This window comes from Stenotrophomonas sp. YJH_SMC_17, from assembly GCF_059371655.1.
Window position 1 is genome coordinate 170,100 of record NZ_JCAFUU010000005.1, and the last position, 97,193, is coordinate 267,292.

Here is a 97,193-nt window from a genome sequence, read left to right on the forward strand (position 1 = left end):
TCAACGGCTGGTTGGCGGGGGCATCGCCCACGCCTGATGGAATCAGCACGTGCACGATCGGCCGCGGCTGCGCCGGCAGGCTGTCTGGCCCGCGGCGGCGGGAACCGGCGCCCTTGGGCAGGGCCATCACCGTGCTGCGCTCGGCCACCGGGTAGCGGCCATCGATGTAGCGGCGCAGCGCGTCCAGGTTGGTGTAGTCGGGCAGCGCCTGGCTGTCGACGATGTAGGTCTGCTTCACCGTGCCTTCCGGTTCAGCACCCTCGCTCACGTTGTAGGCCCAGATCTCCTGGATCGGTGTTTCCTGCTCCACATTGCTGAAACGCAGCACGCCGCCCTGGTGCGCGGCAATGTCCTGCACGCTGCGCACCACGCCACGCGGCCGGGTGGCCAGCACTTCGGTGGCGTGATCGGCATCGGGGCCGTGGGACAGGCTGCCGAACGCCGCGCCGCGGATCTCCACCCGGTTCACTGTTTCACCGGCAGGCAGGCGCAGATCCAGATGCTGGCCGCTTTCGACGTACGTGTTCCAGTCAGGCAGCTGGAAGTAGTCGTTGCGGCCGGGCAAGCGCGAGCGGTTGTAGACGCCTGGCCAGGTGGTTTCGGCGATGCCGTCGGTGGCCTTCCACATCCACGCCTTGAGGTCGCGGGTATCGGCGAATTCGATTTTGCGGATGCGCGTTCCGCCCGTGGAAAGCGCCGGTGGCGCCGCAGCTTCCCAGCCGAAGCGATGGCGCCAGGCGCGCTCGTCGGACGCCGGCGCCACCGCGCTGGCCGCGTTCCTGCCGGCTGCCACGGCCTGCACGGCGGTGGCATCCAGCATGCGGTCATACACGCGGATGTGCTGGAAATCGCTGCCGCGCAGGAAGTTGTAGCGGCTCTGCACCTGGTACGGTGCCATCACGCGGCCCGCCAGGCCCAGCTGGTCCAGCGCGGCATCGTAGTCGCCGGTGGCCTGCGCACGCGCCACTTCGCGGCCGTCAACGAACAGGCGCACACCCTGATCTTCGTCCCAGGCGAAAGCCAGGTGCAGCCACTGGTCCGGCCGCGGCGGTGTGTCCATGCGGAACGACACGCGGGTACGTGCCAGGTTGGCGTCGGTCACGAAGGCATCGAAGCCGTGGCCATTCCAGTCGATGCGCAGCCAGGCCATGTCCCAGCTGCTGTGGTCGGCGTAGCCGACGCGGAAGATGACAAACGGTGCTTCGCCCACCGCGTAGCGCGAACGCCAATCGAAGGCGAGCGTGCCGCGCTGGGCCTGGATGTTGCCCGGTGCATCCCAGGCCAGTACCCCATCGTCTTCCCACTGGATGGCCTTGCCCCCTGCGCCGTCATCGACGACCGCCACCTTGTCGCGGAAATTCGGCGCGGTTTCGCCGTGTGCGGTCGCCGCATGCAGGCCCTGGTTGGCATCGACGTGGAACAGCAGGGTAGGCGGGGGCGGGGCATCGGCGGCGGCCGTCTTGGCGCCAGTGGCCAACGTCACTGCCAGCAGCAAGCAGCGGCACAGGGTCGTACGGTGCGGCATGAACACGTTTCCTTTCAACGGACGACGGCCGGCGATGGGCCGCCGGACCGTAGCAAGGCCACGGCACGACGGCACCTTGCGGCGCAGCAGTGGTCACGGCGAACGGCGGCGCGCATCAGCGCGCGCCGCCGGCGTTGCTCAGAACTTGTAACGTACACCCAGCAGGAACTGGCGCCCGGTTTCGGTGTACTGCAGCGGCAGGCGGCCGGTGGCGGGTGAATACACCCACTCGTCGGATGCCTCGTTGGTCAGGTTGATGCCTTCCAGGCTCAGTTCCAGCTGGTCGCTGATCCTGTAGCGGATGGATGCATCAATCACCGTGGTACCGGTCATGCCGTGGTAGCCCTCCAGGTTGAAGCCGGTTTCCTGCCCCGGCACCTGGGTGAGGTAGTCATCGCGGTTGGTGGCGGACACGCGACCGGAGAAGGTTTCGCCTTCGTAGAACAGGGTCGCATTCCAGGACGTCTTCGACAGGCCCAGCAGATCGTTCTTCATCACCGGCTGGCCGGCGGAGTTGATGTACTGGATCTTCGATTCCACCCAGGTGTAGTTCAGCTGCACGCCCAGGTTCGACCACTTGCCGGGGAGGAAGCTGAAGGGCTGCGTGTAGTTTGCTTCCGCACCGTACAGCTCACCGCCGGGCGTGTTGACCGGCCGGGTGAAGGTGAAATCGTCGGTGGGCGAGGCGCCGGTGCCGGTCAGCAGCTCGGCGGGCAGGCCACTGTCGGTGAACGGGCGGTTCTCGCGCAGGGTCTGCACCGAGGTCTCGATGTCCTTGTAGAACAAGCCCAGGCCAGCCATCGCACCTTCGGCGAAGTACCACTCAAACCCCAGGTCGACATTGGTGGCGCGGGTCGGGTCCAGATTGGGATTGCCGCTGGAGATGGTGCGTGCACCACCGGCCACCGCTACCGTGGCGCCGGGGGTCAGGCTGCCCAGTCCCGGGCGCGTCATCACCTTGGCTGCGCCCAGGCGGATCAGGAAATCGGGCGTGACCTCGGCCACCAGGTTGAACGAGGGCAGCGTGTCGTCGTAGGTGCGGGTGGCGGTGGTTGAGGTAGTACCACTGGCGAGCGTGGACAGTCCGGTGGACGACTGCTTGGTACGCACGTAGCGAACGCCGAAGTTGCCCGACAGCGGCAGCGAGCCGATCTCGGTGCTGAACTCGCCCATCAGGTACGCGCCGCGATCCTTCTCTTCCACGCTGCGCACGTTGTTGGCTCGTGGTGCCACGGCGTAGATGCCACTGTTGCTGTAGATGTCGAACTGGTCGGCGATCGCATCCAGGTTGGGCACCACCCAGTTGGACGGGCTGCCGTTGATGCCGTTCAGGCCGGCGGGACTGGTCATGTCCACCGGCACGATCCTGCTGCCGTTGGCGAAGGTGGGCACGGCCAGTTCGCTGGCACGGCGCAGCTCGGTGGTCTTGAACGTGTAGTCCTTGGCCAGCACTCCGCCCTTCAGGCGGAAGCCCGGGCTGATGTTCCAGTTGAAGTCGATCTGGCCAGTGTCGAAGTCGTTGTCCACGTACTGCGGACGCAAGCGGATTTCCGCCAGTTCCCAACCGTTGGGATCTGTTGGATCAATGCCATAGTTGAGGACCGGGAAGCGGCTGTTGCCCCGGTAATCGTAGCTGTAACCCTTGACGTCGTACTTGTCCATGATGACGGTGGTCTGCACCGGGTTCTCGTGCCTGGAGCGCGAGATACCGAGCTTGCCGGACAGGGTGAAGTCATCGCCGAAACGGTGTTGGCCGTTCAGGCTGATCTGCTTGAAGGCAGTACTCCACTCGTCATGGCGGTTCTCGGTGCGGATGTCGACGTTGTCGAATTCGCCATAGACCAGCGCACCGTTGCGGATTTCACCGTTCCTGACAATGGTCGACGGCTTGCCATCGCGTTCGGGGCGGCGCGGAACGCTGGTGTCGCGGTTGCGGCTGAAGGAGATCGCTTCGATGTAGCGCTCGTCGCGCGTGGCATCGATCTTCGAATACAGCATATCCAGCGAGACCTCGGTGGCACTGCTGGGCTTCCACTGCAGCGAGCCGGTCACCCCCAGGCGCTTCTGCTCGTGTTCCATCTGCACATAGCGCGGGAAACGCGGATGGTAGACATCAGCGCTGCGTGCGGCGGTGAAGGGCGATGCCGCGCTGAAGCCACCGTTGCTGGGGCCGTTGGCCCAGCGTCCGGTGTTGGAGCCTTCTTCAAGCACCTGGCGCTCGGAGTAGGCCACCGACAACAGGGCACCGAAGGTGCCATCAGCGAACGTATTGGAGATCAACGCTGCCAGCCGCGGGTCGGCTTTCTCGGACATCTGGTTGTAGCCGGCCTGGCCGCTGGCGGCGAAGGTGAAGCCGTCATAGTCGAACGGACGCGCCGTGCGCAGGTCGACCGTAGCGCCCAGCGAGCCTTCTTCCACATCGGCCGAAGCGGTCTTGCGCACCAGCAGCTGCGAGAACAGGTCCGACGCGAACACGTTGAAGTCGAAGCCGCGGCCACGATTGGTGCCGCCGCTCTGGTCACCGGCACCGACGGTGGTCAGCGCCTCCATGCCGTTGATGCGAACACGCGTGAAATCCGGGCCGAGGCCGCGTACCGAGATGTTGCGACCCTCACCGGCCTCGCGGGTGATCACCACGCCGGGGATGCGCTGCAGCGATTCGGCCAGGTTCAGGTCCGGGAACTTGCCGATGTCCTCGGCGACGATGGCGTCGACCACGCCGGCTTCGCCGCGCTTGATGTCCAGCGCCTTCTCGACACTGGCGCGATAGCCAGTGACGTTGACCGTGTCCAGGTCGGTGGCGGTCTGTTGTTGCGCGGTCGCGTTCGCCGACAGGGCCAGTGCTACGCCCATCGCCAGCAAGGTAACCGGTGTCTTTTTTCCATGGATCCGAGATTGCATGCCTTTCCCCTCTCCCAAAGGTCTGGTATCGCGCTGTGCAGCGGAATGACACCGCTAGTCAAATCCGACGTTAACAGCACCACGGGCATCGGGCATCTTGCAGCGCAACAGATCTGTAATGTCTCCAAGAGGCTTGCGGGACAATGCTTTCGACATGATGACCAAGCACGTGCAAGGCAGACTCGGTCTAGAATGACACCGATAGTCAATCGCCACGCCCCCTCGCGTGGTCCACTTACATGCCATGCAGTGTCCCATGCTGGTGGCGCGCGTGAAGGAGCTGATATGGGTCGTATCGTCTGTTTCGGTGAACTGTTGCTGCGCTTGGGCGCGCCCGGCCACGAGCTGCTGCTGCAATCGCCACAGCTGCAGGTCCACGTGGGAGGCGCCGAGGCAAACGTAGGTGTCTCGCTGTCCCGGCTGGGACATCACGTGGCGATGGTGGGCGCCGTGGCGGGCAATCCGCTGGGTGCCCATGCGCTGGGCGAACTGCGCCGGCACGGCGTGGATACCCGTCATGTGCGCGAAGTACCGGACGCACGCATGGGGCTGTACTTCCTCACCACCGGCGCGGTCCAGCGTGCCAGCGAAGTGGTCTATGACCGCGCCGATTCAGCGTTCGCGCGCAGCACTGCGGCTGACTATGACTGGCCCGCGCTGCTGCAGGGCGCACAGTGGCTGCACCTGTCCGGTGTCAGCCCGGCACTGGGACCGGAGGTGGCGGCCGCCACGCTGGCGGCGGCATGCGCGGCCCGCCAGGCCGGTGTCCGGGTCTCCTTCGACGGCAATTTCCGGCCCCGGCTCTGGCAGCGCTGGGGGGGAGATGCCCAGGCGGTATTGCGCGAGCTGTTCGCGCAGGCTGACATCGTGTTCGCCGACTACCGTGACATGGAAGTGGTGCTGGGTACGCGCTTCAGTCAGCCGGAGGTGATGGAGCGGATCGACGCGGCTGCAAGCGCCGCGTTCAGTGCCTTTCCGCAACTGCAGTGGATGGCATGCACACAGCGGCAGGTGCTGAGCGTGGACCACCATGCGATGGGCGCGTTGCTGCTGGGTCGTGACGGGACGCGCGCGCACGCTCCGCCGCGCCATCTGCAGGGCATTGTCGACCGCATCGGCGGCGGTGATGCCTTCGCGGCCGGCATCCTGCATGGCATCCTGTGCGACCTTGATGCCGACGCCACCGTGCGTTTCGGCCTGGCCGCCGGGGCGTTGAAGCACTCCATTCCCGGCGATTTCAATCCTGTCAGCGAAGCTGACGTGCTGGCCCTGTTGGGCGAGGAGCGATTCGATGTCCGCCGCTGATCCGCGCCTGCGCGCACTCTTGAAACTGGCACCGGTGATCCCGGTGTACACCCCCGAAGATGTGGATGAAGCAGTCCACGTGGCCCAGGCGCTGTTCCGCGGCGGCCTGCCGGTGATCGAAGTGACCCTGCGCACGCCGCAGGCACTGGATGCGATCACGGCCATGGTTGAAGCGGTACCCGACGCGGTGATCGGTGCCGGCACCGTGCTCACCCCTGCGCAGATGCAGGCGGCAAAGCAGGCAGGCGCGCGTTTCGCGGTGTCTCCCGGTGCAACGTCGACGCTGTATGCCGCCGCGCGCGATGCCGACCTGCCATACCTGCCCGGTGCCGCCACCGCCTCGGACCTGATCCTGGGCCTGGAACATGGCAAGGACACCTTCAAGTTCTTCCCGGCGGTGCAGGCCGGCGGTGCGGCGCTGCTGGCGGCCTGGCACGGCCCGTTCGCCGACGTGCGCTTCTGCACGACCGGTGGCATCAGCGCGCAGACCGCGCCGCAGTTCCTGCACCTTCCCAACGTGCTGTGCGTGGGCGGTTCGTGGCTGACCACGGCGGCGCTGCTGCAGACCCGCGACTGGGACGCCATCGAACGCCTGGCGCGAGAGGCTGCCGTACTGGCCAGCTGAACCGCAGCGTCGATCTTCCATAGTTTGATCGTGATCAAAGCGCCGGCCTCGAGCCGGCGTCATTCTGTGGGCAAGCGCACTACGGAGATCCGAGCATGCATTCCACCATGAAGGCCGCCGTCGTACGCGAGTTCGGCAAGCCACTGGTCATCGAGGAAGTCCAGGTACCGCGCCCGGGGGCGGGCGAGGTACTGGTCAAGATCGAGGCCTGTGGCGTCTGCCACACCGACCTGCACGCCGCCGAGGGCGACTGGCCGGTGAAACCGAACCCGCCATTCATCCCCGGCCACGAGGGCGTGGGGCACGTCGTGGCCGTGGGAGGCGGGGTAGGGCACGTCAAGGAAGGCGACAGGGTCGGCATCCCCTGGTTGTACTCGGCGTGTGGCCATTGCGAACACTGCCTGGGCGGCTGGGAAACGCTGTGCGAAACGCAGCGCAACACCGGCTACTCGGTCAACGGCGGGTTCGCCGAGTACGCACTGGCCGATGCCAACTATGTCGGCCTGCTTCCGAAGGGAGTGGGCTTTGTCGAGATCGCGCCGGTGCTGTGCGCCGGCGTGACCGTCTACAAGGGCCTGAAGGTGACCGACACCAAGCCGGGTGACTGGGTGGTGATTTCCGGCATCGGCGGCCTGGGCCACATGGCCGTGCAGTACGCCCGCGCGATGGGCCTGAACGTGGCCGCGGTGGACGTCGACGACAACAAGCTGGCGCTGGCCCGGCAGCTGGGTGCGCAGATCACCGTCAACGCGCGCACCACCGACCCCGCTTCCTTCCTGAAGAAGGAAATCGGCGGCGCGCACGGCGCCCTGGTCACCGCGGTGTCGCCGAAGGCATTCGAGCAGGCACTGGGCATGGTCCGGCGTGGTGGCACCGTGTCGCTCAACGGCCTGCCGCCGGGCAATTTCCCGTTGGACATCTTCGGCATGGTGCTCAATGGCATCACCGTGCGCGGCTCGATCGTCGGCACCCGGCTGGACCTGCAGGAGTCGTTGCAGTTCGCCGCCGAGGGCAAGGTCGCAGCCACGGTCAGCACCGACCGCCTGGAGAACATCAACGAGGTGTTCGCGCGCATGCACGCGGGCACCATCGAAGGCCGCGTGGTGCTCGACTTCGCCGCCTGACCGCCTGTGCATGGCCGCCGTCGCTCCGTCCCCCTCTCCCACGGACGCGGCGGCCATGCCGATCCATCGGTCGCACCGGCCGCAGGCCGCCAAACCCCGGGCACGTCGCGCAGCCGTACAATGTGCGCATGCCCGATCTGCTCAAGACCCTGTTCCTTTCCATCGTCGCCCTGATCGGCGGCGTGCTGTCGCTTGCGCTGGTCAGCAGCGTCGCCAGCTGGCTGCCGCCGCTGGTGGGCCTGTCGCCGGACAACAACAGCGTGCAGCTGGGGTGGGACCTGGCCTTCAGCGTGCTCGGTGGCGTCGCCGGCATTTCCTTCGCCACCTACTACGCGCCCTGCTGGCCGCGCTCGCATGGTTTTTCGATCTGGTCGCTGATCGCGCTGGGCTGCGGCTATGCGGTGTGGACCGCGGGCGCGGATTTCCCGCTCTGGTTCGTCATTTCGCTGCTGGCATCGCTGCCGTTGCAGCTGCTGGTCGGCTGGTGGTTCGGCCGCCGAGCCTCGCGCGACGCAAGGTAACGCCGCTCCTGTAGAGCCGAGCCCCTGCTCGGCTGCCTGTGCCGATGTGCATGCAAGCCGGGCATGGGCTCGGCTCTACAGGTCCGTGCGCGGCAGCGTCTGCTTCAAGCGCTCGATGCCGTGCCACGGGTTTCCCTTCAGCCGCTGCGCCCGCGCCAGTGCCTTGGCCATCGGAAACGCGTCAGCCGCGCTGACGCGTGCCAGTTCTTCCCAGCGCAGCGGCACTGCCACACCGGCCGAATCGCGCGCGCGCAGCGACCACGAGCACACGCTGGTGGCGCCGCGGGTGTTGCGCAGCCAGTCGATGAAGATCACGCCATCACGCTTGGCCTTGCTCATCGTCGCCACATAGCGGTCCGGTTGTTCCTGCGCCATTGCCTGGGCAAAGGCCTCGCAGAACGCCTTGGCCTGTTCCCAATCGGCCTTCGGCTGCAGCGGCACCACCACGTGCAGTCCCTTGCCACCGGACAACCGCACGAAGCTTTCCAGTCCCACCTGCTGCAGGCGATCACGCACATCGCGAGCGCCCTTTTTTACCTGTGCCCAGCTGACGCCTTCACCAGGATCGAGATCGAACACCAGGCGGTCCGGATGCTCGGGGTCGGCCACGGCGGCTCCCCACGGATGCAGTTCCAGGGTGTTCATCTGTACCAGTTGCAGCAGGCCCCGCACATCCTCGATGTAGACATAGTCCTCGCGACCGCTCTTCTGCTGCAGGGGCACCGCATGTACCGCATCACCGAGGCCGGGCCCATGGTGCTTCTGGAAGAAGCAGGCCTTGCCCACGCCATCCGGGCAACGCAGCAATGACAGTGGCCGGCCGGCAATCTCGGTCAGGATCCAGCGTGCCATCTGCCGGTAGTAGTCCGCCACGTCTCCCTTGCTGAGCTTCTGCTTTGGAAACACCACCCGCTCCGGATGCGTGATCTGGACCTCGCTCGCGCTTTCTGGCTTCGATGCAACCACGTCCAGATCCTCCTTCTGCTTGTCGCTGCGCAGCCGCTTGAAGCTGGCCTGGCGCAGCAGGCCTTCCTTGCCCCAGCCACGGAAGGCAACTTCGGCCACCACCACCGGTTTGACCCAGCGAACGCTGGCGGCGCGGAACGGCACGTGGGCCGGCAGTTCCACTACCGGCGCCTTCACCGCCAATGACGCCAGCGCGGTGCTCAGTGCCTTCAAGCCTTCATCATCAAAGCCGGTGCCCACCCGGCCCACGTAGCGCAGGCCGCCGGCACCAGGCGTGGCCAGCAGCAACGAGCCGAAGCCGACCCGGCTGCCTTTGGGCGCGGTGTGGCCAACGATGACGAACTCGTCGCTGTCTTCGTGCTTCACCTTCACCCAACTGTGCGCGCGGGTGTTCACGTAGGGCGCATCGACCTGCTTGCTGACGATGCCTTCATAGCCGGCGTCGCCGCTGGCGGCAAACACCGCCGGGCCGTGGTCCAGCACGTGATCGCTGAAGGCCAGCGTACCCGGCGACGGACCGATCAGGTCCTTCAGCAGGGCTTTGCGCTGGACCAGCGGTGTGCGGCTGATGTCCACGCCGGCCACCCCGGGCAGGTCGAACACGATGTAGCGCAGCGGCTGTTTCGAGCTGCCATCAATGACCCGCTGTAGAGCGGTGAAGTCACTGCGCCCCTGTGCATCCAGCACCACCAGTTCGCCATCCAGTCGTGCGTCGCGCACTGGCAGCGCGCGCACGGCCTCGGCGACTTCAGGGAAGTCGCGGGTCCAGTCCAGGCCGTTGCGGGAGCGCAGCTTCACCTCGCCCTCGTGCAGGTCGGCCAGCAGCCGATAGCCATCCCACTTGATCTCATGCAGCCACCCGTCGCCGTCAGGTGCGGCACCGCGATGATGGGTCAGTTGCGGCTTGAAGCCGCGAGGATAGGGATGGTCACGTGCACCCGCCAGTTTCATCGCGCGCGCATGCCAGCGCGCATCCGCCTTGCGCGGGCCGGACCGTGCGGCCTTTTTCGCCGGCGCTCGCCCCGTGCTGCGTACCTGCATGGCTCCCTCCGCCAGATCGTCCGCTTCTGCGTCACGTGCCTCGGCGTCGTCGCGCTTGATCAGCAGCCATTGCACCTGCCGCCCCTTCATCGCCGTGCGCACCAGCTTCCAGCCCCCGCGGAGCCGCTGCCCGTGCAGGACGAAATCGATCTTGCCCTCGGCCAGCGCCTGCAGCGGATCGCACTCGCAGGCCCAGCTGCCATGGTCAAACACCTGCACGTGTCCGGCACCATAGTGGCCTTCAGGAATATCGCCTTCGAACGCGGCGTAGGACAGCGGATGGTCTTCCACTTCCACCGCCAGCCGCTTCTCACCCACGCGCAGCGAGGGGCCTTTGGGCACCGCCCAGCTCTTCAGCACACCGTCCATCTCGAGCCGGAAGTCGTAGTGGCGCGAGCTGGCATGGTGCAGCTGGATGACGAAGGTCGGCCGTCGCTTCGGGTCACCGGGGGCGGGAGTGTCGTCGGGCTCCGGCGTCTGCCCCGCGCCACCGCCGAGGCGGCGTTTGCGACGGTACTGGTGCAGCGACATGGTTCAACCTGCCTTGCGCCGGGTGGTTTTCTTCACGGCCTTTTTGGCGGTCTTCTTCCCAGCCTTCTTCGCCGGTGCCTTGCGCGCTGCCGCCTTCTTCGCCGGCGTTCGCTTGTTCGCATCCAGGCTCTTCTGCAGCAGTGCCATGAAGTCGACCACATTGGTAGTGGCGTCCTCGCGCGGTGCCGGCTCATCGTCCACCCGCGTGGTGCCGCCCTTGGACTTGATGCGCTTGTTCAACACCTGCTGCAGGCGCTCGCGGAACTCATCGTGGTAGTGCGACGGGTCCCACTCACCGGACATCGACTCGATCAACTGTTCGGCCATCGCCGTTTCCTTGCTGGTGATGCGGTAGTCGGACAGCTTGCCGGTGGGCAGCTTGTAGTCCTCGGGATCCACCAGTTCCTGCGGATAGCGCAGGATCATCAACACCAGCGCGTCCTCATGCGGCATCACCGCGCACAGGTATTCGCGCGTGCGCACCACCACCCGCGCGATGCCCACCTTGCCGGTGCTGCGCAGCGTCTCGCGCAGCAGCACGTAGCCCTTTTCGGCCTTCTTGCCAGGCACCAGCAGATACGGCTTCTCGTAATAGCGCGGGTCGATCTGCGCCGCGTCCACGAACGATTCCACTTCCACCGCCTCGTGGCTTTCCGGTGCCGCCGAACGAATGTCGCCTTCCTCCAGCACGACATAGCTGCCCTTGTCGTACTCGTAGGCCTTGACGATGTCCTTCCAGGGCACTTCCTCGCCGGTATCGGCGTTGACCCGCTCGAAGCGGATCGGTTTGCGATCGCGGGAGTCGAGCATGCGGAACTGCAGATCGACTTTGCGCTCACCGGACATCAGTGACACCGGCACATTGAGCAGTCCGAACGACAGCGTGCCGGTCCAGATCGGGCGGGCCATGGTCGCACCTTTGATGAGGCAGGGTGCCCAGCGTGGGCCGAAGCGCGTCAACCACCTGTGTCGATGCCGTGCAGGTCAGGTCGCGCCCGCCAGGCCGTAGCGCCGAGCCCACGCTCGGCTGCTCACCTGCACTTTGCTACTGCAGCAGCGGCCTCACCGCCGCCGCCGGGATGTGGTCCAGCGCGCGCCAGGCATCTTCCACTACCGGACGCGCCTGCGACCAGCCCAGCCTTGACTGTCCGCGCATCTGTTCCCAATGCTCGGCCAGTTCCTCGCAGGTATCGGCGGCATCGCCTCGCGGCCAGTCGGCGGCGTGGGTGGTCAGCGCAAAGGCATAGACCGGGCACAGATCACGCCAGTTGCGGTGGCCTGACCCTCGACGCTCCTCGTAATCGCTGAGCATGTACTGCAGGTAGTCCTGCGCCACCGCCTGCGGGTCCTCATGGCGACGCGTGCGGCGTTGCGCGGTGCGCTGGCCAAGCGGATCGAGCAGGGCGTTGAACACGGACGGTGCGGGTCGTTCAAGACGGGGCATGGCCGGCTCCTGCAGCGGGGGCGGGTGGGCAGGAATACGCGCGGTGCCGTTACTGGGGGGTGAGCGAGATGTTCATGACGCCAGGTTCGCGGCGGCTTTACCTTGCTGGCGGTGTAGTGGGGCCCCCCGAGCGCAGGTAGCCAGACCATGAGCCGAGACACCTCCCGAGACCCGCTGCGGGAAAACCACCCGCCCATTCCCGGCGAACAGCGCGGCAAGCGCGATGCCGACAACGCCGACTACCGCGGCACCGGTGCGCCGTTCTTCGATGCCGCGCAGGGCAACGAACACCTGCCGGTGAAGCACCAGGCTGAACAGGCGGCCCAGGACCGCAAGGACGGGGGCGATCGCCATCGCGGCGGCCAGGAAAGCCCGCTCAAGCGCCGCGAACGCAAGCAGCGCGCCAGTGACAACCAGGACGAGGCGTTGGAGGAGACCTTCCCGGCCAGCGACCCGACCTCGCCGTTCGTGCCAGCCAAGGCCCCCGATTGACGGTGGCGGCGGGCCATGCCCGGCGAGCGCAGCGGTCCCGCGCTAGCGCCACGACCACTGCACACCCACGCTGGCCCGCCGCCCCGGCCCGGGCTCGTAGTAGCGCCCATTGCCATCGTTGACGATCACCGAGCCGATATAAGCCTGGTCCAGCAGGTTCTCCAGCCGCGCGAAGGCACGCAGCTCACCACCGGGCAGGGTCCAGCGGCGCCCACCTTCCACGTGCAGCAGGGCGTAGCCCGGCGCGCGCTCCGTGGCCAGATCGTTGACCACGGTATCGCTGCCAGCCGTCGCCTCCAGCGCCCACTGCCAGTCGTCCGGGCTCCACTGCAGGCGAGCGAAGGCCTGCTGGCGCGGCACACCCGGCAAGCGGCTGCCCGCCGCCACCACGTTGTTCGAGGTCAGGTAAGGCGAGCGCACCTGCGCCTGCAGCCAAGTCCAGGCCAGCTGCAGTTCCAGCTGCTCGGCCAGTGGCTGGCGATACTGCAGTTCCACGCCCTGGCGGCGGGTGCGGCCAATATTGCGGTAGGTGCTGCGTCCGCCGGTATTGCTGGCAACGGCCAGCTCATCGTCGGTATCTGCACGGAACAGGCTGATATCGAGCTGGGTTCCGTCCTGCGCATGCCATTTGCTGCCGACCTCCATGCTGCGGCTGCGCGCGGCGGCCAGATCCAGTGCCAGCCCGGCCTGGCCGTCGGCGCGGTAGCCCAGCTCGTTGAAGGTGGGGGTCTCGAAACCACGTCCCACCGCCGCGTGCAGCCGCCACTGCGGGCTTGCCTCGAAGCTGACCCCGGCCACCGGCGTGGTGGCCTGGTAGCGGCGGCGGCCACTGTCGTCGGGGTTGCTGGCGGTGATGTAGCGGTCGTCCGATTCGAAGCGAACGCTGCTGTGGCGCACGCCCGCCAGCAGTGACCAGCGCGGGCTCCACTGCCACCACGCCTGGGCGAACTGATCGACGTTCTGCACGGTGTCGATCTGGTCTCTGCGCAGGCGCCCACGTACGCCCAGCGTGCTGCCGATGAAGTTCTCGTAGCCGGTCCGATGCTGGCGCTGGCGGTCGGCACTGAGCCCGGCCACCAGGTCCAGCGGCCGCCCGGCAAGATCGCCGTGCCAGCCCCAGCGCGCGTCCAGACCGCCATAGCCGCCCTCCAGATCGATCACCCCGCCGGCATGCAGAGGGTTGGCCTGGGCGGTCGGCGGGACCGGCAGGTACTGGCGTACCGCGCGCTGGCCGGCGTAGCCCATCAACTGCCAGCGCTGCGCCCCGGCCTCGCGGGTCCAGCGCAGGCCGGCCTGCTGCTGGCGCACCGATTTGCGCGTGTTGTACTGGCCTGCGACCGCCGTGGCCTGGCGTGGGTCGGCGGCCACCTGCGCACGGGTCAGGCCCAGCGGGTCCTGTGCATCAGGGGCATCCAGCGCATTGAGCAGCAGCTCCAGCCGGCCGCCGCCCAGCTCACCGCCGATGCGCGCATTGAGCGATTCACGGCGGGCCCGGCTGTGGTCACGCCAGCCGTCGGTGCGGAAGTGGTTGGCGGCGATGTTGTAGTCCAGCCCGTGACTGGCCCCCTTCAACTGCGCACCGACGCTGAGCGTGTTGTCGGCACCGGCATTCACGCGCAACCGCCAGGGGTCGCCGGCCTGGCCCTGCGCGCTCCAGACCTGCAGCACGCCGCCGGAGGAATTGCCATACAGCGCCGAGAACGGCCCGCGCAGCACGTCGATGCGCTCGGCACCGAGCAGGCTGGCGTGCGACAGCTGGCCCTGGCCGTCAGGCATGGTGGCCGGTACGCCGTCGATCAGCACCCGCACACCGCGCACGCCGAAGGTGGAGCGCGCGCCGAAGCCACGGATCGACAACTGGGTGTCCTGGGCGAAGTTCTGCCGATCGCGCGCCAACAGCCCCGGCACCCCGGCCAGCGCCTCGGACAGCTGCGCGCCCGCGCCGGCGCGGCCGGCATCGATCCAGACCGTGTCCTGGCTGGACGGCAACGCGAACGGGTCGATGCCCGGCACCCGTGCAGCCTGTACCTGCACCGCCGGCAGGGCGGTGGGCGCAGGGTCGGCCAACGCCGCCAAGGGCGACAGCAGCAGGGCTGAAAGCGACAGGCTACGGCGGCGTGTAGCGGTTTTCATGATTCAGGTTGATGGATCCGGCGGCAACGCACGCCATGGTACGGGGCCACGGATGACGATGGCGGCGGCCAGCCCAGGCAGGCTTTGTTACGATGGGCTGTTTCCGGCCGAAAAGCCGCGAACCGCGTGGCGCAATTCCTCCCCCCTTTCCGTCTACCGAACGAGTACCGCCGTGTCCTTCTTTGCAAACGTGGAACTGGTCCCAGGCGACCCGATCCTGGGCCTGACCGAGGCGTACAACGCCGACAGCCGCCCGACCAAGGTCAACCTGGGTGTGGGCATCTACTACGACGAGAGCGGCCGCATTCCGCTGCTGCGCGCCGTCAAGCAGATCGAGCAGCAGCTCGCCGCTGAAGCCAAACCGCGCGGCTACCTGCCGATCGATGGCCTGCCGGCGTACACGCAGGCCACGCGTGAGCTGGTGTTCGGCAAGGACTCGCCGCTGCTGGCCGCCGGCCGCGTCACCACCGCACAGACCGTCGGTGGCAGCGGTGCACTGCGCGTCGGCGCCGACGTGCTGAAGAAGCTGCTGCCGCACGCCACCGTCGCGCTGAGCAACCCGAGCTGGGAAAACCACCGCGCGGTGTTCAGTGCGGCCGGCTTCGAGGTGGTGGAGTACACCTACTTCGACCCGACCACCCATGGCGTCAACTTCGATGCCCTGCTGGCCGACCTGGGCAAGCTGGAAGCAGGCACCGTGGTGCTGCTGCACGCCTGCTGCCACAACCCCACCGGCGCCGACCTCACCGTAAGCCAGTGGAAGCAGGTCGCGCAGCTGCTGAAGGACAAGCAGCTGTTCCCCTTCATCGACATGGCCTACCAGGGCTTCGACAAGGGCATCGAGCAGGACGGCGCCGCGGTGCGCATCATCGCCGAAGCCGGCATCGACAGCTTCATCGTCGCCAACTCGTACTCCAAGTCGTTCTCGCTGTACGGCGAGCGCGTGGGTGCGCTGTCGATGGTGGCGCCGACCGCCGCTGACGCCAAGGCCGTGCAGTCGCAGGTCAAGCGCGTGATCCGCACCATCTACTCCAGCCCATCCACCCACGGTGCCGCGCTGGTGGCCGGCGTGCTGACCAACCCGGAACTGCGCGCGATGTGGGAGCAGGAGCTGACCGAGATGCGCGAGCGCATCCACGCCCTGCGCCAGGGCCTGGTCGAGAAACTGGCCGCGGCCGGTGCGCCGCAGTTCGGTTTCATCAACGAACAGGCCGGCATGTTCTCCTACTCCGGCCTGAGCCGTGAGCAGGTCGAGCGCCTGCGCGACGAGTTCGGCATCTACGCCGTCGGCACCGGCCGCATCTGCGTGGCCGCGCTGAACCAGAACAACCTGGAATACGTCGCCAAGGCCGTGGCCACCGTCGCCAAGGGCTGAAGCAAGGCTGCACGGGTTTGAGAGCAAAGGCGCCGGAAGGCGCCTTTGTTTTTTGCTCCTGCTTTGCCTTTGCCACACCCTCCGCGCTCGCCGCGAACCCTGAAGCGCAGGGCGAGGTACACCGTGGCCAGGACCGTGAGGCGCATGGATGCGCCGACCGAGCCCCCATGGATGGGTTTACGGCGTGTCCTGGCCACGGTGTACCTCGCCCTGTGCCTCCATGAAGGAAGGCGCCACGAGCGCAACGCATCTGGAAACGATTACGCCTTCCCGCGCTCACGCACGGCCCCGGCATACGGGCGACAATAGGCGTTTTCCCGCTGCCGAGACCTGCCCGACCATGTCCCGTACTTCGTTGACCCGCTTCCTGATCCAGGAACAGCACGCCGGCCGCATCAATGCCGACCTGCGCCAGCTGATCGCGGTCGTCGCCCGCGCCTGCACCAGCATCTCCATTGCCGTCAGCAAGGGCGCCCTCGGTGGCGTGCTCGGTGACGCCGGTACCGGCAACGTGCAGGGTGAAGCGCAGAAGAAGCTGGACGTCATCAGCAACGAGATCCTGCTCGAAGCCAACGCCTGGGGTGGCCACCTCGCCGCCTGCGCCTCGGAGGAAATGGACCACAGCCAGCCGGTGCCGGACATCTACCCGCGCGGTGATTTCCTGCTGCTGTTCGATCCCCTCGATGGCAGCTCCAACATCGACGTCAACGTCTCGGTCGGCACCATCTTCTCGGTGCTGCGCTGCCCGACCAACGTGGAACTTCCGGGCGATGACGCGTTCCTGCAGCCGGGCAGCAAGCAGATCGCCGCCGGCTACTGCATCTACGGTCCCAGCACCCAGCTGGTGCTGACCGTCGGCCACGGTACGCACGCCTTCACCCTGGACCGCGAGAAGGGCGAGTTCGTGCTGACCACCGAGAACATGCAGATTCCGGCGGCCACCCAGGAATTCGCCATCAACATGTCCAACCAGCGCCATTGGGAAGCGCCGATGCAGGCGTATGTCGGCGACCTGCTGGCCGGCAAGGAAGGCACGCGCGGCAAGAACTTCAACATGCGCTGGATCGCCAGCATGGTGGCCGACGTGCATCGCATTCTGACCCGCGGCGGCATCTTCATCTACCCGTGGGACAAGAAGGATCCGTCCAAGGCCGGCAAGCTGCGCCTGATGTACGAAGCCAACCCGATGGGCCTGGTGGTCGAGCAGGCCGGCGGCGCCGCCTGGACCGGTCGCGAGCGCATCCTCGACATCCAGCCCGACCAGCTGCACCAGCGCGTGCCGGTGTTCCTCGGTTCGCGCGAGGAAGTGGCCGAAGCCGTGCGCTACCACCACGCGCACGACGCCGCACAGGCCTGATAGGCATTGCCCTACAGCGGTCATGGCAGATCGATGACATGACCATGGGGTGACACCGAGGGCGGCAAACGGCACCATCAAGCCGTTGCCGCTTAAGGAATGCACGCATGCACGAGCAGGGCCCGGTCGATTTCATCGAAGTCATCCACAATGCGGTCCCCAATGAGGTCTGCGCGGCGATCGTCGAACGCATGCGCGCTGCACAGGGCCTGCGACCGGGTGCGGTAGGCAGCGGTGTGTTCCCGGAACTCAAGCACAGCAAGGATCTGCGCATCAGCGGCCTGGACGGCTGGCAGGATGTGGATCATCAGTTGCAGCACGCAGTGTTCAACGGCCTGCTGACTTATCTACGCCGTTATCCACAGGCGTTGATCGCACCGCTGATGTTGCAGATCCAGGACAGCGACGGCCAACCGCGACGCCTGTCTGCCGAGGACTTCCCCGACATGTCACAGGAGCAGCTGGGCGATCTGGCCCGCACCTGCCTGCGTCCGGGCGCGATCAACCTGCAGTGGTATGCGGCGGGCGAGGGCGGTTACCCGTACTGGCACTGCGAGCTGTACCCGAAGGATCCGCAGGCCGAGACCCTGCACCGGCATGTGCTGTGGACGCTGTACCTCAACGACGGATTCGAGGAAGGCGAAACCGAGTTCCTGTTTCAGGGGCGGAAGATCGCACCACGCACCGGCAGTTTGTTGATCGCCCCGACGGCGTTTACCCACACCCATCGTGGCAACCGGCCGCAGGGCGGTGACAAGTTCATCGCAACGAGCTGGATCCTGTTCCAGAGTGCGCAGAAGTTGTTCGGGGGGTAAAGGTCGAGCGTGCTCGACGCTATCGCGTGCTCGACTTCGTTCCACTTTCAGTCGAGCAATCTCTACCGTGGGCGACGGCGATAGAGAATCGTGCCCGCCGCTACACCGAACACCGCCACACCGAAGCCAACGAGCTCTTCTTCTCCAAGCGCGTCGCCCGACATCAGCTTGCCGGCCGTCAGCAGCAGAACGTTCAATGGAAGCATCCACAGGAACGCGATGCCAAGCCAGTAGATAATCTTCATGTCATGTGCTCATGGGTCCGGATACATCGACTTGAAGTTGCTGTGTACAGATTGATGCCGCTTGGTCATCTCGTGGGCCCAAAGGTTCGCCAGAGATTTCCGTCGCCGCCTTGCCAGGCACTGAGCTTCTCGACAGGGATTTCCTTGAGTTGACAGGTGAACTGGAGATAGAAGGAACGGTCTTCCTTTCGATAACTGTTCCACCCGACAGACGTCACTTTGACCTCCATCCGACCATCGCGCTCGTGCGGCTGATCTAGTTCGACGTTCACGGAATCGGCCAACCAATAGTCTCCCTTGTGCGCAAAGCCCGCACCGCCACTGGCCAAGCGCGCATCCACTACCTCCGGCATTCCTTCGGACGAGGGCGAGTATCGCTTCAGGCTCCCGGTGATCTTGGTGAACTGCTGGGAATCGATCACGCCCGGCGACTCCGAGAAGAGCCGCAGCAGAAGCAGTGTGTCCGTGCCCTTGCTCACCCACTGACCGGTATTTGCCGTCCAGAGATGTTGCTCGAACTCGTCCAGGTCGGCTGGCATATCAGTGGCAATCGACGCCTGCGGAACGACGATGCATTCGTGGATGGCGCTTGCCTGAACCTGCAGGGTCGCAAGGGAGAAAAGGAGAGCGATGGCCGGAAGAAAACGCAGGCGTTTCATCATGCAGACACCGTTGATTCGACTTCAATCACGTGGGCGATTGGCAGGATGTGCCTGATCGAAAGGGGATGCGTCGGGATCAAATGCTCCCGTCCATGCATTGAGGTCGTGCATCTGCAGGGGCGAGGCTTTCAGGCGCTCTGATAGCTCGGTCGGTGCGTCACATTCACCGCGCCATTGCAGTGGGCTTGCGGAGCGGAGCGTTGCATCGACCAGGAGCTCGATGCCGGAGTCACCGGCGGAAACCACGGTAATCTGCCCTGCGACCGGCACTGCGTAGCAGCCCGTCTTTCCGGCAAATGCGCTGGATCCACTGCTATGAAACAGCCGTACGCGATCGTCGGAGACAGCGAACCGGTCACCTGCTTTCGCATCGGCGGGGAGCTGGATCGTGAGTTTGCTGAAGGTGGAACGGTCAGTCCTCCACGACGAGCGGAATCGTCTCAGCCCAATCACACGGCTGTTGCCGACAACGATCTGGTGACAGGCAAAGAGCCGCTGGCGTGGCTCGACCGTAAGGCAGGCGGGGTCGCGGATGGCAGCGTCTTCAACGAAAAACGCACGGGCAGCCTCTGCATCGGCACCACAGAAGTACAGAAACGCACCACAGCTGAAAGCCGATAGCCGCTTCACGGGCGAACCGATTCATCGTAAAGCGAACGGAATTGCACCGTCGCTGATCGTAGGTCATCCATCTGCATCCTTCCCTAGCTTGCAGGCCATCCGGCCAAGTGCAGATTGTTGCCGGTAAGTCGGGCAGCGGTCCAGCGCTCTAGAACAGACTTCCCTGCGGCGAATCCTTCTTCGGCGGCAACGGCTTCTGGAACCGACTGCAATCCAGCTTCGGCCAATGGCTGTTCTGCGCATTGAAACCCAGCCGCTTGCGCGCCAGCTTGAATCGGTTGTTCAGCAGATCCGCATACACGCCCTGGCCCCGCATCCGCGTGCCGAACTGGCTGTCGTAGTCCTTGCCGCCGCGCAGCTGCTGGATGGTGCTCATCACGTGTGCAGCGCGATCGGGATGATGGGTGTCCAGCCAATCGCGGAACAGCGGTGCCACTTCCAGCGGCAGGCGCAGCAGCACATAGCCTGCGGTGCTGGCGCCGGCATCGTGTGCGGCCTCCAGCACGGCTTCCAGTTCGCTGTCGTTGATCCACGGAATCACCGGCGCCACCATTACACCCACCGGAATACCCGCTTCATGCAGACGCTTCATCGCGCGCAGTCGTGCATGCGGCGCCGACGCGCGAGGTTCCAGCTTTGCGGAAAGATGCGGATCCAGCGAGGTCACCGAGAAATGCACGCTGACCAGGTTCTCGGCGGCCAGCGGTGCGAGCAGATCGATATCGCGCTCGACCAGGGCGTTCTTGGTGATCAACGAAAACGGATGCTTGGTTTCCAGCATCACTTCGATCAGCTGGCGGGTCAGCTTGAACTTGCGTTCGATCGGCTGGTACGCGTCGGTGTTGATGCCCAGCGCGATCGGCTGCGGCACGTAACCCGGCTTCGACAGCTCCTTGCGCAGCAGCTGCGGCGCATTGGTCTTGGCAAACAGCTTGGTTTCGAAATCCAGGCCCGGTGACAGGTTCAGATAGGCGTGCGAGGGGCGCGCGAAGCAGTAGGAGCACCCATGCTCGCAACCGCGATACGGATTCACCGACTGGCTGAAGCCGACGTCCGGCGAAGTGTTGCGGCTGATGATGCTGCGCGCGGTCTCGGCACGAACCTCGGTGCGCAGTCGCGGGGCGAGGAATTCCTCGCTCTGATCCACCGCCCAGCCATCGTCCACCGCCTCGCTGACGGTGCTTTCAAAGCGCCCGGCAAGGTGGGACGTGGAACCTCGGCCCTTGATCGCAATACCCATGCCCGCAGGGTACGCCGCGCCTGTCTCAATGACTGCGACGGTCGCCTGAAGGATTCAGGGCGGTGCTGAGCCGAGCATGGGCTCGGCTCTACAGTTCATGCAGAGACCTTGTAGAGCCGAGCCCACGCTCGGCTGCATCCATCGGTCACAGCAGCGCCAGGTAGCCCCGCACCGTGGCATCCAGCCCGTCATACAGCGCCTCGCCGATCAGCGCGTGGCCGATCGACACTTCCAGTACGTCCGGCACGTTCGCCAGGAAGTCACGCAGGTTGTCCTGCGACAGGTCGTGGCCGGCATTGACGCCCAGCCCCACCGCCTGCGCGCGGCGTGCGGCGGTGGCGAACAGCGCCAGCATCGCCTCGGCATCACCGGCGGCGTGCGCTTCGGCGTAGGGGCCGGTGTACAGCTCGATGCGATCGGCGCCGACGTCGGCCGCCTGCTCGAGCAGCGGATTACCGGCGTCGACGAACAGGCTGACCCGGCAACCCATCGCCTTCAGTTCGGCTACCAGTGGTCGCAGCCGCTCGCCATCACGCTCGAAGTCGAAACCATGATCGGACGTGATCTGCACATCGCCATCCGGCACCAGCGTGGCCTGCGCCGGGCGGGTCTGTTCGCACAGCGGCAGCAGCCCGGGGTAGCCCTCGCGCGGCGGCGCGAACGGGTTGCCTTCGATGTTGAATTCGACGCCACGCGCGCGGGTCAGCGTCGACAGCGCCAGCACGTCCTCGGCGGTGATGTGGCGGCGGTCCGGCCGCGGGTGCACGGTGATGCCATGCGCACCGGCATCCAGGCAGGCCTGGGCGGCACGCACCACGTCCGGTTCGGCGCCGCCGCGCGAATTGCGCAGGACGGCGATCTTGTTGACGTTGACGCTGAGCTGGGTCATGGAACGGAACTACTTGGAAAGAGGGGACGGATCGTGATCGTTGGCGTCGTCGTTGCGGCGGGCCTGGGCCTGCTCGCGCAGGCGACGCAGTTCGTCGGCGTCGACCAGGGTGGCCGGATCGCGCTGCAGGTCGCCGAAGCGGGCCACATAGCGGCCGCGCACCCAGGCCAGCAGGAAGGCGAGGGCGGCGACCAGGCCCAGGGTCATGAGCCCCGCGCTGGGGGTCTTCAGGGCGAAGGCGAAGCAGCCCAGCGCCAGCAGCAGGTACAACCAGTACATAGTCGGGCTCCCCGGATGATCGCCGCAGTGTAGCGCTGCGTTACAGCAGCGGCGAGGCCAGCCGGGCGAAGGCCTCGGGCAGGCGATGCAGCCACAGCGAACGGCCGGCCTGGTCGTGGACGCGGGTGGCCCGCTCGAACTCGCCCTGCAGCAGCTCGGCCAGCGCGGCGACGCGGTCACGGTCGCTGATCATCATGGACAGCTCGAAGTTCAGCCGGAAGCTGCGATGGTCGAAGTTGGCGCTGCCGACGATGCAGACATCGTCATCGGCGATGAAGGCCTTGGTATGCAGCATGCGCGGGCCGTACTCGTAGATCTTCACCCCGGCATGCAGCAGTTCGTCGAAGTAGGAGCGCGCGGCCTGGGTGACGAACCAGGAATCGCTCATCTTCGGCACCAGCAGGCGCACGTCCAGGCCGCCCAGCGCGGCCGAGGTCAGCGCCATCCGCGCCGCTTCGCCGGGCACGAAGTAAGGCGTCACCAGCCAGACCCGTTCGTGCGCCTCCTGGATTGCCGCCACGTGCAGGCGGTGGATGGTTTCCCAGCCCGAGTCCGGGCCGGACACCAGCACCTGGGCGTTGATCGGGCCGTCCGCGCGCAACGGCATGTCGGCCGGCCAGAGACGCGCGATGTCGAAGCGCGAGTGGTCCTGCCCGCTGGCGTACAGCCAGTCTTCGGCGAACACCAGCTGCAGGCTGCGCACCACGTGGCCGCGGATGCGCATGTGCAGGTCGCGGTAGGCGTCCGGCTTGCGGCTCTCATCTTCGTCGTCGGTGATGTTGATGCCACCGGTGAAGGCCAGGCGGCCATCGACGATCACCAGCTTGCGGTGGGTACGCAGGTTCAACCATGGGCGCTTGAAGGGCTTCAGCAGTTGCCGCGGATGGAACCAGATGGCCTCGCCGCCTGCGTCCAGCAACGGTTGCAGGAAGCGGCGGGGCATGGCGGAGGATCCCACGGCATCCAGCAGCAGGCGCACCTGCACGCCGGCGCGCGCGCGTTCGACCAGGGCATCGCGCAGCGCGGTGCCGGCGTGGTCCGGATGGAAGATGTAGTACTCCAGGTGCAGATGGTCGCGGGCCTGCGCCACCGCCTCCAGCAGCGCGGCGTAGGTGGCCGCGCCATCGACCAGCCACGTCACTTCGGTGGCACTGCTCGGCGCCAGGCCGGTGGTGGCCTGGGCTATCTTGGCCAGCTCGGTGCAGTCGGCATCGGGCGGGCAGACGTCGCTGTAGTGCTCCATGCCCGAACGCGCACGGCCACGGCGCAGCCGCTGACGCTTCACCTTCTGCGGGCCCAGCAGGTAATAGATGAACAAGCCGAGGTAGGGCAGCAGCGCCAGCGACAGGATCCAGCTCAGCGTGGCCACCGGCTCACGCTTCTGCAGCATGATCCAGCCCACCAGCGCGAACAGGTACAGCAGATAGGCTACCGCCAGGATCGTGCCGAGGTGGGCGATGCCGTCGAGCCAGTGGCGCAGGGAGTCGAAGAGGGCGAGCATCCGCCGATCATAGCGGCGCATGCAACCTGATGGGGTCAGATCCCTTTCCTGCGGGAAAGGGATCTGACCCCGACGAGCCCCGCAGGTACAAAAAAGACGCCCCTGTCTCCAGGGGCGTCTGCAGTCGCGTCATGACTGTTGTGTTGCGGTGTAGCGATTACTGCTGCACAAAACCGATCTTCTTCATCTGAGCGTTCTTCGCGGCGGCCAGAACCTTGGCCATCACGTCGTACTCGGAATCCGGGCTGGCGTCGATGCGCAGTTCCGGCTGGTTGGTCGGGTCACGCTGGACCTCCTGCTCCATCCGCTGCTGCAGCTCGCTGGTATTGATCGGGCTGTTGTTCCACGAGACCTGGTTGCTGGCGTCGATCTTCAGTTCGATCGGCGGCGGCGGTTCGACCAGCTGCGGCGGTGGGTTGAGCACGCGCTGCGGCAGGTCCACGGCGATCGGGTACGTCATGATCGGCGCGGTCACGATGAAGATGATCAGCAGAACCAGCATCACGTCCACGAGGGGCGTGACGTTGATGTCTGCCATGGGGCCCTTGCCACCACCACTACTGAATGCCATGGCTTATTGCCCCTTTTCTTTGGTCGCGACGAAGCCGACGTCCAGCATGCCCTGCTCCTGCGCGACCTTGGTCAGGTCGTTGATGACGCGCATCTTGGTGGTGCGGTCACCACGCAGGTTCAGCGGCGGCTGCGGGGTCTGCTGGGCGGCGGTCGCCAAGCGCGACTCGAGAGTCTGCTTGTTGATTTCTTCGTCGTTCCAGTAGATCGAGCCGTCTTCCTTGACTGCCAGGGTGATCGGTCCGGAACGCTTTTCAGCGTCTTCCGGCTTCTGGATCAGGTTGGCTTCCGGCAGATCCACCTTGACCTTGTGGGACATCAGGGGCGCCGTGATGATGAAGATGATCAGCAGCACCAGCATCACGTCCACGAGGGGCGTAACGTTGATGTCGGCCATGGGGCCGCCGCTGTTACCACTACTGAAAGCCATAACGGGCTCCGTCTAGATCTTGGTGACTACTTACGTTCGTCGCTGGGTGACGCGCGCCGCAATTAGCGGACGCGCGAGCCGGTGGCGAAGAAGTCGTGCAGGTCGTGCGCGAAGGTATCGAACTTGCTGATGGTCGCGCTGTTGATCTTGCTGAAGAAGTTGAAGGCGAACACGGCCGGGATTGCGACGAACAGACCGATCGCGGTCATGATCAGCGCTTCACCCACCGGGCCGGCAACGGCGTCGATCGAAGCGGAGCCGGTGGCACCGATCTTGATCAGCGCGCCGTAGATGCCCCACACGGTACCCAGCAGACCGACGAACGGAGCGGTTGCACCGACGGTGGCCAGCAGGGTCATGCCCGACTGCAGCTTGTTGCTTTCACGGGTCACGGCCTGACGCAGGGCGCGGTCGACGAACTCCGAACGGCTCAGGTTCTCACCGACGCCGCCGGTGGCGCCGCCTTCAGCGCGCTGGTGGTGGGCAGCAGCCTGGGCAGCGTCCAGGGCGATCTTCGAGAACGGCTCGGAAGCCGGCTGCTCTTCCATCGCACGGATGGCGTCCTGCGCGTTCGGGGTATCCCAGAACAGGCTGACGACGCGATCAGCGGCGCTCTTCAGGCGGGTAGCACGGAAGATGTTGATGACGGTCCAGTACCAGGACATGGCCGACATGACGACCAGGGTCAGCAGCACGACCCAGGAAACCGCGAAATCACCCGGCTTGGTGGTCATTTCGTGGATCAGGTGCTCGAAGCCCATCTGCGACAGGGCGTTGGACGGATTGCCCCCGGCAGCAGCGGCGATGAAAATTTCCTGCAGCATGACGCTTACCTTTGTTGTGTGTGGTGATAAAGGGTGTAGCTAAGCTAAACAATCGAACCGGGAGCGGGGGTGGCCAGGCGGCCACCCGGTCGCATCAGTTCAGCGCAAAGTTGACCGGGACGCGAACGCGACCTGCCGCCTTCTTACCGCCAGATTCAGCGGCGTTGAAGCGCCACTTGCGAGCTGCTTCCATCGCAGCACGGTCCAGGTCACGGTTACGGCTGGACTTTTCCACCGTGACATTGGTGACGTTGCCGTTGGCATCGACATCAATGATCAGGATCACTTCGCCTTGGATACCGGCGCGGAAGGCTGCCGGCGGGTAGCGCGGCGGATTCATGGCCTTCGACGAAATGTCCACGCTGGCCTCGATCGAGGTCGCAGGTGCCGGCGGCGCAGGCGGCGACGGCGGGGTGACGATATCGTTCGGGCGCGGCTCCGGCACGTCCACGACCGGCGCCTGCGGCGGCGGCGGGACCGGCGACGGCTTCGGCGGCGACAGATTCTTCACCGGCGGCGGCGGAGTATCGGTCGGCGGCGGCGGCGGCGGCGGCGGGGGCGGCGGCGGCGGCGCATCGACGATGGTCACCATGACGTTGCGCTCCTTCTCCGCGACGGCCTTGGGAGCCACGGCGGGGATGAGGAGCATCATGAAGGCGGCCAGATGCAGGGCAATTACAAACGCGATGCCGACGATGCGAGGCCAGCTCAGCCCCTTGTCATCGGGTTGTTCGTACCGGTGAACGACTAGTTGTTCCGTCATGCGCCAAGAGCTCAATAGTGGGGCCGGGATGCCGGGGGCGGAATCCCTGATCAGCGGTGCATGACACCGCAGGAACCTCCAAGCTTATACCAATCCTGAGCGCCTGCGCATCAACTGAGCAGGCATTCAGGCGTTATTCCTACTTACTTCAGGTTGATGATTTTTTTGGCATCAGCCTGGTTCTTCACACCCTTCGCCAGCGCCTGCTGGGCGGCCTGCTTGGCCTCCGGGATGCGACCCTCGGCATGCAGGACGCGTGCCAGGTTCAGGTAGGTCTCACCGTCCTTGGACAGCGGGGCAGCCTTCTGCCACGCATCGATCGCCTGCGGCACCTGGTCGGAGTAGTAGTAGGACTGGGCCAGCGCCAGGTAGACCTGGTAGTCCGGCTTCAGAATGCCCTTCTGCAACCCTTCGTTGATGACCGCGATGACGTCCTTTTCCTTGTGTTCGGTGTTGGCATAGATCGAGTACAGCTGCTTGTACTCGCGCTCTTCGGTGAGCTGGCCGCTGCTGCGCAGCTTGTCCATCACCGCAGCGGCCTTGTCCATCTGGTCGGCCTGCATGTACATGCTGGCGAGGTTCAGCTGGGCCTTCTTGTCGTTCGGGTTCTTGGCGGCCAGGGCCTCGGCTTCCTTGACCGCTTCACCGGACTGGCCGGCTTCGGACAGAGCCGCCATCAGCAGCTGGTTCCAGTTGTCCTTCGGTTCGGCGGAACCGGCGATGGCCTGCTTCAGCACCGGGATCGCTTCCTGGTAGCGCTCCAGCTGGTACAGCGCCTGGCCCTTGGCGATCAGTTCTTCCGGCTTGGTCGACTTGCTCTCGGCGAAGTACTTGTCGAGGGTGGCCAGGCCTTCGGCGGTCTTGTCTTCCTGCAGCTCCAGCTGGCCCAGCATCAGCATCGACTGGAAGTGGCCGTTGTTGTCCAGGCCGTTGAACTGCAGGACCTGCTTCAGGTAGGCGATCGCCGCCGGGGTGTCGTCGGTCTGGTAGGCGGCCTGCGAGGCCAGCTGCGCAGCCAGCGACTTGTCGTACTCGTTCGCGGCGCTGTCAGCCAGGATCGCATCGGCCTGGGTGCGGGTCTCCGGGAACTTTTCCTTGTTATAGCTGTCGATCATTTTCTGCAGCTTGCTGCCCAGCTTGGCCGAAGCCTTGACCGTCGGCTCCTGGCGGGTCGCGTTCGGGTACAGCACCTCGGCCTTGGCCTGCTTGCCGCCGCGGTTGCCGCGCTCGGACGAGCGCGAGGACTGCGCGAAGGCATCGGTGACCACGGCGCCGGTCAGGGCGGTCGCGACGAGGACGGAAAGCACAGCTTTGTGGTTACGGAAAATCATCGTTCACCTCGATCGAACCGCCGGTTAGCGGCAAAGTCGGACTGTCAGAAAAATCTGAGCCGCCAAACGTATCAGAAACAGATGGCGTGAGAAATCGTTTTATGTGCTGCACTACAGCATAGAACTGCGCACTCATCCGCACTTTGGCCGCAGTCCGGCGGCCTGCGCCTGCTCGTAGACCGGCGTCAGTGCCGGCGCATCGCGTCGCAGTTCTTGGATCCGGTTGGCCGGATCGGGGTGGGTGGACAGCCATTGTGGGCTGCGACCGCCGCTGGCCGCCATCATGTTCTGCCACAGATCGACCGCCTGCGCCGGGTTGAAACCGGCCTGGGCCATCAGTCGCTGGCCGATCACGTCAGCCTCGCTTTCCTGGGTGCGCGAGCCCGGCAGCAGGAAGGCGGTCTGCGCACCCATGCCACCGAGCTGGTTGACGGTGCTGGCGGCGCCTTCGCCGTAAGCGGCTCCGGCCAGGGCACCGAGCACGGCCAGGCCGGTCTGGGCGCCCATCTGGCGGGTGATGCGCTCTTCGTGGTGGCGGGCGATGACGTGGCCGATTTCATGGCCGATCACGGCAGCCAACTGGTCCTGGTTCTTGGCCACGGTGAAGATGCCGGTGTTCACACCAACCTTGCCACCGGGCAGAGCGAACGCGTTGGGTTCCTTGTCGACGAACACCGCGGTTTCCCACCGTACGCCACGGTATTGAGGCGGCAGCTGCGCGACCAGCGCATTGACCACACATTGCACGTAGCCGTTCTGGCGACCGTCGGTGCTGATCTTTTGCTTCTGCTTGGTTTCAGCGAACGCCTGCGCGCCGAGCTGATCCAGCTGTGCCTGCGATACGCCGCCCACCATCTGCCGACGGCCGGTGGGCGAGGTCGTGGTCGCGCAGGCGCTGACCAGGGTGGTGATGACAAGGGCCAGCAGCAGTTGTTTCATGGAAGCTCCCCCGTGTTCATGTGCGCAGTGTGTCGGGTTGCGGCTTAATCTTTCGTCAAGCGGGCACGGCGTTACGTTGACCCCAGGAACACCATCGCGGCAAGTGCCACCGCGTTGTTCAGCGCATGCGCGGTGATCGCCGCCCACAACGTGCCGGTGCGCTTGTAGAGCCAGCAGAACGCAGCGCCCATGCCGCCATAGACCAGCCACAACTGGGCCATTCCCAGCAGCGAATTCCTGCTCAGTCCGGGGACTTCATGGACCAGCGCGAAGGCCAGGCTGCTGAGGAGGATGCCCAGCCAGGGGCGGCCTGCCTGCCAGAGGCGCCCGAACAGCACGCGTCGGAACAGCAGCTCCTCGTAGGCCGGGGCCAGCACCACCGCGAACAGGACCAGGAACAGCGGGAAACGCGCGATTGCGTTCTGCATCAGTTCCACGTTGGTCGGTACCGGCTCGATGCCGAACTGCTTGGCCAGGAAGGCGATGCCGTTGCTGCCGATCACGATCAGCGTGGCCACCAGCAGCGTCCAGCCCCAGGTCGAGGGACGGCGCAGTGCCTGGCGGGAGGCGAGGCGTTCGCCTGCGTTGGCGGGACGCCGCAGGAAGTACAGCAGCAGGGCCGCGCCACCGGTGGCGATCAACGCCATCAGGATCTGCGCCAGGGCGCCTGGCTGGCCCACCGCCGCGCCGACAGCGTCGGGCGACAGCGCGCCACCATTGGCCGCCGCGTTGGCGCGGCTGACCACGATCGCGCGATAGAACCCCCACAACAGGCCGGTCGCCATGCTCAAGCCGAACAGGGTAACGGCGGCAATGCCCAGATCGATGAAGAAGCCCGCCAATGCGGAACCGGCACGCGGCGCGGCCGAGGCCGGCGGAATCGGGGGCGGGGCGGAAACCGGGGCGGATGCGGACATCGGGTACCTGCGTTCAAGGATCGAAGGCCGGTGCGCCTCCCCGCGCACCGGCCATCACCGGATTGTGTCAGATATCCAGGTTGGCGACCTTCAGCGCGTTGTCCTCGATGAAATCGCGACGCGGTTCGACGACATCGCCCATCAGGGTGCTGAAGATCTGGTCGGCCGCGACAGCGTCTTCGATGCGCACCTGCAGCAGTCGGCGGGTTTCCGGGTTCACGGTGGTGTCCCACAGCTGCTCCGGATTCATTTCACCCAGACCCTTGAATCGCTGGATCTGGCGGCCGCGCTTGGCCTCTTCGAGCAACCAGTTCTGCGCCTTGGCAAAGCTGTCCACTTCAATCGACTTGGCGCCGCGGGAGATGGTCGCACCTTCGCGGACCAGGCCATGCAGCAGCTTGGATGCCTGGTGGATCGCGCGCAGTTCACCACTCTCGAACGCCGACATGGGCAGGACCTGGATATGCTGTTCGCCCATGTGGCGACGGGTGACCAGCACAGCTGCGGGGCGCTCATCGTTCGGCTCCTGCAGTTCCAGGCTGAAGCGCGGGCTGCCCAGGCTGCCCTGGTTGAGGCGCTTGGCCAGCGCATCCAGGCCTTCGCCTTCGCCGGCATTGCGCAGGCTCTCCAGGTCCATCGGCACGAAATCGACCAGCGCTTCCAGCAGGTTGCGGTCATAGCGGTGGGCGTTGCGCTCGATGGAATCGAGGGCAGCGGCGTAGGCCAACAGCAGCTTCTCCAGCGCCAGGCCTTCGATGCCCGGTTCGCCGGTGGCAGGCACCAACGCAGCGTTTTCCACCGCGCTGCTGGCCAGGTAGCTGTCCAGCGCCGGGTCGTCCTTCAGGTACAGCTCCTGCTTGCCCTGCTTGATCTTGTACAGCGGCGGCAGGCCGATGTAGACGTAACCGCGCTCGATCAGCTCCGGCATCTGGCGGTAGAAGAACGTCAGCAGCAGGGTGCGGATGTGGGCGCCGTCAACGTCGGCGTCGGTCATGATGATGATCTTGTGGTAACGCAGCTTGTCCGGGTTGTACTCGTCACGGCCGATGCCGGTGCCCAGCGCGGTGATCAGCGTACCGACCTGGTCGGAGGACAGCATGCGGTCGAAACGTGCGCGTTCCACGTTGAGGATCTTGCCGCGCAGCGGCAGCACCGCCTGGTTCTTGCGGTTGCGGCCCTGCTTTGCCGAACCACCTGCCGAGTCACCCTCGACGATGAACAGTTCGGACAGCGCCGGATCCTTCTCCTGGCAGTCCGCCAGCTTGCCCGGCAGGCCGGCGATATCCAGCGCACCCTTGCGGCGGGTCAGGTCGCGGGCCTTGCGCGCCGCTTCACGTGCACGGGCGGCATCGACGATCTTGCCGGCGATCGCCTTGGCTTCGTTCGGGTTCTCCTGCAGGAACTCTTCCAGGCGCGCACCGAAGGCATTTTCCACCGCCGGGCGCACGTCGGAGCTGACCAGCTTTTCCTTGGTCTGGCTGGAGAAGCTCGGGTCCGGCACCTTCACCGACAGCACCGCGATCATGCCTTCGCGCATGTCGTCGCCGGTCAGGTTGATCTTGGCCTGCTTGGCGATGCCGTTCTGCTCGATGTAGTTGTTGAGTACGCGGGTCAGCGCACCGCGGAAACCGGCGAGGTGGGTACCGCCGTCCTTCTGCGGAATGTTGTTCGTGAAGCAGTACATCGTCTCCTGGTAGGAGTCGGTCCACTGCAGCGCCACCTCTACGACGATGCCGTTGTGCTCGCCGGTAACCGAGATGACGTTCGGGTGCAGCGGGGTCTTCAGCTGGGCCAGATGCTCCACGAAGCTGCGGATGCCGCCTTCGTAGTGGAAGTCATCGCGGCGGCCATCGCCACGCTCATCCGTAAGGACGATCTTGACGCCGGAATTCAGGAACGACAGTTCGCGCAGGCGGCGGGCCAGGATGTCGTAGTGGAATTCCACGTTGCCGTGGAAGGCGACGGTCGACGGCCAGAAGCGCACGGTGGTGCCACGCTTGGTGGTAGCTTCCAGCTTGGCCAGCGCGGTCACTGCGGCGCCGTTGCTGAATTCCTGCTGGTAGTGGGAGCCGTTCTGGAACACGTCGACCAGCAGCTTCTGCGACAACGCGTTGACCACGCTGACGCCGACGCCGTGCAGGCCGCCCGAAACCTTGTAGCTGTTGTCGTCGAACTTGCCGCCTGCGTGCAGGACGGTCATGACGACTTCGGCCGCAGACACTTCGCGACCGAGCTTGGCACTCATCTGCTCGTGCTTGCCGGTCGGGATACCACGGCCGTTGTCGGATACCGAGACCGAGCCATCGGCGTGGATCGTTACGGCAACATGGTCGGCGTGGCCGGCCAGGGCTTCGTCGATCGAGTTGTCGACGACCTCGAACACCATGTGGTGCAGACCGGTGCCGTCATGCACGTCGCCGATGTACATGCCGGGACGCTTGCGGACAGCCTCCAGGCCTTCCAGGGCGGTAATGCTGTTGGCGTCGTAATTGCCGTTGTTTGCCGGGGTGTTCTGTTCGTCGCTCATTGCGCTTGCCGTAGGCTCCGCAGGTCGGGCACCGCCTGGGGCGATGCGCCGAGAATGAAAGGATTCCAACCCGAATTATACCAGCCGGGGTCGTGCGGCCCTGGTGTGCCCACTATGGCACAGCCACGATCTGTGCATGTTCCACGTGGAACCGGGCGATCTGGGTCAAGTCCTGCAGCGCCGCCGGGGTTTCGGTGGCGGTGATGAAGATCTGTGCCGGGCCATTGAGCAGGCGCTCCAGTACCCGCGCCTGATGGGTGCGATCCAGCTCGGAGGCAAGATCATCGAGCGCGATCACGGGCCACTCGCCGCGCTGCTCCGCATAGTCCTCGGCCTGTGCCAGCAGACAGGCCAATGCCGTCAGCTTGGCCTGGCCCCGCGACAGCGCATCGCGGCCCGGAATGCTGTGGAAATCCACACTCCAGTCCGCCCGATGGGGTCCCACCGAGGTATAGCCAGCCTGCCGGTCGCGTTCACGGGCCAGAAGCAGGGCATCGGCCAGCGGAAGCTCATGCCGACGCCAGCCCGGACTCAGATCCAGCCCCTGGATGCCCAGCTGCGGCGCCAGACTGGCAGCCAGCGCCACCGTTCGTTGCTGCAGGCGCTCCAGATAGTGTTGGCGGCGGCTGGTCAGCGGTTCCCCGGCCTCGGCCAGCTCGTGATCCCAGCTATCGAGCATCCGCGACGGCCCACCCTGCTTGAGCAGGGCATTGCGCTGCTTCAGCGCCCGTGAGTAACGGCGCCACAGGGAAAGGAAATCCGGTTCCACGTGGAACAAGCCCCAATCGAGAAAGCGCCGGCGGGGCTCGCCACCACCGCTGACAAGGGCATGGCTGCCCGGCTCGAACGTCACGACTGCCAGCGCGGCGCACAGATTGCCAAGCTGGGCCACGTCTTCGCCATCCAATCGCCCCTTCCATTCCTGCCCGCTGTGGCGCAGGCCCGCCTTGCGGCGATGCGGTGGGTGATCGGCGCGCTGTTCGTCCCATTCCACGAAGATTTCCAGCGCTTCCTGGCCCTGTCGGATCAGGCCGTCTCGGACCCGACCACGGAAGCTGCGTCCGTAGGCCATCAGATGCAGGGCTTCGAGCACGCTGGTCTTGCCGGCCCCGTTGTCGCCGGTCAGCAGGTTCAAGCCTGGCTGGGGCGACAGGTCCACCGCACTGAAGCGACGCAGGTGATGCAAGGCGAGGCGGCGGATAAGCATGGGGCGCGAAAGACCATCCGCACGGGGCGGTAGCAGGGCAGGGAATCCATCAGCTTACTGCATCGGTCAAGCCGGGCGCGGGGTCGCGCAGGTCAAGCCGAAGATGCTGCTTCTGCGCCCATCAATGGACGCGTTCCACGTGGAATGCGGTGACGCGCCCACGCGTGCAGGGCTGAAATGGCCCGGAATTTCTTCAAATCTGCGCGGGGTTCCAGGGTCCAGGCCCTCAGATTTCGACGATTTCGCAGGCACTGCAGGGCCCTCCTGGGGCACCTCGCGGATGATGTCGACGGATGATCCCGCCGATTCCTTCAAATCTGCGACCCGATGCCCCGCAGGGTTCCACAGATTTCAAGAAATTCAGGACGCTTGTTCCACGCTGTCCACAGCAGGTCTGTATGACTTATACACAAGGTATGGGCAATCTGTGGATAAAAAAGCCCTTTTGCTCCGCCCCAGAAACTATCCACAGGTTCCCCCCCAGCCCGAGGGCCCTCTATACAGGGGGTTTCAGACTCACAATTCTCTTTGAAAACAAAGAGATAATGTATTTTTCCACGAAATCTGGCTCTACCATCACCACCATGCTTTAGATTTATACCCAGATTTAGAAGCTAGGCCCGCCCCAGACTGCCGCCAAGGCGGCCTGTGGACAGTGTCGTTTGCAGAAGCGGAGACCTGCTCCCGCGGAATATGACCTGCTGCGTCCGATATCGAAGATCAGGACAGCGAAGTGGGAATGAGAAAAGGCCGCTGCCAGAACCGCGATTGCCTGAAGCCTGGCAGGCACCCCAAGGCGAACTTCCAACATCCAGCATTCCGGAGTTGCCTCCAGCAAACGAGATCAAGCGGGTCTCGGCCGGGCAGGGTACGTCCGGGCTTTCTCCGATACGGATCGGCAATGCTCCACGTGGAACATAAAAAAAACGCCCGGGAGGTCCCGGGCGCTTCTGGGTTCCACGTGAAACAGCGCTTCCGTCAGAGACGCAGCGGCATCACCACGTGACGTGACTTCTCGCTGCTGGATTCACGCACCAGCGCAGACGAGTTCGAATCGCGCAGCTGGATGATGACTTCCTCGTCGCGCAGCGCAGACAGGGCGTCCAGCAGGTAGTTCACGTTGAAGCCGATGGCCAGGTCACTGACCGTGGTATCCGCTTCGATCTCTTCCTGGGCTTCTTCCTGCTCCGGGTTGTGCGCGCTGATCTTCAGGTTGCCCGGCGAGACTTCCACGCGGATGCCGCGGTACTTCTCGTTGGACAGGATCGCGGCACGCTGCAGCGACGCACGCAGGGCTTCACGGTCTACCTTCACTTCGCGGTCGGCGCCGATCGGGATCACCGCTTCGTAATCCGGGAAACGACCGTCGATCAGCTTCGAGGTGAAGGTGACATCGTCGCGCTTGACGCGGACGTGGCTGCGGCCGACTTCCAGCTCGATCTCGCGATCACCGCTTTCCAGCAGACGCTGCAGTTCGGTCACGCCCTTGCGCGGCACGATGATCTGGCGCTTGGAACCGCTGGGCTTGGCCAGGTCGGTTTCACACAGGGCCAGGCGATGGCCATCGGTGGCGACGGTACGCAGGGCATCACCGCGCAGGTCGAACAGCAGGCCGTTGAGGTAATAGCGCACGTCCTGCTGAGCCATCGCGAACGCCGTGCGTTCGATCAGTTCCTTCAGGGTCGCTTCGCCAATGGCCACGCGCTCGGTGGCTTCCACTTCATCCACCGACGGGAAGTCGTTGGAGGGCAGGGTCGCCAGCGTGAAGCGGCTGCGGCCAGCCTGCACGGTGATCTTGTCACCGGTCTGCGAGACGGTGATCCGGCTGCCGTCGGGCAGGGCGCGGATGATCTCGAACAGCTTGCGGGCGGGAATGGTGGTTTCGCCGTCCTGGGCGTCTTCAACCGCGATCCGCGACACCATCTCCACTTCCAGGTCGGTACCGGTCAGCGACAGCTGGCCGTTCTGCACCTGGACCAGGAAATTGGCCAGGACCGGAAGGGTCTGGCGGCGTTCGACCACGTTGACGACCTGTGCCAACGGCTTGAGAAAGGCTTCGCGCTGCAGTGTGAAACGCATGTGGTTCCGTGCCCCTATGCTTTAAAAAAATGTGGAATAAATCAAAAGCTTGGTGGTGCTGGTAGAGACAGAATCGCTGGAAAACAACGCTAAGTCTTTGTAAATAAAAGAATTTCAGAGCTCGAAACCCTCTGTATTACCGACCCCCAGGGGGTGGGGAAAGCTGTGGATAAATTCGGCGCGATTTCAAACGCCATTTTTATCCACAACGTGTCCCGCGCTTGCTACCGGATTCTGCACCGTTTTGTGCGATGACGCCTCATCGGCATCCGTGCATCATTCGCTCAGCTTCCGGATCAGCTTGTCCCAGTCCTCGCGGAGCTTGCCGTCGGTTTCCATCAGGGTGCGGATCTGGCGGCAGGCATGCAGCACCGTGGTGTGATCACGACCGGCAAAGGCATCGCCGATCTCGGGCAGGCTGTGCTCGGTCAGTTCCTTGGTCAGGGCCATGGCGACCTGGCGCGGACGTGCCAGCGAGCGGGTCCGACGCTTGGACAGCAGATCCTTGATCTGCAGCCCGTAGTAGTCGGCCACGGTTTTCTGGATGTTGGGAATGCTGATCGCCTGCTGCTGGGCGCGCAGCAGGTCGCGCAGGGTTTCCTGAGCGAATTCGGTGGTGATCGCGCGGCCGGTGAAATTGGCACGGGCGGTCAGGGTATTGAGCGCGCCCTCGAGGTCGCGCACGTTGGAGCGCATCTTCTTGGCGATCAGGAACGCAACATCATCGGGAATCTCCGCGCCGCGCTCGCGTGCCTTGGCCAGCACGATCGCTGCGCGCGTCTCGAAGTCCGGCGGTTCGATCGCGACCGACAGGCCCCAGGCAAGCCGCGACTTCAGGCGCGCTTCCAGGCCTTCCACTTCGCGCGGATAGCGGTCACAGGTCAGGATGATCTGCTGCTTGCCATCGAACAATGCGTTGAAGGTGTGGAAGAACTCTTCCTGGGTGCGGTCCTTGCCGGCGAAGAACTGGATGTCATCGATCAGCAGCGCGTCGACCTGCTGGAACTGGCGCTTGAACTGATCCATGGTCTTTTCCTGCAGGGCCCGGATCATCGCGCTGAAGAACTGTTCAGAACGCAGGTACAGCACCTTCGCGCCCGGATTGGCCTGGCGCATGGCGTTGCCGGCAGCGAACATCAGGTGGGTCTTGCCCAGGCCGGTGCCTCCGTACAGCAGCAGCGGATTGTGCGCGCGGTCGCCCGGTTTCTGCGCTGCCTGGAAGGCGGCGGCCAGGCCCAGCTGATTGCTGCGGCCTTCAACGAAGTTGGCGAAGGTGTAGTGATTGTCCAGGTTGCCGGCAAACGGCACCTGCGGTTCGCTGGAAACATGCGCCGATGACGTGGAAACCGGCGCGTTCTGCGCCTCCACAGGGCGCGGGCGCGAGCCGATTTCAAGAAAAACGTCGCTGAAGCCGGCGAAATGCGCCAGCAGTTCGCGGATCCGGGCCAGGTACAGCTCGCGGACCTGGTCGACGATGAAGGCATTCGGTGCATACAGCACCAGGCTGTCCACGCGCAGATCGGCCTGCAGCGGCTTCAACCAGGTATGAACGTCTTCCGGCGGGAACTCCGCTTCGAGGCGCTCGAGACTACGGGACCAAGCATCCATCAGCAATAATCGTCCGGTGGCCGGGGCATGGACGCGACAAGGCGCCCGAACACAGGCCTGAAAGGGGGGAAATGGATGGCTCAGACTACCACCGAGCGCCCGCCTTCGGAATGCTTGTCCCCTACTTATTCACAAAAACATCCACAGCTATTGCACAGCCCGGTGAATTCGCGTAGCTGCCAGGGGTTGACTTGGGGCGGGGTACCTCTCTAGAATTTCCGGTTCTTTCCGTCCCATTCATACGAGAGGCCCCCAATGGCCACGAAGCGCACCTACCAGCCCAGCAACCTCAAGCGTAAGCGCGACCACGGCTTCCGTGCCCGTATGAAGACCGCTGACGGCCGCAAGATCCTGTCGCGTCGCCGCGCCAAGGGCCGCAAAGTCCTGAGCGCCTGATTGCCATGCCGCACATCGCGGCAGACGCAATCCCTTCGACAGTGAATACTGCAGACCCGCGCAAGCGATTCCCTCGCTCTGCGCGGGTTCGCACGCGTGCCGAATACTCAACGGTCTTCAACGGCGCCCGCCGTGTGTCCGATCCGCTGATGACCCTGCACTGGCTGCCGGCTGACCGGCCGGCCAGGCTGGGTCTGGCGGTTTCCCGCAAGGTTGATCCGAACGCCGTCGGGCGTAACCGGATCAAGCGCGTCCTGCGCGACATCCTGCGTCAGACACGTACCGACATCCAGCCAGGCGACTTCGTCGTCGTGGCTCGTAGTGCTGCGCGTTCCGCCAGCAACGACGAGATCCGCCAGGCCTTCCTGCGCCTGCTGCGTCGCCTGCGTGCATTGCCCGCGCCGGGCGTGGACGGCACAATGCCGCCGCCTGATGGCATCGCAACTCCTTCTTTGACCGAGCCGGCATCGCGTCCCGGCCCCGCCGAGCCTGTCCGCTGATGAACCAGACCCGCGTATTCCTCATTTTTGCCTGGCTGATGGTGGCCGTGCTGCTGTGGATGGAGTGGAGCCGTGAAAAGGCTGCTCCGACCCCGGCACCGACGACCACGTCGGCCCCGGCCGCCGCACAGAGTGTTCCGGGCGCGACCCCGGGCGCCATCCCCAGCGCGCAGGTGCCGGGTGCCCCGGGCCAGGCCGCTGCGCAGGCCCAGGCCAGCGCCACCCCGGCCAGCCAGCGCGTGACCGTCACCACCGACGTGCTGCGCCTGGTGCTGGACGGCGGCCGCGTGCTCGACGCCGAGCTGCTGCAGTTCCCGCAGACCAAGGACGAAGGCAGCCCGCCGGTCCGCCTGCTGACCGAAGACCCCGCGCATCCGTACAGCGCGATCAGTGGCTGGGCCAGCGAAGACAAGAACACCCCGGTCCCCGGCGCCGACGGCTTCAAGCTGGTCGGTGACACCAGGGACTTCGTGCTGGCCAAGGGCCAGAACGAGCTGCAGATCCCGTTCGTGTGGACCGCCGACAACGGTGTGACCATCAAGCGCACCCTGACCGTCTCGCGCAACGAGTACGCCGTGCGCTTCAAGGACGAAGTCAGCAACACCGGCGCCGCGCCGTGGAACGGCTACGTCTACCGCACCCTGGACCGCACCCCGACCATCCTGTCGCGGAGCATGACCAATCCGGATTCGTTCAGCTTCAACGGCGCCACCTGGTACGACAACGACAAGAAGTACCAGCGTCGTGCGTTCAAGGACTACCTGGAAGACGGCACGCTGAACCAGAACATCACCGGCGGCTGGCTGGCGATGCTGCAGCACCACTTCTTCACCGCCTGGATTCCGCAGAAGGACCAGACCGCCCACTACGTGCTGTCGCAGGTGGCCGGTCGTGACCTGATCGAAGCGCGTGGCCCGGCCTTCACCGTGGCCCCGGGCCAGTCCACCAGCACCGAGGCCCGCCTGTGGGTGGGCCCGAAGCTGGTGAACCAGATCGCCAAGGAAGACGTGCCGGGCCTGGACCGCGTGGTCGACTACAGCCGCTTCTCGATGATGGCGGTGATCGGCCAGGGTCTGTTCTGGGTGCTGAACCAGGTGCACAAGCTGGTCGGCAACTGGGGCTGGGCGATCGTGGGCCTGGTGGTGCTGCTGAAGCTGGTGCTGTATCCGCTGTCCGCCACGCAGTACAAGAGCGGTGCCAAGATGCGTCGCTTCCAGCCGCGCATCGCGCAGCTGAAGGAACGCTACGGCGATGACCGCCAGAAGTTCCAGACCGCGATGATGGAGCTGTACAAGAAGGAAAAGATCAATCCGATGGGCGGCTGCCTGCCGATCCTCATCCAGATGCCGATCTTCTTCGCCCTGTACTGGGTGCTGGTGGAATCGGTCGAACTGCGCCAGGCGCCCTGGTTCGGCTGGATCCAGGACCTGACCGCACGCGACCCGTACTTCATCCTGCCGGTGATCAACGTGGCGGTGATGTGGTTCACCCAGAAGCTGACCCCGGCACCGGGCATGGACCCGATGCAGCAGAAGATGATGCAGTTCATGCCGCTGGTGTTCGGCGTCATGATGGCCTTCATGCCGTCCGGCCTGGTCCTGTACTGGGTGGTCAACGGCGGCCTGGGCCTGCTGCAGCAGTGGTGGATGACCAAGCGCCATGGCGGCGAGCCGGTCCCGGCCACCACCGCGCCGGCCCCGGTCAAGAAGAAGTAATCCCGACCTGTAGAGTCGACTGTCAGTCGACTGGCAGTAGAGCAGTCGACCAACAGTCGACCCTACTACCGGCCCAAACGACGCGAAAGCCCGCCGCAAGGCGGGCTTTTCGCATGCGGCGTTAGAATTCCCCGCACACTGTTCCTCCCATTACCGAGTCCGCCATGCCGCGTGCGTCGTCGTTCCGCCTGTTCCTGCCTTCGCTGCTGCTCACCCTGGTCGTTGCCGGCTGTGGTGACAAGGACGCGAAGGCACCGGCGACCAGCGTCACCCAGCCGAGCGCGCAGGCGGCGGCGGCGGCCGATCCGGCCGCCGCACCGTTGCTGGCTGCGTTGCAGAAGCAGCTCGACGGCTACCGCCGGATCATCGTGCTGCTGGCTGACGAGGACCAGCAGTCGGCTGCCGACCGCGGCACCTCTACGCGTGTGGGCCAGCAGCTGTTCCACGATGGCCTGGAGCAGCGCACGGCGATCGCCGCGCAGTTCGACACGCTGTTGCGCGGCTCCAGTCCGCAGCGCTTCGCCACCCTCGGCACTGTGCTGGACTACATCGAGTCGGCGCCGGAACTGTTCGACGCCGATCGCCTCGCCTTCCGCGAAGTGCTGCGCGATCTGCACGAGCGCGTCGGCACCGACTCGTCGCTGCCGGCAGTGAAGCTGCACCAGCGCATCGGCGAGGACCTGGACGCGCTCGATGAGATCGAGCGCAACTACAACCAGGAACTGACCCGCATCTTCAGCCGCTTCGAGCGCACCCGTGCCATCGAGCTGAAGCGTGAGAAGTGGGACGACTACATCGCCCACCTGCACAAGGACTACCGCCGCGACGCGATCCTGCGCGACTACGGGGTGATCGAGCCGTACCCCATGTCGATGAAGGACAGCGACCGCGAGATCTTCGGCCGCGACCTGCCGCCGAAGACCGTGGTGCTGACCTTCGATGACGGCCCGCACAAGGCCTATACCGATGAAGTGGTGGCCATCCTCAAGCGCTACGACGTGCCGGGCGTGTTCTTCGAAGTGGGACGCAACCTGGGCAAGGTCGAAGCCGACGGCAAGGTTGCCCTTGGACCGATGGCGAAGATCAGCCGCAGCCTGATGGAAGAGGGCTATGCGGTGGGCAACCACAGCCTGACCCACGCCCAGCTCTCGCGCACCACCGGTGATGCGCTGCGCCAGCAGGTGCTGGACACCGACACGTTGCTGAAGGATGTCGACAGCAAGCGCGCGCCGCTGTTCCGCTTCCCCTATGGCGCGCGCAACGCCGAAGGCCTGCAGCTGCTCAACGAAGCCGGGCTGAAGTCGATCATGTGGAACATCGATTCGATGGACTGGGCCGACCCGGTGCCGGAATCGATCGTGCAGCGCGTGCTCGACCAGGTGAACAAGGAACAGCGCGGCATCATCCTGTTCCACGACATCCACGACCGTGCGGTGAAGGCGCTGCCGCAGATCCTCGACCGGCTGATTGCCGATGGCTACCAGTTCGCAGGCTGGAACGGCCGCGACTTCACCGTCGCCCGCGCGCGCAAGGGTGACTCCAGCGCCGCCACCGTCACCACCGGCTACGAGAAGTCGTGGGCGATCGTGGTCGGCATCGACAATTACGCCAGGTGGCCAAAGCTGGAATACGCCAGCCACGATGCGCAGGCGGTGGCCGATACCCTGACCGGGCAGTTCGGCTTCCCGTCTTCGCAGGTGATCGTGCTGAAGAACGAGCAGGCCACACGCAACAATATTCTGGCCGCCTTCCACGACCGCCTGGCCGATGACCGCACCGGAAAGAACGACCGCGTGTTCGTGTTCTTCGCTGGCCATGGCGCCACCCGCCAGCTCGCCTCCGGACGCGACCTGGGCTACATCATTCCGGTGGATTCGGACCCGAAGGAGTTCGCCACCGACGCCATCGCGATGACCGACATCCAGAACATTGCCGAGAGCATGCAGGCCAAGCACGTGATGTTCGTGATGGATGCCTGCTACAGCGGCCTCGGCCTGACCCGTGGTGGCCCGTCGTCGTCCTCGTTCCTGCGCGAGAACGCACGTCGCAGCGCACGGCAGATGCTGACCGCCGGCGGCGCCGACCAGCAGGTGGCCGACGCCGGCCCGAACGGCCACTCGGTGTTCACCTGGGTGCTGCTGCAGGCGCTGGCCGGCAAGGGCGATCTCAACGGCGATGGCCTGATCACCGGTACCGAACTGGCCGCTTACGTGGCGCCGGCCGTCTCAGCCGTTTCGCACCAGACCCCGGCCTTCGGCAGCCTGCCGGGTTCGCAGGGCGGCGAGTTCGTGTTCCAGGTGCCCGACAGCCAGGAATTCCTCAACGCCGATACGCGCCAGCTGACTGCCGATGCGATCGCGCTGAACAACAAGGTGGATGCCGCCAGCGAAGCCAAGGGTGCCCAGGCGCCGGTGACCGTGGCCGATCTGCAGGGCGGCAAGGCCAAGCTGGTGGTGCCCACCGCCGGTCCGGCCTCCGACCGCCAGCGCGCACAGCAGGCCAATGACCGCGGCCTGCAGTTGTATCGCGAGAAACAGTACGACGAGGCGGCTGCGCAGTTCACCGAGGCACTGAAGCTGCGCCCGGACTTCGCCCAGGCCGCCAACAACCTCGGCTTCGTCTATTACCGCCAGCAGCGTTTCGCCGAAGCCGCGCGCTGGCTGGAGAACACGCTGAAGATCGACCCCTCGCGCGCCGTGGCCTATCTCAACCTGGGCGATGCCTACTTCAACGCCGGCGACAAGGCCAAGGCGAAGCAGGCCTACACCACCTATCTGGCGCTGCAGCCGCAGGGCAGTGGTGCCGCGCAGGCACGGGCGCAGCTGGAGAAACTCTGAGCCATGAATGATGCAATCCGCACCGATACCATCGTGGCCATCGCCAGTGCCCCCGGCGCGGGCGGTGTCGGCCTGCTGCGCCTGTCCGGCCCGCGTGCGGCCGCCATCGCCAATGAATTGGGTGCGCCCACGCTGCGCCCGCGCCACGCGCACTACGCACGCCTGCGCGACGCCGATGGCGAGGTCATCGACGATGGCATCGTGCTGTGGTTCCCGGCACCGAACAGCTTCACCGGCGAAGAGGTGGTGGAACTGCAGGGCCATGGCAGCCCGGTGCTGCTGCAGCAACTGGTCGCGCGCTGCATCGCGCTCGGTGCGCGCCAGGCGCGGCCGGGTGAGTTCAGTGAGCGCGCGTTCCTCAACGGCAAGCTCGACCTGGCCCAGGCCGAGGCCATCGCCGATCTGATCGCTGCGGGCGACAACCGCGCCGCGCGCGCGGCACGTCGCTCGCTGGATGGCGTGTTCTCGCGTCGCATCGACGCCGTGGTCGAGCAGCTGGTGCTGCTGCGCATCCATGTGGAAGCGGCCATCGACTTCGCCGACGAACCGCTGGATACCCTCGGCGGCGCGCAGGTACGGCGTGGCCTGGAACAGGCGCGCAGCGACCTGGCCCTGCTGCGCCGCGACGCTGAACGTGGCCGCCGCCTGCGCGATGGCCTGCATGCCGTGTTGATCGGTCCGCCGAATGCCGGCAAGAGCTCGCTGCTGAACGCACTGGCCGGCAGCGAACGCGCCATCGTCACCGACATCGCAGGCACCACCCGCGACACCCTGCGCGAGACCATCCGCCTGGATGGACTGGAGCTGACCTTGGTCGACACCGCCGGCCTGCGCGACGGCGGCGACGCCATCGAACGTGAAGGCATGCGCCGCGCCCATGTGGAAATCGAGCGCACCGACCTGGCCCTGATCGTGCTGGATGCGCGTGATCCTGCAGCCGGTGAAGCCGCGCTGGGGGATGCCGTGGCGGCGGTGCCGCACAAGGTCTACATCCACAACAAGTCGGACCTGCTGGCGGCGTTGCCGGCGCTGGATGATCCGGACCGCGTGTTCGTTTCGGCCGCCACCGGCGCCGGCCTGGAAGACCTGCACGCACGCCTGCGCGTGATTGCCTCGGCCGGGGCGGGCGAGCAGGTGGACGGCGAGTTTTCCGCACGAACGCGGCATGTGGATGCGATCGAACGCGCGCAGGAACACGCACAGCGCGCCGATGGCGAGCTGGCCCATGAGCATCTGGAACTGGCCGCCGAGGAGCTGCGGCTTGCCCATGATGCATTGGGCGAGATCACTGGGCAGATGAGCGCCGATGACCTGCTGGGAAGGATCTTCTCCAGTTTCTGCATCGGGAAGTAACTGTAGAGCCGAGCCCATGCTCGGCTGTTCTACCCGTCAGCCGAGCATAGGCTCGGCTCTACAGGTGCAGGCTTCCCCCACCTGTCACATTGCCGCCGCATACTGACACCCATCACATACCGCTTGGGGAAGTCGCAGTGAAGTCGTGGGGTTGTGCGTTGCTGTTGTCGCTGGCCGTGGCACCATCGGTGGCCATGAGTGCTGAATCCTCCACCCCGGCCGCACCCAAGGTGTCGGTCTACGGCCACCGCGGCGCAAGCGCGCTGTTGCCGGAGCACACGCTGGCGGCCTACGCCCAGGCCATCGCCGACGGCGCCGACTACATCGAGCCGGACCTGGTGATGACCAGGGACGGGGTGATGGTGGCCCGCCACGAGAACGAGATCAGCGGCACCACCGACGTGGCCGCGCATCCGGAATTCGCCAGCCGCCGCACCAGCAAGGTCATCGACGGGCAGAAGGTCGACGGCTGGTTCACCGAAGACTTCACCCTGGCCGAGCTGAAGACCCTGTACGCACGCGAGCGCCTGCCGGAGCTGCGCAGCACCGCCTACGACGGCCAGTTCCGGATCGCCAGCCTGGACGAGATCCTGGCCTTCCTGGTGCAGCAGGCCGGCCGCGCCAACCGTGGCATCGGCCTGGTACCGGAGATCAAGCACCCGACCTACTTCCAGTCGATTGGCCTGCCGATGGAAGACAAGCTGCTGGCCGCACTGCGCGGCAACGCGTATACCAACGTCGGTCCGGTCACCATCCAGTCGTTCGAGACCGCCAACCTGCGTTACCTGCGCGGCAAGATCCCGCGTGGCAGCAACATCCGCCTGCTGCAGCTGTTGTGGAAGGGCGATACCCAGCCGGCCGACATCGCCAAGGCTGGTGGAAAGCTGACCTACGCGCAGATGATGACCCCGGCCGGGCTGAAGGACATCGCCACCTATGCCGACAGCATCGGCCCGGAGCTGCGCTCGATCATTCCGCTGGATGACAAGGGCGCACTGGGCACGCCAACCACGCTGGTGCGCGATGCGCACGCAGTGGGGCTGATGGTGATTCCGTACACCTTCCGACCGGAGAACCATTTCCAGGCCAGCAACCTGCGCAAGGGTGCCGACAACGCGCGCAACGCCGAAGGCTCGATCGCCGAAATGCGCGCCTACCTGGCGACCGGCATCGATGCGTTCTTCACCGATGATCCGGCGCTCGGTCGGCAGGCGGTGGATGGAATGGGCGCGGCGCGTAACGCGGCGGACTGACCCGCGCGGGTCCGCGTGCCCTGGTAGGTGCCAACCTTGGTTGGCACGCGACAACCGTGCCGACCAAGGTCGGCCACCACCGGGCCATGAAGACGCCGGATGGGGTGAGAGCCCCTTCGGGGGATCCGACCCCGTCTCCGATCAACCGCGCGGGTCGTCCGGGCGGCGGAACGGGATCACCACGTAGTCCTGCCCCTCGCGCGGCTGCCACAGCACCGGTACGCGATGCGGTGCCGGCGGCTCCAGCTCGTCGTCGGCCAGCGGCTCGACCTCGTCCTCTTCGTCTTCCCAGCTGTAGCGCTGGCGTGGCGGCAGTGGATCGGCGTTGCGGAACAGCAGCGCGGCGATGATTCCGGCGAAGGCGCCGCCCATGTGCGACTGCCAGGACACGCCGTCGGCATGCGGCAGGACGGTCATCAGCATACCGCCGTAGAACAGCATGCCGATCAGGCCGGTAGCGATCGCCGCGCGGTCGCGGCGCAGCAGGCCCAGGCTGGCCAGCAGGAACATCAGGCCATGGGTCACGCCACTGGCGCCCAGGTGCACGCTGCCGGGGTTGCCCAGCATCCACGCGCCCAGGCCCGAACCCAGCCACAGCAGGGGCAGCGCGCGTACGGTGGCTTTCGGATACACGCTGCCGGCCAGGGTGCCCAGGATCAGGATGGCGATGCTGTTGGCGGCGATATGCTCGACCGAGGCATGCAGCATCGGGCCACCGACCAGGCCGAGCAGGCCCTTCGCTTCCAATGGCGCCACGGCCCACGGCCGCCAGTCGAAGGTGCCCTGCAGGGCGAACACGGCCACCAGCACCAGCACCGCGGCCAGGCTGACATTGAACGCCCGCAGGATGCGCGAGCGGTCATTGCGGGGGGCCGGCATGTCGCCGGCGGGCAGGGGCGCGTTGTTGTCCATACCTCAGCAATGGCGGTGACTGGCACGAAACCAAGGCCACCGCAGCGGGAGAGTGGAAACGGCCGGCGGGACAATCCCACCGGCCGTGCCGTTCAACGGGTCAGGCTCAGGCCTGGCCTTCGCCTTCCTTCGGCGGGTACATCAGGCTCAGCACCACGGTGGCGGCGATGATCACCGCGACCACGCCCAGCGACACCGGGGTCGGGATCTTGAACAGGTCGATGATCATCATCTTGATGCCGATGAAGCCCAGCACCAGGGCCAGACCGTACGGCAGCAGGTGGAAGCGGTCGGCCATGCCGGCCAGCAGGAAGAACATCGCGCGCAGGCCCAGCACCGCGAACACGTTGGAGGTGAGCACGATGAACGGGTCAGTGGTGATCGCGAAGATCGCCGGGATGCTGTCCACGGCGAAGATCACGTCGGTGACTGCGATCAGGATCAGCACCGCGAACAGCGGGGTGAACCAGCGCACGCCGTCGCGCTTCACGCTCAGGGCGTTGCCGGCGTAGTCCGGCAGCAGGCGCAGGTGCTTGCGCATCCAGCGCAACGCCGGGTTGGTTTCCAGATCCGGCTCCTGGCCGGCGGCGAACCACATCTTCCAGCCGGTGAACAGCAGGAAGGCGCCGAACACGTAAAGCAGCCAATGGAACTGGCTGATCAGCACGCTGCCGGCGAAGATCATGATCGTACGCAGCACGATCGCGCCCAGGATGCCGATGATGAGCACCTTCTGGCGCTGCTCCTCCGGCACCGCGAAGTAGCTCATGATCATGAGGAAGACGAAGATGTTGTCGACCGCCAACGCCTTCTCGACCAGGTAGCCGGTCAGGAATTCGAGGCCGACCTTGTTGGCCACGACCTGACCGGCGGTCTCATTCAGGTAGTACCAGAGGCCGGCATTGAACAGCAGGGCCAGCGCGACCCAGCCGATGGACCACCACAGCGCCTCCTTGAAGGTGACCTTGTGCGGTCCACCATGGCGCATCAACACGAGGTCGACCAGCAGGGCGATGACCACCACCGCTGCGAAGCCGCCCCACAACCACACGTTACCGATCGTCTGCATTGGGAATGTCCGTTGGAAAGATGAATGCCAGGCCGGACGGCGAGGATCTGCAACGGAGGATCGGAAGGGGATCCAGGGACAGAGCTTCGCCAGTACGGCGAAGGTCTCGCTCGCAGTCCCAGTCGGCTGGAACTGCCGTTGCACCGGAGCCTGCGGGCTCGAAATGACGGCGACAACGTCTGGGAGCTACTCCCCTTCTGGCGCCGATTCTGCCGTCTGGGCGGGCTGCCGTCAAATGGGGCCCGGGCGGGGCCGGAACCCCAATGGAGTCAGAGCCCCTGCGGGGATCCGACCCCGGCGGCCGGTTTACAATAGGTGGATGAATACCCCCCTTCCGATTGTCCGCCTCAAGAATGCGTGGCGTTCCAGCCACCCGTGGATCTTCCAGAAACTGGTCGAGAAGCCGACCGTCCGGCCCAAGCCCGGTTCCATCGTCGACGTCGTCGGCATCGATGGTGAGTTCATTGGCCGCGGGTTCTACAACGGGCACTCGCGCATCGCCGTGCGCATCCTCGAAACCGATCAGAACGTGCCGGTCGATGCCGGCTGGTTCTCGCGCAAGATCGCCCAGGCGGTGTCGCTGCGCCGTGAGGTGCTCAAGCTCGATGCGGTCTCCGATGCCTGGCGCGTGGTGCACAGCGAAGGCGACGGCCTGTCCGGCCTGGTGGTCGACCGCTACGGCGACCTGGTGGTGGTCGAGTTCTTCGCCGCCGGCATGTTCCGCCACCGCGAGTGGATCTACGACGCGCTGCGCGAGCAGTTCCCGGGTTGCCGCTTCCACAGCTTCGCCGACGAGCACGTGCAGAAGCAGGAAAGCTTCGACTTCCATGGCAACACCACCACCGAAGCGTCGGTGATCACCGAGTACGGCATCAAGTTCCGCGCCGACCCGGCCGGTGCGCACAAGACCGGCTTCTTCGCCGACCAGCGCGAGAACCGCGAATGGCTGAGCCAGCAGGTGGAAGGCAAAAGCGTGCTGGACCTGTGCTGCAACACCGGCGGTTTCGCCGTGTACGCGGCGGCGCGCGGTGCCTCGGAAGTGGTTGGCATCGACATCGATGAAGACGTCATCCAGATCGCCAAGGGCAATTCGCGCCTGAACAACGTGCGCCCGAAGTTCGTCCAGTCCGACATCTTCCCGTGGCTGCGCGATGCCGCCAACCGCGGCGAGCAGTACGACGTGGTGATCCTGGACCCAGCGAAGATGACCCGCGACCGCGACCAGGTGATCACCGCGCTGAAGAAGTACCTGGACATGAACAAGCTGGCGCTGGGCGTGGTCAAGCCGGGTGGCCTGTTCGCTACGTTCTCCTGCACCGGCCTGGTGGCCGAGGACCAGTTCCTCGACATGCTGCGCCGCGCGGCCTATTTCTCCGGCCGCACGATCCAGATCCTGAAGGTGGCCGGCGCCGGTCCGGACCATCCGTTCATGGCCCACGTGCAGGAATCGCGTTACCTGAAGGCCGTGTTCTGCCGCGTGGTGGATTGACCGCGTGACCGCCGATCTCTGTAGAGCCGAGCCCACGCTCGGCTGATCGGCCTGGCAGCCGAGCATGGGCTCGGCTCTACACAACCAAGACCGCCCATGCGCAAAGCCGACCGCCTGTTCCAGCTGGTCAACCTGATCCGTGTGCGCCAGCCGGTGACCGCCGCCGTGCTGGCGGCGGAACTGGGCCTGTCGGTGCGCAGCATCTACCGCTACGTCGATGATCTGTCCGTGGCCGGCATCCCGCTCTATGGCGAGGCCGGCATCGGCTATCGCCTTGATCCCGGTTTCGAACTGCCGCCCCTGAGCCTGGATGCGGCAGAAGCCGAGGCACTGCAGCTGGCCGTGGAGATGCTGGCCTGCAGTGGCGCGGGCCACCTGCAACCTGCGGCGCGTTCGCTGCTGCACAAACTGCAGGCGGCCATGCCCACGCGTGCGACCAGCCCACGCACTGCCCGCGCGCTGCGCGCCATACCCGTGTCGCTGCCGTGCTGGCAGCCACTGCATACGGCCATCGCCGACGGCCGCAGTGTGCAGCTGCGATATCGCACGTTGCAGGGCGCATCGAGCGAGCGGACCGTGCACCCGCTTGGCCTGTTCCACTGGGGCCAGCACTGGACACTGGGCAGCTGGTGCGCGCTGCGCCAGGACTACCGCGATTTCCGCCTGGACCAGATCGAAGCCCTCGCCGAAGCAGAGGGGCTGGACCTGCCGGCGCAGGTCGGTCTGGAAGCCTATCTGCGCTACCAACAGCGGGCCTGGGCGCTGCGCGGCCACTGACACCCCGCTGGCAGCAGGGGCTGCGCAGACTGCGCGCTCCTCCCACAACGGGCATCTCCATGCACCCTGCTTCTTCCGTCCTCGAACTGGCCGTGTTCACCGTCAAACCGCACGCCCGTGCCGACATGCCGATGCTGCGTGAGCGGCTGCGCGCGGCCATCGCGCAGTTTCCCGGTCTGATCGACTACCAGCCGTTCTCGCCGATGGACGGCGACGACCGCTTCGTCGACATCGCCCACTGGAAGGACCTGGCCAGCGCGCAGGCGGCGGCACAGGCGTTCGCCGGTGGTGATGCGCGCTTTGCACCGTACATGGCCGCCATTGATGAGCTGCAGCTGATGCAGCACTTCCTGCCGGGTTGATCGACGCCTGGCACCCGTCTGTCAGTGCCGGGCTCATGCCCGGCCCTACAAAAAGGCCGGGCGCAGCGCTATGGTCGGGCTCTTCCCAATGCCGGTGAAAGCCCCATGCCATCGTTGCGTCAGCTGTCCGTCGTGCTTGCCCTGGCGCTGAGTGCGCCGCTGTCCGCCCACGCCATCGAGTTCAGCGCGCAGGAGCTGGCGCGGGCCAAGGCCCTGCAGCAACGCCTGGTCACCCTCGACAGCCATCTGGATACGCCGGCCAATTTCGGCCGCACCGGATTCGACATCGAACAGCGCCACGACCGCAACGCCCTTTCGCAGGTGGACTACCCACGCATGGTCGAAGGTGCGCTGGACGGTGGTTTCTGGGCGATCTACACCGACCAGGGGGACCGCAGCGCCGCTGCGCACATGGCCGAACGCGACCACGGCCTGCAGCGCCTGATGGAAATCCGCGAAATGCTGGCCGCCAATCCCGAGCGCTTCGCACTGGCGCTGACTGCCGATGACGCGGCGCGGATCAAGGCCGCCGGCAAGCGCGTGGTCTACATCAGCATGGAAAATGCCAGCCCGCTGGTGGAAGACCCGAGCCTGCTGTCGTTCTACCACCGCGCCGGCCTGCGCCTGCTCAGCACCGTGCATTTCGCCAACAACGAGTTCGCCGATTCGGCCACCGACCCCAAGGGCGCGGAATGGAAGGGCCTGAGCCCGGCCGGCAAGGAGCTGGTGCGGCAGGCGGTGAAGCTGGGCATCGTGATCGACCAGTCACATGCCTCGGACGCGGTGTTCGATGACCTGCTGGCGATGATGCCGGTGCCGTTCGTGCTCTCGCACAGCTCGGCCAAGGCGGTCTATGACCACCCGCGGAATCTCGACGATGCGCGCCTGCGCAAGCTGGCCAAGGCCGGTGGCGTGATCCAGGTGAACGCCTATGGCGGCTACCTGATCGATACGGCGAAGACGCCCGAGCGCAAGCAGGCCGAAGAAGCGCTCAGCAAGCAGCTGGGCGGCTGGGAAGGCATGGGCATCGAGCAGGGTGTGGCTCTGCTGAAAGCCGAACAGGCGCTGGACCACGAGCACCCGGTGCGCCATGCCAGCCTGGACGACTTCTTCGCCCACTTCGAGCACATCCTCAAGGTGGTCGGCCCCGAGCACGTGGGCATCGGCCTGGACTGGGATGGCGGCGGTGGCCTGAGCGATCTGCCCGATGTCAGCCAGCTGCCGAAGATCACCGCGTGGCTGCTGCGCAAGGGCTATACCGAGCAGCAGATTGCCGGCATCTGGGGCGGCAACCTGCTGCGGGTGATGCGCCAGGCGCAGGAGTACGCGGCAAAGCAGGGCGGTTGACCACCCTGCGGTAGGGCCGGCCAACGGCCGGCACTACCGGTGAACCGGTTATTTGGCGATCAATGCATTGCGGCGGCTGTACAGGAAGTACAGCACCAGGCCGACCACGTTCCACACCAGGAAGTACAGCTGGGTGGTGTGCGGCAGGCTGATGAACAGGTAGATGCAGCCCAGCGCGGCCAGCGGGCCGACCACAAAGGCCAGCGGCGTGCGGAAGGTACGCGCACGGTCGGGTTCGCGCAGGCGCAGCACCACCAGGCAGATGCCCACCGCGGTGAACGCGGCCAGGGTGCCGGCGTTGGCCAGTGCCGCGATCTCGTCCAGGCGCGCCACGCCGGCCAGCGCCGACACCACCACCGCGGTGAACAGCGTGGTCGCCACCGGTGTGCCGGTGCGGGCGTTGACCTTGGACAGGCCACGCGGCAGCAGGCCATCGCGGCTCATCACGAAGAAGATGCGGCTCTGGCCGTACAGGAAGGCCAGCAGTACGGTCGGCAACGCGATGATCGCGATCACGCCGATCACCATCGCCGCGGTCGGATGGCCCAGCTGGCGCATGATCAGGGCGAGCGGCTCGGCGCTGTGTCCGAACACCGCGTAGCTCATCGCACCCACGGCGGCCAGCGCCACCAGCACGTAGACGATGGTGCAGCCGATCATCGAGCCGATGATGCCGATCGACAGGTCGCGGCCCGGGTTCTTGGTTTCCTCGGCGGCCGTGGAGATCGCATCGAAGCCGTAGAAGGCGAAGAAGATGATCGCCGCTGCTGCCATCACGCCGTGCTCGACGCCGTCAGGGCCCATCGATTTGGCGAACCCGTATGGCATGAACGGCTGCAGGTTGGCGCTGTCGAAGGCGGGCAGGGCCACGGCCACGAAGATGGCCAGTGCGATCAGCTTGAACACCACCAGGATGGCGTTGAGCGTGGCGCTTTCCTTGGTGCCGGCCATCAGCATGCCGGCCACCAGCCAGGTGATGATGATCGCGGGCAGGTTGATCATGCCGCCTTCCACGTGCGGGCCGGCCGCAAGCCAGGCCGGCAGGTGCACGTTCCAGCCGAACTGGGTGTGCACCCATTCGAGGAAGCCGACGAAGTAGCCGGACCAGCCGACCGCCACCGTACTCACCACCAGCGAGTACTCCAGGATCAGGCTCCAGCCCACCACCCAGGCGAACACTTCGCCCAGCGCGCTGTAGCTGTAGGTGTAGGCACTGCCGGCGGCCGGCATCATCGTCGACAGCTCGGCGTAGGAGAGCGCCGCACAGGCGCAGACCGCACCGGCGATGGCGAAGGAGATCAGCACGGCCGGGCCGGCCAGGTTGGCACCGACGCCGATCAGCGTGTAGATGCCGGTACCGACGATGGCGCCGATGCCCAGCGCGATCAGGTGCGGCCAGCTGAGCGTCGGTATAAGGCGCCTGCCGGCTTCGTGGACGGTGACGGAATCTAGGGACTTGCGCCGGAACAGGGACATGCAGGCCTCGGAAGGGGTGACTGAGAACGACAAGTTCCCGAGTGTGACCGAACGCAGCGCAGCATTGCCACTGACGGGGGTCATGCATGGCGGGGCGCGCGCTGCGCCCCGGCCAGGCTGCCGGAATCGGCACAATCCGGCGGCAGCCACCCATGTGCGTTGGTCCCGGCCGCTGCTATGACTCGATGTTGGCCATGCCACTGACCGAATAGCGTTCACCCGCGGCGGCATGCAGCGGGAAGGCGGCATCCAGTGCGTCCAGCGTGGCCGCATCCAGTTCCACCTGCAACGCACCGAGGTTCTCGTCCAAGCGTGCCCGCCGCGTCGTGCCCGGGATCGGTACGATGTGCTCGCCGCGCGACAGCACCCAGGCCAGCGCCAGCTGCGAGGCGGCGATGCCGCGCTCGGCGGCCAGCGCCTGCACGGTACCCGCCAGTGCCAGGTTGCGCTGGAAGTTCTCGCCTTCGAAGCGGGGCGAGGTACGCCGGTAGTCGTCGGCGTCGAAGTCATCCGGGCTGCGGATGGCGCCGGTCAGGAAGCCACGGCCCAGCGGCGAATACGGCACGAAGCCGATGCCCAGTTCCGCCGTGGTGGCCAGCACACCGTTCTGTTCCGGCTCGCGCGACCACAACGAGTACTCGCTCTGCACGGCGGTGATCGGGTGCACCGCGTGCGCCCGGCGGAGGGTGGCCGCGGAGGCTTCCGACAGGCCCAGCCAGCGCACCTTGCCCTGTTCCACCAGGCGTGCCATCGCACCCACGGTGTCTTCGATCGGCACGGTCGGGTCGACGCGGTGCTGGTAGTACAGGTCGATGTGGTCCACGCCCAGGCGGCGCAGGCTGGCCTCGCAGGCGGCCTGCACATAGTCCGGGTGGCCGTTGACCTGCCGCGCCTTCGGGTCGGCCGGGTCCAGGCCGATACCGAACTTGCTGGCCAGGAACACCTGGTTGCGGCGGCCGGCAATCGCGCGGCCGACCAGCACTTCGTTGGTGTGCGGGCCATACACATCGGCGGTGTCGAGCAGGGTCACGCCACGGTCCAGCGCGTGCCGGATGACGGCGATGCCGTCATCGTCACTGCCGCGGCCGCCGTAGTAGGCGCTCATGCCCATGCAGCCCAGGCCGAGGGCGGACACGGTGGGGCCGGCGGGGCCGAGAGTACGGGTCTTCATGTGGATCTCCTTGGGGGAAGGCGCCATGCCGGGATGGGCAGTGGCGAGGGGCACAGGATCCTCCACGCCATCATGTGGATAAACTGCGTTCCACCGGACTTACCTTGAAGGCTGCCTTCACAATGGATGCCTCCGTCCCCCTCACTGCCGTGGTCGCCTTCGTCCACGTGGCCGAGCACGCCAGCTTTACCCGCGCCGCCGATGCGCTGGGCGTGTCGACCTCGGCGCTGTCGCAGAGCGTGCGCGCGCTGGAAGCGCGGATGGGCGTGCGGCTGCTGCAGCGGACCACGCGGCGGGTCAGCCTGACCGAACACGGCGCGCGTTTCCTGCAGCGCGTGCGCGGCGGCCTGGACCAGATCGACCAGGCCTTTGCCGAACTGGACAGCGCACGCTCGGTGCCTGCCGGGCGGCTGCGCGTGACCCTGCCGCGCATCGTCGCCGATCGCATGGTGTTGCCGCGGATGCCCGATTTCCTTGCGCGTTACCCGCAGGTGCAGGTGGAACTGTGCGTCGACCCCGCGCTGACCGATCTGGTGGCCGAGGGCTTCGACGCCGGCATCCGCCTGGGCGAATCACTCGCACAGGGCATGATCGCGGTGCCGGTCGGGCCACCCGAGCGGCAGGTGGTGGTGGCCACGCCGGCCTATTTCGAACGCCATGGCATGCCGCAGACCCCACATGACCTGCAGGGCCACACCTGCATCGTGCATCGCCTGGCCAACGGCCGGCTGATGCCGTGGGAGTTCAGCCGCGAAGGCCACGACCTGGAGGTGGAAGTGAGCGGGCGGCTGGTGTTCAACGATGCCGGTGTTGCCCATCATGCCGTGCTGTCGGGTCTGGGCATGGCCCAGGGGTTCGCCTCGCTGATGGCCGACGACATCGCCGCCGGGCGACTGCAGAGTGTGTTGCAGGACTGGCAGCCGCCGTTCCCCGGCTTTCACCTGTACTACCCCGCGCGCGAGCAGATGGCGCCCAAGCTGCGGGTGTTCATCGACCATCTGCGGGCGGAGATGCACGACCGGTAGATGCCAACCTTGGTTGGCATGCTTCAATCGATCACGCGCGCCGCTACGCCTCCCGGCCAATGGCAGCCCTCTTCCTGCCAGGCCTCGGGGTCATCGTGGAAAGCGGTGGTGCGGCCGTCGCGGGCGCGTTCGTAGCTCAGGTCCAGCACCAGCGCGCCCTGGGTGCTCAGCCGGTAGCGGCCGTTGACCCGCCCGTCGATGCGCTCTTCCCAGACACTGTCGAACTGGTAGGGGCGATCTTCGGCCAGCACCGTGGTCTCCATCGACATCCGGCGCAGCGTCAGGCGCTCACGCTGGCCGGCGTAGCGCACGTCGGCGCCGCCGTCATCCAGCCAGCGCCATTCCAGATGGATGCGGTCATCGCGACCGCCGCTCAGGCAGCGATGGTCCTGCACGCTGGCCGCTGCGGTGTCGGCCAGAAGCCCGATGAACACCAGCACCAGCAGCGGCCGGATCATCCGTTCAGCCCCAGCCGGATGCCGAACCCCACCAGGAACAGGCCGGCCACGCGGCGCAATGCATCGCTGACGCGCGGATGCTGGATCAGCCGGCGGCGGGCCAGGTTGCCCACACCGATCAGCATCGAGCAGTAGGCGATGCTGACCACCAGGATGATCCCAGCCAGCGCCGCGAAGGTGGCGATGCCCTGGTGCGCCTTCGGATCGATGAACAGCGGCAGGAAGGCCATGTAGAACAGGATCGCCTTCGGGTTGAGCAGGCTGACCAGGATCGCCTGCTGGAAATAGCGGCCCGGCTGCATGCGGATCGGGCCAGCGTCACCAGCCTCGTGCTTCGGCGTGCGCAGCAGGCCGATGCCCACCCACACCAGATAGGCCGCACCCAGGTACTGCACGGCATGGAACACCAGCGGATTGGCTTTCAGCAGCGCAGCCACGCCGGCCAGCGCCAGCCACATCAGGATCTGGTCGCCGACCAGCAGGCCGGCCAGTGCTGTGTAGCCACCGCGCACGCCGCCTCGGCCGGTGGCGGTCAACAGGGTGAAGGTGCCGGGGCCGGGCAGGGCGAGAAACACCAGCACGGCGACCAGAAACGTCCACAGGTCCTGGATGCCCATCCACGGCATGGCGGTGTTCTCTGTTACGGGGGGCTGCCATTGTCGGCCAGCGCCGGGACTGGCGACAGGGGGCCGGCGAGTCCATCGGGCATGCCAGACAGCAGCGGTTGCAGGTGCTGGCGCAGCTGCGCGTGCAGCTGCCGTACCGCCGGCGAGAACTGCTTTCGGTGCGGGCACACCAGCTGCAGCGGAATGTGGCTGCCAACGCCATCGAGCAGCAGCTGCAGGCGGCCGGCCAGCACGTCTTCGCGCAGGTCCAGCCAGGATTTGTAGGTGATGCCTTCTCCCGCCACCGCCCAGCGCCGCACCACATCGGCGTCGTCGCAGACCAGCGGGCCGCGCACCGGGATCACGGTGCGGCGCCCGTCGACCTCGAAGGACCAGCGATCGTAGGCGCGGCCACTGAGCTGGTAGACCAGGCAATCGTGCTCGCGCAGTTCCTCCAGGCGCACAGGCGTGCCCCGTCGCTGCAGGTAATCGGGCGAAGCCGCGAGGACACGACGGTTGCCTTCGAGCAGGGGCAGGGCGACGTAGTTGGCGTCGTCGAAGTGGCCGATGCGGATCGCCACGTCGACCGGATCGCGGAACACGTCGGCCACTTCGTCGGACAGGCGCAGGTGCAGGCGCAGCCGTGGATGAGCGGCCCGGAACGCGCTCAGCCACGGCAGCAGCAGGTTGCGACCGAAGTCCGACGGCGCCGACAGCTGCAGCGTGCCGTGCAGTTCGGCGTCCTCGCCCTGCACGCGGGCCCGCCCTTCGCGCAGGGTAGCCAGCACCTCCTGCGCATACGGCAGGTACAGCGCGCCCTCGCCGGTCAGGCGCAGGCTGCGGGTGGTGCGCACGAACAGGCGCAGGTCCAGTTCGCGTTCCAGCCGCGCCACGGCAGCAGCGACCTGGCCGGGTAACAGATCGGCCTCGCGCGCGGCCTGCGAGAAGCTGCCCAGTGCGGCCGTGCGGACGAACAACTGCAGGTCGTCGAAGCGGATCATCTTCATTGCCGGAGTGAAAGTGCTGCCCGATTCTGCGCCTTTCTGAGTGGCCGTGCGCGGTGCAACCTGTCCGCTCCTTCCCCACTGGACCGCTGCCATGCGCGCCATTGCCTACACCCACGCCGGCCTGCCGATCGAAGATGCGCAGGCCCTGATCGACATCGAACTGGACCTGCCGCAGCCCGGCCCGCGCGACCTGCGGGTGGCGGTGCGCGCGGTGGCGGTGAACCCGGTCGACACCAAGGTCCGCCGCGGCGTGGCCACCGACGGCCCGCGCGTGCTGGGCTGGGACGCAGTCGGCATCGTCGACGCCGTGGGCAGCGAAGTGACCCTTTTCCAACCGGGCGATGCGGTCTACTACGCCGGCGTGATCGACCGGCCGGGCAGCAATGCCGAGTACCAGCTGGTGGACGAGCGCAGCGTCGGCCGCAAGCCGGCCAGCCTCGACGATGCCGCCGCTGCGGCGCTGCCGCTGACCGCGATCACCGCCTGGGAGCTGCTGTTCGACCGCCTGCGCATCCCCGAGGGCGGCGGAGAGGGTCAGACCCTGCTGGTGATCGGTGCGGCCGGTGGTGTCGGCTCGATCCTGGTGCAGCTGGCGCGGAAGCTGACGAAGCTGACCGTGATCGGCACCGCTTCGCGTCCGGATACCCAGGACTGGGTCTACGCGATGGGCGCGCACCACGTGATCGACCACAGCCTGCCGCTGGCCGAGGGCCTGGCACGCCTGGGTATCAGCGAGGTGCAGCACGTGGCCAGCCTGACCCATTCCGACCAGCACTACGCGCAGATCGTGGAGCTGCTGGCGCCGCAAGGCCAGTTCGGCCTGATCGATGACCCGGGCCAGGTGGATGTGATGGCGCTCAAGCGCAAGGCGCTGTCGCTGCACTGGGAGTCGATGTTCACCCGCCCGCTCTACAGGACCGCGGACATGCAGCGCCAGCATGAGCTGTTGAACCGGGTGGCCGAGCTGATTGACGCCGGTGTGCTGCAGACCACGCTCGGTGAGCACTTCGGGCGCATCGACGCGGCCAACCTGCGGCGCGCGCACGCGCTGCTGGAGAGCCATCGCGCCAAGGGCAAGATCGTGCTGGAAGGCTGGTAAGACCAGACCCGTCCTGTAGAGCCGAGCCCACGCTCGGCTGCCGTTCGGGCATGGGCGTCAGCCGAGCGTGGGCCCGGCTCTACAACGCTTCATCAACGCATGGCGTGGATCCGCCGTGTCGACCAGGGTCGACACCTACCAAGAGCTGGCGAAGCCGTCCGCTACGCCACGCCATTGTCGACGTGTTCCGCAAAACCGGGCTGCTGGCGCAGGCGCTTGAACCAGGCATCCACGCGGGCCAGCACAGGCTTGTTGCCCGGTGTGCTGCGCCAGCGCTGGGTCGACAGCCCCAGCACGACATCAGCGAGGGTGAAGGTGCTGCCCGCCACGTAGCCATCGGTGGCGGCCAGCTGTGCATCAAGCACCCCCATCAGCCGGTTCCACTGCGCCAGGCTGGCCTCGGCGCGGGCGTCATCCGGGTAGTCCGGGTGTTGCCGTACCCGCGCCATGAACACGTGGCGCCAGGCACTGTTGAGGTCGCTGGCCTGCCAGTCCATCCACTGCTCCACCCGCGCACGGGCCTGCGCCGCAGCAGGCAGCAGGTCGTCACGGCCGGCGAGCACGGCCAGGTAGCGGCAGATGCTGTTGGACTCCCACAGCACGAAGTCACCATCGCGCAGCACCGGTACCTGCCGGTTCGGATTCAGTGTGGCCACCAGGTCTGCCGGTGGCGCAGGCTCGTGGTGCAGGGGCAGATCCAGCCCCGCGCACAGCCACAGCACCTTGCGCACATTGATGGAGGTGGGCTTTCCGTACAGAGCGAGCATGGTTCCGGCGCAGCAGCTGAGACTCCGCCAGCCTACACTTGTGCCATGCAAACCGAATATCTGCTCATTGGCGGCCTTCTATTGGCCGTGCTCATCCTGCAGCTGGTCGCCCTGCTGCGCCGTCCACCGCATGACCGCCTGGAACAGGCGGTGCGCGAGGAGGCACGCGCCGGGCGCAGCGAACTGCGCGAACAGCTCGATGGTTTTGCCCGCGCGCTGACCGACCTCTCCACCCGCACCGACCAGCGCCTGGACCTGCTGCGCGAAGCCTTGGGTGAAGACGCCCGCAAGGCGCGCGCCGAAGCCGCCGACAGCCAGCAGCGCGGCGCCGCGTTGATGGGACAGCGCCTGCAGGAACTGCGTGGCCAGCTGGAAACCTTCGGCCAGCAGCAGGAAGCGCGCATCCACGCGTTCGGCCAGCAGCTGCAGGAGCTCACCGGGCGCACCGACACCCAGCTTGGCGCGCTGCGGCAGACATTGGTGGACGATGCGCGCAAGGGCCGTGAGGAAGGTGCGCAGTCGCAGCAGCGCCTGACCGAAAGCCTGGGCCTGCGCCTGCAGGAACTGACCCAGCGCAACGAACAGCGCATCGCCGAAATGCGCGCAACGCTGGAAGAACAGTTGCGCGCGCTGCAGAACGACAACGCACAGAAGCTGGAGCAGATGCGCCACACCGTGGACGAGAAGCTGCAGTCGACGCTGGAAACGCGCCTGGGCAACTCTTTCAAGCTGGTGTCCGAGCGACTGGAGCAGGTGCAGCGTGGCCTTGGCGAGATGCAGCAGCTGGCCACCGGCGTCGGCGACCTCAAGCGCGTGCTGACCAACGTCAAGAACCGCGGCAGCTGGGGCGAAGTGCAGCTGGAGAACATCCTCGAGCAGACGCTTACCCAAGAGCAGTACGCACGTGCGGTGAAGGTGCGGCCGGACAGCGGTGAAATGGTCGACATTGCCGTACGCCTGCCGGGGCGCAGCAGCGATGACACGCCCGTGTGGCTGCCGATCGACTCCAAGTTCCCGCGCGAGGACTACGAACGGCTGCTGGATGCGCAGGAACAGGGGGACGCAGAGGGCGTGCGCCTGCAGGGCATCCAGCTGGAGCGCGCGGTGCGCGTGCAGGCCAAGTCGATCTGCGACAAGTACATCGCGCCGCCGCACACCACCGACTTCGCGGTGATGTTCCTGCCCACCGAAGGCCTGTACGCCGAAGTGATCCGGCGCCCGGGCCTGGTCGACCTGTTGCAGCGCGAGCATCGCGTGGTGGTGGCCGGGCCGACCACCGTCACTGCCCTGCTCAACAGCCTGCAGATGGGCTTCCGCACGTTGGCCATCGAGCAGCGCTCCAGCGAAGTGTGGAGCCTGCTGGGTGCGGTGAAGAGTGAGTTCGGCAAGTTCGCCGGCATCCTGGAAAAGGCCGAGAAACAGATCACCACGGTCGGCCGCAGCATCGGCGAGGCCAGCCGCAAGACGCGCACCATCGAACGACGCCTGCGGGGCGTGGAATCGTTGGCGTCCGAACAGGCGCAGTCGCTGCTGGGTGATCTGGCCGAGGGCGATGGGGCCGGCGAGGACGAAGGCAACGACGGCGACGAGGCCTGAGCCACGCTGACACGCCGCCTGCATCGCCGATGCGTATGCTGGCGGCCTGTCCGCTTCGATCAGGTACCGCCATGCGCCTGCGCCTCTGCTCCAGCCTTGTCCTGACTGCGCTGCTTGTCGCCTGCAGCAGCGCACCACCGGCTGCCGATACGGCGGTCGCACCCGCCGCAGCCGCCAGCCCCGAAGCGGCCGAAGCCTACCGCGAGGCACGCGATGTCGACTGCCAGGCGGCCGGTGGCACCCTGCAGCGGCTGGGCCGGCTGCAGCGCGAGCAGTGCGTGATTCCCTACGTTGATGCCGGCAAGGCCTGCAGTCGCAAGAGCGACTGCACGGGCCAATGCCTGGCCAGCGGCGAGGTGGCCGCTGGCAGCGTCGCCACCGGTACCTGCCAGCGCGATGTCAGCCAGAACTTCGGCTGCCGCCAGCGCATCGAGGACGGCAAGGCGCAGGGCACGATCTGCGTGGATTGAAGATGTCCTGTAGAGCCGAGCCCATGCTCGGCTGCCCTGCAAATGAGCCGAGCGTAGGCTCGGCTCTACAACAGTGCGCGCGGCGCTATGCTGGTGGGCCATTCCCCGCCGTAGCCGGAGCCCCCGCGTGAGCACCCCGATCCAGGACATTTCCCTCACCACCATCGACGGCCAGCCGTCCTCGCTTGCCGACTACCAGGGCAAGGTGCTGCTGCTGGTCAACGTGGCCTCCAAGTGCGGCCTGACCCCGCAATACGAAGGCCTGCAGGCGCTGTATGCGGAAAAGCACGCGCAGGGCCTGGAAGTGCTGGGCTTCCCCGCCAACAACTTCCTCGGCCAGGAGCCGGGCAGCGAGGCGGAAATCCAGCAGTTCTGCCAGCTCACCTACGACGTCAGCTTCCCGATGTTCTCCAAGATCAGCGTGGCCGGTGACGACACCCACCCGCTGTACCAGCAGCTGATCGCCGCTCAGCCGCAGTCGATCGGTGAAGGCCCGTTGCGCGAGCGCCTGGCCAGCAAGGAGATCCCGATCCACGCAGCACCGGCGGTGCTGTGGAACTTCGAGAAGTTCCTGGTTGGCCGCGACGGCAAGGTCCTCGCGCGCTTTGCCCCGGACGTGGCGGCCGATGACGCGCGCCTGCGCGAAGCCATCGAGGCCGCCCTGGCGGCCTGATCGGCCGGGGCCGGATCCCTTTCCACGGGAAAGGGCTCCGACCCACCCCGCAGCGCCCAAAGAAAAACCCCGCCGAGGCGGGGTTTTTCATGCACCGATCAGCGAGCTCAGTGGGTCCACTGCGGCATCGGCATCGCATCGACCGGAATCGGCGAGTTGGCATCGTCGTGGCCACGGTCGCGCTTGCTGCGCAGATCGTTCTCGATCTGGTAGTTGCGGCGCTGCATCCACGCATCGCGCACCAGCGAGTACTCGTCCACCGCGGTGTCACGCAGGTCGTCGATCGCCAGCAGCTGCGCGCGGGTGTCGACCAGCTGCAGGCCCTGCAGGCCGATGCGGACCTTGTCTTCCTCGATGCGGCGGATCGGCGACAGCGGGATGTCGCCGGCCAGGCCGAACACATCGCGCACGGTACGCGGGCCGAAGAACGGCAGTTCCACGTAGCGCGAGCGACGCCAGCCCCACACGCCCAGGGTCTGGCCGAAGTCTTCATTGCGACGCGGCACCATCGCCTTGCTGGCCGGATCGAACAGGCCGCCAATGCCCAGCGTGCTGTTCATCAGGAAGCGGCCCAGGCTGTCCCAGGCATCGGCACCACGGCCCTGCAGCAGCTGGTTGGTGATGGTCACCGGCGCGCGCAGGTTGCTGAAGAAGTTGCTGACGCCCGTGCGGGCGAAGCGCGGCACGACGTGGGTATAGGCGGTCGCCAGTGGGCGGGCGATGCCGCGGTCGACCGCGTTGTTGAACGTGTGGACCTTGCGGTTGAACGGTTCCCACGGGTCGTAGGCCGCCGCGCTGCCGGTATTGCCGGCGCCGCCATAGAGGGCATCGAAGTCATCATCGCCGCCCGGTGCGGTGGCCGCTGCGGTCTTCGCTGCATCGGCACTGGCCGGGGCCGGGGTTGGCGCTGCAGCGGTGGCGACCGGCGGGGTGTTCACCGGGGCCACCGGGGCGACGTCGGCCACGCCGGTGTCAACGGGCGCCGCCTCGGCGGGAGCGCTGGCCGGGACCAGGGTGCTGGCGGACGGCGCCTCGCTGCGTGCGGGCTTGCCGGCACAGGCGGTCAGCGCGGTGGCCAGGACGATCAGGGGGAGAGTGCGTACGACGTTCATGTCAGCTCGCAGCAGAAGTTGCGTTGAAATCCAGGTCGGGCGACAGCCGGTAGGCCGCGCTCAGCTCGTTGTAGCCGGCCGGCGCGCCGGAGATCGCCAGCGGGTGGCCGGCCTTGCGCGCACGTGCCGCCAGTTCGGCCAGCAGGGCCAGGCCGGCGCTGTCCACGCGCTCGACCTCGCCCAGCTCCAGCCGTGCCAGCTTTGCCGGCAGGGCCTGCAGCTGCGGCCACAACGCGATCACCGCGGCACGGTCGAGTACCCCGCGCAGGCGCAGGGTGTCGCCTTCCAGCAGCGCCAGCGCGTTACTTGCCATTGCCCGAAGGACCGGCCTGCATGCTGCCGTTGTGCAGCTCGGTGGCCACCTGCTTGATGCCCTTCTGGCGCAGCGGGGTATCGAACTGGTTGCGGAAGGTCTGCACGTAGGAGATGCCTTCGATGTTGACGTCGAAGATCTTCCACTGGCCGTTCACGTTGCGCATCCAGTACTCGACCGGGGTCGGTTCGTTGCCGGCACGCACCAGCTCGGTGCTCACGCGCACGCCGCGGTTGCCCGGCAACGGGCTTTCACCCTTCAGGCGGAAGCTCGGCTTGCCCTGGATGTTGAGCAGGGTCGAGCCGTAGCGCTGCATCAGGCTGTCGGCCATGGCATCGGCGAACAGCTTGATGTCCGCGTCGGAGGCGCCGCGGGCGTGCGGGCCCAGCACCAGGCGCGCCGCGTAGTCGCGGTCGAAGGTGCGGGTCAGCTCGCTGTCGATGTAGCTGCGCAGGCTGGCCGGGTTGCTGGTGAACTCGCTCTTGCGCTGCTGCAGGGTGGACAGGATGCGGCTGCTGGCATCGATCACCACCTTGCCGGCCTGGCCCTGCATCGCGGACGCCGCGGGGGCGGCGGCCTGGGCCTGGGCCAGGAGCGGCGTAGCTGCCAGCAGCGCCGAGGCGAGCAGGGCCGGGATCAGTTTCATCTTCATGGTTGCGGTTCCGTTGCAGGCGCCTGCGCGCCATCGTTGGGCTTCTGGCCTGCGCCGCCACCGGCGCCGCCACTGAACATGTACTTGCCGACCAGCTGGATCAGGTCCACGGCCGGCTGGGTGAAGACAATCTCGTCGCCGGCCTTCAGCACGTCCGGATCACCGCCCGGCTGCAGACCGATATAGCTCTCTCCGAGCAAACCACTGGTGAAGATGCCGGCCGAGGTGTCCGCCGGCAGGTCCTTGACCTTGCTGTTCATGCGCAGGGTCACGATGGATTCGAACTTCACCGGGTCCAGGTCGATCGAGGCGACCTGGCCGACGGTAACGCCGCCGATCTTCACCGGGGCCTGCTTGCGCAGCTGGCCGACCTGGGAGAAGCGTGCTTTCAGCTCGTAGCCGTCGCTGCCCCAGCTCCAGCGCTGGTTGGTCGAGGCCACGGCCAGCACCATCAGCGAGGCCAGGGCCAGCAGCAGGAAAGCGCCGACGGAGAATTCGAGTCTGGGACCGCGGATGGCCATGTGGATTACCTGATCGAGTCGTGGTGGCCGCGCGCGCCTGCGCACCGCCGGTGGAGGGGTTAGGTGAACAACATTGCCGACAGCACGAAGTTGAACATCAGTACCAGCAGCGAGGCGTTGACCACCGCACGGGTGGTCGCCACCGAGGTGCCCTCGATGGTCGGCTCGGCGTGGAAACCAACGTAGGCGGCAACCAGCGCGGCAGTGCCGCCGAAGATCGCCGACTTCAGCATCGCCACGCCGAAGTCATCCCAGAAGTCGACGCTGTTGCGCAGCGCCGACCAGAACACGCCATTGTCCAGGCCCAGCACATGCACGGCCTCGAAGTAGCTGGCGCTGATCGCCAGCGAACAGAAGATGCCGGTCAGCAACGGCACGGTCAGCACCGCCGCCCAGAAGCGCGGCGCCACCGCCTTGGCCACCGGGTCGATGGCCATCAGTTCCAGCGCCTTGATCTGGTCGGTGGCGCGCATCAGGCCCAGTTCGGCGGCAATCGAACTGCCGGCGCGGCCGATGAACAGCAGGGCGGTCAGCACCGGCGCCAGCTCGCGGTACAGCGACAGGCCGAGCAGGGTCGACAGCGCGTCGGCCGCGCCGAAGGTGGTCAGCGTGCGGTAACCCTGCAGGGTCAGCACCAGGCCGACGAAGGCACCGCCGACGGCGATGATCGGCAGCGAGCGCGCGCCGATCTTGTAGATCTCGCGGGTCAGCTCGGTCAGGAAATCACGCGTGGGCAGCGAACCGCGCAGCACGGTCAGCGAGAACAGGCCGGCGCGGCCAAGCGAGCGGGTGGCTTGGACGAACGGCATCAGGCAACCCTCGCGCGTGGCGCGGCATCGAACGGAATCGGGCCATCGGGCTGGCCGTGCAGGAACTGCCGCAGCAGCGGGTCCTGGCTGGACTGCAGTGCCTCGGGCGTGCCATGGAACACGATGCCGCCATTGGCGATCGCGATCACCTGGTCGCAGATCGGCAGGGTCTCGTGCACGTGGTGGCTGACGATGATGCTGGTCAGGCCCAGGCTGTGGTTGAGGCGCTGGATCAGGCTCATGATCACCCCCGAGGCGATCGGGTCCAGCCCGGTCAGCGGCTCGTCGTAGATCATCAGCGGCGGGTCCAGCGCCAGTGCACGGGCCAGCGCCACACGGCGCGCCATGCCACCGGACAGCTCGCGCGGCCAGGCATCGGCGGCGGCCAGCAGGCCCACCGCATGCAGCTTCATCTGCACCAGCCGGCGCAGCACGGCGGCCGGCAGGCGGGTATGGGTGCGCAGCGGCAGCGCAACGTTCTCGGCCACGGTCAGGTCGGTCAGCAGGCCATTGCCCTGCAGCAGCACGCCCACGCTCTTGCGCATCTCCAGCAGCGCACTGCTGTCATGCGGAATCGGCTTGCCGAACAGGGTGACTTCGCCAGCGACCGGGCGCAGTTCGCCGGTCAGCGCCGCCAGCAGCGTCGACTTGCCGCTGCCGGACGGGCCGAGCACGGCGGTGATGCTGCCCTGCGGGACCTGCAGCGACACGTCGCGCAGGATCGTGCGCCCGCTCCGGTCGATGCGGACGTTGGACAACTGCACCACACTGGAGGTGGAAGCCGACATGGGCACCATTAACGTTTTTTAGACATCGAAGGATCGGGCCCGTCGGCTGAACATAAGCAGACTGGACGGTCCAGTATTGTTGCACGACAAGGCCTGGCGCAGGCCGGGACAATCGGCCAGAGGCCCGGAACAATCCGTACTGGTGGTGCGCCCACCATTGAATACTGCCTGTCGTCCTGCACACTGTGCATGATGAGTGACCCAGGCAGCGATTTCCGCCTCTACCATTCCAACTCCCTGGACGTGCTGGCCGCGCTGCTGGCGCGCAATGTGCGTGCGCCGGTGCCGGGCCAGCCGCTGCTGGCACCGGAAGTGGTGCTGATCCCGCAGGTGGCGATGCGCCGCTGGCTGCAAGCGACACTGGCCGCCGAGTTCGGTGTCGCCGCCAACCTCGAATTCCTCACACCGGGCGAGTTCGTGGCCCGCGCGCTGAAGGCCAATGTCAGCGGCGAGCAGGACGACCTGGATGCCGCCGGCCTGCACTGGAGGCTGTACCAGGCGCTCCGCGACCCGGCGTTGCTGGCGCAGCCACCGATGCGCGCGCTGCAGTCCTACCTTGCCGGCGACGACGCATTGAAACCGTGGGCGCTGGCCGGCGAGCTGGCCTCGGTGTTCGAGAAGTACCAGGCCTGGCGCCGCGACTGGCTGCTGCGCTGGGCGGCCGGCGCCGATCCGGCCGATCCGCAGGCGATCCTGTGGCGCACCATCACCCAAGGCCACGACTATCGCGCACGGCGCATCCAGGAGTACCTGGATCGGTTCGAGGGTGCTGGCCAGCCGCTGCCGAAGGGCTTGCCGCCGCGCATGTCCGCGTTCGCAACGCTCAACATCTCGCCCGATGTGCTGCGGGTGATGGCCACCCAGGCACGGGTGGGCGAACTGCACTTCTACATGCCCACCCCGGTGCAGTCGTACTGGGGCGACCTGCAGACGTTGGCCGAGCGCCTGCGCAGCGGCGCGCCGGACCCCTTCGGCGAAGCGGCCGGCGAGAACCGCCTGCTGGAAGCCTGGGGCGCGGCCGGCCGCGACTTCATGGCGGTGCTGGGCAGTTACGAAGTGGTGCACCCGGCCGGCGAGATCGCCGCCTATTCCGATCCGGAGGAGGACACCCGGCCGACCCTGGACGAAGGCGGCCTGTCCGACAGCCTGCTGCATCGCCTGCAGCGCGATCTGTTCCACCGCCGCGCGCTGCCCTCGGGCGAGCTGCGCGACGGTCTGCGCAGCGACGATCCCAGCCTGCAGGTGCATGCCTGCCATACCCGCCTGCGCGAGCTGCAGGTGCTGCACGACCAGCTGCGCAGCCTGCTGCAGGACCCGCGCTTCGACCCGCCGTTGCAGGCACGCGAGATCGCGGTGCTGGCGCCGGATATCGATCCGTACGTGCCGTACCTGGAAGCGGTGTTCGGTGGCCGCGGCGGTGACGACGAACACATTCCCTATGCGCTGGCTGACAGCAGCCCACTGGCCGGCGAGCCGCTGGCCGACGTGTTCGTGCATCTGCTGGGCCTGCCGGTCTCACGCTTTGGCTTGAACGAAGTGCTGGATCTGCTGGCCAGCGCGCCGCTGGCCGAGGCGGCCGGGCTGGAAGCGGTGGACTTCGACCGTCTGCACGGCTGGCTGCAGCAGGCCGGTGCGCGCTGGGGACTGGATGCCAGGCATCGCGACCAGCATCAGGCGCCGGCCGACGATGCCTACACCTGGCAGTTCGCGCTGGACCGGCTGGTACTCGGCCATGCCACCGGCAGCGAGGCCGATCTGGCCGGCGTGGCGCCGTGGATCGAACTGGAAGGCGGCGCGCTGGACGCGCTGGACCGGCTGCTGCGCCTGCTGCGGGTGCTGGCCATCTACCAGCGCCGCCTGGGCGAACTGCTGACACCGGCGCAGTGGCGACAGCGCCTGCTGTCGCTGCTGGATGCACTGCTGCCCACCGCGCCCAGCTCGCCCAACAGCCAGCGCGCGCTGGAGCGCCTGCGCAAGCTGCTCAACCAGTTCGCCGACGATGCCGCCAAGGCCGGTTTCGAAGACGGCGTGCCGCCGGAGGTGGTGCGTTCGCACTTCGCCGGCGTACTGGGGGAGGCCGATACGCGCGCACCGCTGCTGACCGGTGGCATCAGTTTCGGCCGCATGGTGCCGATGCGCCTGCTGCCGTTCCGGGTGATCTGCGTGCTCGGTCTCAATGATGGCGATTTCCCGCGCCGCGACCCTGCCGCCGGTCTCAACCAGCTCACCGCCGAGCTGGATACGCCGCGCCGCCGTCCGGGCGACCGCTCTACCCGCGAGGATGACCGCTTCCTGTTCCTGCAGCTGTTCGCGGCCGCCCAGGAGGTGTTCTATCTCAGCTATCTCGGCGCCGACCCGCGCGATGGCAGCGTGCGTGAGCCGTCGGTGCTGGTCAGCGAACTGATCGATGCTGCCGCCGCGTATCACCTCGATCCGCCTGCGGCGGTCCGCGACTTCACCGTGCGTCACGCCTTGCAGCCGTTCTCGCCAGCCGCGTTCGGTGATGGCGATCCACGCCGCTTTAGCTATCGCCGCCAGTGGCATCCGGCCGCCGGTCGCCTGACCGGCCAGCGCGGTGGCCTGCAGCCGTGGTTCGACGCACCGTTGCCACCGCCGCTCGACGATGCGGTGGAAGAGGAGGTCTCGCTCGATACCCTGCGCCGCTTCCTGTGCGACCCGGCCGGGCAGTTCCTCGCACAGTCGCTGGGCCTGCGCCTGGCCGACGATGTCGAGGAGGTGGATGACCTGGAACCGCTGGTGCTGTCGTCGCGCGGGCCGGAAAAACGCAGCGTGCAGGCGGCGGTGGTACGCGCCACGCTCAGCGGCGATACCGAGCCGTTGTACCCGCGCCTGCGCGCGCGTGGACTGCTGCCGTCGGGTCCATTGGGCGAGCGCCAGTTCGAGGTGGAGCAGCTGAAAACCCGCCCGTATGCCAGTGCGCTGCTGGGCTGGATGCAGGGCGAACCACTGGAAAGCCGTCGCTACGAAGTGGAGATCGACGGGGTGCGCGTGCACGGCCGCGTGGCCGATCGGCATCCCGAAGGCCTGGTGCGCCTGCGCGCGGGCACCCTCAACGGCAACGCGGTGATCCGCCAGGGCCTGGACTGGCTGCTGGCCAACGCCGCTGGCGACGCGCTGCCGCTGGTGCAGTTCCACGATGGTGGCGACGCCGGCCCCGGCCCGCATGTGCTTCCGGCATTGAGCGTTCCGGCTGCGCGCGCGGCGCTGCGTGCGCTGCTGCAGCTGCGCCAGCGTGGCCTGCGCGAGCCGTTGCGCTTTGCCCCGTATACCGGCTGGGTGCTGTACAACGCGCCGATAGAAAAACAGCGCAGCGAAGGCTGGAAGCAATGGCACGGCAGCGACCGCACCTGGGGTGAATCCAGCAGCGACGCCTGGCAGCTGCTGCTGCGCGGCGCAGACCCGTTCGCCACCGATGCCAGCTATGCTGACCTGCTGCGCAACAGCCAGGTGGTCTTCAGCGCGGTACGCGAAGGCCGCACGCTTGGGGCCGAATCACGCCGGGAGAATGGCGCATGAACAGTGCCATCGCAGACGAGCCGATCGTGCCCATGGTCGGCGACCCTTACTTGGCACTGCCGTTGGACGGCATCCGCCTCATCGAAGCCAGCGCCGGCACTGGCAAGACATTCACGCTGGCCACGCTGTTCACCCGCCTGGTGGTGGAGCAGGGCCTGCGTATCGGCCAGATCCTGGCGGTGACCTTCACCGACGCCGCCACCCAGGAACTGCGCAAGCGCATCCGCGAGCGGTTGGCGCTGGCCGCGAGGCTGGTCGATCTGGAACCGGCCGAGGGCGAAGCGCCGGACGTGCGTCTCACCCGCGAGGTGCTGCAGCGACATCTGCAGGAGGGCAGTGAAAGCGCCGCCGCACTGAAGCGCCGCCTGCAGGTGGCCGCCGACGAGATCGACCTGGCCTCCATCTTCACTATCCATGGTTTCTGCACCCGCGTGCTGCGCGAGCATGCGCTGGAGAGCGGCCACACCTTCGACCCGCCGGAACTGCTGGCCAGCGATCGTGAACTGCTGGAGGAGCTGGCGGCGGACCTGTGGCGGGTGCATGCCAACGACCCGACCACGCTGGAACCGCTGACCTGGCTGTGGTCCACCCCGGACGCGCTGGCTGCCGATCTGCGCGCGCTGCTGGCCGCGCCGCCACTGCATCCGTTGCCGCAGCCGGTGGCGTTGCCCGATCCGCATCCGGCCCTGCAGAGCGCGGCGGAAGCACTGTCGGCAAGCGTGCGCGCGCATGGCGAGCAGTTCTTCATCGACCTCTGCGATGCCGTCGACAACAAGTGGATCAACGGCGTGTCGTACAAGCTGGGCTGGCTGCACCCGCTGGGCCGGCAGCTGCTGGCCTGGGCCGAGCGTGCCGATCCACGCGAACTGCTGGCCAGCGAACGCCTGCCGGCGCTGCTGCCGGAGGCGTTGGCCGCCAAGACCAACAAGAAATTCGCCGGGCGCACGCCGTCATCCCCGTTGCAGGTGCCGCTGGCGCGCTATGTCGCGCTGCTGGCCGAACGCGATGCCTGGCTGCGGGCCACCGCATTGAATTTCCTGCACGCGCTTCGCGACGAAGCCACGCACCGCCTGCAGGCACTGAAGCGCACCCGCCGGGTGCAGACCTACGACGATCTGATCGATGGCGTGGCACTGGCCCTGGAAGGCCCGCAGCGGCTGGCACTGGTGAAGCAGCTGCGCGCGCAGTACCGCATCGCGCTGGTCGATGAGTTCCAGGACACCGACGACCGCCAATGGGGCATCTTCCACACCGTGTTCGGCAATTCGCCGGAGGTGCGTGAACTCGGCCTGGCGCCGGCGCTGTTCCTGATCGGCGATCCCAAGCAGGCGATCTACGGCTTCCGCGGCGGTGACATCCACACTTACCTGAAGGCCAAGCAGGTGGCGCAGCAGGCGCCGGTACTGGACCAGAACTTCCGCTCGCGCCCGGCGGTGCTGCGCGCGCTGCAGGCACTGTATGACAACGGCGGCGAAGACGCCTTCCTCGAACGCGACATCCAGTTCGAGCGGGTGCGGCCCGGTGGCGTGCGCGTTGACGAGGATTACCTGCGCGATGGCCGCGCTGCCATCGCGCTGACCCTGCACGTGCTGCGCAGTGGTGGCGACAAGGCAATGAGTGCCGACGCCTCCCGTGACGCGGCCACCCAGGCGTGCGTCGCCGCCATCCACCAGACCCTGGTCGATGCGCGGGCCGGCAACGCCGTGCTGCGCGGGCGACCGGTGCAGCCGGGTGATATCGCGGTGCTGGTACGTTCGCATCGCGAGGCCACCCTGGTGCAGCGCGCGCTCGCCGCGGCCGGCATTCCGGCAGTGGCAGCCGGCAAGCAGAGCCTGTTTTCCACGCCTGAAGCGCGTGATCTCCGTGCGCTGCTGCTGGCACTACTGCAACCGGCTGACGAGGGCCGCCTGCGCGCAGCGCTGGCCACGGTACTGCTCGGCCAGCGCGCAAGCGCGATTGCGGCGATGGAACGCGAGGGCGACCTGCAACGCGGATTCCAGGCACAGCTGCTGCACTGGCGCGAACGCTGGCAGCGCGGCGGACCGTTCGCGGTGATCGCCGACGTCTGTGCTGCGCAGGGCGAGCGCCTGTTGGCGCTGATCGACGGCGAACGCCGCCTGACCAACTACCTGCAGCTGGGTGAACTGTTGCAGGAAGCTTCCGCGCAGGCGCTGGGCATGCACGGCCTGCTGGACTGGTTGCAGGGGAAGATGGCCAGCGCCGACCAGGATGACGAGCAGCAGCTGCTGCGCCTGGAATCGGACGCGCGCCGCGTGCAGATCATCACGCTGCACAAGAGCAAGGGCCTGGAATACCCGCTGGTGTTCCTGCCGTTCGTCGGCATCGACGGCGGTGCGCCGAACACCGCCTCGCACTGCACGGTGCATGTGGGCGGCCAGCGCCAGCTGCACTGGAAGCTGGACAAGGACGAGGCCTGGGAAGCAGCTACGGCGCAGCGCGAACGCGAGCAGCGTGCCGAAGATGCACGCCTGCTGTATGTCGGCCTGACCCGTGCCGAGCACGCGCTGTGGATCGCCGTGGGCGACCTGGCCGGGCTCGGCAGGACGCGCCTGGCGCCGCTGCTGGGTGACCTGCAGGGGCTGCGCGCACATGCCGATGTACATGTCGACGACAGCGAGGCGCCGGCCACGCTGCCGCAGCTGGCGGCCGAGGTGGAAGGTGAGCTTCCGGCCGTGCGTGCACTGACCCGGCGCGTGCCGCATGACTGGTGGGTTTACAGCTTTACCCAGCTGGCCCATGCCGATGCGGGCGCCGGCGACGATATTGAAGCGGCCGCCACCGAGCTGCCGGCACCGGCGGCCGACGAACCGGCTGGCCCGGAACTGCCGCTGGAACCGGCCCTGCCGGAACCCACCGCGGCCGCCGAAGACAGTGCACCGCTCGATCCGCGCTTCATGGGCAGTCGCTTCGGCAACGTGCTGCATGAGGCCATGGAGAACGTCGACTTCGCTGCATGGGCGGATTGGCAACCGGGAATGGAAGCGCCCGAGGGGCAGGCCGAGGTACTGCGCAAGGCGCTGCACGACGAAGGCTATGCCGATGTCGATCTGGACGATGGCGTGGCGGTGCTGGTGCCGTTGGTTGGCCACACGCTGACCGTACCGCTGCCCGAAGGCGGCGCCCTGTACAGCCTGGCCGAAGGCGAGCGCCGCGCGGAAATCGACTTCCATTTCGCCATCGAGCCGACCACCGTGCCGGCACTGCTGCAGGTGCTGCATGCGCACGGCGTTTCCAGTGGTCGTCGAGGCTTCGGTCAGCGCCGCCGGCTGGAAGGGCTGATGACCGGCATGATCGACCTGACCTACGTGCGCGACGGGCGCTGGTACGTGCTCGACTACAAGTCCAACCGCCTGCCCGGTTACAGTCCGGACCTGCTGGCCATTGCCATGCGGCACAGCGAGTACGACCTGCAGGCGCTGATCTATACCGTGGCCCTGCATCGCTGGCTGCGTTTCCGCCTGGGCGCGGCCTACGACTACGAGCGCGACATGGGCGGCATCCGCTACCTGTTCTGCCGCGGCCTGGATGCGGCCGGCAATGGCGTGCATGTGGATCGTTTCCCGCTGGCGTTGGTAGATGCGCTGGACGCGCTGTTCGCCGGTGGCGAGCAGGCCCAGGCCGAACTGGCTGCGCGTGCCCGTGGAGCCAGCGCATGAGCCTGTTGAAGGAACTGCACCGGAAGGGCCTGCTGCGCACCCTCGACCATGCGTTGGCGACCAGCCTGATGCGGCTGCGCGACGACACGCCCGAGAGCGTGGCGCTGGCGGCGGCGCTGGCCTCGCTGGCGGTGTCGCAGGGCCATGCCGGTTTCGATCCGGCGCAGCCGCAGCGCCTGCTGGAGGGCGTACCGGAATGGCCGGATGCGCAGGACTGGCTTGCCCAGCTGCGAGCATCGCCATGGGTGGCGACACCCGAGCAGTCCGACGCCCTCGCCGAGGACGCGCCGCTCGTGCTGGAAAACGGCCTGCTGTACCTGCGCCGCTACCGCGAGTACGAGCGCCAGCTGGCCGCCGGCCTGCAGCGCATCGGTCGGCATCCGCTGCCGGCGCCGGACATGACGGCGTTGGCGCCGTTGTTTGCGCAGCTGTTCCCGCAGGCAGTGACCAGTGAAGATCACCAGGCACGCGCAGCCGGCGTGACCCTGCGCCACCCGCTGGCGCTGGTCACCGGCGGCCCTGGTACCGGCAAGACCACCACCATCGCGCGCCTGCTGCTGCTGTTGGCGGCACAGGCCCGGCAGGCCGGCCAACCGCTGCCCGCGGTGGCGCTGGCCGCGCCTACCGGACGCGCCGCCGAGCGAATGGCCGAGAGCCTGCGCGTGGCCGTGCAACGGCTGCAGCAACAAGGACTGGACCCGACGCTGTGCGCGGCATTGCCCAGTACCGGCACCACCCTGCATCGCCTGCTCGGGGTGATTCCCGATTCACCGCGCTTCCGCCACCACGCTGATAATCCGCTGCCGGTGGACGTGGTGGTGGTAGACGAAGCCTCGATGATCGATCTGCCGATGATGGCCAAGCTGGTCGACGCGATCGCCAGCGGCACCCGCCTGATTCTCCTTGGCGACCCCGACCAGCTGCCGTCGGTCGAGGCCGGTGATGTGCTCAGCGCGATCCTGCGCGCCAGCGGCGATGGCATCGGTACCCGTGCCGACGACGCACAGGCGCTGCACCGCCTGCTCGCGCCGGCCACCTTGCAGCCGCAGGCCGCGCCACGCGCCTTCGCCGGGCGCCGTGTGCAGCTGCAACGCGGTTACCGGCAGAGTGATGCGCTGGACCTGGTACCATTGGCGCACGCCGTGCGCGAGGGCGACAGCGGCACCGCGCTGCAGTTGCTGCGCGGCGGTGCATTGGCCGGCGTGCATTTCCACGAAGGTGAGGCCGACCCATTGCGTGGCCAGCGTGAGCATCTGCTGGGGCACTGGCGCGGGTTGGCCGAGGCTGCCGATCCGGTGCTTGCCCTGCAGCAGGCCGGCCGCTTGCGCGTGCTTACCGCATTGCGCGAGGGCCCGCAGGGTGCGCGCGGGCTCAACAGCCGCATCGAGCAATTACTGGCCGGCAACACCCCAGGCTACTTCCAGGGCCGCCTGCTGCTGGTCACCGAGAACAGCTATCGGCACCGCCTGTTCAACGGCGATATCGGCATCTGCCTGCGCGATGGCAGCGGCGCGATGGTGGCCTGGTTTCCCGGCGATACCGTCGAGCAGCCACGTGCCTTCCACCCGGCCGCGTTGCCCGCGCACGAAAGCGCGTTCGCGATGACCGTACACAAGGCACAGGGCTCGGAGTTCGACGAAGTGTGGTTGCAGCTGCCACGCCAGGACAGCCGCGTGCTGTCGCGCGAGCTGGTCTACACCGGCCTGACCCGTGCCCGCCAACGCCTGCACGTAGCAGGCAGCGCAGAGGTGCTGCAGGCCGCATTGAAACGCCACGCCAGTCGATTGGGTGGCCTGGCCTGGCGCTTGGGTGCGGAAGCGGTGGCCGAAGCACCGGCGCGCATCGAACAGCCTACCGTGCAGGGCACCTTGTTCTGAACGGGGGTCGGATCCCGTTCCCATCGGGAACGGGATCTGACCCCTTCACCTGATCGCCAGGCAGAAGCAGTCGAGCATGACTCGACTCTACAACAGCGTACTTCGATCATTCCGACGTTCATCCACGCATGCCGTGGATCTACCGTGTCGACCAAGGTCGACACCCACCAGAACAGAACGCCGTGCCGACAGCTCGCAGGAAACTGTCGAAGGCGGGGTGGGTCCGGTTGAGGGGGTGTGAGCGGCATGGATGCCGCGACCAAGCCCCCATGGATGGGTTTACGGCGTCCCCCTCAACCGGACCCACCCCGCCATCCCAAGGAATACCCGCTTTTGACGTTGACGTTGATTCGGCAGGTGCAGGGTGCAGCCCTGCCGCCCCCGTCATTCCGCGATCAGCACCAGCCCATCGGGGAACACGATCGCTGCTTCGTCGGCACTCACATCGAAGAAGCCGACGCCGTGCTTCTCGGCCAGGTCCTGCACGCGCCCATGCGCGCGCTCGGCCACCGAATACGCAAACGCACCGTAGATCACCTCCTGGCCGATGCTGTACTCGGTCACCTCGGCGCGATCATCACCGTCGTTGCTCAACGGGCCGTCCAGGGGCGGGAATTCCTGCGCCATCTCCGCGAACCACGCCTGCAGCGCCAGGCTGCTGACGGCCGGGTCGTCATACTCGTGGCGCTCGTTCCACTGCGTCTGCTTTTCGAACCAGGCGATGAACGCCGCGGCCTCGCGTGGGGCGGCGCTGGCCTCGAACACCATCATGTCGTAACTCATTGGAGCTTCCTGTGCAGAGCAGGGGTCAGAGCCTTCGCCCGGGGCGAAGGATCCGACCCCGGCAACGGGGTCTGTGGACGCACAGGGTATCGCGCTACGGCTGTGCGGCTGCGCTCATCGACAACCCCGGCGCCAACGCTTTCGCCTCGGGGAACAGCGCGAAGCGCAGGCCGATCAGGCCCATCAGCGCCTCGTCGCGGGCCTTGCAGGCGGCCACGCTGCCGACCCGGCCCAGCGAGGTATCCAGCCGCTCGCGCAGCGCCTCAGCCGCTACCATCGGCTTGCGCGCGGCAATCTGCCGCCGGTAGTGCGCGGCGATTTCCTCGAGGATGTGCTCGACCGCCTCGCGGCTGCGCTCCGGCAGCTCCAGGCGGGCACGGCGCAGCTGCAGGATGTTCAGGCCGATGCGTGCCTCGTTGAGCATGTCCACCGAGGCGATGTCGCTGCCCTCCGGCGTCGCCGCCAGGCGCGGGGCGAGCAGGCCGAGCAGGTCCAACATGCGTGCGGCGAAGCGCTGGCGGTCCTGCTGGCCACGTCCTTCGGCGGCTTCGGCCAGCGTGGTCCAGCCCTGCCGCACCAGCCGGCGCGCGGTCCATTCGGCACCCACCGAACGGAACAGGCGGGTCATCACCACCGCAAAGCCAATGCCGATGAACATTGCGATGGACGAGTTGAGGAAGGTCTGGATGTTGGCGCTGTAGGTGTTCTGCAGGCTCAGCAGCGCGGCCAGGTTCACTGTCAGCGGCAGCGCGAACAACGCGCTCTTGGGGTGGTGCAGCATCAGCCCCAGCGGCAGGAACGCCACCGCCAGCACCAGTGCCAGCAGGCCAAAGTCGTGCACGGCCGGGAACACGCCGAACAGGTACACGCCGGCCACCACCGAGGCGACCATCGCCCACACCAGGAACGACACCATGCTCGGTGCCGGATCGTCCTGTGCGGCGAAGAACGCGGCGGTCACCGCGGCCATCATCGCGCCGTTGCCGCCGCCTTCCCAACCCAGCGCGATCCACAACACGCAGTAGCTCATCAGTGCCACGCCGGCACTGAGCGCGGAGAACAGCGCCATGCCGTAGTCGACGTGCTTGTCGGCGGCCACGCGTTCGGTGCGGATGCGGTAGTGCGCGCGGTCCAGCGGCGCGGTGCCGTGGTCGATGGCGTGCTGCAGGGTGCGGCAGTCCTGCCACAGGTCCACCAGTTCTTCCAGGCGCAGCAGCAGGCTGGCCAGCTGCAGGTGCTGCAGGTCGCGGTCCACCTGCGGCTTCAGCGCACTGATGCGTGCGCGCAGGCGGGCGTACTCGCTGGCATTGGTCGGCCCGTCGAGCCAGTCGTGGATGTCGTCGATCAGCTCCGGCAGGCCTTCCGGCAACGCCTGGCCATCGCTGCGCAACGCACTCAGGCGGTCGGCGATCGAGGACAGCACCGGCAACAGCAGCAGCATGCGCTCGCGCAGGCGCTCCATCGACACCGCCGACCCTGCATGGCGTGGATCATCGCGGCGCAGGAATTCGATCAGCGCCTCGAACTGCACCAGATCGGCGGCCAACCGGTTGCGCGGCGCGTGTGCACGGCCACGTTCCAGGATCTGCCGGCACCACTGCGCGGCGTCCTCCATCCAGTTGCCGATGCGGGCGCGCAGCATCGGGCGCACCGAGGCCGGGAACAGCAGCGAGGCGAACAGCACCGCCACCACCGTGCCGAGGATGATCTCCTCGCTGCGCGCCACCACCGTGTCGAAGATGGTTTCCGGCGAGGTCACTGCGGGGAAGCCGATGAAGGCGGTGGTGTAGCCGGCCAGCAGGAACGCGTAGCCGCGCGGGCCGCGGTTGAGCAGGGCCATGAACAGGCAGCCGGCCAGCCAGATCGACATCGCCGCGCTCAGGACCAGCGGCGTTTCCACCAGTGCCGGCAGCACCAGCAGGGTGGCCAGACCGGCCACCAGGGTGCCGACGATGCGGTACACGCCCTTGGCACGGGTCGGGCCCAGCAGCGGCTGGCTGACGATGTACACCGTGCCCATCGCCCAGTACGGGCGCGACAGGTTGCCGGCCATGGCGATATACAGCGCGGCCACTGCGGCCAGGTAGGTCTTGATCGAGAACAGCCAGGCCTGGCGGTCGGTCAGCGCGTTCATGGCTTACTTCGCTGCGGTCGGGGTGCCGGCCGCAGCGGTGCTGGCTTGCCAGCCGCCGCCCAGCACCAGGAACAGATGGATCTGGTCGCGTGAGACCTGCGCTTCGGCGGCGGCCAGGGTGGCATCGCTGGTGGCCAGGCTGCGGTCGGCATCCAGGCTGGACAGGTACGGCGTGCGGCCACCCTGGTACAGCCGGCGGTTCTGCTCGGCAGCCAGTGCGGCCTGTTCCTGCGCGATGCGCAGCGACTGCAGCCGGCGCAGGTCCTGCGCATAGCGGTCCAGCGCGGTCTGGGTCTCGCGCAGCGCCTGCAGCACGGTGTGGTCGAACTCGGCCAAGGCGGCGTCGGCACCGGCTTCGGCGGCGTGGATGCGCGCGTGCGTGCCCGACGACGGCAACGTCCACGAGATCAGCGGGCCGATCGACCATTGCTGGGTCATCGGCGTGCCGAAGTCTTCCAGCAGGCCGGCGGCGCCGGCCGAGGCACCCAGACGGATGTCCGGATACAGCTCGGCGGTGGCCACGCCAATGCGCGCGGTGGCCGAGGCCAGCTTGCGTTCGGCCTGGCGCACGTCCGGGCGGCGCTGCAGCAGTGCACGGCCATCACCGACCGGCAGCGGCTGCGCCAGGCCGGGGGCGTGTGCACAGTCGATCACGCCGGCCGGCAGCTGGCCCGGGGTCTGCCCGAGCAGGGCGGCCAGCGAATAGGCGGCCGCCGAACGCTGCGCGCGCAGCGGCGGCAGTGCCGCTTCCAGCAGTGCCACCTGGGCATTGGCGCGGGCCAGTTCCGGCGGCGTGCCGCGGCCCGCGGCGATCAGGCGCTCGGTAACGGTGCGGCTGCGCTGCTGCAGCTGCAGCGAATGCTCGGCCACGTGCAGTTCGTGGTTGGCGTGGCAGATTTCCAGGTAGCTGTCGGCCACCTGCGCGACCACGCTGACCTGGGCCAGATCGCGTGCCGCCGCCACCGACTGCTCGTCGGCACGCGCCGCTTCGGCGCCGCGCTTGAGCTTGCCGAACAGGTCGAACTGGTAGCTGACCGCGAACTTGCCATCGGCCAGGTTGATCACCGGCAGCTCGTGCTCCTGCAGGAACGATTCGGCCGACAGCTGCGCGCGGCTGACGCCGGCCTCGGCCTCGTACTCGAAGCCGCCGGCGTCCAGCGCCTGTTCGTACACGGCGGCGGCGCGGCGCAGGTGCGCATCGGCGGCCTTCAGTTCCACGTTGTCACGCAGCGCCTGGGTGATCAGCCCGTCCAGCACCGGGTCGTTGTACAGCGACCACCAGCGGTCGGGCAGCGCCTGGTTGGCGGCCACCTGCGGGTTCTGCGTATCGATGAAGGCCGCATTGGCCTCCGGGCGCTTGAACGCCGAGCCTTCCGGCAGCGCGTAGTCCGGGCCGACGGTCCTGCACGCGGCCAGGCTGGCCAGCGCGACGATCAGGCCGAGACGGGGCAGGGTGGCGTTCACAGGCCCGCCTGTGTCGGCGCGGTGCCGACCTTGCCTGCATGCTTCGTGCTGTTGGTCTGTACGGTCACCGTGGCGGTACGGCCGGCAATCAGCTCAACGCCCTTTGGCACTTCGTCGATGGCGATGCGCACCGGAATGCGCTGCGCCAGCCGCACCCAGTCGAAGGCCGGGGTCACGTTCGGCAGCAGGGTGCTGCCGTTGCTGCGGTAGCGGTCCTCGATGCCAGCGGCGATGCTCTCGACATGGCCGCGCAGCGGCGCCGATTCGCCCATCAGGCGGATGTCCACGCGCTGCCCCGCGGCCACGCCGCGCAGGCGGGTTTCCTCGAAGTAGCCGTCGATGCGGAACGAGCCGGTGTCCAGCAGCGCCAGCACCGGCTTGCCGGCCACCACGTAGTCGCCCACGCGCAGGGTGCGGTCGTTGACCCGGCCGTCGGCCGGCGCGCGTACCTCGGTGCGGCCGAGGTTGAGGTCGGCCAGATCGACCGCGGCCTGTGCGGTGGCCAGCGCCGCCTGTGCAGCCTGCAGCTTGGCGCGGCGCACTTCGGCGTCCTCGGCGGCCACCAGGTCCTGCAGGCTGCGGTCGCGACCGATCTCGCGGCGCAGCTGCGCCACCGAGGCCTGGCGCTCGGCCAGGCTGGCCTTGGCCTGTTCCAGCGCGATGCGGTAGCGCGCGCGGTCGACCACGAACAGCACGTCGCCCTTCTTCACCGCCTGGTTGTCGGCCACCTGCACCGCTTCCACCAGCCCGGACACGTCCGGCGCTACCTGCACCACGTCGGCGCCGACATGAGCATCGCGGGTCCACGGCTCATCCATGTAATAGACCCACAGCTGGCGCAGCACCAGCAGGGCGACGATCACGGCTGCGCTGGTCAGCAGTATGGGCAGGGTCTTCTTCACGATCTTGTTCACGATTGCATCCAACGCAGGAGGTGGAACAGCAGGCCAAGCACGATCCCGTACAGCGCCAGGTTGAACAGCGCCGGGTGCCATACATGGCGATAGGCGCCGACACGCTGCAGCAGCGCGTGCAGGCCGCTGTTGACCAAGTAGGCCAACAACATCAACCCGAGCAGGGTCGGGACGAACACTCCATGGAGACTGAATTCACCGGGCATCGGAAGGGGCGGGGGCGAGGTGGGGGAGGGGAGGGACAACAGAACAACGGCAACGGGCAAAAGCCGCTGGCGTATGCACGGCAGCGGCGGTGTTCGGGGGCAGCGCTCTTACGTGATGCGGTCGGCGGCCTCGGCCAGCAGGCGCCAGGCCTTCAGCACGGCGTGCAGTTCATCCATGGAAAGCTCGCCGAACACGTCCTGGCGCAGGCCGATCAGCTGGTCTTCCAGCTCGCTGACCAGCGCCTGCCCGGCGTCGGTCAGCCACAACAGGTTGGCGCGGCGGTCGCTGGCATCGCTTTCGCGGCGGACCAGGTCGCTGGCGCACAGCTTGTCCAGCAGGCGCACCAGGGAGGGCCCTTCCATGCCCAGCTGCTGGGCCAGTGCCACCTGGCGGATGCCACCGCCGGAGCGTCCGATCATCAGCAGGGGCATGGTGCAGGCGGTGGAGATGCCGTAGCTGCCGAGCCGACTGTCGGCCAGGCGCTGCCACTGCCGCCCTGCGTACAGCAGGCCGGAGCTGAGCTGCATCTGCAGCACGGTGCGCTCGTCGAGGGGTCGGTCCATAAGAGATAGATAGGATACTACTAATTTCATTCCTATCAATAGGTTTTTCTGAATGGGTGGGGTGTAGTGAGGAAAGCGTTGCGCCTGCGTGGTGTCGGGTGGGGCAGCGGGCGCCGGACGGTGCAGGACACGCCGTGAACCCATCCTTGGGGGCTCGGCCGCGGCATCCATGCCGCGGACGGTCCTGCCCCGCCCGGCCCCCGCTGCCTTCCCATCCCCCGCGAGCGCGGTGGGTTGGCTCTTTAAAGGCAGGGGCAGAAGCCAAAGCTGTGCGGACCAACGGTTCGCACCCACCACAGCAGTCGCGCAGTCGCGCGGCGCTTCCGAAGCCATGAACCCAAGCTTTTGACCCCGCTTTCGGGCGGTCCGGCCGCGCCCGCAGGAAAACGTCAGGGAGGGGGAGAGGGGGCTGCGCAGGACCGTTGGCGCCATGGATGGCGCCATCGAGCCCCCAGGGAAGGGTTCACGGCGTGTCCTGCGCAGCCCCCTCTCCTCCTCCAATCCGATAGCAACGACGCGCCAGCAACGACCCCCGATGAACCGTCCCAACAGGACGACCCACCCCCCGGTCGGGTACGATGCTCGCCCCCCGTTCGGGACGCTGTACGCAATGAGCAAGAACAACGAAAAGGCCGCCCCGCAAGGCGACGTGACCCAGGACCAGGCCGAGGATGCCGTGCGAACCCTGCTGCGCTGGGCCGGTGAGGACCCGTCCCGCGAAGGCCTGCTGGATACCCCCCGCCGTGTCGCCGAAGCCTATGGCGACTGGTTCAGCGGTTACCGCGACGACCCGCGCGCCTACATGGAGCGGACCTTCGAGGAAGTGGCCGGCTACGACGAACTGATCGTCCTGCGGGACATCGAGTACGAAAGCCACTGCGAGCACCACATGGCGCCGATCATCGGCCGCGTGCACGTCGGCTACCTGCCGGCCGGCAAGGTGGTGGGCATCAGCAAGCTGGCCCGCGTCGTCGAAGCCTACGCCCGCCGTTTCCAGGTGCAGGAGAAAATGACCGCGCAGATCGCCCAGTGCATCCAGGATGTGCTGCAGCCGATCGGTGTCGGCGTGGTCGTCGAAGGCGCCCACGAATGCATGACCACCCGCGGCATCCACAAGCGCGGCGTCAGCATGGTCACCTCCAAGATGCTGGGCAGCTTCCGCGACGACGCGCGCACCCGCGCCGAGTTCCTGCGCTTCATCGAAGTGGGCGGCAAGCGCTGAGCCGCTTGCCTGCACCGCGCCGGCCCCTGCAGGCCGGCATGCCCACGGCTGCCCACGCGGCAGCCGTGCATGGCGGCTCGTCCCTGTCAGCCCTACAGACTTCTTTCGCTGCATGAAGCACCGCGAACGCATTGCCCGTTACCGCCACCTGCGCGAACAGCCCCAGTGGAAGCTGCTTGCCGCCGACCACGCCCCGGAAATCATCGGCCTGTTGCAGGGCCTGCTGATGGACGGCGAGCGCACGCTGCCGTCCTCGGTGCTGAACGAACGACTGCAGCGCGCGCTGGACCAGCTGGCCGGCGATGAACTCTCGCGCGAGCTGCCGCGTACCGCTCAGGCCTACATCGCCCACTGGTTGGCCCAGGGTTGGCTGGAACGCCGTTTGCCCGAAGGCGCCGACCAGGAGCAGTACGAGCTGTCGACAGCCGCACTGCAGGCGATCCGCTTCGCCGACGGCCTCGAGCAGGCTCGCGTGGCCGCCACCGAAAGCCGCCTGGCCCTGGTCATCGAGCAGCTCTCGGCGCTGGCGGCGCAGACCGAAGCCGACCCCGATGCGCGCCTGTCCGCGCTGCACGACGAGCGCGACCGCATTGATGCCGAAATCGCCCGGGTCGGCACTGGCCGCGTGGTTGCGCTGGACGGCAAGCGCGCGCTGGAACGCACCCGCCAGATCATCGGCCTGGCCGATGAGCTGACCGAGGACTTCCGCCGTGTGCGCGATGACTTCGAGCAGCTCAACCGCGAATTCCGCGAACGCATCATCGACGACGAGGGCGAGCGCGGCGACGTGTTGTCGCAGCTGTTCGAAGGCGTGGATGTCATCGGCGAAAGTGACGCCGGGCGCAGTTTCCAGGCGTTCTGGCGCCTGCTCAACGACGCCGAACAGAGTGCCCAGCTCGATGCCGCGCTCGAAGCAGTGCTGGCGCGTGGCTTCGCGCGCCGCCTGGACCGCAACGAACGCAACTTCCTGCGCAGCTTCACCAGCACCATGCTCGAACGCGGTGGCCAGGTGCACGACGTGCTGCAGAACTTCGCGCGCAGCCTGCGCGGCTTCGTGCAGAGCCGTGGCTACCTGGAACAGCGTCGCCTCAACCAGCTGCTGAAGCAGGCGCAGTCCGAAGCACTGGCTCTGCGCGACGAATTCCCCGCACAGCGTGGCATCGGCCGTGACCTGCAGTTGACCACCAGCCGCCTGCGCTCGTGGTCGCAGTGGAGGCTGCACGATCCGCGCAGTGCCCAGGTCGATGGCAATGTCGAGTACAACGACGCCGCGGCCATCAGCCTGGAAAGCGTCGGTGATCTGGTCGCTTCGTCCGAAATCGATTTCCGTACCCTGCGCCGCGACCTGCACGACCTGCTCGATGCACAGCCGCGGCTCAGCATCGCCCAGGCCCTGTCGCAGCGCGAAGCGCCGCAGGGCCTCGGCAGCGTCATCGGCTACCTGTCGCTGGGCACGCGCTTCGGCAACGTGGTTGCCGGCGAGCAGGAGCTTGCGCAATGGCGTGGTGGCGACGGCCAGATCCGTCGCGCCCGCATCCCGCTGGTTTGGTTCACTCAGGAGAGACGCCATGAGCTGGCATGAAGATCCCATCGACGCACCGCAGGCCGACGTGGCGGAAGACGCCTACGAGGCCGAGCTGGTGGCGGCCGTGGCGCAGCCCCGCCGTGGCAACGACGTGTATTACCTCGGCGATACCGGGCGCCTGCCGCTGGATGCGCGCCGCGCGCTGTGCCAGCTGCTGATCGGCCCCAGCATCGACCAGCTGCGCCACGCCAAACTGTGGCCGGCGCTGATCCGCAGCGAGGCGGCCATCCGCTCGTCGCTGGCGGACCTGTTCCTGGAACTGGTGCTCGATCGTGACAGCGGCGTGGCGTTCACCCGCCAGGCCGATACCGAAGACGTTGATGCGCCGGTGCTGCTGCGCACCTCGCCGCTGACCTTCATCGACTCGGTGCTGCTGCTGTACCTGCGCCAGCAGCTGGCCGAGGCCGATGCGCGCGGCAACCGCGCGGTGGTCGCCGACGCCGAGATGGCCGAAGCGCTGGCCATCTACGAGAAGAACCTGTCCACCGACCGCGCCGGCTTCAACCGCCGCGTCGCCTCGGCAGTGCAGAAGATGAAGGACAACCACATCCTGACCCGCCTCAGCGGCCAGGAAGACCGCCACGAAGTCTCGCCGGCACTGAAGCTGCTGTTCTCCGCCGAAGACGTGTCCCAGCTTTCGGCGGTCTACCGCCAGCTGCGCGAAACCCCGGCCGCCGAGGCCTGAGAGACCCGACCATCGCATGGCTATCTCCAAGCACACCCCCGCCCTGTTCAACGAAGGCCTGCCGGACCCGCGCCTGCAGCAGTTCCGCATGCGCCGTCTGCAGGTGCACAACTGGGGCACCTTCAACGGCCTGACCGAAGTGCCGATCGCCGAGCGCGGCTTCCTGTTCGTCGGCCGTTCCGGCTCGGGCAAGTCGACCCTGCTCGATGCCATGTCCGCGCTGCTGACGCCGCCGGCCATCGTCGACTTCAACGCCGCCGCGCGCGAAGCAGAGCGCAGTGGCCGCGACCGCAACCTGGTGTCCTACGTGCGTGGCGCGTGGGCCGACCAGCAGGACAGCGGCACCGGCGAAATCGCCACCCAGTACCTGCGCAAGGGTGCCACCTGGACCGCGCTGGTGCTGGAATACCGCGCCGGCGATGGCCGCGTGGTCAGCCTCGTGCGTCTGCTGTGGATCTCCGGCAACGGCACCTCGGCCGGCGATGTGCGCAAGCACTACATGATCGCCGAGCGCCCGTTCGACATCGCCAAGGATCTTGGGGGTTTCGACCTGGACCTACGCAAGCTCAAGCAGAAGCTGTCCGACCTGCACCACTTCGACACCTTCTCCGGCTACGCCGAGCGCTTCCGCGACCTGCTCGGCATCGACAATGAGATGGCGCTGCGCCTGCTGCACAAGACGCAGTCGGCGAAGAACCTGGGCGACCTCAATGTCTTCCTGCGCGACTTCATGCTCGACACGCCGAAGACCTTCGACGCGGCCGAGCGCCTGGTCAGCGATTTCGCCGAGCTCGATGGCGCGCACCAGGCGGTGGTCACCGCGCGCCGCCAGGTGGAAACCCTGCTGCCGGCACGCGCCTACTACAACGATCTGAAGGAAATGCACCGCCAGCGTGGCGACGACGAAGCGCTGAAGCTCGGCGTCGACAGCTTCCGCGAAAGCCGCCGCCAGGCGCTGATCGAAGCACGCCTGCGCGAGATGGACGTGCGTGACCGTGGCCTGCTGGGCGAGGAAGCCCAGCGCCGTGCCGCACTCGACAACCACACCGAGCGCCTGGCCGAGCTGGAACTGCAGCGCCGCCAACAGGGCGGTGAGCGCATCGAGGAACTGGAACGCGAACAGGGCCGTGCCGAAGCCGAGCGCGACCGCCGCCAGGCCAAGCGCGAGCAGGCACGCCAGGCCGCGCAGCAGCTGCAGACGGAACTGCCGGATGACGCCCACGGCTTCGCCGAGCTGGTCGAGCGTGCGCAGAACGAGCTGCAGGACCGCCAGCGTGCATCTTCGGCGCTGGACGACGCGATCAGCGATCGCCTGGGTGGCAAGCGCGATGACGAGCGCCGCTTCGGTGAAGTCCGTGCGGAACTCGAAGCGATGCAGCGCACGCCGTCCAACATCCCGGCGCCGATGCAGAAGCTGCGCGCGCGCCTGGCTGAGGAAACCGGTATCGCCGAGGCGGCGCTGCCGTTCGTCGGCGAGCTGATCCAGGTCCGCTCGGAAGAGCAGGGCTGGCAGGGGGCCATCGAGCGCGTGCTGGGCGGTTTCGCGCTGTCGCTGCTGGTCGATGACAAGCATTACAACGACGTGGCCGAGTGGGTGAACCGTACCCACCTGGGCATGCGCTTCACCTATTACCGCGTGCGCCGCAACGACGATGCGTTCGCCCGCGAGCCGTCGGCGAAGTCGCTGCTGCACAAGCTGGAACTGCGCGAGCATGTGTTCGAAAGCTGGCTGCGGCGCGAACTCGGCAAGCGCTTCGACTACGAATGCGTCGATGCCAAGCAGCTGCGCAACGTCGACCGCGGTATCACCCGCGAAGGCCAGGTCAAGCACCCGGGCGACCGTTTCGAGAAGGACGACCGCAGCGCTGTTGGCGATCGCCGTCGCTGGATCCTCGGCTTCAACAACCACGACAAGGTGGGCGCTTTCGAGCGCGAAGCGCAGGAACTGGCCAAGCGCATCGCCAGCTGCGAGACCGACATCGCGCGCCTGCGCGGCCAGCGTGACCGCGACAACGAACGCCGCCTGGCCTGCCACGAGCTGGTCAGCATCAGCTGGAACGAGATCGACATCGCCGCGCCGCAGCAGCGCCTGAGCGATATCGAAGCGACTCTGCGCGATCTGCGCGAAGGCAACGCCGACCTGGCCAAGCTGGCCAAGCAGATCGACGCGGTGCGCGCCGACATCGAACAGTCGCGCCGCACCTATGAAGACGTCCGCGTCGAGCGTGGCCAGCTGGTCAAGGAACGTGATCGCCTCGACCGCGCACGCCAGCAGAGCCGTGCGCTGGTGCTGCCGAGCCTGGCCCAGAAGCAGGAAGCCGGCCTTGCCGAGCGCCTGCAGGAACAGGGCCCGCTCAGCCTGGAAACGCTGGAAGCGCACATGCGCCAAGTCAGCAACGCGCTGAACGAGCAGCTGTCCTCCTCGCAGCAGGACCTCAACCGCATCGAGAACCAGCTGATCGGCTGCTTCCGCCGCTTCATCCAGCAGTGGCCGGAGGAATCGGGCGACTTCACCGTGTCGGTGGCGTCGGCCGAGGACTTCCTCGCCCGCCTCGAACGCCTGGAGCGCGATGGCCTGCCGCAGCACGAAGAGCGCTTCTTCGACCTGCTGCAGAACCAGAGCAAGAACAACCTGCTGGCGCTGCAGCGCCATAGTGCCGAAGCCCGCAAGTCGATCGGCCAGCGCCTGGACGAAGTGAACGCCAGCCTGGAACAGGTGCCGTTCAACCGTGGCACGTTGCTGACCATCGAACTGAGCGACCGCCGTCTGCCGGAAGTGGGCGAGTTCCACCTGCAGCTGCGCGAGGTGCTGTCGCAGCAGCAGACCGAGCAGCGCGAGCTGGCCGAGTCGCAGTTCACCGTACTGCGCCAGCTGGTCAACCGCCTCGGCTCGCAGGAAGGCGAGGACAAGCGCTGGCGTGAGCTGGTGCTGGACGTGCGCATGCACGTGGAGTTCATCGGCGTCGAGCTGGATGCGGAAACGCGCCAGCAGGTCGAGATCTACCGCAGCGGCGCCGGCAAGTCCGGCGGCCAGCGCCAGAAGCTGGCCACCACCTGCCTCGCCGCCGCGCTGCGCTACCAGTTGGGTGGTGCCGACAGCCAGCTGCCCAGCTATGCCGCCGTCGTGCTCGACGAAGCCTTCGACAAGGCCGACAACGAGTTCACTGCGCTGGCAATGAACATCTTCGACAACTTCGGCTTCCAGATGGTCGTCGCCACACCGCTGAAGTCGGTGATGACGCTGGAACCGTTCATCGGTGGTGCTTGCTTCGTCGAAATCAGCGGCCGCCACGATTCGGGCGTCCTGCTCATCGAGTACGACGAAGAAGGCAAGCGCCTGAAGCTGCCCGAGCGCAGCCGGCAGCAGGCCAACGAACCGGAAGAAGCCGAGGCCTGACTGCCTCGGCCGGCACTCTCCTGTAGAGCCGAGCCATGCTCGGCTGCTCTGCGCGACCGGCAACAGCGGGCCAACCAAGGTTGGCACCTACCAGATCATGTTGCGCCCTTATGCCCCGCGGAACGTATCCCACGCCATCCGTGCGATCAGCACCACCACCAGCCCCACGAACAGCTTGCGGATGAACGGCGTGCCGCCCTTCAGCGCCAGGCGCGTGCCCACCACCGAACCGATGATGTTGGCTGCTGCCATCGGCAGCGCGAACAGCCACAGGATGTTGCCGGTCGGCACGAAGAACGAGATCGCTGCAACATTCGTCGCCAGGTTCACCACCTTCGATGCCGCTGAAGCGCGCAGGAAATCCAGACCGAAGAAGCGCACGAACAGGAAGATCAGGAAGCTGCCGGTGCCCGGCCCGAAGAAGCCGTCGTAGAAGCCGATCGCCGCACCGATCGCCAGCGCGATCGCCAGCTCGCGCCGGCCGATCTCCTGTGGCCGGTGCAGCGCGCCGAAATCCTTCTTCCACAGGGTGTAGGCCAGCATCGCGACCAGCAGGACCAGCACCAGCGGCCGCACCGCATCCTTCGGCAGCAGGCTCACCGCGGTGGCGCCGGCGAAGGAGAAGATGAAGGCCGTGCCGGCCGCGAACAATACCGGCTTCCACGGGAAGCGCACATTGCGCGCATATCGCCAGGCGGCAGCGCCGGTGCCGAACATCGAGCTGAACTTGTTGGTACCGAACAGCATCGCAGGCGTCTGCTGCGGCAGCACCGTGAACAGACCGGGTAGCTGCACCAGCCCACCGCCACCGACGGCGGCATCGACCAGGCCGGCGATGAAGGCGATCACCACCAGCCACCACAACTCAGGGGGAACCAGTTCCAGCACGGCGATCAATCAAAGTGGGGGCGCGACAGCATACGCCTGTCCTGCATCGGCTGACCCACGCCCCGCGTGGATCAATCCGCACAAGCCGGCGACAATGCGCGCATGAGCCGAAACCCTGCCGATCCCTGTCCCTGCGGCCTGCCCGCCGAATACGCCGCCTGCTGTGGTCGTTTCCATGCCGGCGAAGCCGCCCCAGATGCCGAACGCCTGATGCGCTCGCGCTACAGCGCATACGTGCGGGGCCTGGCCGACTACCTGCGCCAGAGCTGGCACCCGGAGACCCGTCCTGCCGAGCTGTCACTCGACGATGCGCCGGGCCAGCGTACGCACTGGCTGGGCCTGACCGTGCACGAACACACGGTCACCGGTGCCGACAGCGCCGAAGTGCGTTTCACCGCACGCTACCGGGTGGGCGGCGGCAGTGCGGTGAAGATGACCGAGCACAGCCGCTTCCTGCGCATCGACGGCCGTTGGTACTACCTCGACGCGGTCTGAGCCTCAGCCGCCGCGCACCGCCAGCACGCGCTGGCCGCCGTGCGCGCGGACCTGGTTGCGGCCCTCGTCCTTGGCCACGTACAGCGCCTGGTCGGCGGCCTTGATCACCGCCACCGGGCGGGGGTCCACGCGGCTGTCGGCCAGCCCGATGCTGACCGTCACCTGCACTACCTGGCCGCTGCCGCCGCGCCCGCGCTGCTGGCGACCGGTCTCGTCGTCGCGGCTGCGCGTACCGCGGTCGCGCAACTGCATGCGGGTGTCCTCGATGCTCTGGCGCAGCGCTTCCACCGCGTCCACGCAGGCCGCCGCCGGCCGGTCGAGGAAAACCACCGCGAACTCCTCGCCGCCGTAGCGGAACGCGCGGCCTCCGTCGCCAACCCGCGCGAGCCGCGAGGCCACCAGTCGCAGTACATCGTCGCCGGTATCGTGGCCGTGGGTGTCGTTGAACGATTTGAAGTGGTCCACATCCACCATCGCGATGCTGTAGGTGCCCCGCGCCCGCTGCAGGGTCTCGTTGAACGCGCGCCGTCCCGGCAGGCCGGTCAGTTCATCGCGGAACGCCATGTGGAATGACTCCTGCAGCATCGCGCCCAGCATCAGCAGCAGCGCGGCACTGCTCAGCGCCGGCAGCAGCACCGGCTGCAGGAACACCCGCGGCAGCATCCACCACAGGCACAGCAGCGCCAGCAGCATCGCCGTGTGCAGCGGGCGAGGGCGCTGCCAGGCCAGCCAGCCCAGGGCCGTGGTGGCGGTCAGGAACAGCAGGGCCGGCAGCTGTGCCAGCGCATTCCAGTCGCTCGGAATCCAGGCGAAGTGCCGGTTCGACAGCAGGTCATGCATGCCCTGCGGCTGCTGCGCGGCCAGCAGGGCGAAGATCGCCAGCAGGGTGCCGCTACCGATCCCGCGCAGCAGCAGGTCCTGGCGCCGCCGGCCACGCTCGGGCCACAGCGCATGCAAGGTAAACAGCAGCGGCAGCCAGGCGGATACCGCATGGAAGCGCAGCGGCGTCAGCGGGCTGATGTAGCCCAGCCGCAGGTAGTGGGCGAGGCCGGGGTGCAGCACCGTGAACACGGCCGCCACCAGCAACAGCATGCACAAGGTGCGCACCTGGTTGTACATCAGCGCCAGCCCCGCACCCAGGCAGGCCAGCAACCAAGGCAGCACGCGCTGGCCGGCTCGGCCGACATCCTCGTCGCCCAGGGTAGCCCACAGCACCAGTGCGACCAGCAGGGCGGGCAGCACGAACAGGTAATGCGCAGGCTGGCGGAGCGGATGATCGGACAAGCGGTAATTCCAGCGCGGTCACTACACGGTCGCAGCACTGCCGTTAGCGGCGTTGGCGCAGGGTTCTTGAATGGGCGCGATGTGAATGCGCTGCCGCCATGCGATGACATCGCGCTCACCCGCGGCAGACGAAGCTGGTGCCCATGGACAGCGCAACCCTCGCCGTCGCTGCCCCGCAGCGTGAACTCGCCAGCCACTTCGCCCATGTGCGTGGACGCAGCCAGCAACTGGCGGCACCGCTCAGCGCCGAAGACGCGATGCTGCAGAGCATGGACGATGCCAGCCCGGCCAAATGGCACCTGGCCCACACCACCTGGTTCTTCGAGCGCTTCGTGCTGGCCAGCGTACGCGGCCACCAGCCGTGGGATCCGGCCTGGGACTTTCTCTTCAACAGTTACTACAAGAGCCTCGGCCCGGCCCATGCCCGCCCACGCCGTGGCCTGCTGTCGCGGCCCTCGCTGCAGCAGGTGCGCGACTATCGCCGGCACGTCGATGAGCAGCTGCTGGCGCGCCTGGCCGACGGCGATCTCGGTGAAGAGGCGCTGCAGCACCTGCAGCTGGGCCTGCAGCACGAACAGCAGCACCAGGAACTGCTGCTGACCGACATCAAGCACGCCCTGTGGTGCAACCCGCTGCAGCCGCCCTATCGCGAAGACCTCGCGGCGGTCACCAGCGTGCACAGCGCACAGGGATGGGTTGCGCGGGAAGAACGCATCGTCAGCGTCGGTGCAGCGCGTTGGCCGCAGCACGCGCCCTTCGCCTACGACAACGAATCACCACCGCACCGCGTGCTGCTGCCTGCACACGCCATCGCCGAGCGCCCGCTCAGCAACGGCGAGTACCGTGCCTTCGTCGATGCCGGCGGCTACCGTGATCCGCGCTGGTGGCTCAGCGAAGGCTGGGCCCTGTGCGAGGCTGAAGGCTGGCAGCACCCACTGTACTGGCACGACGACCTGCAGCACGAGTACACCCTCGGCGGCTGGCGCGCGCTCGATCCACATGCGCCGGTCTGCCACCTCAGCTATTACGAAGCCGACGCCTGCGCGCGTTGGCATGAGGCACGGCTGCCGACCGAATTCGAATGGGAGGCGGCCGCCGCCACGCAGCCGCCCAGCGGGCACTTCGCCGATGACGACGGGCTGCATCCGCATGCAGGGCAGGGCACGGGCCTGCGCCAGCTGTTCGGCGATGTCTGGGAATGGACCTCCAGCGCCTATGGCGCTTACCCCGGCTTCCAGCCCTTCGGCGGCAACCTGGGCGAGTACAACGGCAAATTCATGTGTGGCCAGTGGGTGTTGCGCGGCGGCAGCTGCGCCACCCCGCGTGGCCACGTCCGCAGCAGTTACCGCAACTTCTTTAATCCACCGGCGCGCTGGCAGTTCTCCGGCGTGCGCCTGGCGAGGGATCTTCCATGAGTACCGTGCAGGACGCGCTGCAGGCGCTGACCGACCTCACTCCCGGCCGCCAGCAGATCATGGCCGACGCCGTGGCCGGCCTTTCGTGCGCCACACGCCAGCTGCCGTCCAAGTATTTCTACGACGCGCGCGGGTCGCGCCTGTTCGAGCAGATCACCCACACCCGCGAGTACTACCCCACGCGCACCGAGCTGGCCCTGCTCGACCAGGTGCTGCCGGAGATCGCCAGCGCCGTCGGCGCCCATGCCCACGTGGTCGAACTGGGCAGTGGCAGTGGTCGCAAGACCGCCCTGCTGCTGGCTGCCCTGCACGATCCGGTGGCCTACACCCCCATCGAAATCTCGCGCGCCGCGCTGCTGTCCAGCATCGACCACCTGGCCCCGGCGCTGCCGCAGGTGGAGATGCTGCCGGTCTGCGCCGACTTCACCCGCCCGGTGCAGGTCCCCGAACCGGAACGCCAGGCCGCGCGGCGCCTGTTGTTCTTCCCCGGTTCCACGCTGGGCAACTTCGCCGGCGAAGAGGCCATCGCCCTGCTGCGCGCGATGCGCCAGACCATGGGCGATGACGGCCTGGCGCTGGTCGGCATCGACCTGCACAAGGACCCGGCGCTGATCGAGGCCGCCTACAACGATGCCGATGGCATCACCGCAGCGTTCACCCTCAATCTGCTGGCCCGCCTCAACCGCGAGGTCGGCAGTGATTTTGATCTTGATGGCTTCCGCCACCAGGCCCGCTACAGCACCGCGCGCCTGCGCATCGAAACCGACCTGGTCAGCCAGCGCGAACAGGACGTGCACCTGGACGGTCAGACCTTCCACTTCCAGGCCGGCGAACCGATCCGGGTCGAGTACAGCCACAAGTACACCGATGACAGCTTCAACCACTTGGTGCAGCAGGCCGGGCTGGAAACCATCGCCCACTGGAATGCGTCCGATCCGGCGTACGGCCTGCGCCTGCTGCGCGCCTCGGCTCCGCATCGGTAGCGCCGGGCCGTGGCTGGCGGATGCCAGGCCGTCTGCCCGCGCTAACATGGCCCCAGCACCGGCAACACAGAGGACGCCATGCCCTTGATGACCACGCTCGGCCTGGCCGCCGCGCTGGCCGCGCCGTTGACGGCGCAACCGACACCTGCCGCTGATCCGGCCTTTGCCCGCTGCATGACGCAGCTGCAGGCAACGGCCGCCAGGCAGGGCATTGCCGCGGATCGCTTCGCTGCCATCAGCGCCGGCCTGCAGCCCGACCCCAGCGTGCTGCCGCTGCTGGATGCGCAGCCGGAATTCACCACGCCGATCTGGGATTACCTGGCCGCGCTGGTTGATCGCCCGCGGGTGGACGATGGCCGCGCCATGCTGCAGCAGCATCGCGATCTGTTGCAGCGGGTATCGGCGCAGTATGGCGTCGATCCGGCAACGATCGTCGCCGTATGGGGTGTGGAAAGCGATTATGGCCGCGTGTTCGGCAAGCGTCCGCTGCTGCAGTCGCTGGCCACGCTGTCCTGTGCCGGCCGTCGCCAGCCCTTCTTCCGTGGCGAACTGCTGGCGCTCATCAAGCTGATCGAGCAGGGCGACCTGCAGGCGCAGGGACTCACCGGCTCCTGGGCCGGTGCCTTCGGCCACACCCAGTTCATGCCCAGCACCTATGCGCGCATCGCCGTCGACGGTGATGGCGATGGCCGCCGCGATCTGGTGGCCAGCATTCCCGACGCACTGGCCTCCACCGCCAACTATCTCAAGCGCGCCGGTTGGCGCAGCGGCGAACCGTGGGGCATGGAAGTGCGTATTCCCGAGGGTTTCAGGACGGCGCAGGCCGGGCGCACCCAGCGTCGCGCGCTGGCCGACTGGCGCGCACTGGGCATCACCGGCCTGGATGGCAGCGCCCTCGCACCGCAGGGCCTGCCGGCCGACGCCCGCGCGGCCCTGCTGCTGCCCGCCGGCAACAAAGGCCCGGCGCTGCTGGTGTTCCGCAACTACGATGCGATCTACAGCTACAACGCCGCCGAGAGCTACGCGCTGGCCATCGCCACCCTGGCCGACCGTCTGCGTGGCCGCAACGGCCTGGCGACCGCCTGGCCCACCGATGATCCCGGCCTCGGCCGCGACGAGCGCCGCCAGCTGCAGACCCTGCTGCTGGCCCGTGGCCACGATATCGGCAGCGCCGATGGCATGATCGGCAACGCCAGCCGGCGCGCGATCCAGGTCGAGCAGCGCCGCCTGGGCTGGGCCGAGGCCGATGGCCGCCCCGGCCAGCGCATCCTGCGTGCGCTGCAGGCCGAACCGCGCACGCCGGCCACGCCCACCCGTTTCAGTCTTCCCGCCAACTACAGTGCCGCGCAGTCGCCGGCCTTACGGAGTCGATCCACCGTGCAACAGATCCAGGGTGTCAGCAGCGGCCAGTTCCAGGGACTCGATGCCTGGCTGGTGGAAACCCCCGAGGCCACCGCCGCCATCAGCGTGTTCGGCGGCCAGCTGCTGTCCTACGTGCCCAAGGGCCAGCCCGACGTGATGTGGCTGTCGCCCAAGCGGGCCGAGCTGCCTACGCCCATCCGTGGCGGCAGTCCGGTGTGCTGGCCTTACTTCGGCCGCCAGGGCCAGGGCAATGACGTGCCGGCGCACGGCTTCGTCCGCACCCTGCCGTGGGAACTGCAGCAGGCACGCCGCCTCGACGACGGCAGCATCGAGCTGACCCTGGCGCCGCCGGCGCTGCAGGATCTCGGCCTGCGCCTGACCATGACCGTGCGCGTGGGCCGCGAGCTGCGCCAGCAGCTGGTCACCGAGAACACCGGCAGCGCACCGGCCACCTTCACCCAGGCCCTGCACAACTACTTCCGCGTGGGCGATGCCACCCGTGTGGAAGTGGACGGCGTGGACGGGGTGACCTACCAGGACAAGTACGAGAACTACGCCCAGACCCGCCGCCAGCAGGGGCCGTGGTCGTTGCGCGACCCGCGCGATCCGGGCCGCAGCGACCGCATCTACAGCCCGGCCGGCGGCCGCTACGTGCTGCGCGATCCGGTGCTCAAGCGCCGTATCGAACTGCGTACCGAAGGCAGCCGTGCGCTGGTGGCCTGGAACCCCGGCGCGGAAGCGGCAGCGAAGATGACCGACGTCGGCGACGGCTGGCGTGACTACGTCTGCCTGGAGGCCGCCAACGCCGGTCCGGATATCGTGACCGTGGCCCCGGGCGGTCGCCACGTGCTGGTGCAGGTGCTGTCCAGCCAGCCCCAGCCCTGAGCGGGGTCCGGTTACAGACAAGGAGCGATGCATGCAGGAAGCACAGTGGTTCTACGCCAACAGCAGCCAGCGCGAGGGGCCGGTCGACCTGGCCGGCCTGCGGCAGCTGCAGGCCGAGGGCAGGGTAGGGGCCGCCACCCTGCTCTGGTGCGAGGGCATGCCGAGCTGGCGCCCGCTGGCCGAACTCGACGCGTCAACCCAGACGGCCGACGTCGCAGCCCCATCGGTTGTCGTCGACCGTGGGATCGATGACCCCTACCGCGCGCCCGACACGGCGTCGGCGCTGCTGGCCGGCTCCGCGCAGGACAGCCAGCCATTGCAAGGCGAGATGGCGCTGTACGCCGCGGTGGTCGGCCGCAACTTCGCCCTGTACCGGCGGCGCTGGCGGCTGGACCAGGGCCTGCCCAGCGCGTCCGGCACCTGGCATTGGCCCGCGTTCCTGTTCGGCCTGCCGTGGATGATGTACCGGCGCATGTACCGGGTGGCGATGCTGTGGATCGCCGTGCTGGTGGTCAGCAGCGTGGCCGAAGCCCTGCTCGACGTGCCGCAGGCCTTCTCGTCCATCTCAAGCCTGGCGCTGGGCGTTACCGCCGGCGTGTTCGCCAATCACTGGTACCTGCGGCACTGCCAGCGCCAGATCGCCCAGGCCCGCGCGCTGAAGGGGAACGACCCGGTCGCGCTCCAACAGGAACTGGCCCGGCGCGGCGACGTCAGCTGGCTGGGCCTGGTGCTCAGCCTTGTTGCAGTGCTGGCATTGCTGGTGGGCCTGGCGTTCCTGCCGACGTCCTATTGAGCCTGCACCCTTGGGCGCAGCACCAGCAGGCACAGCGCGCCGGCCACCAGGCCCCAGAAGGCCGAACCGATGCCGGCCAGTGACACGCCGGAGGCGGTGACGAGGAAGGTGACCAGCGCGGCCTCGCGGTCGCGTTCCACGGCCAGTGCGCTGGCCAGGCTGTTGCCGATGGTGCCGAACAGGGCGATGCCGGCCACGCAGGCGACCAGTTCCTTGGGGAAGGCGGCGAACAGCGCCGCCACCGTTGCGCCGAACAGGCCGATCAGGATGTAGAAGGCGCCGGCGGCCATCGCCGCGGTGTAGCGGCGCGCGGGATCCTCATGGGCATCGCGGCCCATGCAGATCGCCGCAGTGATCGCCGCCAGGTTCAGTGCATAGGCGCCGAAGGGCGCCAACACGGTATTGACCACGCCGATCCAGCCGATCACCGGCGAGATGGGCGCGCTGTAACCAGAGGCGCGCATCACCGCCACCCCTGGGATGTTCTGCGAGGCCATGGTCACCACGAACAGGGGCAGGGCGATGCCGGCCACCGCCCGCCACGACAGTGAGGGCGTGACCCAATGCGGGGTGGCCAGCTGCAGATGCAGGTCCTGCGCATGCAGCAGGCCACGGCTGGCGGCGATGATGATGCCGACCAGCAGGGTGGCGATCACCGCATAGCGCGGGAACAGGCGTCGTCCGGCCAGCCAGGTGGCGAACATCGCCAGGGCGAGAACGACCTGGGTGTTCATCGCCACGAACACATCCAGGCCGAAGCGCAACAGCACGCCGGCCAGCATGCCTGCCGCCAGCGCCATCGGCACCCGCTGCATCAGCCGGGCGAAGACGCCCGAGAAGCCGGCAATCATGCCCAGCACCGCGGCGAGCAGGAATGCACCCGTGGCCTCGGACAGCGAGGCGCCACCGGCACCCACCACGAGCATTGCCGCACCCGGGGTCGACCAGGCGGTGACCACGGGCACCCGGTAGCGCAGCGAGAGACCAATACAGGTGACGCCCATGCCCAGGCCGAGCGCCCACATCCACGAAGCGATCTGCGCCTGGTCAGCACCCACGGCCTGTGCGGCCTGGAACACGATCACCGCCGAACTGGCGAAGCCCACCAGCACGGTGATGAAGCCGGCCACGATTGCCGGCATCGAAAGATCGCGCCACCACGTGCGCCGCACCTGCATGTTCATTGCTCGCTCTCCACTGTGCATCCCTGCATTGTGCATCCCTGTATTGATAGGGGTTGCGGCGTTGACCGCGCAACGCGCGGGCAACGCCGCAGTGATCTTCGAGCGCACGTCATGCGTGATGTTGCGGTGCTTCTGTCATCAGCATGCAAAAAAGCGCTTGACGAAATCTGCAGGATCTCTAGAATTCGCTCCCTTGCTGCAGCGCATCGCTTCTTCGGAAACGGCACGCGAACAGTGACGCCACCACCGACGAACGAGATGATCGAACGAAGGTGTTGACGGACTCGAAAAGTCCGGCATAATAGGCGGCTCGCAACGACGAAAGGGCCTCGGGCCCAGCGACGAAGCGGCATCGGCAACAACGTCCACTCCGGTGAGACGGCCTTGAAAAAAGGTGTTGACGAAGCGGAAAAGCCGGCTATAATGGGCGGCTCGCTACGAAGGAAACTTCGCAGCACACGGGAACGGCGCTGAGGCCACTTCCCCGGATCTTTGAAAGTATGCGCAGGTATCTTGTGAA

The 97,193-nt window shown here is 67.1% G+C and carries 82 protein-coding genes (1 of these 82 only partly in view); 36 read left to right on the forward strand and 46 right to left on the reverse strand.

Features of this window, described 5'->3' with window-relative positions; translation table 11 throughout:
- Both AC5P8Z_RS15180 and AC5P8Z_RS15185 read right to left on the reverse strand, forming a co-directional pair.
- Positions 1–1,525: the 5' portion of a LamG-like jellyroll fold domain-containing protein gene (locus AC5P8Z_RS15180; protein ID WP_495229426.1), read on the reverse strand. It extends 2,288 nt beyond the left edge of the window; 1,525 of the gene's 3,813 nt are visible here — the first part of the coding sequence; its start codon is at positions 1,523–1,525; the stop codon falls past the left edge of the window.
- A 138-nt stretch (positions 1,526–1,663) separates the two neighbouring features.
- Positions 1,664–4,426 carry a TonB-dependent receptor gene (locus AC5P8Z_RS15185; RefSeq protein ID WP_295566470.1) on the reverse strand — a complete coding sequence of 921 codons (2,763 nt, stop codon included), beginning with the start codon at positions 4,424–4,426 and terminating at the stop codon, positions 1,664–1,666.
- 285 nt (positions 4,427–4,711) lie between these two features.
- Here AC5P8Z_RS15185 and AC5P8Z_RS15190 point away from each other — a divergent pair, with 285 nt between their 5' ends.
- From AC5P8Z_RS15190 to AC5P8Z_RS15205, 4 genes are all read left to right on the forward strand, one after another.
- The gene (locus AC5P8Z_RS15190) at positions 4,712–5,731 is read left to right on the forward strand and encodes a sugar kinase (RefSeq protein WP_286070469.1); all 1,020 of its coding nucleotides are present in this window, start codon (positions 4,712–4,714) and stop codon (positions 5,729–5,731) included.
- A complete protein-coding gene (gene eda, locus AC5P8Z_RS15195) occupies positions 5,718–6,356 on the forward strand; it encodes a bifunctional 4-hydroxy-2-oxoglutarate aldolase/2-dehydro-3-deoxy-phosphogluconate aldolase (RefSeq protein WP_495229427.1) in 639 nt (212 codons plus the stop codon). Before AC5P8Z_RS15190 ends, eda begins: the two co-directional genes overlap by 14 nt.
- 95 nt (positions 6,357–6,451) lie before the next feature.
- Positions 6,452–7,480, forward strand: coding sequence for an alcohol dehydrogenase AdhP (gene adhP, locus AC5P8Z_RS15200; RefSeq protein WP_495229428.1), 1,029 nt, complete (start codon positions 6,452–6,454; stop codon positions 7,478–7,480).
- Between the two features lie 128 nt (positions 7,481–7,608).
- Entirely contained in the window at positions 7,609–8,001 is a 393-nt protein-coding gene (locus AC5P8Z_RS15205; protein WP_286070466.1) for a hypothetical protein, read from the forward strand.
- Between the two features lie 75 nt (positions 8,002–8,076).
- Here AC5P8Z_RS15205 and ligD read toward each other — a convergent pair whose 3' ends face one another.
- The 3 genes from ligD to AC5P8Z_RS15220 all read right to left on the reverse strand — a co-directional run bounded on the left by ligD (position 8,077) and on the right by AC5P8Z_RS15220 (position 11,983).
- A complete protein-coding gene (gene ligD, locus AC5P8Z_RS15210) occupies positions 8,077–10,539 on the reverse strand; it encodes a DNA ligase D (RefSeq protein ID WP_495229429.1) in 2,463 nt (820 codons plus the stop codon).
- Positions 10,540–10,542: 3 nt separating this feature from the next.
- The gene (ku, locus tag AC5P8Z_RS15215) at positions 10,543–11,448 is read right to left on the reverse strand and encodes a non-homologous end joining protein Ku (protein WP_495229430.1); all 906 of its coding nucleotides are present in this window, start codon (positions 11,446–11,448) and stop codon (positions 10,543–10,545) included.
- 136 nt (positions 11,449–11,584) lie between these two features.
- Positions 11,585–11,983 (reverse strand): hypothetical protein, encoded by a 399-nt coding sequence (locus AC5P8Z_RS15220; RefSeq protein ID WP_295571395.1) that lies wholly within the window; start codon positions 11,981–11,983, stop codon positions 11,585–11,587.
- Positions 11,984–12,130: 147 nt separating this feature from the next.
- On the opposite strand from AC5P8Z_RS15220, the gene AC5P8Z_RS15225 reads away from it, so the two are divergent.
- A complete protein-coding gene (locus AC5P8Z_RS15225) occupies positions 12,131–12,475 on the forward strand; it encodes a hypothetical protein (RefSeq protein WP_414496262.1) in 345 nt (114 codons plus the stop codon).
- A gap of 42 nt (positions 12,476–12,517) precedes the next feature.
- On the opposite strand, the gene AC5P8Z_RS15230 is transcribed toward AC5P8Z_RS15225, so the two are convergent.
- Positions 12,518–14,608 (reverse strand): TonB-dependent receptor family protein, encoded by a 2,091-nt coding sequence (locus AC5P8Z_RS15230; RefSeq protein ID WP_495229431.1) that lies wholly within the window; start codon positions 14,606–14,608, stop codon positions 12,518–12,520.
- A 172-nt stretch (positions 14,609–14,780) separates the two neighbouring features.
- On the opposite strand from AC5P8Z_RS15230, the gene AC5P8Z_RS15235 reads away from it, so the two are divergent.
- The 3 genes from AC5P8Z_RS15235 to AC5P8Z_RS15245 all read left to right on the forward strand — a co-directional run bounded on the left by AC5P8Z_RS15235 (position 14,781) and on the right by AC5P8Z_RS15245 (position 18,155).
- Positions 14,781–15,983 carry an amino acid aminotransferase gene (locus AC5P8Z_RS15235; protein WP_495229432.1) on the forward strand — a complete coding sequence of 401 codons (1,203 nt, stop codon included), beginning with the start codon at positions 14,781–14,783 and terminating at the stop codon, positions 15,981–15,983.
- 340 nt (positions 15,984–16,323) lie between these two features.
- Positions 16,324–17,340 carry a class 1 fructose-bisphosphatase gene (locus tag AC5P8Z_RS15240; protein WP_495229433.1) on the forward strand — a complete coding sequence of 339 codons (1,017 nt, stop codon included), beginning with the start codon at positions 16,324–16,326 and terminating at the stop codon, positions 17,338–17,340.
- 107 nt (positions 17,341–17,447) lie between these two features.
- Positions 17,448–18,155: a 2OG-Fe(II) oxygenase gene (locus AC5P8Z_RS15245; protein WP_286070460.1), complete on the forward strand. Its 708-nt coding sequence runs from the start codon at positions 17,448–17,450 to the stop codon at positions 18,153–18,155.
- Between the two features lie 62 nt (positions 18,156–18,217).
- Here AC5P8Z_RS15245 and AC5P8Z_RS15250 read toward each other — a convergent pair whose 3' ends face one another.
- Both AC5P8Z_RS15250 and AC5P8Z_RS15255 read right to left on the reverse strand, forming a co-directional pair.
- The gene (locus tag AC5P8Z_RS15250) at positions 18,218–18,400 is read right to left on the reverse strand and encodes a hypothetical protein (RefSeq protein WP_286070459.1); all 183 of its coding nucleotides are present in this window, start codon (positions 18,398–18,400) and stop codon (positions 18,218–18,220) included.
- Positions 18,401–18,465: 65 nt separating this feature from the next.
- Entirely contained in the window at positions 18,466–19,059 is a 594-nt protein-coding gene (locus tag AC5P8Z_RS15255; RefSeq protein WP_286070458.1) for a hypothetical protein, read from the reverse strand.
- Positions 19,060–19,377: 318 nt separating this feature from the next.
- On the opposite strand from AC5P8Z_RS15255, the gene AC5P8Z_RS15260 reads away from it, so the two are divergent.
- Positions 19,378–19,683 (forward strand): hypothetical protein, encoded by a 306-nt coding sequence (locus AC5P8Z_RS15260; RefSeq protein ID WP_286070457.1) that lies wholly within the window; start codon positions 19,378–19,380, stop codon positions 19,681–19,683.
- A 148-nt stretch (positions 19,684–19,831) separates the two neighbouring features.
- Here AC5P8Z_RS15260 and AC5P8Z_RS15265 read toward each other — a convergent pair whose 3' ends face one another.
- The 15 genes from AC5P8Z_RS15265 to dnaA all read right to left on the reverse strand — a co-directional run bounded on the left by AC5P8Z_RS15265 (position 19,832) and on the right by dnaA (position 36,787).
- Positions 19,832–20,923: a PA0069 family radical SAM protein gene (locus AC5P8Z_RS15265; protein ID WP_286070456.1), complete on the reverse strand. Its 1,092-nt coding sequence runs from the start codon at positions 20,921–20,923 to the stop codon at positions 19,832–19,834.
- A gap of 145 nt (positions 20,924–21,068) precedes the next feature.
- Complete coding sequence (locus AC5P8Z_RS15270) at positions 21,069–21,812, reverse strand: pyridoxine 5'-phosphate synthase (protein WP_495229434.1); 744 nt, start codon at positions 21,810–21,812, stop codon at positions 21,069–21,071.
- 9 nt (positions 21,813–21,821) lie between these two features.
- Positions 21,822–22,091, reverse strand: a complete 270-nt coding sequence (locus AC5P8Z_RS15275) for a hypothetical protein (RefSeq protein WP_295566435.1) — start codon at positions 22,089–22,091, stop codon at positions 21,822–21,824.
- A gap of 40 nt (positions 22,092–22,131) precedes the next feature.
- Positions 22,132–23,592, reverse strand: coding sequence for a cardiolipin synthase (gene cls, locus AC5P8Z_RS15280; RefSeq protein WP_495229435.1), 1,461 nt, complete (start codon positions 23,590–23,592; stop codon positions 22,132–22,134).
- A gap of 157 nt (positions 23,593–23,749) precedes the next feature.
- Positions 23,750–24,163 carry an ExbD/TolR family protein gene (locus AC5P8Z_RS15285; RefSeq protein WP_005411740.1) on the reverse strand — a complete coding sequence of 138 codons (414 nt, stop codon included), beginning with the start codon at positions 24,161–24,163 and terminating at the stop codon, positions 23,750–23,752.
- Positions 24,164–24,166: 3 nt separating this feature from the next.
- Positions 24,167–24,592: an ExbD/TolR family protein gene (locus AC5P8Z_RS15290; protein ID WP_005411739.1), complete on the reverse strand. Its 426-nt coding sequence runs from the start codon at positions 24,590–24,592 to the stop codon at positions 24,167–24,169.
- A 62-nt stretch (positions 24,593–24,654) separates the two neighbouring features.
- On the reverse strand, positions 24,655–25,416 hold the full coding sequence (gene exbB / locus AC5P8Z_RS15295; RefSeq protein ID WP_004132614.1) for a TonB-system energizer ExbB: 762 nt from the start codon (positions 25,414–25,416) through the stop codon (positions 24,655–24,657).
- A 94-nt stretch (positions 25,417–25,510) separates the two neighbouring features.
- Positions 25,511–26,179: an energy transducer TonB gene (locus AC5P8Z_RS15300; protein ID WP_097048099.1), complete on the reverse strand. Its 669-nt coding sequence runs from the start codon at positions 26,177–26,179 to the stop codon at positions 25,511–25,513.
- Between the two features lie 143 nt (positions 26,180–26,322).
- The gene (locus AC5P8Z_RS15305) at positions 26,323–27,510 is read right to left on the reverse strand and encodes a tetratricopeptide repeat protein (protein WP_286070452.1); all 1,188 of its coding nucleotides are present in this window, start codon (positions 27,508–27,510) and stop codon (positions 26,323–26,325) included.
- 132 nt (positions 27,511–27,642) lie between these two features.
- Entirely contained in the window at positions 27,643–28,449 is an 807-nt protein-coding gene (locus AC5P8Z_RS15310) for a M48 family metallopeptidase (protein ID WP_286070451.1), read from the reverse strand.
- A gap of 71 nt (positions 28,450–28,520) precedes the next feature.
- A complete protein-coding gene (locus tag AC5P8Z_RS15315; RefSeq protein ID WP_286070450.1) occupies positions 28,521–29,366 on the reverse strand; it encodes a CPBP family intramembrane glutamic endopeptidase in 846 nt (281 codons plus the stop codon).
- 67 nt (positions 29,367–29,433) lie between these two features.
- The gene (gene gyrB / locus AC5P8Z_RS15320) at positions 29,434–31,893 is read right to left on the reverse strand and encodes a DNA topoisomerase (ATP-hydrolyzing) subunit B (RefSeq protein ID WP_286070449.1); all 2,460 of its coding nucleotides are present in this window, start codon (positions 31,891–31,893) and stop codon (positions 29,434–29,436) included.
- Between the two features lie 112 nt (positions 31,894–32,005).
- Entirely contained in the window at positions 32,006–33,100 is a 1,095-nt protein-coding gene (gene recF / locus AC5P8Z_RS15325) for a DNA replication/repair protein RecF (RefSeq protein WP_495229436.1), read from the reverse strand.
- A 978-nt stretch (positions 33,101–34,078) separates the two neighbouring features.
- Entirely contained in the window at positions 34,079–35,179 is a 1,101-nt protein-coding gene (gene dnaN, locus AC5P8Z_RS15330; RefSeq protein ID WP_005411731.1) for a DNA polymerase III subunit beta, read from the reverse strand.
- A 276-nt stretch (positions 35,180–35,455) separates the two neighbouring features.
- A complete protein-coding gene (dnaA, locus tag AC5P8Z_RS15335) occupies positions 35,456–36,787 on the reverse strand; it encodes a chromosomal replication initiator protein DnaA (protein ID WP_057503118.1) in 1,332 nt (443 codons plus the stop codon).
- A 255-nt stretch (positions 36,788–37,042) separates the two neighbouring features.
- On the opposite strand from dnaA, the gene rpmH reads away from it, so the two are divergent.
- From rpmH to AC5P8Z_RS15365, 6 genes are all read left to right on the forward strand, one after another.
- On the forward strand, positions 37,043–37,183 hold the full coding sequence (rpmH, locus tag AC5P8Z_RS15340; RefSeq protein WP_005411729.1) for a 50S ribosomal protein L34: 141 nt from the start codon (positions 37,043–37,045) through the stop codon (positions 37,181–37,183).
- A gap of 5 nt (positions 37,184–37,188) precedes the next feature.
- Complete coding sequence (gene rnpA / locus AC5P8Z_RS15345) at positions 37,189–37,683, forward strand: ribonuclease P protein component (protein ID WP_125429104.1); 495 nt, start codon at positions 37,189–37,191, stop codon at positions 37,681–37,683.
- Entirely contained in the window at positions 37,683–39,398 is a 1,716-nt protein-coding gene (gene yidC, locus AC5P8Z_RS15350; protein ID WP_286070447.1) for a membrane protein insertase YidC, read from the forward strand. Before rnpA ends, yidC begins: the two co-directional genes overlap by 1 nt.
- A gap of 164 nt (positions 39,399–39,562) precedes the next feature.
- Positions 39,563–42,235, forward strand: a complete 2,673-nt coding sequence (locus AC5P8Z_RS15355) for a polysaccharide deacetylase family protein (RefSeq protein ID WP_495229437.1) — start codon at positions 39,563–39,565, stop codon at positions 42,233–42,235.
- A 3-nt stretch (positions 42,236–42,238) separates the two neighbouring features.
- Positions 42,239–43,588, forward strand: a complete 1,350-nt coding sequence (gene mnmE / locus AC5P8Z_RS15360) for a tRNA uridine-5-carboxymethylaminomethyl(34) synthesis GTPase MnmE (RefSeq protein ID WP_295566423.1) — start codon at positions 42,239–42,241, stop codon at positions 43,586–43,588.
- 137 nt (positions 43,589–43,725) lie between these two features.
- Positions 43,726–44,841 (forward strand): glycerophosphodiester phosphodiesterase, encoded by a 1,116-nt coding sequence (locus AC5P8Z_RS15365; RefSeq protein ID WP_286070444.1) that lies wholly within the window; start codon positions 43,726–43,728, stop codon positions 44,839–44,841.
- A gap of 141 nt (positions 44,842–44,982) precedes the next feature.
- Here AC5P8Z_RS15365 and AC5P8Z_RS15370 read toward each other — a convergent pair whose 3' ends face one another.
- On the reverse strand, positions 44,983–45,753 hold the full coding sequence (locus tag AC5P8Z_RS15370; RefSeq protein ID WP_286070443.1) for a rhomboid family intramembrane serine protease: 771 nt from the start codon (positions 45,751–45,753) through the stop codon (positions 44,983–44,985).
- Between the two features lie 106 nt (positions 45,754–45,859).
- Positions 45,860–46,822, reverse strand: a complete 963-nt coding sequence (locus AC5P8Z_RS15375; RefSeq protein WP_286070442.1) for a TerC family protein — start codon at positions 46,820–46,822, stop codon at positions 45,860–45,862.
- A gap of 319 nt (positions 46,823–47,141) precedes the next feature.
- Here AC5P8Z_RS15375 and AC5P8Z_RS15380 point away from each other — a divergent pair, with 319 nt between their 5' ends.
- From AC5P8Z_RS15380 to AC5P8Z_RS15395, 4 genes are all read left to right on the forward strand, one after another.
- Entirely contained in the window at positions 47,142–48,311 is a 1,170-nt protein-coding gene (locus tag AC5P8Z_RS15380) for a class I SAM-dependent rRNA methyltransferase (RefSeq protein WP_010487449.1), read from the forward strand.
- A 96-nt stretch (positions 48,312–48,407) separates the two neighbouring features.
- Positions 48,408–49,088, forward strand: a complete 681-nt coding sequence (locus AC5P8Z_RS15385; protein WP_285318740.1) for a helix-turn-helix transcriptional regulator — start codon at positions 48,408–48,410, stop codon at positions 49,086–49,088.
- Positions 49,089–49,180: 92 nt separating this feature from the next.
- On the forward strand, positions 49,181–49,450 hold the full coding sequence (locus tag AC5P8Z_RS15390; protein WP_285318739.1) for an antibiotic biosynthesis monooxygenase: 270 nt from the start codon (positions 49,181–49,183) through the stop codon (positions 49,448–49,450).
- Positions 49,451–49,555: 105 nt separating this feature from the next.
- The gene (locus tag AC5P8Z_RS15395) at positions 49,556–50,797 is read left to right on the forward strand and encodes a dipeptidase (RefSeq protein WP_286070441.1); all 1,242 of its coding nucleotides are present in this window, start codon (positions 49,556–49,558) and stop codon (positions 50,795–50,797) included.
- Between the two features lie 48 nt (positions 50,798–50,845).
- Here the strand turns inward: AC5P8Z_RS15395 and AC5P8Z_RS15400 are convergent, their stop codons facing one another.
- Together AC5P8Z_RS15400 and AC5P8Z_RS15405 are read right to left on the reverse strand one after the other, a co-directional pair.
- On the reverse strand, positions 50,846–52,273 hold the full coding sequence (locus AC5P8Z_RS15400) for an amino acid permease (protein WP_286070440.1): 1,428 nt from the start codon (positions 52,271–52,273) through the stop codon (positions 50,846–50,848).
- Positions 52,274–52,448: 175 nt separating this feature from the next.
- Complete coding sequence (locus AC5P8Z_RS15405; RefSeq protein ID WP_295566403.1) at positions 52,449–53,444, reverse strand: aldo/keto reductase; 996 nt, start codon at positions 53,442–53,444, stop codon at positions 52,449–52,451.
- A gap of 122 nt (positions 53,445–53,566) precedes the next feature.
- Between AC5P8Z_RS15405 and AC5P8Z_RS15410 the strand changes: the two genes are divergently transcribed.
- The gene (locus AC5P8Z_RS15410) at positions 53,567–54,469 is read left to right on the forward strand and encodes a LysR family transcriptional regulator (protein ID WP_495229439.1); all 903 of its coding nucleotides are present in this window, start codon (positions 53,567–53,569) and stop codon (positions 54,467–54,469) included.
- Positions 54,470–54,492: 23 nt separating this feature from the next.
- Here the strand turns inward: AC5P8Z_RS15410 and AC5P8Z_RS15415 are convergent, their stop codons facing one another.
- Genes AC5P8Z_RS15415 through AC5P8Z_RS15425 form a run of 3 tightly spaced genes read right to left on the reverse strand, consistent with a single transcriptional unit; the run spans position 54,493 to position 56,539 of the window.
- Positions 54,493–54,927, reverse strand: coding sequence for a hypothetical protein (locus tag AC5P8Z_RS15415; RefSeq protein WP_495229440.1), 435 nt, complete (start codon positions 54,925–54,927; stop codon positions 54,493–54,495).
- Positions 54,924–55,553 carry a leucine efflux protein LeuE gene (gene leuE / locus AC5P8Z_RS15420; RefSeq protein ID WP_286070436.1) on the reverse strand — a complete coding sequence of 210 codons (630 nt, stop codon included), beginning with the start codon at positions 55,551–55,553 and terminating at the stop codon, positions 54,924–54,926. The genes AC5P8Z_RS15415 and leuE overlap by 4 nt, the downstream gene beginning before the upstream one ends.
- A gap of 14 nt (positions 55,554–55,567) precedes the next feature.
- Positions 55,568–56,539 (reverse strand): LysR family transcriptional regulator, encoded by a 972-nt coding sequence (locus tag AC5P8Z_RS15425; protein WP_286070435.1) that lies wholly within the window; start codon positions 56,537–56,539, stop codon positions 55,568–55,570.
- Positions 56,540–56,630: 91 nt separating this feature from the next.
- Between AC5P8Z_RS15425 and AC5P8Z_RS15430 the strand changes: the two genes are divergently transcribed.
- Entirely contained in the window at positions 56,631–57,638 is a 1,008-nt protein-coding gene (locus AC5P8Z_RS15430; protein ID WP_286070434.1) for a zinc-binding alcohol dehydrogenase family protein, read from the forward strand.
- Positions 57,639–57,799: 161 nt separating this feature from the next.
- On the opposite strand, the gene AC5P8Z_RS15435 is transcribed toward AC5P8Z_RS15430, so the two are convergent.
- Complete coding sequence (locus AC5P8Z_RS15435) at positions 57,800–58,405, reverse strand: glutathione S-transferase family protein (RefSeq protein WP_286070433.1); 606 nt, start codon at positions 58,403–58,405, stop codon at positions 57,800–57,802.
- Between the two features lie 45 nt (positions 58,406–58,450).
- On the opposite strand from AC5P8Z_RS15435, the gene AC5P8Z_RS15440 reads away from it, so the two are divergent.
- The 3 genes from AC5P8Z_RS15440 to AC5P8Z_RS15450 all read left to right on the forward strand — a co-directional run bounded on the left by AC5P8Z_RS15440 (position 58,451) and on the right by AC5P8Z_RS15450 (position 61,144).
- Positions 58,451–60,001 (forward strand): DNA recombination protein RmuC, encoded by a 1,551-nt coding sequence (locus AC5P8Z_RS15440; RefSeq protein WP_286070432.1) that lies wholly within the window; start codon positions 58,451–58,453, stop codon positions 59,999–60,001.
- Positions 60,002–60,072: 71 nt separating this feature from the next.
- Positions 60,073–60,471: a hypothetical protein gene (locus AC5P8Z_RS15445; RefSeq protein ID WP_495229441.1), complete on the forward strand. Its 399-nt coding sequence runs from the start codon at positions 60,073–60,075 to the stop codon at positions 60,469–60,471.
- 127 nt (positions 60,472–60,598) lie between these two features.
- Complete coding sequence (locus AC5P8Z_RS15450) at positions 60,599–61,144, forward strand: glutathione peroxidase (RefSeq protein WP_049429202.1); 546 nt, start codon at positions 60,599–60,601, stop codon at positions 61,142–61,144.
- Between the two features lie 107 nt (positions 61,145–61,251).
- On the opposite strand, the gene AC5P8Z_RS15455 is transcribed toward AC5P8Z_RS15450, so the two are convergent.
- From AC5P8Z_RS15455 to AC5P8Z_RS15480, 6 genes are read right to left on the reverse strand one after another with little or no spacing between them, the layout of a single operon-like run.
- The gene (locus AC5P8Z_RS15455; RefSeq protein ID WP_286070431.1) at positions 61,252–62,256 is read right to left on the reverse strand and encodes an MlaA family lipoprotein; all 1,005 of its coding nucleotides are present in this window, start codon (positions 62,254–62,256) and stop codon (positions 61,252–61,254) included.
- 1 nt (position 62,257) lies between these two features.
- Positions 62,258–62,569, reverse strand: a complete 312-nt coding sequence (locus AC5P8Z_RS15460) for an STAS domain-containing protein (protein ID WP_286070430.1) — start codon at positions 62,567–62,569, stop codon at positions 62,258–62,260.
- Positions 62,559–63,221: an MlaC/ttg2D family ABC transporter substrate-binding protein gene (locus AC5P8Z_RS15465; RefSeq protein ID WP_495229442.1), complete on the reverse strand. Its 663-nt coding sequence runs from the start codon at positions 63,219–63,221 to the stop codon at positions 62,559–62,561. Before AC5P8Z_RS15465 ends, AC5P8Z_RS15460 begins: the two co-directional genes overlap by 11 nt.
- Entirely contained in the window at positions 63,218–63,742 is a 525-nt protein-coding gene (gene mlaD, locus AC5P8Z_RS15470) for an outer membrane lipid asymmetry maintenance protein MlaD (RefSeq protein WP_495229443.1), read from the reverse strand. Before mlaD ends, AC5P8Z_RS15465 begins: the two co-directional genes overlap by 4 nt.
- 59 nt (positions 63,743–63,801) lie before the next feature.
- Entirely contained in the window at positions 63,802–64,551 is a 750-nt protein-coding gene (locus AC5P8Z_RS15475) for an MlaE family lipid ABC transporter permease subunit (RefSeq protein WP_286070428.1), read from the reverse strand.
- Positions 64,551–65,339 (reverse strand): ABC transporter ATP-binding protein, encoded by a 789-nt coding sequence (locus tag AC5P8Z_RS15480; RefSeq protein ID WP_495229444.1) that lies wholly within the window; start codon positions 65,337–65,339, stop codon positions 64,551–64,553. Before AC5P8Z_RS15480 ends, AC5P8Z_RS15475 begins: the two co-directional genes overlap by 1 nt.
- Positions 65,340–65,528: 189 nt before the next feature.
- On the opposite strand from AC5P8Z_RS15480, the gene recC reads away from it, so the two are divergent.
- From recC to recD, 3 genes are read left to right on the forward strand one after another with little or no spacing between them, the layout of a single operon-like run.
- Positions 65,529–68,876, forward strand: a complete 3,348-nt coding sequence (recC, locus tag AC5P8Z_RS15485; protein WP_286070426.1) for an exodeoxyribonuclease V subunit gamma — start codon at positions 65,529–65,531, stop codon at positions 68,874–68,876.
- Entirely contained in the window at positions 68,873–72,553 is a 3,681-nt protein-coding gene (gene recB, locus AC5P8Z_RS15490) for an exodeoxyribonuclease V subunit beta (protein ID WP_286070425.1), read from the forward strand. The genes recC and recB overlap by 4 nt, the downstream gene beginning before the upstream one ends.
- The gene (recD, locus tag AC5P8Z_RS15495; protein WP_495229445.1) at positions 72,550–74,430 is read left to right on the forward strand and encodes an exodeoxyribonuclease V subunit alpha; all 1,881 of its coding nucleotides are present in this window, start codon (positions 72,550–72,552) and stop codon (positions 74,428–74,430) included. Before recB ends, recD begins: the two co-directional genes overlap by 4 nt.
- A gap of 384 nt (positions 74,431–74,814) precedes the next feature.
- Here the strand turns inward: recD and AC5P8Z_RS15500 are convergent, their stop codons facing one another.
- The 6 genes from AC5P8Z_RS15500 to AC5P8Z_RS15525 form a co-directional block, all read right to left on the reverse strand.
- A complete protein-coding gene (locus AC5P8Z_RS15500) occupies positions 74,815–75,213 on the reverse strand; it encodes a hypothetical protein (protein ID WP_295566380.1) in 399 nt (132 codons plus the stop codon).
- A gap of 94 nt (positions 75,214–75,307) precedes the next feature.
- On the reverse strand, positions 75,308–77,347 hold the full coding sequence (locus AC5P8Z_RS15505) for an FUSC family protein (protein WP_495229446.1): 2,040 nt from the start codon (positions 77,345–77,347) through the stop codon (positions 75,308–75,310).
- A 3-nt stretch (positions 77,348–77,350) separates the two neighbouring features.
- Positions 77,351–78,811, reverse strand: coding sequence for an efflux transporter outer membrane subunit (locus AC5P8Z_RS15510; protein WP_495229447.1), 1,461 nt, complete (start codon positions 78,809–78,811; stop codon positions 77,351–77,353).
- Positions 78,808–79,725: an efflux RND transporter periplasmic adaptor subunit gene (locus AC5P8Z_RS15515; RefSeq protein WP_495229448.1), complete on the reverse strand. Its 918-nt coding sequence runs from the start codon at positions 79,723–79,725 to the stop codon at positions 78,808–78,810. The genes AC5P8Z_RS15510 and AC5P8Z_RS15515 overlap by 4 nt, the downstream gene beginning before the upstream one ends.
- A complete protein-coding gene (locus tag AC5P8Z_RS15520; protein ID WP_109814706.1) occupies positions 79,722–79,931 on the reverse strand; it encodes a DUF1656 domain-containing protein in 210 nt (69 codons plus the stop codon). The genes AC5P8Z_RS15515 and AC5P8Z_RS15520 overlap by 4 nt, the downstream gene beginning before the upstream one ends.
- Positions 79,932–80,039: 108 nt before the next feature.
- Positions 80,040–80,495: a MarR family winged helix-turn-helix transcriptional regulator gene (locus tag AC5P8Z_RS15525; protein ID WP_008265191.1), complete on the reverse strand. Its 456-nt coding sequence runs from the start codon at positions 80,493–80,495 to the stop codon at positions 80,040–80,042.
- Positions 80,496–81,105: 610 nt separating this feature from the next.
- Here AC5P8Z_RS15525 and folE point away from each other — a divergent pair.
- From folE to AC5P8Z_RS15545, 4 genes are all read left to right on the forward strand, one after another.
- Positions 81,106–81,717, forward strand: a complete 612-nt coding sequence (folE, locus tag AC5P8Z_RS15530) for a GTP cyclohydrolase I FolE (RefSeq protein ID WP_004141296.1) — start codon at positions 81,106–81,108, stop codon at positions 81,715–81,717.
- A 112-nt stretch (positions 81,718–81,829) separates the two neighbouring features.
- Entirely contained in the window at positions 81,830–83,299 is a 1,470-nt protein-coding gene (locus tag AC5P8Z_RS15535) for a DUF3375 domain-containing protein (protein ID WP_495229450.1), read from the forward strand.
- Positions 83,286–83,987 carry a DUF4194 domain-containing protein gene (locus tag AC5P8Z_RS15540; RefSeq protein ID WP_286070419.1) on the forward strand — a complete coding sequence of 234 codons (702 nt, stop codon included), beginning with the start codon at positions 83,286–83,288 and terminating at the stop codon, positions 83,985–83,987. The genes AC5P8Z_RS15535 and AC5P8Z_RS15540 overlap by 14 nt, the downstream gene beginning before the upstream one ends.
- Positions 83,988–84,003: 16 nt before the next feature.
- Positions 84,004–87,384 carry an ATP-binding protein gene (locus tag AC5P8Z_RS15545; protein WP_286070418.1) on the forward strand — a complete coding sequence of 1,127 codons (3,381 nt, stop codon included), beginning with the start codon at positions 84,004–84,006 and terminating at the stop codon, positions 87,382–87,384.
- 108 nt (positions 87,385–87,492) lie between these two features.
- On the opposite strand, the gene AC5P8Z_RS15550 is transcribed toward AC5P8Z_RS15545, so the two are convergent.
- Positions 87,493–88,272, reverse strand: a complete 780-nt coding sequence (locus AC5P8Z_RS15550; protein WP_286070417.1) for a sulfite exporter TauE/SafE family protein — start codon at positions 88,270–88,272, stop codon at positions 87,493–87,495.
- A 102-nt stretch (positions 88,273–88,374) separates the two neighbouring features.
- Between AC5P8Z_RS15550 and AC5P8Z_RS15555 the strand changes: the two genes are divergently transcribed.
- Positions 88,375–88,767 carry a YchJ family protein gene (locus AC5P8Z_RS15555; RefSeq protein WP_286070416.1) on the forward strand — a complete coding sequence of 131 codons (393 nt, stop codon included), beginning with the start codon at positions 88,375–88,377 and terminating at the stop codon, positions 88,765–88,767.
- Between the two features lie 3 nt (positions 88,768–88,770).
- Here the strand turns inward: AC5P8Z_RS15555 and AC5P8Z_RS15560 are convergent, their stop codons facing one another.
- The gene (locus AC5P8Z_RS15560; protein WP_495229451.1) at positions 88,771–90,051 is read right to left on the reverse strand and encodes a GGDEF domain-containing protein; all 1,281 of its coding nucleotides are present in this window, start codon (positions 90,049–90,051) and stop codon (positions 88,771–88,773) included.
- Between the two features lie 143 nt (positions 90,052–90,194).
- Here AC5P8Z_RS15560 and egtB point away from each other — a divergent pair, with 143 nt between their 5' ends.
- The 4 genes from egtB (at position 90,195) to AC5P8Z_RS15580 (ending at position 95,489) form a co-directional block, all read left to right on the forward strand.
- Positions 90,195–91,466, forward strand: coding sequence for an ergothioneine biosynthesis protein EgtB (gene egtB, locus AC5P8Z_RS15565; protein WP_286070414.1), 1,272 nt, complete (start codon positions 90,195–90,197; stop codon positions 91,464–91,466).
- Complete coding sequence (egtD, locus tag AC5P8Z_RS15570; protein WP_286070413.1) at positions 91,463–92,449, forward strand: L-histidine N(alpha)-methyltransferase; 987 nt, start codon at positions 91,463–91,465, stop codon at positions 92,447–92,449. The genes egtB and egtD overlap by 4 nt, the downstream gene beginning before the upstream one ends.
- Positions 92,450–92,536: 87 nt before the next feature.
- Positions 92,537–94,696 carry a lytic murein transglycosylase gene (locus tag AC5P8Z_RS15575; RefSeq protein WP_495229457.1) on the forward strand — a complete coding sequence of 720 codons (2,160 nt, stop codon included), beginning with the start codon at positions 92,537–92,539 and terminating at the stop codon, positions 94,694–94,696.
- Between the two features lie 31 nt (positions 94,697–94,727).
- Positions 94,728–95,489 carry a GYF domain-containing protein gene (locus tag AC5P8Z_RS15580; RefSeq protein ID WP_495229452.1) on the forward strand — a complete coding sequence of 254 codons (762 nt, stop codon included), beginning with the start codon at positions 94,728–94,730 and terminating at the stop codon, positions 95,487–95,489.
- Here AC5P8Z_RS15580 and AC5P8Z_RS15585 read toward each other — a convergent pair.
- Positions 95,483–96,673 carry a benzoate/H(+) symporter BenE family transporter gene (locus AC5P8Z_RS15585; protein WP_125429042.1) on the reverse strand — a complete coding sequence of 397 codons (1,191 nt, stop codon included), beginning with the start codon at positions 96,671–96,673 and terminating at the stop codon, positions 95,483–95,485. The two genes, AC5P8Z_RS15580 and AC5P8Z_RS15585, sit on opposite strands and share 7 nt — an antisense overlap.
- Positions 96,674–97,193 lie beyond the last annotated feature (520 nt).

What these genes read in the sequence shown, in the direction of transcription:
- rnpA (WP_125429104.1), top strand. Translation starts at nt 37,189, where the DNA reads ATGCCGCACATCGCGGCAGACGCAATCCCTTCGACAGTGAATACTGCA.
- AC5P8Z_RS15535 (WP_495229450.1), top strand. Translation starts at nt 81,830, where the DNA reads ATGAAGCACCGCGAACGCATTGCCCGTTACCGCCACCTGCGCGAACAG.
- AC5P8Z_RS15220 (WP_295571395.1), bottom strand. Translation starts at nt 11,983, where the DNA reads ATGCCCCGTCTTGAACGACCCGCACCGTCCGTGTTCAACGCCCTGCTC.
- gyrB (WP_286070449.1), bottom strand. Translation starts at nt 31,893, where the DNA reads ATGAGCGACGAACAGAACACCCCGGCAAACAACGGCAATTACGACGCC.
- AC5P8Z_RS15465 (WP_495229442.1), bottom strand. Translation starts at nt 63,221, where the DNA reads ATGAAGATGAAACTGATCCCGGCCCTGCTCGCCTCGGCGCTGCTGGCA.
- ku (WP_495229430.1), bottom strand. Translation starts at nt 11,448, where the DNA reads ATGGCCCGCCCGATCTGGACCGGCACGCTGTCGTTCGGACTGCTCAAT.
- AC5P8Z_RS15395 (WP_286070441.1), top strand. Translation starts at nt 49,556, where the DNA reads ATGCCATCGTTGCGTCAGCTGTCCGTCGTGCTTGCCCTGGCGCTGAGT.
- AC5P8Z_RS15505 (WP_495229446.1), bottom strand. Translation starts at nt 77,347, where the DNA reads ATGAACGCGCTGACCGACCGCCAGGCCTGGCTGTTCTCGATCAAGACC.
- AC5P8Z_RS15240 (WP_495229433.1), top strand. Translation starts at nt 16,324, where the DNA reads ATGTCCCGTACTTCGTTGACCCGCTTCCTGATCCAGGAACAGCACGCC.
- yidC (WP_286070447.1), top strand. Translation starts at nt 37,683, where the DNA reads ATGAACCAGACCCGCGTATTCCTCATTTTTGCCTGGCTGATGGTGGCC.
- recC (WP_286070426.1), top strand. Translation starts at nt 65,529, where the DNA reads ATGATGAGTGACCCAGGCAGCGATTTCCGCCTCTACCATTCCAACTCC.
- AC5P8Z_RS15375 (WP_286070442.1), bottom strand. Translation starts at nt 46,822, where the DNA reads ATGCAGACGATCGGTAACGTGTGGTTGTGGGGCGGCTTCGCAGCGGTG.
- AC5P8Z_RS15300 (WP_097048099.1), bottom strand. Translation starts at nt 26,179, where the DNA reads ATGACGGAACAACTAGTCGTTCACCGGTACGAACAACCCGATGACAAG.
- AC5P8Z_RS15225 (WP_414496262.1), top strand. Translation starts at nt 12,131, where the DNA reads ATGAGCCGAGACACCTCCCGAGACCCGCTGCGGGAAAACCACCCGCCC.
- AC5P8Z_RS15425 (WP_286070435.1), bottom strand. Translation starts at nt 56,539, where the DNA reads ATGAAGATGATCCGCTTCGACGACCTGCAGTTGTTCGTCCGCACGGCC.
- AC5P8Z_RS15460 (WP_286070430.1), bottom strand. Translation starts at nt 62,569, where the DNA reads ATGGCAAGTAACGCGCTGGCGCTGCTGGAAGGCGACACCCTGCGCCTG.
- AC5P8Z_RS15405 (WP_295566403.1), bottom strand. Translation starts at nt 53,444, where the DNA reads ATGAAGACCCGTACTCTCGGCCCCGCCGGCCCCACCGTGTCCGCCCTC.
- AC5P8Z_RS15440 (WP_286070432.1), top strand. Translation starts at nt 58,451, where the DNA reads ATGCAAACCGAATATCTGCTCATTGGCGGCCTTCTATTGGCCGTGCTC.
- AC5P8Z_RS15185 (WP_295566470.1), bottom strand. Translation starts at nt 4,426, where the DNA reads ATGCAATCTCGGATCCATGGAAAAAAGACACCGGTTACCTTGCTGGCG.
- AC5P8Z_RS15305 (WP_286070452.1), bottom strand. Translation starts at nt 27,510, where the DNA reads ATGATTTTCCGTAACCACAAAGCTGTGCTTTCCGTCCTCGTCGCGACC.
- recB (WP_286070425.1), top strand. Translation starts at nt 68,873, where the DNA reads ATGAACAGTGCCATCGCAGACGAGCCGATCGTGCCCATGGTCGGCGAC.
- ligD (WP_495229429.1), bottom strand. Translation starts at nt 10,539, where the DNA reads ATGTCGCTGCACCAGTACCGTCGCAAACGCCGCCTCGGCGGTGGCGCG.
- AC5P8Z_RS15585 (WP_125429042.1), bottom strand. Translation starts at nt 96,673, where the DNA reads ATGAACATGCAGGTGCGGCGCACGTGGTGGCGCGATCTTTCGATGCCG.
- AC5P8Z_RS15230 (WP_495229431.1), bottom strand. Translation starts at nt 14,608, where the DNA reads ATGAAAACCGCTACACGCCGCCGTAGCCTGTCGCTTTCAGCCCTGCTG.
- AC5P8Z_RS15190 (WP_286070469.1), top strand. Translation starts at nt 4,712, where the DNA reads ATGGGTCGTATCGTCTGTTTCGGTGAACTGTTGCTGCGCTTGGGCGCG.
- AC5P8Z_RS15545 (WP_286070418.1), top strand. Translation starts at nt 84,004, where the DNA reads ATGGCTATCTCCAAGCACACCCCCGCCCTGTTCAACGAAGGCCTGCCG.
- AC5P8Z_RS15255 (WP_286070458.1), bottom strand. Translation starts at nt 19,059, where the DNA reads ATGAAACGCCTGCGTTTTCTTCCGGCCATCGCTCTCCTTTTCTCCCTT.
- egtD (WP_286070413.1), top strand. Translation starts at nt 91,463, where the DNA reads ATGAGTACCGTGCAGGACGCGCTGCAGGCGCTGACCGACCTCACTCCC.
- AC5P8Z_RS15285 (WP_005411740.1), bottom strand. Translation starts at nt 24,163, where the DNA reads ATGGCATTCAGTAGTGGTGGTGGCAAGGGCCCCATGGCAGACATCAAC.
- AC5P8Z_RS15475 (WP_286070428.1), bottom strand. Translation starts at nt 64,551, where the DNA reads ATGCCGTTCGTCCAAGCCACCCGCTCGCTTGGCCGCGCCGGCCTGTTC.
- dnaA (WP_057503118.1), bottom strand. Translation starts at nt 36,787, where the DNA reads ATGGATGCTTGGTCCCGTAGTCTCGAGCGCCTCGAAGCGGAGTTCCCG.
- AC5P8Z_RS15310 (WP_286070451.1), bottom strand. Translation starts at nt 28,449, where the DNA reads ATGAAACAACTGCTGCTGGCCCTTGTCATCACCACCCTGGTCAGCGCC.
- AC5P8Z_RS15205 (WP_286070466.1), top strand. Translation starts at nt 7,609, where the DNA reads ATGCCCGATCTGCTCAAGACCCTGTTCCTTTCCATCGTCGCCCTGATC.
- AC5P8Z_RS15555 (WP_286070416.1), top strand. Translation starts at nt 88,375, where the DNA reads ATGAGCCGAAACCCTGCCGATCCCTGTCCCTGCGGCCTGCCCGCCGAA.
- AC5P8Z_RS15355 (WP_495229437.1), top strand. Translation starts at nt 39,563, where the DNA reads ATGCCGCGTGCGTCGTCGTTCCGCCTGTTCCTGCCTTCGCTGCTGCTC.
- AC5P8Z_RS15265 (WP_286070456.1), bottom strand. Translation starts at nt 20,923, where the DNA reads ATGGGTATTGCGATCAAGGGCCGAGGTTCCACGTCCCACCTTGCCGGG.
- exbB (WP_004132614.1), bottom strand. Translation starts at nt 25,416, where the DNA reads ATGCTGCAGGAAATTTTCATCGCCGCTGCTGCCGGGGGCAATCCGTCC.
- adhP (WP_495229428.1), top strand. Translation starts at nt 6,452, where the DNA reads ATGCATTCCACCATGAAGGCCGCCGTCGTACGCGAGTTCGGCAAGCCA.
- AC5P8Z_RS15415 (WP_495229440.1), bottom strand. Translation starts at nt 54,927, where the DNA reads ATGATCCGGCCGCTGCTGGTGCTGGTGTTCATCGGGCTTCTGGCCGAC.
- AC5P8Z_RS15525 (WP_008265191.1), bottom strand. Translation starts at nt 80,495, where the DNA reads ATGGACCGACCCCTCGACGAGCGCACCGTGCTGCAGATGCAGCTCAGC.
- folE (WP_004141296.1), top strand. Translation starts at nt 81,106, where the DNA reads ATGAGCAAGAACAACGAAAAGGCCGCCCCGCAAGGCGACGTGACCCAG.
- AC5P8Z_RS15290 (WP_005411739.1), bottom strand. Translation starts at nt 24,592, where the DNA reads ATGGCTTTCAGTAGTGGTAACAGCGGCGGCCCCATGGCCGACATCAAC.
- AC5P8Z_RS15315 (WP_286070450.1), bottom strand. Translation starts at nt 29,366, where the DNA reads ATGTCCGCATCCGCCCCGGTTTCCGCCCCGCCCCCGATTCCGCCGGCC.
- AC5P8Z_RS15435 (WP_286070433.1), bottom strand. Translation starts at nt 58,405, where the DNA reads ATGCTCGCTCTGTACGGAAAGCCCACCTCCATCAATGTGCGCAAGGTG.
- eda (WP_495229427.1), top strand. Translation starts at nt 5,718, where the DNA reads ATGTCCGCCGCTGATCCGCGCCTGCGCGCACTCTTGAAACTGGCACCG.
- AC5P8Z_RS15455 (WP_286070431.1), bottom strand. Translation starts at nt 62,256, where the DNA reads ATGAACGTCGTACGCACTCTCCCCCTGATCGTCCTGGCCACCGCGCTG.
- AC5P8Z_RS15380 (WP_010487449.1), top strand. Translation starts at nt 47,142, where the DNA reads ATGAATACCCCCCTTCCGATTGTCCGCCTCAAGAATGCGTGGCGTTCC.
- AC5P8Z_RS15540 (WP_286070419.1), top strand. Translation starts at nt 83,286, where the DNA reads ATGAGCTGGCATGAAGATCCCATCGACGCACCGCAGGCCGACGTGGCG.
- AC5P8Z_RS15245 (WP_286070460.1), top strand. Translation starts at nt 17,448, where the DNA reads ATGCACGAGCAGGGCCCGGTCGATTTCATCGAAGTCATCCACAATGCG.
- AC5P8Z_RS15410 (WP_495229439.1), top strand. Translation starts at nt 53,567, where the DNA reads ATGGATGCCTCCGTCCCCCTCACTGCCGTGGTCGCCTTCGTCCACGTG.
- leuE (WP_286070436.1), bottom strand. Translation starts at nt 55,553, where the DNA reads ATGCCGTGGATGGGCATCCAGGACCTGTGGACGTTTCTGGTCGCCGTG.
- AC5P8Z_RS15445 (WP_495229441.1), top strand. Translation starts at nt 60,073, where the DNA reads ATGCGCCTGCGCCTCTGCTCCAGCCTTGTCCTGACTGCGCTGCTTGTC.
- AC5P8Z_RS15520 (WP_109814706.1), bottom strand. Translation starts at nt 79,931, where the DNA reads ATGCCCGGTGAATTCAGTCTCCATGGAGTGTTCGTCCCGACCCTGCTC.
- cls (WP_495229435.1), bottom strand. Translation starts at nt 23,592, where the DNA reads ATGCTCGCCCTCTTCGACTCCCTGCGCCACTGGCTCGACGGCATCGCC.
- AC5P8Z_RS15250 (WP_286070459.1), bottom strand. Translation starts at nt 18,400, where the DNA reads ATGAAGATTATCTACTGGCTTGGCATCGCGTTCCTGTGGATGCTTCCA.
- AC5P8Z_RS15270 (WP_495229434.1), bottom strand. Translation starts at nt 21,812, where the DNA reads ATGACCCAGCTCAGCGTCAACGTCAACAAGATCGCCGTCCTGCGCAAT.
- mlaD (WP_495229443.1), bottom strand. Translation starts at nt 63,742, where the DNA reads ATGGCCATCCGCGGTCCCAGACTCGAATTCTCCGTCGGCGCTTTCCTG.
- mnmE (WP_295566423.1), top strand. Translation starts at nt 42,239, where the DNA reads ATGAATGATGCAATCCGCACCGATACCATCGTGGCCATCGCCAGTGCC.
- rpmH (WP_005411729.1), top strand. Translation starts at nt 37,043, where the DNA reads ATGGCCACGAAGCGCACCTACCAGCCCAGCAACCTCAAGCGTAAGCGC.
- AC5P8Z_RS15430 (WP_286070434.1), top strand. Translation starts at nt 56,631, where the DNA reads ATGCGCGCCATTGCCTACACCCACGCCGGCCTGCCGATCGAAGATGCG.
- AC5P8Z_RS15400 (WP_286070440.1), bottom strand. Translation starts at nt 52,273, where the DNA reads ATGTCCCTGTTCCGGCGCAAGTCCCTAGATTCCGTCACCGTCCACGAA.
- recF (WP_495229436.1), bottom strand. Translation starts at nt 33,100, where the DNA reads ATGCTTATCCGCCGCCTCGCCTTGCATCACCTGCGTCGCTTCAGTGCG.
- AC5P8Z_RS15575 (WP_495229457.1), top strand. Translation starts at nt 92,537, where the DNA reads ATGACCACGCTCGGCCTGGCCGCCGCGCTGGCCGCGCCGTTGACGGCG.
- AC5P8Z_RS15370 (WP_286070443.1), bottom strand. Translation starts at nt 45,753, where the DNA reads ATGGACAACAACGCGCCCCTGCCCGCCGGCGACATGCCGGCCCCCCGC.
- AC5P8Z_RS15580 (WP_495229452.1), top strand. Translation starts at nt 94,728, where the DNA reads ATGCAGGAAGCACAGTGGTTCTACGCCAACAGCAGCCAGCGCGAGGGG.
- AC5P8Z_RS15385 (WP_285318740.1), top strand. Translation starts at nt 48,408, where the DNA reads ATGCGCAAAGCCGACCGCCTGTTCCAGCTGGTCAACCTGATCCGTGTG.
- AC5P8Z_RS15260 (WP_286070457.1), top strand. Translation starts at nt 19,378, where the DNA reads ATGAAACAGCCGTACGCGATCGTCGGAGACAGCGAACCGGTCACCTGC.
- egtB (WP_286070414.1), top strand. Translation starts at nt 90,195, where the DNA reads ATGGACAGCGCAACCCTCGCCGTCGCTGCCCCGCAGCGTGAACTCGCC.
- AC5P8Z_RS15500 (WP_295566380.1), bottom strand. Translation starts at nt 75,213, where the DNA reads ATGAGTTACGACATGATGGTGTTCGAGGCCAGCGCCGCCCCACGCGAG.
- dnaN (WP_005411731.1), bottom strand. Translation starts at nt 35,179, where the DNA reads ATGCGTTTCACACTGCAGCGCGAAGCCTTTCTCAAGCCGTTGGCACAG.
- AC5P8Z_RS15275 (WP_295566435.1), bottom strand. Translation starts at nt 22,091, where the DNA reads ATGTACTGGTTGTACCTGCTGCTGGCGCTGGGCTGCTTCGCCTTCGCC.
- AC5P8Z_RS15480 (WP_495229444.1), bottom strand. Translation starts at nt 65,339, where the DNA reads ATGTCGGCTTCCACCTCCAGTGTGGTGCAGTTGTCCAACGTCCGCATC.
- recD (WP_495229445.1), top strand. Translation starts at nt 72,550, where the DNA reads ATGAGCCTGTTGAAGGAACTGCACCGGAAGGGCCTGCTGCGCACCCTC.